This window comes from Mycobacterium sp. DL, from assembly GCF_039729195.1.
In the GTDB taxonomy this organism is placed as follows: Bacteria; Actinomycetota; Actinomycetes; order Mycobacteriales; family Mycobacteriaceae; genus Mycobacterium; species Mycobacterium hippocampi_A.
Genome location: NZ_CP155796.1, coordinates 2056799 through 2170761, shown reverse-complemented (window position 1 = coordinate 2170761; position 113963 = coordinate 2056799). Strand labels below are relative to the sequence as shown.

Sequence of the window (113963 nt, the reverse complement as noted above, 5' to 3'; positions counted from 1 at the left end):
TGATCGCCGACGCCCACCAGTCCCGAGACCGGAGTTCGAACAATCCCACGGTGGCGGTGACAGCGACGAAACCGAGGACGCCGCTGAGCAGGAATGCGCTCGACCCGACCGCGTCGGGAGTCCACACATACCGCCGTTCCGCCGTCACGGCGTGCGCCAGAACCGACGCGCCGGTGCCCAGGTTGAACAGCAGCGTGCCGACGAACTGAACTGCAGCCGAGGCTCGTTCGGCGGGAGAATGGTCGGACCCGGTTGCCTGTGCCAGCTGCATCCACGCAGCGGTGGTGAAGAAAAATGAGCCGACGAAGCACAGGAAGTTGGCGGCACCGGCCCCGGCCCACGCCGGGAACCCGGGAACCGTCGCCGTGGCGAAGAACGCCGAACCGATCGCGAACAGCCGACACTGCCGCGTCAGCGTCGCGAACCGTCCGGAGATGCCTACAGCTTCCCCAGGATTCGGGCGCCCACGGCCGATGTCGACAGTTTCTCGTCACCACGCGTCGCGAGATGCTCCTCGACGGCCTTGTCGACCCGCGCCGCGGCGCTGAGCTCGCCCAGGTGCGCCAGCAGCAGCGCCACCGACATGACCGCTGCCGTCGGATCCGCGATGCCCTGGCCCGCGATGTCCGGGGCGCTGCCGTGCACCGGCTCGAACATCGACGGATTCGTCCGCGTCGCATCGATATTGCCGCTGGCAGCCAGACCGATGCCGCCGCACACGGCCGCTGCCAGATCGGTGATGATGTCCCCGAAGAGGTTGTCGGTGACGATGACGTCGAACCGGCCCGGGTCGGTGACCAGGTGGATGGTGGCGGCGTCGACATGCAGGTACGCGACCTCGACGTCGGGATACTCCGGTGCCACGGCCTGCACCGTGCGCCACCACAGCGACCCGGCGTAGGTCAGGACGTTGTTCTTGTGCACCAGGGTCAGATGCTTGCGCCGCTGCTGCGCTCGACCGAATGCGTCCTGCACGACCCGGCGCACCCCGTAGGCGGTGTTGACGCTCACCTCGGTGGCGATCTCATGGGGCGTGTCGACCCGGATGGCGCCACCGTTACCGGTGTAGGGCCCCTCGGTGCCTTCCCGGACGACAACGAAGTCGATCTCGGGGTTGCCGGCCAGCGGGCTCTGCACACCGGGATAGAGCCGGCCCGGCCGCAGGTTGATGTGGTGGTCCAGTTCGAACCGGACACGCAACAGCAGCCCACGTTCGAGCAGTCCGCTGGGCACCGACGGATCGCCGATGGCGCCCAACAGAATCGCGTCGTGCCCCTTCAACTCGGCGAGCACCGAGTCGGGCAGCACCTCGCCGGTCGCGTGGTACTGCCGAGCGCCGAGGTCGTACTCGGTCTTCTGCACGCCGGGCAGTACGGCGTCGAGCACCGTCAGCGCTTCGCCGATGACCTCCGGTCCGATGCCGTCGCCGGCGATCACGGCCAGTCTCATGAGAGATCCACCACTTCCAGCGTCACCGCGTTCACGTCGCGACTGATGGCGGAGAGCACATCGTCGGACACCTGACGGTCCAGCCGCAGCATGATCGTCGCGCCCTCGCCGTCGGCGTCCTGACTGAGCTGCGCGGCAAGGATGTTGGCCCCGGCGCCGCCGAGCAGCGTACCGATCTTGCCGAGCGCACCGGGCTGGTCGTCGTAGTTGATGATCAGGTTGACGCCCTCGGCACGCAGATCCAGGTTTCGGGCGTTGATCTGGACGATCTTCTCGACCAGTTGCGGGCCGGTCAGCGTGCCGGCGACGTTCACCGTCGACCCGTCGGCCCCGACGGCACGCACGTCGACGACGCTGCGGTGGTTGGGGCTCTCCGAGGCGGTGGTGATCGACGCTTCCACGCCGCGCTCGGCGGCCAGCGCCGGCGCGTTGACGAAAGTGACCTGATCCTCGATCACCGCCGAGAACAGGCCACGCAATGCCGAGAGTTTGAGCACCTCGACCTCTTCGCCGGCCAGCTCGCCGTACACCTGCACCGACAGCGACACCGGCAGTTCGCTCGACAGCACACCGGCGAGCAGGCCGAGCTTGCGCACCAGGTCGAGCCAGGGCGCCACCTCTTCACCGACGACGCCACCGCCGACGTTGACGGCGTCCGGTACGAACTCCCCGGCCAACGCGAGCTTCACGCTGGCTGCGACGTCGGTGCCCGCCCGGTCCTGCGCCTCGGCGGTGGACGCTCCCAGATGCGGCGTCACCACCACCTGCGGCAGCTCGAACAGCGGACTGTCGGTGCACGGCTCGGTCGAGAAAACGTCGAGTCCCGCGCCGCGGACGTGACCGCTGGTGATGGCCTCGGCGAGCGCCGCCTCGTCGATGAGGCCACCGCGGGCGGCGTTGACGATGATGGCGCCCGGCTTGATCTTGGCCAGCGCATCCTTACCGATCAGGCCTGCGGTCTCCTTGGTCTTGGGCAGGTGAACCGAGATGAAGTCGGCGCGCGCCAGCAGTTCGTCGAGTGTCAACAGCTCGATGCCCAACTGCGCGGCGCGTGCATGGGACACATACGGGTCGTAGGCCGTGATGTGGGCGCCGAAAGCGGCGAGACGCTGCGCCACCAGCTGGCCGATGCGCCCGAGGCCCACCACACCGACGGTCTTGCCGAAGATCTCGGTGCCGGAGAACGCCGAGCGCTTCCAGGTGCGCTCCCGCAGCGTGGCATCGGCGGCGGGGATCTGGCGCGCAGTCGACAGCAGCAGCGCCAAAGCGTGCTCGGCGGCACTGTGGATGTTCGACGTCGGGGCGTTGACCACCAGGACGCCGCGCGCCGTGGCGGCATCGACGTCGACGTTGTCGAGTCCGACTCCTGCGCGGGCGACGATCTTGAGCTTCGGCGCCGCGGCGAGGACCTCGGCGTCGACGGTGGTGGCCGAGCGCACCAGCAGAGCGTCGGCATCCACGACGGCAGCCAGCAGCTTCTCCCGGTCCGGACCATCCACCCAACGGACTTCGACCTGGTCACCGAGGGCTTCCACCGTCGATTGGGCCAGCTTGTCGGCGATCAGTACTACAGGCAAACTCACGCGGACAGCCTAGTGGGCTGTAATGGAGCGGTGGACATCACCATCGTCGGTAGCGGGCCCAACGGTCTGGCCGCCGCTGTCATCTGCGCACGAGCGGGTCTATCGGTACGGGTGATCGAGGCCCAGCCCACCTACGGAGGCGGTGCCCGCACCCTGCCCGACCCCGAGTTCTCCGGGGTGTCACACGACATCTGCTCCGCCGTGCACCCGCTGGCCCTGGCGTCGCCGTTCTTCTCCGCATTCGACCTGCGCGCGCGGGGGGTGGCGCTGACGGTGCCCGAGGTGTCCTACGGCAACCCGCTGCCGGATCGACCCGCCGCGATCGGCTACCTCGACATCGAACGCACCAGCGCCGAACTCGACGACGGCGCGTCGTGGCGTCGGCTGCTGGGTCCGTTGTCGGCCGACTCCGACGGCGTCGTCGGCCTGTTACTCGGAGACAAGCGGTCCGTCCCCCCGAGCATCACGGCTGCGCTTCGGGTCGCCCCTCGCCTGCTCGCCCAGGGCAGCCCGGCGTGGGGCACGCTCGCCGGGGAGGACGCCCGGGCACTCTTCACCGGCGTTGCGGCACATACGATCTCGCAGATGCCCTCGCTGGTGGCTTCGGGTGCGGGCCTGATGTTGGCCACCCTCGGCCATTCGGTCGGTTGGCCGATACCCGTCGGCGGCTCACAGGCCATCCCGGACGCGCTGCTGGCCGATCTGCGCTCGCACGGTGGCGAACTGACGCTCAGCGAAGCGGTCACGGACCCACCTTCGGGAGTGGTCCTCTACGACACGGCGCCGACCGCGCTGCTGGGGATCTACGGAGACCGGTTGCCCTCGCGCTACGCCAAGACCCTGCGGGGCTACCGCTACGGACCGGGGGTGGCGAAGGTCGACTTCGTGCTCTCCGGCGAGATCCCCTGGCGGGATTCGCGTTTGGCGCAGGCTCCGACGCTGCACCTGGGCGGTGACCGGTCCATGATGGCGCGCGCCGAGCAGGAGATCGCCGACGGCCGGCACGCCGAGTGGCCGATGGTGCTCGCCGCACTCCCCCACCTGGCCGATCCCAGCCGGATCGACGCCCAGGGTCGCCGGCCACTGTGGGCCTACGCACATGTCCCGCAAGGTTCCACGATGGACATGGCCGAAACCGTCACCGGCATCGTCGAGCGCTTCGCGCCGGGCTTCCGGGATCTGGTCGTCGGCGTGCGTAGCGTTCCTGCGGCGCGACTGGCCGACCACAACGCCAACCTCGTCGGCGGAGACATCGGCGTCGGCGGCAACAACATGTTCAGCGCACTCACCGGTCCCGCACTGCGCTGGGATCCGTGGTCGACGCCGATCCCGAAGGCGTACCTGTGCTCGTCGGCGGCCCCGCCCGGCGGTGGAGTGCACGGCATGTCGGGGTACTACGCCGCCCGCACGGTGTTGCGCAAGGAGTTCGGCATCAGGGACCTGCCGAATCTGTCGCCCTGAGTACGCTGTCCACATGACAAAACTCGCGGTCATCTACTACTCGGCGACGGGGCACGGCACCGTGATGGCCAACCGCGTCGCAGCGGCAGCCGAGTCTGCGGGCGCAGAAGTCCGGGTACGGCACATCGCCGAGACACGAGACCCCGATTCCTTCGCGAAGAACACCGCGTGGACGGCCAATTACGAAGCAACCAAAGATCTCCCGGCAGCCACCGGTGACGACATCGTCTGGGCCGACGCGGTGATCTTCGGATCGCCGACCCGTTTCGGCAACACGGCATCGCAGTTCCGCAATTTCATCGACTCGCTGGGTGGCCTCTGGGCTCAGGGCAAGCTCGCCGACAAGGTCTACGCCGCGTTCACCTCGTCACAAACCGCGCATGGCGGTCAGGAGACGACGCTGATCACGCTCAACATCTCCCTGATGCACTTCGGCGGCATCATCGTGCCGCCCGGATACACCGACGGTGTCAAGTTCGCCGACGGCAACCCCTACGGCGTCGGGCACATCACCGGGCCGGAAAACAGCAACGACCTCGAGGACCCCACGCTGGACGCGCTGGACCACCTGGCGCGTCGCGTGGTCGGTGTGGCCGACCGCCTGTCCTAGACGCGATTTCGGTGTAGCTCGTCTCGCTCAACGTGACGAACTACACCGAAATCGCAAGGAACTAGGCAGTCTCGGTGATCGGGCGATCGACCCAGCTCATCAGGTCACGCAGCTTCTTGCCGGTCACCTCGATGGGGTGTTCGGCATTCTCCTTGCGCAGCTTCTCGAGTCGCTTGTTGCCGCCCTCGACGTTGGCGACGAGCTCCTTGACGAAGCTGCCGTCCTGGATGTCCTTGAGGATGCCGCGCATCCGCTCCTTGGTGTCGGCGTCGATGACGCGCGGACCGGACAGGTAGCCGCCGAACTCCGCGGTGTCGGACACCGAGTAGTTCATCCGCGCGATGCCGCCCTCGTACATCAGGTCGACGATCAACTTGAGCTCGTGCAGCACCTCGAAGTAGGCGAGCTCGGGCGCATACCCGGCCTCGACCATGACCTCGAAGCCGGTCTTGACCAGTTCTTCGGTGCCACCGCACAACACGGCCTGCTCACCGAACAGATCGGTCTCGGTCTCGTCCTTGAACGTGGTCTTGATGACGCCGGCCCGGGCCCCGCCGATGCCTTTGGCGTAGGACAGCGCCAGGGCCTGACCCTCACCCTTGGGGTCTTGGTCGACCGCGATCAGGCAGGGCACTCCCTTGCCGTCGACGAACTGCCGACGCACCAGGTGCCCCGGCCCCTTCGGGGCGACCATGCCGACCGTCACGTTGGCCGGCGGCTTGATCAGGTCGAAGTGGATGTTCAGGCCGTGGCCGAAGAACAGCGCGTCGCCGTCGTTGAGGTTCGGCTCGATGTCGTTCTTGAAGATGTCGGCCTGCGCGGTGTCGGGTGCGAGCACCATGATCACGTCGGCCCACTTGGCGACCTCTGCGGGGGTGTCCACCTCGAGGCCCTGCTCGGTGACCTTCTCGCGGGACTTGGAGCCCTCCTTGAGACCGACCTTCACCTGCACACCCGAGTCGCGCAGGCTCAGCGAGTGCGCATGACCCTGGCTGCCGTAGCCGATGACACCGACCTTGCGACCTTGGATGACCGACAGGTCTGCGTCGTCGTCATAGAACATCTCAACTGCCATCTTCGTGAATCTTCTTTCTTCTCTTTGCTTTTCGAATCATTACTTGGTGCTGATACCGCGGGGGCCGCGGGACAGCGACACCACACCGGACTGGACGATCTCGCGAACCCCGTAGGGCTCGAGCACCCGCAACAGCGCTTCGATCTTTCCAGGCGTTCCGGTGGCCTCGACGGTCAGCGACTCGTTCGAGACGTCGACGACCTTGGCGCGGAACAGGTTGACCGCTTCGATCACCTGGCCACGGGTGGACGCATCGGTGCGGACCTTGATCAGCGCGAGCTCGCGGGAGACGGTGGTCTCCTCATCCTGCTCGACGATCTTGATCACGTTGATCAGCTTGTTGAGCTGCTTGGTGATCTGCTCCAGCGGTGAATCCTCGACGTCGACCACGATGGTCATCCGGGAGAGATTCTTGTGCTCGGTGGCGCCGACGGCCAGCGACTGGATGTTGTAGCCGCGCCGGGAGAACAGCGACGCCACGCGGGCGAGCACGCCCGGTTTGTCCTCCACGAGCACCGACAGTGTGTGTGTGCGCGGAGCAGCGGTGCTCATGCGTGTCCCTCTTCCGGATCGCCGAACAACGGCCGGATTCCCTGCGCCGCCTGGATCTCGTCGTTGCTGGTGCCTGCGGCCACCATCGGCCACACCTGGGCGTCGGCGCCGACGGTGAAGTCGATGACGACCGGCCGATCGTTGATCGCCCGGGCTTGCGCGATGACGTCCGCGACGTCTTCTTCGCGCTCACAACGCAATCCGACGCAGCCGAGCGCCTCGGCCAGCTTGACGAAGTCCGGGATCCGCCGCGAATGGGTGGACAGATCAGTCTGGCTGTACCGCTCTTCGTAGAACAGCGTCTGCCACTGCCGCACCATGCCGAGGTTGCCGTTGTTGATCACCGCCACCTTGATGGGGATGCCCTCGATCGCGCAGGTGGCCAGCTCCTGGTTGGTCATCTGGAAGCACCCGTCCCCGTCGATGGCCCACACCTCGGTGTCCGGGCAACCCATCTTGGCGCCCATCGCCGCGGGCACCGCGTAGCCCATCGTGCCCAGCCCACCCGAGTTCAGCCACGTCTTGGGCTTCTCGTACGAGATGAACTGTGCGGCCCACATCTGGTGCTGCCCGACACCGGCCACGTAGATGGCGTCGGGTCCGGCGATCTTTCCCAGACTTTCGATGACGTACTCGGGTGACAGGCTGCCGTCGCTCTGCGGCCCGTAGCTCAGCGGATAAGTGTCCTGCACGTTCTGCAGGTAGGTCCACCAGTCGTCGATCTCGATGACGTCGGAGGCGCCGTCACGGCGCAGCACGTCGAGCAGGTCGGTGATGACCGCCTTGACGTCACCGACGATCGGCACGTCGGCGTGCCTGTTCTTGCCGATCTCGGCGGGGTCGATGTCGGCGTGGATGACCTTGGCCTCGGGGGCGAAGGACTCCAACTTGCCGGTCACCCGGTCGTCGAAGCGTGTCCCCAGCGCGATGAGCAGGTCGCTGCGCTGCAGCGCGGCCACCGCGGAGACGGTGCCGTGCATGCCGGGCATACCGAGGTTCTGCCGGTGGCTGTCCGGGAACGCACCGCGCGCCATCAGCGTGGTGACCACCGGGATTCCGGTCAACTCGGCCAGCGCCGAAAGTTCCGCGGTGGCTTCACCGCGGATGACCCCGCCGCCGACGTAGAGCACCGGCTTGCGGGCGGCGGCGATCAGCTTGGCGGCCTCGCGGATCTGCCGGTTGTGCGGCTTGGTGTTCGGCTTGTAGCCCGGCAGGTCCATCTGCGGGGGCCAGCTGAACGTGCACTCGCCCTGCAGGATGTCCTTCGGGATGTCGACGAGCACCGCGCCCGGGCGCCCGGTCGAGGCGATGTGGAACGCCTCTGCCAGCGCGCGCGCGATGTCGTCACCGTTGCGCACCAGGAAGTTGTGCTTGGTGATCGGCATGGTGATGCCGGAGATGTCGGCTTCCTGGAACGCGTCCGTGCCGATCAGCCCTCGTCCGACCTGTCCGGTGATCGCCACCACCGGGATCGAGTCCATCTGGGCGTCTGCCAGCGGCGTCACCAGGTTGGTCGCGCCGGGACCGGACGTCGCCATCATGACGCCGACCTTGCCGGTGGCGTGGGCGTAACCGCTGGCGGCGTGGCCCGCACCCTGCTCGTGGCGGACCAGGACGTGCCGCAGCTTCTGCGAGTCGAACAGCGGGTCGTACACCGGCAGAACCGCGCCGCCGGGGATACCGAAGATCGTATCGACGTCGAGCTCCTCGAGCGCCCGGATGACGGCCTGGGCCCCGGTGAGTTGATGCGGGGCAACGTTATTCGGTTGACGTATGGCTTGCGCCGGGGCTGTCGCGGAGTTGTGCTTCGCGGCAGCCGCTGTCCCGTTCGTCGGGGTCGCCGACTGCTCGGGTGGTCGCGTGGTGGGTGCGCTCACGGTGTCCTCTGGTCTTTCTCGGTCGGTGCGATCTTCTCAAAATCGGTGCTGGGGCAACAAAAAACCCCCGTCAGCCCAGCGGGCTGTACGAGGGTTGCGCGTCGATGCTGTTTTGCTATGCCCGAATCGGGGCCAGCGCGGCATCAACGCGCAACCCAATTACTACGAGCATGGTCTGCATAGCAGTCGACGGTAGCCGCCGAACTGGCCAAACGTCAAATGCCCTGTCGATGGAATGATGGCGGCATGGGTTCCCCTTCGACGTCGGCCCCGGTGGTCATCAGGATCTCACCCATGGCGCACCTCGCCGTCGCGCTGTTCTCGTTCGCACTGCTGTCGGTGGTGCTGGCCGTGGGCGGGTGGTCGGTGCTGCTGTTTGTCATCCCGGTGATGCTGTCGCTGGTGATCAGCCGGTACCGGACCACCGCAGACGGTGACGGGGTCACCGCGCGACGGTTGCTGAGCAGCGAGACGGTCCGCTGGGACGAGATCGACGGGCTGCGGTTCGGCCGGCGGGCATGGGCGCTGGCCCGCCGCCGCGACGGGAGTGAATTGCCACTGCCGGCAGTCACGTTCGCCACGCTGCCGCAGCTGACGGTGGCCAGCGGCGGACGCGTGCCCAATCCCTACGACTGACAGTCCGGCCAGCTCCGCTGAGACTGCGACCATGGCGCACGTCTCTCACACTTCGTCGCCCTCAACGCAGGCTCAACGCTCGCGCGTCACGCCAAGGGATTGGCTCGCGCGTCACGCCAAGGGATTGGCGCCGTTGAGCAGCACCCAGATCGCCACGCCCGCACCCACACCCAGGATCAGTGCGGCGAACGACCCGATGAAGGGGCGACGGGCCCAGCCCCGGCCCGCGTCCAGACCGTACCTACCGGGGCCGATCAGGATCATCGCCGCGACCACGCACACCAGGATCACCAGGTATTCGTGGCCGTCGGTGAGGAAGGCCGAGAGCCTGGCCTCGTCGTGGGCGATCGACACCTCGGCGAGGAAGGCGGTGACCAGGTAGGCCAGCGCTCCCGCGGCCGCGATCGGGGTGAACAGCCCGAGGACGAGCAGCACACCGGCGGCGATCTGGCCGCCGGCGGCCACGTAGGTCAGGATGTCGGCGTACTGGAAGCCCCATTCGGTCAGCGAATCCCGGAAGCCACCGAGACCGGGACCGCCCCACCAGCCGAACACCTTCTGCAGGCCGTGGCCGATGAACAGGGCACCGACCGCGATCCGCAACAACAGCAGGCCCAGGTCCTGGGTGCCTCTGCGGTCCGCATCGCGGCGATCGGGGTCACTGACGACCTCGGCGGGGGCCGCGGCGCCATATGCGCCGGCGGCCAGGCCACCGCTGGGCTGTACGTACGGCAGCGGTTCGGGATCGTTCATCAGGCCGAAGGGGTGTTCGTTCGCCGGCTTGGCGGCGTCGTAGCGCGGGATCGCGGTGGTTTCGAAGTCACCGCCGTAGTTCGCGGAAGGGAGATCGTCCTCGGGATCCACCAGGCTCGCCGACGCAGGCCGACCGCCCGATTCGTCGGGCCGCTGCCAGGGGCGTGGGTCTTGGGGACTTGTCACAGCTGCCAGGGTAAGTGCTAGTCACCGCCGAGTCGGGAATTGGCGCGGCGCGTTGACCGCTGTTTATCGACACTGTTTGTGCTGCGCCGGGCGGTGTCGGGCGGAGCGCGTGGCGCGTACCGCCCGACAATCCGTAACCTGGCGTGCATGAGTCAGCGCCGGTCGTCGGGTGCAGTTGTCGTGTTGCTGTGCGCGGCGCTGTTCGCCGGTGCAGGCTGCGCCCGGTTCGACTCGGCGCAGTCCCAGCCGTACACCACCGAACCCGAACTCGCCCCGGGCCCGACGTCCACCCCCCCACCGCCGCCGCCGCTTCCCGCCACACCGTTCCCGAAGGAATGCCCGGCGCCGGGTGTCATGCAGGGCTGCCTGGAGAGCACCAGCGGGTTGATCATGCTGCCCGACAGTCAGTCCGCGCTCGTCGGCGAACGCACCACGGGAGCGGTCAAGCAGGTGGCAGTCCGAGCGGAACCCTTCGTCAAGACGGTGATCCCCGTCGACCCCAGCGGCGACGGCGGCCTGATGGACATCATCCTGTCGCCGACCTACTCCCAGGACCGGTTGATGTACGCCTACATCAGCACCCCGACCGACAACAGGGTCGTCCGGATCGCCGACGGGGATGTCCCCAAGCCGATCCTGACCGGCATTCCCAAGGGGGCCACCGGCAACATGGGCGCACTGGCCTTCACCAGTCCCACGACGTTGATGGTTCAGACCGGTGATGCGGGCGACCCGGCCCAGGCGTCGGATCCCGGTTCGATGGCCGGCAAGCTGCTGCGCATCGAACAGCCGACCACGGTCGACCAGGCCCCCACCACCACCGCGATGTCGGGTCTCGGCCCCGGCGGCGGCATGTGCATCGACCCGGCCGACGGCGCTCTGTATGTCACCGACCGGACCGAGACCGCCGACCGGTTGCAGCGCATGAGCAAGGACTCGACGGTGTCCACGGTGTGGACCTGGCCCGATCGCCCCGGCGTGGCAGGCTGCGCCGCGCTCGACGGCACCGTGCTGGTCAACCTCGTCGACACCAAGCAGACGGTCGCTGTGCAGATGGCCCCGGAGACCGGTGCGGTGACCGGCGACCCGGAAGTGGTCCGCCAGGATCAGCACGGACACGCCTGGGCACTGCAGGTCTCCTCCGACGGCAACGTCTGGGGCGCCACGGTCAACAAGACCAACGGTGATGCCGAGAGGCTCGACGACGTGGTGTTCCCGCTGTTCCCGCAGGGTGGCGGCTTCCCGCGGACCAACGAGGAGAAGACCTGAGCCGCCTCGCCTACTGCGGGCCCGAACCCTGCAGGCGCAGTATCAGCCTCGTCCCGCCCATCGGGCTGACCTCCAGGGCGGCGGTGCCACCGTGGATCTCCGCCTGCTGAGCGACGAGCGCCAAACCCAGACCTGAGCCCGACCTCGACGCTGTGGTGCCCCGATGGAAGCGCTCGAACACCTCGGCCCGTTCCTCCTCCGGCACACCCGAACCGTTGTCGTCGACGGCGATCTCCACCCCGGCTGAGGAACTGACGACACTGAGCCGAACCTGCGTGGCGGCACCGTGTTTGACGGCGTTGGCGATGGCGTTGTCGATGACGAGTCGAAGGCCCGCGGGCATCCCGAGCATCAACACGGTCGTCGACGACGCCAGCGACACATCGAGGCCCGGATAGTTGTGCATCGCGTCGTGGGCTGCGCGATCGAGCAGTTCGGCGACGTCGACGGGAACGAAGTCGTCGACCGTGGTCAACTCCCCCTGCGCGAGCCGCTCCAGGGCCGTCAGCGTCGCTTCGATCCGGGTCTGGGTACGCATCACGTCGCTGATCACCTCCTTGCGCTGCTCGACGCCCATGTCGAGGGTCAGCAGCACCTCGAGGTTGGTGCGCATCGCTGTCAGCGGCGTGCGCAACTCATGGGAGGCCACGGCGGCGAAGTCGCGCGCCGACTCCAGTGCCGCCCGGGTGCGCTGCTGCTCGTCGCCGATCCGGGCGAGCATTCCCTCCACGGCTTCGGAGATCTCGACCGCCTCCCACACCCCGCGCACCTGCACCTCGTCGGGATTGGACTGGGCGTTGATGGCGCGCGCCTGTTGCGCGAGCAGCCGGAACGGGTTGACCATGATCAGCGCGATCACCCACCCGACGAGCAGTGTCCCCAGGATCACCCCGAAGCAGATCCAGAACACCCGCCAGTGCAGTGAGTCGATGCGGGCCTGGGTGTCGGCCAGCGGCGCGCCCAGCGCGATCGATGCGGTGCCGGTGGTGATCGTGCGGATCCGGTACTCGACGCCGTCGATCGTGGCGTCGGCGTATCCGCTGGGCATCTCCGGCAACACGATGTCGGCCGGAATCGAGACCGTCGCGTCGCCGATGCGGGCGGTGCGCACCAGGCCGCCCTCGGTGGGCTCGGGACCGATGCCGTCCTGCGCGCTGCGCAGCAGGGTGTTGACGTCACCGAAGCTCGACAGTGAATCCAGTCGCCGGTCGAGTTGGTCGTACTGGTCGTCGGTTACGCCGACCCACACCCACACGCCGAGGGTCAGCACCAGGATGATCACACCGAGCTGGGACAGGATGACGATCGACCGCAGCGACAGCAGCCGCAGCGGATGCACCAAGATGCGCAGCACCAGGTCCTGGGGTGACTTCATCGGCTAGCTACAAGCGGCCATGACCAGCTCGCGTACCCGCGCGGCGTCGGCCTGGCCCTTGGTGGCCTTCATCACCGCACCGACGATCGCCCCGGCGGCCTGCACCTTGCCGCCGCGGATCTTCTCGGCGACGTCGGGGTTGGCGGCCAGCGCTTCGTCGACGGCGGCCTGGATCAACGAGTCGTCACGCACGACGGCCAACCCGCGGTCGGTCATCACCTGCTCGGGATCGCCCTCACCGGCCAGCACGCCCTCGACGACCTGACGCGCGAGCTTGTTCGACAGCTTGCCGTCGTCGACGAGCTCGACCACCGCGGCGACCTGGGCGGGGGTGATCGCCAGGTCCGGCAGCGCCACGCCGAGTTCGTTGGCCTTCTGCACCAGGAAGTTTCCCCACCACGCTTTTGCGGAGTCGCTGGACGCACCGTGCTTCACGGTCTCGGTGATCAGGTCGATGGCGCCGATGTTGACGAGATCGCGCAACACCTCGTCTGAGATCCCCCACTCCTGCTGAATTCGCTTGCGCGACAACCACGGGAGCTCGGGAATCGTCTGCCGCAGCTGCTCGACGTACTCGGCACCGGGAGCGACCGGTTCGAGGTCCGGCTCGGGGAAGTACCGATAGTCCTGCGCGGTCTCCTTGCTGCGGCCGGGCGAGGTGTAGCCGTCCTCGTGGAAGTGCCGGGTCTCCTGCACGATCGTCCCGCCGGACTCCAGAACTGCTGCCTGCCTGCGCATCTCGTAGCGGACCGCCACCTCGACGCTCTTGAGCGAGTTGACGTTCTTCGTCTCGGTGCGGGTACCGAACTCGGCTTGACCGATCGGTTTCAGTGACACGTTCGAGTCGCAGCGCATCGAACCCTGATCCATCCGCACATCGGAAACATCCAAGCCGCGCAGCAGATCTCGCAGCGCGGTCACATAGGCGCGGGCGATTTCGGGAGCCCGCTCGCCGGCGCCCTCCACCGGTTTGGTGACGATCTCGATCAGCGGCACCCCCGCGCGGTTGTAATCCAGCAGCGAGGTGGTGGCCCCTTCGATCCGGCCGGTGTCACTACCCAGATGGGTCAGCTTTCCGGTGTCCTCCTCCATGTGGGCGCGCTCGATCTCGATCCGCCACGTGGTGCCGTCGTCGAGCGGGACCTCGAGGTGACCGTTGATGGCGATGGGCTCGTCGTACTGGCTGATCTGGTAGTTCTTCGGCTGGTCCGGATAGAAGTAGTTCTTGCGGGCGAACCGGCCCCACGGGGCGATGTCGCAGTTCAGCGCGAGGCCGATGCGGATGGCGGATTCGACGGCGACCTGGTTGAGCACCGGCAGCGAGCCGGGCAGTCCGAGACACACCGCGCACACCTGGGTGTTGGGGTCGCTGCCGAAGCTGTTGGCGCAGCCGCAGAACATCTTGGTCTTCGTCGACAGCTCGACGTGCACCTCCAGGCCCAGCACCGGCTCGTATTTGGCGATGACCTCGTCGTAATCCAGCAGTTCGGCGGTGTCCACAGACATGCGGTTGATCCTAGTGGGTCACGTTTTCACCCCGGGCACACGCGAACCCGCACGGCACAGAGCCTCAGCCGAAGAACTCGGCGGCGTCGTCGTAGCGGCTCTGCGGCACCAGCTTGAGCTGTTTCACGGCGTCGGCCAGCGGGACCCGGCCGATGTCCTGGCCGCGCAACGACACCATCATCCCGTATTCGCCGGCATGGGCGGCGTCGGCGGCGTTCACGCCGAAACGGGTGGCCAGCACACGGTCGTAGGGTGTCGGCGTGCCGCCGCGTTGCACATGGCCGAGCACCGTCACGCGCACTTCCTTGTTGATCCGCTTCTCGACCTCGACGGCGAGTTGCTGCGCGACGCCGGTGAACCGTTCGTGACCGAACTCGTCGGTGCCGCCCTTGGCCAGCTGCATCGAGCCCTCGGCGGGTTTTGCGCCTTCGGCCACCACGCAGATGAAATGCGAATCACCCCGCACGAACCGCTGCTTGACCAGCCGGCACACTTCTTCGACGTCGAACGGCTGTTCCGGGATCAGTGTCATGTGGGCGCCGGAGGCCAACCCGGCGTTCAGTGCGATCCAGCCGGCGTGGCGACCCATCACCTCGACGAGCATCACCCGCTGATGCGATTCGGCGGTGCTGTGCAGGCGGTCGATGGCGTCGGTGGCAACGTGCAGCGCGGTGTCATGGCCGAAAGTCACGTCGGTGCAGTCGATGTCGTTGTCGATCGTCTTGGGAACGCCCACCACGGGGACGTTCTCCTCGGACAGCCAGTGCGCCGCGGTCAGCGTGCCCTCGCCGCCGATCGGGATCAGCACATCGATCCCGTTGTCCTCCAGCGTCTGCTTGATGTGATCCAGACCGGCGCGCAGCTTGTCCGGGTTGGTGCGCGCGGTGCCCAGCATCGTTCCGCCCTTGGCCAACAACCGGTCGTTGCGGTCGTCGTTCCTGAGCTGGATGCGGCGGTCCTCGAGGAGTCCGCGCCAGCCGTCCTGGAAGCCCACCACCGACGAGCCGTAGCGCACGTCACAGGTGCGGACCACCGCCCTGATCACCGCGTTGAGGCCGGGACAGTCGCCGCCGCCGGTCAGCACTCCGATACGCATGGCCCCATCCTCCCCCGTCAGAGCGCAGTTGGCAGTGGACCGCGGGCAACCTCATAGGCCGCACCGATCCGGTAGAGCCGGTGATCGGCGAGCGCAGGCGCCATGATCTGCAGTCCGACGGGCAGGCCGTCGTCCGCCGACAGTCCCGACGGCACCGACATCCCGCAGTGGCCGGCGAGGTTGAGCGGCAACGTACACAGGTCGAACAGGTACATCGACAGTGGATCGTCGACCTTCTCGCCGAGCCGGAACGCTGTGGTCGGCGTGGTCGGCGACACCAGCACGTCGACGCTGCGGTACGCCTCATCGAGATCGCGCGCGATCAGGGTGCGGACCTTCTGGGCCTGGTTGTAGTAGGCGTCGTAATATCCGGCGGACAACGCGTACGCGCCGATCATGATCCGGCGCTTGACCTCGGAGCCGAAACCGGCGGCGCGGGTCAGCGCCATCACCTCTTCGGCGCTGTGAGTGCCGTCGTCCCCGACGCGAAGGCCGTACCGCATCCCGTCGAACTTCGCCAGGTTCGACGACACCTCTGAGGGCAGGATCAGGTAGTAGGCGGGCAGCGAGTAGTCGATGTGCGGGCAGTCCACCTCGCTGACCTGCGCACCGAGAGCGGTCAGCTGATCGACCGCGGCGTTGAACGAGGCCAGCACCCCCGGCTGGTAGCCCTCTCCGCTGCGCAGTTGCTTGATCACCCCCACCCGGACACCGGTCAGGTCGCCCGCAGCGCCGGCTCTGGCCGCACCGACGATGTCGGGCACCGCGGCGTCCACCGACGTCGAGTCACACGGGTCATGACCCGCGATGACGGCGTGCAGCAGCGCGGTGTCCAGCACCGTCCGCGCACACGGCCCACCCTGGTCCAGCGACGAGGCACAGGCGATCAGCCCGTAGCGGGAGACCGTGCCGTAGGTGGGTTTCACGCCGACGGTCGCGGTCAGCGCGGCCGGCTGTCGGATCGACCCGCCGGTGTCGGATCCGATGGCCAGAGGTGCCTGGAAGGCAGCCAGGGCGGCTGCGCTCCCGCCGCCCGAGCCACCTGGGACCCGGTCGAGGTTCCAGGGGTTGCGGGTGGGCCCGTAGGCCGAGTTCTCGGTCGACGACCCCATGGCGAACTCGTCCATGTTGGTCTTGCCCAGGATCGGGATGCCGGCGCCGCGCAGCCGCGCGGTCACCGTGGCGTCGTAGGGCGACATCCAGTCTTCGAGGATCTTCGATCCGCACGTCGTGGGCATGTCGGTCGTGGTGAACACGTCCTTGAGCGCCAACGGCACGCCCGCCAGCGGCGAGGGCAGCTGCTCACCGGCGGCGACGGCGGCGTCGACGGCGGCTGCGGCCTCGAGCGCCTGATCCGCCGCGACGTGCAGGAAGGCGTGGTATTCGCCGTCGGTGGCGGCGATCTGGTCCAGGCAGGCCTGGGTCACCTCGGTCGAGGACACTTCCCCGGCGGCGATCTTCGTGCTGAGGGTGGCCGCATCGAGCCTGGTCAACTCGCTGCTGTCTGCTCTTCGCGCACGCGGCTCATTGCCCTTTTCTCTTCGCGCAAGCGGCTCATCGGCGCTCATTCGGCTTCCCCCAGGATGCGGGGCACGGCGAATCGGTCGTCGGCGGCCTTGGGTGCCGCCGCGAGGGCCTGCTCCTGCGGCAGGGACGGCCGGACCACGTCGGGGCGGAACACGTTGACCGACTTCAACGGATTGTCCGTGGCCTCGACGCCGGTGACGTCGACCGCCTGGATCTGACTGACATGGCCCAGGATGGCGTCCAACTGGCCGACAAAGCTGTCCAGTTCGGCGTCGGTCAGAGCGAGCCGGGCCAGCCGTGCCAGGTGAGCTACTTCGTCTCGAGAGATCTGGGACACGACCACGAAGCCTAGTTCAACCACGGTCCGGTGATGACGCCCGAGTCGCTGCCGACGGGTCCCCGTGAAACAGTGTTGCCCGTGCCTTCGTATCTGCTGCGGGTCCAGCTAGAGGACAGGCCGGGCAGCCTCGGCTCCCTGGCCGTGGCACTCGGCTCCGTCGGCGCCGACATCCTGTCGCTGGACGTGGTCGAACGCGCAGCGGGTTATGCGATCGACGATCTGGTGGTCGATCTGCCCCCCGGCGCGATGCCCGACATGCTCATCACCGCCGCCGAGAAGCTCAACGGCGTGTACGTGGACAGCATCCGGCCACACACCGGACTGCTCGATGCGCATCGGGAACTGGAGTTGATCGACCACGTCGCCGCAGCCGACGGTGCGCTCAAACGGCTGCAGGTGCTCGTCGACGAAGCCCCGAAGGTGCTGCGCGTCGGCTGGTGCACGGTGACCCGACTCGACGATTCCGGCCCGCGGCGACTCGTGGGCAGCTCCGGGGCCCCGGAGACTCAGGCCTCCGAAACGCCGTGGCTGCCGATCCATGACGCCGTCGCACTCGATGAATCAGCCGACTGGATACCGCAGGTGTGGCGGGACATGGACACCACGCTGGCCGCCGCGCCGCTCGGTGATGCGAGCACCGCAGTGGTGCTGGGCCGTCCCGGCGGACCGGTGTTCCGGCCCAGCGAGGTGGCCCGGCTGGGCTACCTGGCCGGGATCATCGCGACGATCCTGCGCTGAGACCTACTGAGCCGGGTCGCCCGGACCGTTCTCCAGCAGTTCGCGGAAGCCGTCTTCGTCGATGACGGGCACCCCGAGCTCGATTGCCTTGTCGTACTTGGATCCTGGCGCGTCACCGGCGACCACGTAGGCCGTCTTCTTCGACACCGAACTGGCCGCCTTGCCGCCGCGGGCGATGATGGCCTCCTTCGCCTCGTCGCGGGAGAAGCCGGGCAGCGATCCGGTGACGACGATCGAGAGCCCCTCCAGCGTGCGTTCGATGCTGGCGTCGCGCTCGTCGGCCATCCGCACGCCTGCGTCGCGCCACTTGTCGACGATCGCACGGTGCCAGTCGACGGTGAACCAGTCGACGACCGCAGCGGCGATCGTCGGACCCACCCCTTCGGTCGCGGCGAGTTGCTCCTCGGAGGCAGCGGTGATGGCCTCCAGGCTGCCGAATTCGGTGGCCAACGCCCGGGCCGCCGTCGGCCCGACGTGGCGGATCGACAGCGCCACCAACACCCGCCACAGCGGCTGGGACTTGGCCTTGCCGAGGTTGCCCAGCAGCCGCTTGCCGTTGGCGGACACCTCGCCGGCCTTGGTGGTGAACAGTTCGGTCCGCATCAGGTCATCGGCGGTGAGGCCGAACAGGTCACCTTCGTCGGTGATCACCTCCGCCTGCAACAGCGCTGTCGCGGCCTCGTAACCGAGACCCTCGATGTCGAATGCGCCGCGTCCGGCGACGTGAAACACCCGCTCCCGCAACTGCGCCGGACAGGAGCGCGAGTTCGGGCAGCGGATGTCGGCATCCCCCTCCTTCGCGGGGGCGAGTTCGGTTCCGCATTCCGGACAGTGGGTGGGCATCACGAACTGCCGTTCGGAACCGTCCCGCAGATCCACCACCGGTCCGAGCACCTCGGGGATGACGTCACCGGCCTTGCGGATCACCACGGTGTCACCGATCAGCACACCCTTGCGCTTGACCTCCGACGCGTTGTGCAGAGTCGCGAGCCCGACGGTCGAGCCCGCCACCTTGACCGGCTCCATGTAGGCGAACGGTGTCACCCGTCCGGTGCGTCCGACGTTGACCCGGATGTCGAGCAACGTCGTGGTGGCTTCCTCGGGCGGATACTTGTACGCCACCGCCCAGCGGGGTGCGCGTGACGTCGCGCCGAGGCGCCGCTGCAGCGCGACCTCGTCGACCTTCACCACGAGTCCGTCGATCTCGTGCTCCACGTCGTGGCGGTGCTCGCCCCAGTAGGCGATGCGTTCGGTGACCGCGTCGAGTCCCCTGACCTGGGCGGTGTGGTCGGACACCGGCAGCCCCCACGCTTTGAGCGCGCGGTAGGCGTCGTGCAGTGTCTTGAACGAGGAACCGGCAGGACCTTCTATGTGGCCGAGGCCGTGGCAGATCATCCGCAGCCTGCGCCGAGCGGTCACCGCGGGGTTCTTCTGACGCAGCGACCCCGCGGCGCTGTTGCGGGGGTTGGCGAACGGGGGTTTGCCCTCGGCCACCAGGCCGGCGTTGAGGTCCTCGAAGTCGGCGACCCGGAAGAACACCTCGCCACGCACCTCGAGGACCGACGGCAGCGGGAATTCCTCTGTCCCGGTGAGCTTCTCGGGCACATCCTCGATGGTGCGCGCGTTCAGGGTCACGTCCTCGCCGGTGCGCCCGTCGCCCCGGGTCGCCCCCCGTACCAGCCGTCCGTCGCGGTAGACCAGCGCCAGCGCCACCCCGTCGATCTTCAATTCGCACAGGTAGTGCGCGTCGGGACCGATCTCGTCCTTGATCCTGGCCGTCCACGCTGCGAGCTCGTCGGGAGTGAACACGTTGTCCAGGCTCAGCATCCGCTCGAGGTGATCGGCGGAGGTGAACTCGGTGGCGAATCCGGCGCCGCCGACGAGCTGCGTGGGCGAGTCGGGGGTGCGGAGTTCGGGATGCTCGCCTTCGAGCGCCTGCAGCTCGCGCAGCAGCCCGTCGAACTCGGCATCGGAGACCACCGGGGCGTCGCGGACGTAGTAGCGGAACTGATGCCCACGCACCTCTTCGGCGAGTTCCTGCCAGCGGCGACGAGCGCCTGCCTCAGGCGCGTCATCGGCCTGCTCGGCCAGCACCGCCTCGGGATCGGGGGTCGCCTCGGCACTCACTCTGGCAGGCTATCGGAGCGCTCCGACAGCGGATCCGGCGCGCTCACGCAGCTGCTGCGTCGCGTTCCGCACCCGATCCGCCGGATAGGCTGGCGCCATGCCGCATCCGATCGTGTTTCGGGACGACGACATGGGATTGGCCGAGGTCCGCGGGATCGCGCTCGGATTCCCGGGGGCGTACGAGAAGATCTCGTGGGGCCGGCCGGTGTTCTGCGCGCCCAAGATGTTCGTCATGTACGGCGGAAGCGTCAAAGGCAGCACCAAGGGCGAGTACGTGCAGTACCCGCACTCGATGCTGATCAAGGTCGACGACAGCGACCGCAGAGCGCTCGAACAGGACACCCGGTTCTTCTTTCCCGCCTACATGGGACCCTTCGGTTGGTTGGGCCTGGACTTCACAGCGAAGAAGGTGGACTGGGACGAGGTGGCCGAGCTGGCGGATTCGTCGTTCCGGTTGGTCGCTCCGAAGAAATTGATCAGACAGCTCGACGAACGTTGACCCCTCGGGGGTCGGGCATGGTTCGATCGGGACCATGAGCTTCGCGAGCCCCTTCCCCGAAGTCGACATCCCCACCGCCAGCGTCTACGAATATCTGTTCGCCGGACTGGATGACGCCGATGTCGACCGCATCGCCCTGATCGACGCAAAGTCCGGCAGGCAGACCACGTATCGCGAGATGGTCGCCCGAATCGACACATTCGCCGGTGCCCTCGCCGACCGCGGCATCGGTGTCGGCGACGTCGTCGGACTGCTCGCGCCCAACAGTTCGGCCTTCGCTGTCGCATTCCACGGGATCCTGCGTGCGGGTGCGACGGCCACCACGATCAACGCGCTGTTCACCGCCAAGGACATCGCCAAGCAGCTGACCGACTCCACCGCCAAGATGCTCATCACCGTCACCCCTCTGCTCCCCCAGGCAAAGGAGGCGGCGGCACTCATCGGCCTCGCGGACGAGAACCTCGTGGTGCTCGACGGGCCGGGCCGGGCCACCGACGGATTTCCCAACGCCGCCGACCTGCTCGCGGCCGGAACACCGGCCCCTCACGTCGACTTCGCGCCGTCCTCCCATCTTGCGGTGTTGCCGTACAGCTCCGGGACGACAGGCAATCCCAAGGGCGTCATGCTCACCCACCGCAACCTGGTCGCCAACGTCGCCCAGATCCGACCACTGCACGGGATGGTCTCCGACGACGTCGTTTTGGCGGTTCTGCCGTTCTTCCACATCTACGGCATGACGGTGCTGCTCAACGCGGCTCTTCATGCCCGCGCCCGGTTGGTCATCATGCCGAGCTTCGATCTCGGCGATTTCCTCGGCAACATCGCTGAACACAAGTGCACCATCGCGTTCATCGCGCCGCCGGTGGCGGTCGCGCTGGCCAAACATCCGCTGGTGGACTCCCATGACCTGTCATCGCTCAACGTCGTCATGTCAGGTGCCGCCCCCCTGGACGCCGATCTGGGCCGTGCGGTCGCCGAACGCCTCGGGTGCACGGTCGTGCAGGGCTACGGCATGAGTGAGCTGAGTCCGGTCAGCCACATCACCCCGTTCGACGGAGGCAGGCACAACATGAGCGCGGACGCGCCGCTCAGTTCTGTCGGCTGGACGGTGTCCAACGCCGCGTCGAAGATCGTCGACCCCGAGACCGGAGACGAGATCGGGCTGCCGGCAGAGGGTTTGAGCGGAACCGGTGAACTGTGGTTCAAGGGGCCCAACGTGATGGCCGGGTATCTCAACAACGACGAAGCCACCCGGGGAACGATCGACGACGACGGCTGGCTGCACACCGGCGACCTCGCCCAGGTCGACGCCGCGGGTTGTGTGTACATCGTCGACCGACTCAAGGAGCTGATCAAGTACAAGGGCTACCAGGTGCCGCCCGCCGAGTTGGAGGCGGTATTGCTGGCGCATCCGCAGATCTCCGATGCCGCGGTGATCGGCGTGCAGGACGACGAGGGCGAGGAAGTCCCCAAGGCCTTTGTCGTCAAAGCCGACTCAGCGCTCACCGAGACCGAGGTGATGGAGTTCGTCGCGAGCCAGGTCGCCCCTTACAAGAAGGTCCGACAGGTCGAGTTCATCGACGCGGTCCCCAAATCAGCGTCGGGCAAGATCCTGCGAAAGGATCTGCGCACCACCCCGAAGTAGTTTGTTCGTCTAGCCGCCGTGACAGCGCCGGATCGCCCGGCGGACCAGATCAGCCTCATGGTTGCTCCCATCGGCGAACTGAGCCTGGCGGGCCTCGGGGACGTTCCTCTTCACGAAGAGGTCGAACGCTGAGACTGCGTCTCGGCAGTCCCGCAGCGCCGCGTACTCGATGTCGGCGTCGGGGTCGTTGCTTCTGGCCAGATAGTCGTAGTAATCGGACATGCTTCTGAAGGATTTCACGAACACGCAGACCCATCTCGTGACGCATGACGTCACGGAATACCCGTTCGATATCAGCGAATCGATTCGCGGATGGTCAGCTCAGCCGGATGGCTCGTGCTGGTCGGCGGGACATCACGGACCAGCACTCTGACCTGGCTTGGGTGTCAACGTCGACAATCATAACCGCCCATCGACGCGGAGAACCCGGGAATTCGGCGGCGTCTTCACGGACCCGCAGGGCCGTCACACAGCCTCTGGATCCTCGGCGAACGCGTCCGCCGCGCGCTGGGCCAACTCGATGGCGGTGCGCGCCCATTCCGGTGTCGCCGCAGCGAGTCCGCACGACGGCGTGACACCGATGCGGTCGCGCAGCACGCCACGGGGGAACCCGAGGCGGTCGGTCACGCCGGCCACCGTCGCCGCAATCTGCGCCGCGGACGGCGGCGCGCCGGTCACGGTGGTCGGCACCGCGCCCAGCAGGACGGTTCGCCCCGATTCGACGAATTCGCCGACCCCGTCGAGATCTGCAGCGGTCAGCGTGTTCACATCAACCGAGACAGCAGCAATAGCGCTGTGCTGCAACAACTTCCACGGCAGCCCCGCGGCGCAACTGTGTACCGCCACGTCCCCGCCCACGACCGCGACACATTCGTCGAGCAGTTCGGTGACCACGGCCTCGTCCACCGGATGTACCGGCGACAGTGTGGAAACCCCTGTCAGCCGGCCCAACAGCGCGGCCGGCAACGACGGTTCGTCGAACTGCACGACCACGTCGGACTCCAACCGACGCGCGATCTGCGCACGCAGCGCTGCCATCCCCTCGGCGAGGGATCTGGTCAGATCACGCACCGCGCCGGTGTCGGTGATCGCGCGATGCCCGCCGGGCAGTTCCAGGTGAGCGGCCAACGTCACCGGTCCGGATGCCTGCACCTTGACGGTCCGTCCGCTTCCCCGCAGTCCGGCCTTCTCCCAGGCCTCCTCGAGGGCGTCGATGTCCTCGTCCAGAAAACTCATCGCCCGCCTGGTCACCGACCGGCGGCCGGGCGCGATGCGGTACCCGCGAGGCACCGTGTCGATGGAGATGTCCACCAGGATCGCCCCGGCGCGGCCGATCAGGTCGGCGCCCACTCCGCGGACGGGCAACTCGACGAGATGGGGAAGACGGTGCAGTTCGCCGACGATCACCTCGGCGGCCTCCCTGGCAGACGAGCCAGGCCAGGAGCCGATGCCGGTCGCACTAGCAAAAACACTCACTCGATGGACCCTATGCGACCGGTTACCCTCGTGCGTATGACGGCCCGCGGGTACGTGCTCGCACTGAGCGCCGTAGCGGTGCTGGTGGCCGGCTGCACGCACGTCGTCGACGGAACGGCCACCCGGTCCGTGCCCGGCATCGACGAGGATTCCCGGTCGCCGGTTGATGTCGACACGGTGCTGCTCGAGCGGGCGCAGATGCAGGCGATCACCGGAGCGGGCGAGGACCTCACCCCCATCCCGGGGATGGACAGCAAGGTACCGGTGGACATCGATATGATGCTGGAATCCGTTCCGCCGCAATGCCAGTGGGTGTTCGCCGAAACTCAGATCTTCGGGTCCGAGGTCGAGGAGTTCCACAAGTCGACGTTTCAGAACCCGCCGCGCGGCGGCTTGATCTCCCAGGCTGCCGCAGGCTACCGCGATGCGGGCGTCGCACAACAAGTCTTCGACGATCTCATCGACCGTATCGGAGAGTGTGATTCGACCACGTCGGGTCCGGCGATCGTCGGCGACGTGACGACAACGGCGGATTCCGCAGTCATCCGCCCCGGCAGTTGCGGTCGGGACTACCGGGTGAAGTCGGTGGTGCTCGTCGAGGTCACGTTTTGCGCTTTCCCGGACTCGGTGCCTGAGATCGTCATGACGAACATCCTGGCCAACGTGCCGGGCTGACTCAGCGCGCCTCGCGAATCGTCGCGCTGCCCAGCACCTCGTCGCCGTCGGGGTCGGGGCGGTAGAGCACTAGGGTCTGACCGGGGGCAACTCCCCGCAACGGCGTGCGCAGTTCGACGGTCAACGTCTCACCACGTGGTTCGGCGACCGCTTCGGCGAGTCCACCGTGGGCCCGGACCTGCACCACACATTCGACCGGCCCCTGCGGTGCGACACCCGCGGTGAACACCGGACCGTCGCCGACGAGCGTGCTGACCTCGAGGTCGGCCACGTCGCCGACGTGCACGGTGCCTGTGTCGGCGTCGATTCCGGTCACGTATTTGGGACGCCCGTCGGGGCCGGGACCGGCGATGCCGAGGCCCTTTCGCTGACCGATGGTGAAGCCGTGGACGCCGTCGTGTTCGGCCAGCACGGCCCCCGCGGCGTCGACCACGGTGCCGCGCCGCACGCCGATGCGCGCACCGAGGAATGCCTTGGTGTCACCCGAGGGGATGAAGCAGATGTCGTGGCTGTCCGCCTTCTCGGCCACCGCCAACCCGCGCCTGGCGGCCTCCTCGCGGATCTGCGACTTGGGAGTGTCGCCGATCGGAAACACGGCGTGCCGCAACTGCTCGGCGGTCAACACTGCCAGCACATAGGACTGGTCCTTGTCGTGATCCACCGCGCGACGCAGCCGACCAGCCGACAACCGTGCGTAGTGGCCGGTCGCCAACGCGTCGAAGCCGAGCGCCAATGCCCGGGAAGCCAACGCGGAGAACTTGATTCGTTCATTGCACCGAACGCAGGGATTGGGCGTCTCGCCACGGGCGTAGGACTCCACGAAGTCGTCGATCACGTCCTCTTTGAACCGATCGGCGAAATCCCAGATGTAGAAGGGTATGTCGAGCACGTCCGCGACGCGGCGCGCGTCCCCGGCATCCTCTTTCGAACAGCATCCGCGGGACCCGGTGCGCAAGGTCCCCGGCGCCGAGGACAGCGCGAGGTGCACACCCACCACATCGTGTCCGGCGTCGACCATCCGCGCGGCGGCCACCGAGGAATCCACCCCACCGCTCATCGCGACCAGAACCCTCATCGCCGCCCCGAACTGGCCAGCGCCGCCTGCCTCGCCCGGTCGACCGCTGCCGGCAGCACCTCGAGAACAGCGTCGACGTCGGCGTCGGTACTGGTGTGGCCCAGCGAAAGCCGCAGTGAGCCGCGAGCACTCGCAGGATCGGCGCCCATCGCGGTCAGCACGTGAGACGGCTGCGCCACCCCGGCCGTGCATGCCGAACCGGTGGAACATTCGACACCTTTGGCGTCCAGGAGCATCAGCAGCGAATCGCCCTCACAGCCGCGGAAGGTGAAATGTGTGTTGCCGGGCAGGCGGTCGGCGTCGCCCGGCGCACCGTTGAGGTAGACGTCGTCGACTGTCCCCAGCACCCCCTCGATCAACCGGTCGCGAAGCGCCCGCACCCGGGAACTGGTCGACTCCATGGTCTCGACCGCGGACCGCACGGCGGCGGCCATGCCCACGACGCCGGCAACGTCCTGCGTGCCCGACCGCACGTCGCGCTCCTGCCCGCCACCGTGGAGTTGCGGCACACACGTCGTCTCACGACGCAGCAACAGGGCGCCGACCCCGGTGGGACCACCGAACTTGTGGGCGGCCACGCTCATCGCCGACAGCCCGCTGGCGGCGAAATCCACCGGGATCTGGCCGACGGCCTGGATGGCGTCGCTGTGCATCGGGATGTCGAACTCGGCGGCGACTGCCGCCAACTCCGCGATCGGCACGATCGTGCCGACCTCGTTGTTGGCCCACATCACCGAGATCAGAGCGACATCGGCGGGGTCTCCCACGGCCGCGCGCAACGCCGCGGCGCTGACCGCACCGAACTCGTCGACCGGCACCCACGTCACCTGCGCGCCTTCGTGCTCGACAAGCCACTGCACAGCGTCGAGCACCGCATGATGTTCCACAGGAGTGGTCACGATCCGGCAGCGCTGCGGGTCGGCGTCCCGGCGCGCCCAGAAGATGCCCTTGACGGCGAGGTTGTCGCTCTCGGTGCCGCCCGCGGTGAAGATCACCTCGGATGGCCGCGCACCCAGGAGCTGGGCGAGCGTCTCTCGCGATTCCTCCAACCGGCGGCGGGCCACCCGGCCGGATCCGTGCAGCGAGGAGGCATTGCCGACCGCGGCCAGCTCAGCCGTCATCGCCTCGAGCGCGGCGGGACGCATCGGGGTGGTGGCGGCGTGGTCGAGATAGACCGGCGCGAGCGCTGACATAACCGTTCCACAATAGCCGTCACACCTGTCGGGACCCCACTCCGCTCACGCCACCAGGGCGTGGCCCTCACCAGACCCGGGACGCGCCACCAGCGCGGCCTGCGGCATCTCGCCGCGCACTGCGGCCTCGCAGCGGGCAGCCAGCTCACGCCGGTCGTCACCGGGCAGTTGCAGCGACTCGACCCGGAGGTGGCAGACGGTGCGGTGTGCGGTGATCACCCGCTTGATCGACGTCAGCAGCGAGTCCTCGCCCACGAACGCAGGCACGGTGGACGGCCTGCCGTCCTTGTGCCGGTAGGTCAGGCCCAGCGGCTGTACCGGGCGGCCTGCGTCGACCGCGGCCTGGAACATCGCCGGACGGAACCGCCCGTAGCCCAGCCCGCACCACGTCGTGCCTTCCGGGAACGCGACAACGGTCTGCCCGGACCGCAGCCGGTCGGTGATGGCTGCCACCACCGACGGCAGCCTGCGCAACCGGCCCCGGTCGATCGGGATGACCTTCATGATCCGCACGATCGGGCCGAGCGCCGGCCACTCGACGAGGTCGGCGCGGGCCACGAACGACCCCGGCAGCACCGTGCCGATCGCGAAGATGTCCAGCCACGACACGTGCCCGCTGACCACCAGGACGCCACGCAGGTTGCGGATCGGCCCGCCCGACACCGACATCCGCACCCCGAGACAGCGCAGCATCATTCGGCAGTAGCCACGCTGCAGATGAGACCGGCCCGGCATCGGTACAGCCAGCAGCCACACGCCGCAGAACAGCGTCACGGCCGCCGTCACGCGCACCGCAGTGCGCACCGCGATCACCCACCGGCGACCCGGAACGTCTGCGCCTGCGTGGACACATCCGGCATCACAGGTCGCCCGCTGCAACCATGCGTGCTCGTTGGCGATCGTCATGATGGCGCCCCGTCCGCGATCGCGGCAGCCGCACCGACCGACCGGAGCCGCCTCAGGTAGCGGGTGTCGGCGTGCCGCTTGGCGAGCAGAGCCGGGAAGTCGCCCACCCCGAAATCGGGGTCATGGGCCGGCTCGCCGCACACCTGAGCACCCAGCCGCAGGTACCCACGCAGCAGCGGAGGCACCGCAAGTCGCTCCGGCGGGTCGATGTCGTCGAGGCCCCGACCGTCGACCACGACGGGCCGGAAGGGTCGCACCGTGAACTCCGCCGGCGCGCGATGGCGGCGCATGACGAAGTCGCGCACGCCGCGCAGTTGGCTTCCGCGAGCAGACCGACCCGCCGGATCTGCCACCGGAACCGAGACGCACCCGGTCACGTAGTCGTACCCGCTGCGGTCCAGGTAGGCCAGGATCCCAGCCCACATCAGCAGTACGACTGCGCCGTGGCGGTGACCGTCGCGCACCACCGCACGGCCCATCTCGACCAGCGAGGGGCGGATCGGGTCGAGCGCCGACACGTCGAATTCGGTTGCGGTGTAGAGGCCGCCGGCGGCGATGGCACCCGGTGGCGGCAGCATCCGGTAGCAGCCGACGAGTTCGCCGGTGTCGTCGTCACGAACCAGCAGATGGTCGCAGTGCTCGTCGAACCGGTCGGCGTCCAGACCGGCTGTGCGGCCTCCGGACCCGCTGCTGTCGGCCAGGGTGAAGCCCGGTTCGGTGGTGAAGACGTCGTAGCGCAGCCGTTGCGCGGCCTCGATGGAGTCGGCGTCGGTGCACAGCAGCAGGGAGTAGCGGGCATGCCGCGGCGCGGAGGTGTCGGACGGGATGAGTACAGAAGCAGTGCTCATACCGTGCACGGTTGCTGAGCCGGTGGGCGTGGCGGCAATCGGTGCGTGACGTGTTCATGAGCGCTGGGTGACGGTTTCGGGTTGGCCGCTGCACGCAGTGAGAACTAGCCCTTGCGGGCCTTGACCGCCTCGGTCAGCTGCGGGGTCACCTTGAACAGGTCACCCACGATGCCGAGGTCGGCGATCTCGAAGATCGGTGCCTCTTCGTCCTTGTTGACCGCGATGATCGTCTTCGAGGTCTGCATTCCAGCGCGGTGCTGGATCGCTCCCGAGATGCCCAGCGCGATGTAGAGCTGCGGGGACACGGTCTTGCCGGTCTGACCGACCTGGAACTGGCCCGGGTAGTAGCCCGAGTCCACCGCGGCGCGGGACGCACCGACGGCGGCACCGAGCGAGTCGGCCAATTCCTCGACGATGCCGAAGTTGTCGGCACTGCCGACGCCGCGGCCGCCGGACACCACGACGGATGCCTCCGCGAGCTCGGGGCGGTCACCGGCGACGGCGGGTTCGCGAGAGGTGATCTTGGTCGCATTCTCGGCCTGGGCCGGGACCTCGACGTTGACGACCTCGCCGGCACCGTCGGCGGGCTCTGCGTCGATCGAACCCGGGCGCAGCGTGATCACCGGGGTGTCACCGACCGCCTCGGCTTCGACGGTGTAGGCGCCACCGAAGATCGAGTGGATGCCCTTACCGCCCTCTTTGACCTCGACGACGTCGACCAGGAGGCCGGAACCGATGCGGGCGGCGAGCCGTCCCGCAATCTCCTTGCCGTCGGCGTTGGCGGCCAGCAGCACGGCCGTGGGACTCGCCGATTCGGCCAGCGAGGCCAGCACGTCCACCTGCGGGGTGATCAGGTAGTTCTCCGCGTCGTCGGACTCGGCGACGTAGATCTTGGTGGCGCCGGCCGACTTGAGCCCCTCGATGAGCGGCTCGGCCGTGCCCGGCTTGCCCACCACGACCGCGGCGGGCTCGCCCAGCGCACGGGCGGCGGTGATCAATTCTGCGGTGACCTTCTTCGGGGCACCTTCGGCGTGCTCGACGAGCACGAGTACTTCAGCCATGGGTTTCGTCTACCTCTATGTCTGTCTGTGAGTGATGGGAGAAATGGGAGTGATCTGCCTAGATGATCTTCTGGGCGACCAGGTACTGGGCGATCTTGCTGCCGCCCTCGCCCTCGTCGGTGACCTTCTCGCCCGCGGTCTTGGGCGGCTTGGGCGTCGACGACAGCACCTTGGAACCGGCGTTCGCGACGCCGACCTCGTCGGCCTCGACACCGATCTCGGCCAGGGTGAGCGTGGTCACTTCCTTCTTCTTGGCGGCCATGATGCCTTTGAAGGACGGGAAGCGGGGCTCGTTGATCTTCTCGTTGACGCTGACCACCGCAGGCAGGGACGCCTCGAGCGTAAACACGCCGTCGTCGGTCTCGCGTTCGCCGGTGACCTTGTCGCCCTCGACGGTCAGCTTGCGCACATGGGTCAACTGCGGCAGGCCCAGGTACTCGGCGATGATCGCCGGTACTGCGCCACCGGTGCCGTCGGTTGCCTCGTTGCCGGCGATGACCAGCTCGGTGCCCTCGATGGTGCCCAGCGCACGGGCCAGCGCCCAGCCGGTCTGCACCATGTCGGAGCCGTGCAGGCTGTCGTCGACCAGGTGGACCGCCTTGTCGGCGCCCATCGACAGCGCCTTGCGGATCGCCTCGGTGGCACGTGCAGGGCCGGCGGTCAGGACCGTCACCGAGCTGTCGCCGCCTTCACGTTCCTTGATCAGCAGCGCCTCCTCGACAGCGCGCTCGTTGATCTCGTCGAGCACGGCGTCGGCGGCCTCCCGGTCCAGGGTCCAATCGCCCTCCGACAGCTTGCGCTCCGACCATGTGTCTGGGACCTGTTTGATCAGGACCACGATGTTCGTCATGACTCTGGTTCGTCCTCCTCGACGGGGCCGATGACCGGCCTGCTTTATCACGTTTGTAGAACCCGCCACCATGTTACTCGCAAGTAACTTTCGGTGGTTCGCAAAAACACCATAGCTGGTCGAAGTTTGTGATCCGCCGGCCCTGCGACCAGTCCGGGCCAGGCGAACAGTTCTTGATCGGACGGTTACGCGTTAGCCTGCCTTCCAATGAGCGCATCAGTGTCCGGATCGACGGAGCCCGGCGAGGCTTCAGAGGCAGCCCCCATGGCGCTGACCGGCGAACGAACCGTGCCCGGCCTGGCCGAGGAGAACTACTGGTTCCGCCGCCACGAGGTGGTCTACCGACAGCTGGCCCACCGCTGCGCGGGCCGCGACGTGCTCGAGGCGGGTTCGGGTGAGGGCTACGGCGCCGACCTGATCGCCGAGGTGGCCCGGAACGTGATCGGCCTCGACTACGACGAATCTGCGGTGGCGCACGTCCGCGCCCGCTACCCGCGAGTCGACATGCGCCAGGGAAATCTCGCCGAGCTCCCGCTGTCCGACGGCGCGGTTGATGTGGTGGTCAACTTCCAGGTGATCGAACATCTGTGGGACCAGGGGCAGTTCGTCGCCGAGTGCCTGCGGGTGCTGCGCCCCGGCGGCGTGCTGCTGATGTCGACCCCGAACCGCATCACCTTCTCCCCCGGTCGCGACACCCCGATCAACCCCTTCCACACCCGTGAACTGAACGCCGCCGAGCTCACCGAACTGCTCGAGTCAGCGGGGTTCCGCATGGAGGGCGTCCACGGGGTCTTCCACGGCCAACGTCTTCGCGGGCTCGACGCCCGCCACGGCGGGTCGATCATCGACGCACAGATCACCCGCGCGCTGGCCGATGCGCCGTGGCCCACCGATCTGCTCGCCGATGTCGCGTCGGTGAGCGCCGACGACTTCGACATCGTCGAAGCCGGTGCCGGTGCCGACATCGACGACAGCCTCGACCTCGTCGCGATCGCGGTGCGCCCGTGAGGGAGGTCCCGGGGCTGTTCACCCTGGTGCTGCACACCCACCTGCCCTGGCTGGCACATCACGGACGCTGGCCGGTCGGCGAGGAATGGCTGTACCAGTCGTGGTCGGCGGCCTACCTGCCGCTGGTGCGGGTGCTGCGCGCTCTGGCGGCCGAGGACCGCAGCCATCTGGTCACCCTGGGCGTCACACCGGTGGTGGCCGCACAACTGGACGATCCGTACTGCCTGCAGGGCATGCACCACTGGCTGGCCAACTGGCAGCTGCGCGCACTCGAGGCCGCGACCATCAGGACGCCGTCGGGGTCGTCACCGGCATCGGCTCCGGAAGCGTTGCGGCAGTTCGGCGCTCATGAGTACGCCGACGCCGAGCGGGAGTTGGCGGAGTTCGACGCGCTGTGGCGTCACGGCGGCGGCCCGGTGCTGCGTGAGCTTCTCGACGGCGAGGTCATCGAGCTGCTGGGAGGTCCGCTCGCCCACCCGTTCCAGCCGCTGCTGAACCCTCGGTTACGCGAGTTCGCGCTGCGGGAGGGACTGGCCGATGCCCAGCAGCGGTTCGCCCACACCCCCTCCGGGATCTGGGCGCCGGAGTGCGCCTATTCGCCGGGTATGGAGCACGGCTACGCCGCGGCCGGTGTCGGCCATTTCATGGTCGACGGCCCGTCGCTGCGCGGCGACACCGCGCTGGGGCGGCCGGTTGCCGATTCCGGTGTGGTGGCCTTCGGCCGTGACCTGCAGGTCAGCTACCGGGTCTGGTCGCCCAAGTCCGGATATCCCGGCCATCCGGCGTATCGGGACTTCCACACCTACGATCACGTGACCGGGCTCAAACCGGCGCGGGTGACCGGACGCAACGTGCCGTCGGATGCCAAGGCACCGTATGACCCTGCGCGCGCCGACGCCGCGGTGGACGCGCATGTGGCCGATTTCGTCGACATGGTGCGCCGCCGCCTCGAGCGCGAGAGTGCGCGAATCGATCGGCCCGCCCACGTGATCGCCGCCTTCGACACCGAACTGTTCGGCCACTGGTGGCACGAAGGCCCCGTCTGGCTCGAACGAGTGCTGCGCGCGCTACCGGCCGCCGGGGTTCGTGTCGGCACCCTGTCCGACGCGGTGGCCGCCGGGTACGTCGGCGCACCGGTCGAGTTGCCGCCCAGCTCTTGGGGTTCGGGCAAGGACTGGCAGGTGTGGGCCGGCGACAAGGTGGCCGACCTGGTCCAGCTCAACAGCGAGGTCGTCGACACGGCGTTGACGACGGTCGACAAGGCGCTGGCCCAGTCCGCATCGATGGACTCGCCTACACCCAGGGATTTTGTCGCCGACCAGATCCTGCGCGAGACGCTGCTCACCGTGTCGAGTGACTGGCCGTTCATGGTCAGCAAGGACTCAGCGGCGGACTATGCGCGCTACCGCGCCCATCTACATGCCCACGCCACCCGCGAGATCGCCGGCGCGCTGGCGTCGGGCCGCCACGAACACGCGCAACGCCTCGCCGCGGGCTGGAACCGCGCCGATGGACTGTTCGGCGCGCTCGACGCGCGGAGACTGCCGAACGGTTGACGATGAAGATCCTGCTGCTGTCCTGGGAATACCCCCCTGTCGTGATCGGTGGGCTCGGTCGCCACGTGCACCACCTGGCGACCGAACTCGTGATGGCCGGGCACGACGTCGTGGTCCTGAGCCGCAGGCCGACCGCCACGGACCCGCACTCGCACCCGACCACCGATGCGGTCGACGAGGGGGTGCGCGTGATCGCCGCGGCCGAGGACCCACACGACTTCACCTTCGGCACCGACATGATGGCGTGGACCCTCGCCATGGGTCACGCGATGATCCGCGCCGGCCTCGGACTCGCAGACTGGCGACCGGACGTGGTTCACGCCCACGACTGGCTGGTCGCCCATCCCGCGGTCGCTCTCGCCCAGTTCTTCGATGTACCACTGGTTTCCACCATTCATGCCACCGAGGCGGGCCGGCACTCGGGCTGGGTGTCGGGCACGGTCAGCCGTCAGGTCCACGCGCTGGAATCGTGGCTGGTCCGTGAATCCGATTCGCTGATCACCTGTTCGGCATCGATGCGTGACGAGATCAGCACCTTGTTCGGTCCGGAACTCGCTGAGATCTCGGTCATCCGCAACGGGATCGACACCGACGGTTGGCCGTTCGCGCCTCGACGCGGGCATTCCGGACCTGCCGAACTGCTGTACTTCGGTCGCCTGGAGTACGAGAAGGGGGTGCACGACGCGATCGCCGCCCTGCCCCGGATCCGACGCACCCACCCCGGCACCACCCTGACGATCGCCGGAGACGGCACGCAGCTCGACTTCCTCAGACAGCAGGCGCGCAGGCACCGGGTGTCCAGGGCGACGAATTTTGTTGGCCGCGTCGATCATTCGCAGCTGCTCGACCTGCTGCATCGCGCCGATGCCGCGGTTCTCCCGTCGCACTACGAGCCGTTCGGCATCGTTGCGCTGGAGGCCGCGGCCGCCGGGGCACCCCTGGTCAGCTCCAATGCGGGCGGTCTCGGCGAAGCCGTCATCGACGGTGTGACAGGGGTGTCGTGTCCACCCAACGATGTGGGCGCACTCGCTGCAGCGGTGCGCAGCGTGCTGGACTCACCGGTGGCCGCACAGCAGCGCGCCGAGGCCGCCCGCGAACGGCTCACCTCGGAGTTCGCGTGGCAGACGGTGGCAGCGGAGACCGCTCAGGTGTATCTGGCCGCCAAACGCGCTGAGCGTCGGCCGCACCCGCGCCGGCCCATCGTCGAGCGCCCCCTGCCTGACCGCTGAGGGCTCAGCGGGGCTTCTTCTCCCGCCACGCCCGCTCGAACGGCAGCCGCCACGCATTGGGCGCAATCAGCTGATGAATCGAGTTGGGTCCCCACGTCCCCGGCTGGTACTGCTTGACCGGAGGCGGGTCCTCGATCAGGTCGATCGAACGCTCCCAGAGGGATTCGATGCCCTCTGCGGTGGTGAACAGCGTGTGGTCGCCGCGCATCGCGTCGAGGATCAGACGTTCGTACGCCTCGAGGACGTCGCCGATCCGCTCGGTCTCCTGAGTGGAGAACTGCATCGACAACTTCTCCAGCTTCATGCCCGGACCCGGCTTCTTGCCGTAGAACGACAGCGAGACCTTGGAGGCGTCGGCCAGGTCGAACGTCAGGTGGTCCGGCCCTTGGGAGCCCACACCGGACCCCGCTGGGAACATCGTGCGCGGGGCCTCTTTGAACGCGATGGAGATGATCCGCATCCCCTCGGCCATCTGCTTGCCGGTGCGCAGGTAGATCGGCACGCCGGCCCAGCGCCAGTTGTCGATGCCGACCTTCAGCGCGATGAAGGTCTCGGTATCGGAATCCCTTGCCACACCGTCGAGTTCGCAATACCCGCCGAACTGCCCGCGGACCACGTCGGCACACTTGATCGGCAGCATCGAGCGGAACACCTTGTTCTTCTCCTCGCTGATCGCGCGCGGCTCCAGCGCGGTCGGCGGCTCCATCACCACGAACGCCATCACCTGGAACAGGTGGGTCACCACCATGTCCTTGTAGGCGCCGGTGCTCTCGTAGAAGTTGGCACGCTCGTCGAGGCCCAGGGTCTCGGGGATGTCGATCTGGATGTGGTCGATGAAGTTGCGGTTCCAGATGGGTTCGAACAGACCGTTGGCGAAGCGGAACGCCAGGATGTTCTGCGCGGCCTCCTTGCCGAGGAAGTGATCGATTCGGAAGATCTGCGACTCGCTGAACGTTTCGTGCACGAAGTGGTTGAGTGCGACGGCGCTGGCCAGGTCGGTGCCGAACGGTTTCTCCATCACCACCCGGGACCGATCCACCAGGTTCGCCTCCCGCAACATGGTGATCACCGAGCGCGCTGCCTTCGGGGGAACTGAAAGATAGTGCAGCCGTTGCACTTCCAGAACCCCGTCGGCGGGCACGTCGGCTCCGGTGACAAGTGCGGCCTCGGCTTCGGCGACAGCGGCGGCAAGCGCTTCGGGGCCGGCTCCCTGCGGAACGTAGGTGAGGATGCTGGCGAAGTTGTCCCACTGTTCGTCGGTGAGCTTGTGGGTGCCGAATTCGTCGACGGCCTCCTTGGCCAACGCCCGGAACTCGTCGTCGGTGAGATCCTCCAGGGAGGTTCCGATCACGTGGATGTGGGGTGCCAACTCGGATTGATCCAGGTAGGCCATCCCGGGAATGAGCTTGCGCTTGGCCAGGTCACCGGTGGCACCGAACAGCACGATGACGAACGGCTCCAGCGGCGCCTCGTCCCGACGGAAGGGGCGGGAATCCGGAGAGGGGTAGGCGATGGTCTGTGCAGTCCCTGTGGTCACCCCGGAAATGCTGTCACCTACGCAGAGCACGCGCAGTACTTGCGGGCTGACGAACCGCTACCGAGAGGCTTTCTTGCGTTCGATGTCGGCCAGCGCCGCCGCCAACTCCGCCCGCTGAGCCGCCGACGTCTCCCAGGACAGTTTGCGATTCTTGACCACCTTGGCGGGCGAGCCGACCGCGATCGAGAAGTCCGGAATCTCGCCCTTGACCACTGCGTGGGCCCCCAGCACGCAGCCGCGTCCGACGCTGGTCCCCCGCAACACCGTCACCTTGGTCGCCACCCAGGTGTCCGGCCCGATCCGCACCGGGCCCTTGATGATGCCCTGGTCCTTGATCGGTAACTCGATGCTGTCCATCCGGTGGTCGAAATCGCACACGTAACACCAGTCGGCCATCAGCACCGAGTCGCCCAACTCGATGTCGAGGTAGGTGTTGATGACGTTGTCCCGCCCGAGGACCACCTTGTCCCCGATGCGCAGCGAACCCTCGTGGCAGCGGATGGTGTTCTTGTCACCGATGTGGACCCAGCGGCCGATCTCCATCTGCGACAGCTCGGGGGTCGCCTGGATCTCCACGTTCTTGCCGAGGAACACCATGCCGCGGGTGATGATGTGCGGATTCGACAGCTTGAACTTCAGCAGCCGCCAGTAACGCACCAGGTACCACGGCGTGTACGCGCGGTTTGCCAGCACCCACTTCAGCGACGCCACGGTGAGGAAGTCGGCCTGACGCGGATCCCGCAGGCGCGAACCCCGCCAGCGCTTGTGCAACGGCGCACCCCACATCGTCGTCATGGCCGGACAGCCTACGCGAGGACACCCGCGACATGCCCCGTCGCTACGCTCCAGCCCGCCACCCCGGAGCGGTTACCCTCACGTGGGTTCGAACCACATCCGGACGCGACCGACCGCTCCGCTAATCCAGAAGGGATCCAGTGCTCCGGCGAATCATCGCGGTGGCCGCGACGGCGCTGTTCACGGGCGTGCTCGCCGGCTGCGGCAACACCGATTCCTGGGTCGAGGCGCGCGCCGCCACGGGTTGGTCCGCTCAGTACGCGGACGCCGCGAACAGCAGTCACTCGCCGGTCACCGGTGCCGATACGCTGCGCCTGGACTGGATCCGGTCGGTCAGGGGCGACCTCGCATCCCAGGTGGCGCTCGGCTCCGGGAACCAGGTGGCCATCAACGCTCAGACCACCGGCGGCTGCTCACTGATGGTCTGGGAGTCCGACAACCTCGGTCGGCAGCGCTGGTGCACCCGCACCTTTCAGGGCGGTGGCTTCGCCAGCCCGCTGCTGGACGGTTTCGACAACCTCTACGTCGGTCAGCCCGGCGCGGTGTTGTCGTATCCGACAACCCAGTGGATCCGGTGGCGCAAACCGGTGATCGGGATGCCCATGACGATGCGGTTTCTGTCGCCGGGCAGTCTGCTGGTGGTCACCCATCTCGGCCAGGTGCTGGTGTTCGACGCCCACCGTGGCACCGTGACCGGCAACTCGCTGGATCTGGTGTCCGGCGTCGACCCCACCGACTCCCAGCGCGGACTCGACGACTGCCGGTTGGCCCGACCGGAATGCCCGGTGGCCGCGGCACCCGCCTTCTCCGAGGCGACCGGCATGGTCGTGCTGACGCTGTGGGAACCCGGGGCCGACGAGCCCGTCCTGGTCGGTCTTCGGTACCGACCGGGGCAGACTCCGCTGCTCACCCGCGAGTGGACCAGCGACGCGGTCGGCGGCGGACCGATGGCCAGCCCCGTCCTGTCCGCGGACGGGTCGACGGTGTACGTCAACGGCCGCGACGAGAGGTTGTGGGCGCTCGACATCGAGGACGGCACCGAAAAGTGGTCGGTGCCACTGGACTATCTCGCCCAGACCCCGCCGTCGGTCACGCCCGACGGCATGATCGTCGCCGGTGGCGGACCGGGTGCCCGACTCCTCGCGTTCCGCGACACCGGTGAGCAGGCCGAAGAGGTCTGGAATCGCGATGACACCTCGCCGCTGTCGACCTCCAGCGTCGCCGGGGTCGGCTACACGGTGGTCCGCGACGACAATGACGGGACGAACGACCAGGACGGGACGAACGGCAATGACGGGACGAACGACCAGGACGGGACAGACGACCGGTCCGGGATGGCTCTGGTCGTCTTCGACCTCGGTGATGGCCGCACCGTGAACAGCTATCCCCTCCCCGGCGCCACGGGATGGCCGGTCGGCGTGTCGATCGGCCACGACAGACGCGTCGTCGCCGCGACCAGCGACGGCCGGGTTTACGGCTTCGCTCCGGCCTGACAAAGGCACCGGTTTGTCCTTAGGTCGCTTACCTCCAGTTCACACATGTGCAATGCATTGCGCGGCCGTCGGTGCCACTATGCAAGATGCAATCGCGGGGCAGTCGATAGGTGACGAAGGGGCGCGACGTTGTCGGATTTCTTGAGCGCGGTAAACAGCTATGTATGGAGCAACGCACTGGTCTACCTGTGCCTTGCCGCAGGTGTGTATTTCTCCATCCGGTCGAGGTTCGTCCAGGTCCGGCAGGTTCCCGAGATGATCCGGCTGATGTTCAAAGGCGAGACCTCGCCCTCGGGTGTCTCGAGCTTCCAGGCGCTGACGATGTCGCTGGCCGGGCGGGTGGGCACCGGCAACATCGCCGGGGTCGCGACCGCCATCGCCTTCGGCGGCCCGGGCGCCCTGTTCTGGATGTGGACCGTCGCTTTCCTCGGTGCCTCCACGTCGTTCGTCGAGTGCACCCTGGGCCAGATCTACAAGACCCGCGACAAGCTCACGGGTGAATATCGCGGCGGCCCGGCGTACTACCTCAGTCGGGCTTTCGCACATACCAAGGCTGCGCCGGCGATGAAGGTGTACGGGTACATCTTCGCGGCCGTCACCATCCTGGCGATGGGTCTGCTGCTGCCCAGTGTGCAGTCCAACTCGATGGCCTCGGCGATGAACTCGGCGTGGGGCGTCTCGAAGTGGTGGGTGGCCGTCGGCACCGTGATCGTGCTGGCGTTCGTCATCATCGGTGGCGTCAAACGCATCGCGACCTTCGCGTCCATCGTGGTGCCGTTCATGGCCGTCGTCTACATCGTTCTCGCGATGGTGGTGGTGCTGATGAACGCCAGCGAGGTCCCGGGCATCATCTCGCTGATCTTCGCCAGCGCGTTCGGGCTGGACTCGGCTTTCGGCGCCATTCTCGGCGCCGCGGTGATGTGGGGCGTGAAGCGCGGCATCTACTCCAATGAGGCGGGCCAGGGCACCGGCCCGCATGCCGCAGCGGCCGCCGAGGTGTCGCACCCCGCCAAGCAGGGCCTCGTCCAGGCGTTCGCCGTCTACATCGACACCCTGTTCATCTGCTCGGCAACCGGGTTCCTGATCCTGTCGACGGGCGCCTACCGCGTCTTCGAGGGTGAGAGCGCCGACGGTGCGGTGATCCGCGAAGGTGGCAGCATCCTGCCGGCCGATGCCGAGGTCGGTCCGGCGTTCGCCCAGACGGGATTCGACACGCTGTGGAGTGGTGCCGGTTCCAGCTTCATCGCCATCTCACTGGCGTTCTTCTGCATCACGACGATCATCGCCTACTACTACATGGCGGAGACGAACCTGCGCTTCCTGCTGGGTAAGACCTCGACGGTCGATGTGCCGTTCCTTCGGGGCACGGTCGGCTCGAACGCGACCCTGGTGCTGCAGGCGCTGATCCTGGTGTCGGTGACGCTGGGCGCGGTGTCCACGGCGTCGGAGGCGTGGACGCTGGGTGACATCGGTGTCGGGCTGATGGCGTGGCTCAACATCGTCGGCATCATCATCCTGCAGCAGCCCGCCTACAAGGCCCTGTGGGATTACGAGAAGCAGAAGAAGCAGGGGCTGGACCCGACGTTCGACCCGGTCGCTCTGGGCATCGTCGGCGCCACGTTCTGGGAGAACTACGACCCGGTCACCGGCAAGGACAAGGAAGTCAGCAAGGCGACATGACGGGACGGGGGTGGGTTCAGGCCAGCAGTGGCGCGATCGCACTGCGCGGCACCGTCGCCTGCAGCGCACCCCCGGCACCGGCCATGATCTCGCCTTGACCGAAATAGAAGATCACCGAATCGTCGGTGAGCGCGAACTCCTGGTACTTCTCGGGGTTCAGACCGTCGGCGGGTGAGATCGGCGCGTTCACCCCGAGTTGGCGGGCCACGTCGGCCTGCACGATCGGGAAGATCACGTCGAGAGGCCGGGTGTCCGGCTTGAACAGGGTGTCGAAGGTGATCGGGGCCTCCTTCTCGACATCCCAGTTGAAGGTCTTGTACCAGGTCTGAGGGTGCGCGCCGCCGACGTTCTCGTACACCTCGAACACCACGCTGCGGGTGCCGGCGTCCTCGGGTCCGGACCGGTAGTCGGTCCCCCTGGCGTCCAGCACGTAGGGCAGATTCCACGACCCCGGCATCTCGGAGACGTTGACGAAGCCGTCGCGGGTCTGCGTCAGGTAGGCCGTCAGAGCCTGCTGGTCGGGATAGTCGTCGGGAAACGCGTAGTCCAAGCGGTAGGTGGGGTTCTCCGCATGCACGTGACAGATCTGCTCCTCGTCGACCGTGCCGCCCAGATCGGCGCACGCCGTCTCGGCTGCGGCCACCGGGGCGACCGCCAGACCGGCCGCGACACCGGCAGCTAGCAGGGCAGCGGCGAGAATGCGCATCGTCGGACGTCCTTGCGGTCGGCGCCGACTCGGACGACGGCGGGGTTGCTGCCAGGGTACGTGGCCGATCAGCGTGACGGACGACATATGAATGCCGTTGCCCGGCTTGCCGCTCCGGAACCGAGCCGGGTGACGACGACGCTCAGGTGCGTCGAGCCGCGCAACCGCAGCCGCGGCCGCAGCACGTCGGGGTCGACGTCGACACCGCGGACCAGGATCTCGACCGCTCCGACATCTCGCGCCGAAAGAGCCTGCCGCAGGTGCCGTTCGCCGAAGGGAACCTGCTCGAGGACCTCGAAACCACGTACCCCTTCGGGCAGCCGGTCACCGGACAGGTATGCGATGTCGGGATCGAGCTGCCACAGACCGTGACGGGCCGCGTAGTGGCGGACCAGGCCCGCGCGCACGACCGCGCCGTCGGGGTCGACGATCCAGCGCCCTGCGGCGGCCACCGGGCAGTCGTCGGGCTCGGCGTCGGTGACCTGTTCGGCGGTGTCGAGCATCGTGGCCCGCCGACGCACCTGCGGGTCGGCCAGACCACGCGACCAGAGGCAGGCTTCCCGGACGCTGCCCGCCAGAGAGGTCACCTCCACTTCGCCCTCGAATCCCAGTCGGCCGATCACGGCGAAATCCACACCGGGAGCACACTTCACGACGTGGTCGCGCGCCCGCAGCACCTCCAGGAGGTGGTCGAGCGGCGGCACGTAGGCACGGGGATCGAAGCGGCGCCTGGAACCGCTGCGCCGCGCGGGGTCGACGACGACGACCGCATCGGCGGTCACCGGCCGCAACGCATCCGCGCGGCACAGGAGCACGTCGGGTCCGCCCGGTCCGAGGTTGTGACGGGCCATCGCAAGACGCACCGGGTCGATGTCACTACCCACCACGACGTCAGCCCGATTCCGAAGTGCCACAAGCTCGGTGCCGATCGAACATGTGGCGTCGTGCACGGTGGCCCCGGTCAGTCGCCGGGCGCGGTGCTCGGCCACCGGCGCGGCGGTGGCCTGCTGCAGTGCGTCGTCGGTGAACAACCAGCCCGACGGGTCGGCGAACTTCGCTTCGGCTCTGCGGCGCAGCAGCACGGTCTCCACCAGTACCGCCGCCCTGTCGGCGAAATGCGTTCGCGCCGAATCGATATCGGCGACCAGCGTCGGACCGGTCAGGCGATACCGAGCGACCTCCGCCAACGCCAGCTTCCCCGCATCGCTGCAGAGATACCGCACATCGTCGAGGCCGAACTCTACGACGGCTTGACCCCGGTCACCATGACGTTGTAGAACCAGCCCTTGGGCACGACGCGGCGCAGGACGTTGGCGTCCACCCACGACAGTGTCGTCCAGCTGCCGAATGCGAATTTCGCCCAGCCCCAGCCCAGCTTGCCGGGCGGAACCGTGGACTCGAAGGTCCGGATCGGCCAGCCCAGCATCGCGGCGGTGAACTCCTCGCTGGCGGTGTCGACGTCGACCGCACCCGCGTTGCGCGCCATCGTCTCCAGGTCGGCCGGGTCGAAGGTGTGCAGGTCGACGATCCATTCCAGCGCGGCGGCCCGAGAGTTCTCGTCGAGTTCGGCCTGCGGGCGACGCCAGCCCGCGAGGCCGGGCAGCTTCATCGCCGCGACGGTGGACTTCCACGTCAGATCGGCAAGCCGGCGCGCGTAGGCGTTACCGACCGTGGTGGGCTCACCGGCGAAGATGAACCGGCCCCCCGGCTTGAGCACCCGCACCACCTCGCGCAGCGACAACTCGACGTCGGGGATGTGGTGCAGCACTGCGTGCCCGACGACCAGGTCGAAGGTGTTGTCCTCGTACGGGATGCCCTCGGCATCGGCTACTCGGCCGTCGATGTCCAGTCCGAGCGACTGGCCGTTGCGGGTGGCGACCTTGACCATGCCCGGGGACAGATCGGTCACCGAACCCCGCCGCGCCACTCCGGCCTGGATCAGGTTGAGCAGGAAGAACCCGGTACCGCAGCCCAGTTCCAGGGCTCGGTCGTAGGGAAGTTCGCGCTGCACCCGGTCGGGCACGATCGCGTCGAACCGCCCGCGGGCGTAGTCGATGCAACGCTGGTCGTAGGAGATCGACCACTTCTCGTCGTAACTCTCGGCTTCCCAGTCGTGGTAGAGCACCTGGGCGAGCTTGGTGTCGTGCCGTGCGGCCTCGACCTGCGCCTCGGTCGCGTGGGGCGTCGGAGCCGGGACGGCGACATCAGGGTAGGCGCCGGGTTCCTTCGTTTCCGTCATGCAGGGCAGCCTAACGTCCGCAGCCGCCCGCGCTACGGCCGAGAGCCCTCAATCACCACCGAACGCGGCCTTGGCGGCGGCCAACACCTCGGGTGAATAGTCCATGAATCGGCTCGCCCAGGTGACCGCGGCGTCGTACACCGCGTCCGGGGCCACCAGCTGGTCGATCAGCCCCAGATCGAGCGCTTCGCGGGCGTCGACGAAGCGCCCGCTGAACACCAGGTCCTTCGCCTTGCTGTCGCCGACGGCGCCGGCCAGACGGGTCGCGCCACCGGCGGCGGGCGCCAGCCCGGCCAGGATCTCGGTGGCACCGAACTTCACGTTGTCGCCGCTGATCCGCCAGTCGGCCGCCAGCGCCAGCGTCTGCCCGGCTCCCAGCGCGTATCCGGTGATCGCGGCCACGGTGGGCTTCGGTATCGCCGCGAGTGCGTCGACGGCCCGCTGACAGACCTGCGCCGCCTGCCGCGCCTCGACCTCGGTCAACGTCTGCAATTCCGGCATGTCCTCGCCGGCCGAGAAGATCTCGTGGCCACCGAACACGATGACCGCGCAGACATCCTCACGCCCGCCGAGCTCCGTGGCCGCCTCGGCGATCTCCCGGCAGACCTGCCGCGTCAGCGCGTTGGTGGGCGGCCGCGACAGCAGCAGCGTCGCGATGCGCTCGTTGAGAACAACGGTGACGAACTCGGTCACGCGAGCGGAGCCCCGTCGGTGTAACCCTGCGGAGCGCGCCGGTTCCGCGCCTCGTTGTAGCGGTCACCGTTGAAGAACTCGATCTCCCAGTTCCCGCCCTGCTGGGCCGAGAGGTGGGGTTCGACCGCCACGATCTGTCGCTCGACGGCGAGCACCTCGGCGACGGTGCGACCGTGCAGCGCATCGAGCTGCGTCCACGTCGGCGGCAGCAGGAAACTGCGCCCCTCGGCGAAGTCGTCGAGCGCTGCCTGAGGGGTCACCCAGTCGGCTTTGTCGGTCTCGGTGTTGTCTCCGTCGGCGAGCTGACCGTCCGGAATCGCACCGACGAAGAAGTACGTGTCGTAGCGGCGGGTGCGCTCCTCTTTGGGCGTGACCCAGTTGGCCCACGGGCGTAGCAGGTCGGCCCGCAGCATCAACTTCTCCGAGCGCAGGAACTCCCCGAACGACAACGTCTTGTTCTCCAGGGCGGCGCGCTGCTCCCGGTACACCGAGGCGTCGTCGACCAGCAGGTCCGGGTCATCGGCCGCCCCCGCGAACAGGACGCCGCATTCTTCGAACGTCTCCCGGGCCGCCGCGCACACCAGCGCCTCGGCCAGCTCCACGTCGACGCCGAATCGCTGCGCCCACCAGTGCCGGTCCTGGCCGTGCCAGGCCACGTCGGCGTTGCGATCGCGGTCGTCGACGCCGCCGCCGGGAAACACCATCACCCCGGCCACAAAATCCATCGCCGAGTGCCGGCGCATCAGAAAGACCTCGAGGCTCTCCGCGGACCGCTCGTCGCGGATCAGCATCACGGTCGCGGCCGGCCTGGGAGTCAGGGGTTCGGTCACGTCTGCTCCTCACGCAAGCGCTCGTCGGTCATTTTGCTCTCCTGTGTGCCGCGCGACTCCTGGTACGACGCGCGAAATAACGGCCGTCGATGACATCCAGCGCGATCGACTGCCCGAACGCCGTCGACAGGTTCTCCGCGGTCAACACGTCGGTCAGGAGGCCGGAATCGACCACCGCGCCCTCCGACAGGATCAGGCAGTGGGAGAACCCGGGCGGGATCTCCTCGACGTGGTGGGTGACCAACACCATCGCCGGAGAATCCGGGTCCGCCGCCAGGTCGCCGAGGCGGGCGACGAGTTCCTCCCGGCCGCCCAGATCGAGGCCGGCGGCGGGTTCGTCGAGGAGCAGCAACTCAGGGTCGGTCATCAGCGACCGTGCGATCAGCACCCGCTTGCGCTCCCCCTCCGACAACGTGCCGTAGACGCGCTCGGCGAGGTGCTCGCCACCGACACTTTCCAGCATGTCCAGTGCCTGGTGGTAGTCGGTGTCGTCGTAGCGCTCGCGCCACCGGCCGAGGACGGCGTAGCCCGCCGACACGACCAGGTCGCGCACCACCTCGTCGTCGGGGATCCGCTGCGACAGCGCCGAACTGCTCAGGCCGACCCGCGACCGGAGTTCGGCCATGTCGACACGCCCCAACCGCTCCCCGAGCACGTATGCGGTGCCCGAGGACGGGTGCTCCATCGCCGCAGCGATCCGCAGCAGCGACGTCTTTCCGGCGCCGTTGGGACCGATCACGACCCATCGCTCGTCGAGTTCCACCGACCACGTGATCGGGCCGACCAGGGTCCGGCCGCCGCGCCGCAGAGTGACCTTTGCGAAGTCGATCAGCAGGTCGGGGTCGGCTGCTTCCACGTCATCGACTGGCACCCGCCCATCGTAGTCAGGCGGCCCCGGCGGGTTCCGTGGCGCTCATCGCGGCCGCGGAACTGCGGTCTACTCCAGAAACGCCCAGCCGCTCGCACCGTTGACGATCACCCGGTCCGCCGCCAACCGGCTCGGCGCCACCCGCACCGCGTTGCGCTCGTCGACATCGGCGACCCATGCCTGCGCCGCCGATGCACTCTTGCCGAACTCGACGTGACGCGCGGTCAGCCGCGCGATTCGCAACTGTTCCTCGGCGGCGACGAACCACACCCGGTCGATCGCCCGGCGGACCCGCAACCAGGGCGGGTCGTCGAGAAGCAGGTAGTTGCCCTCGGTGATGACCAGCCGCGCCACCGGCTGCACCACCAGCGCGCCGGCAACCGGTTGCTCGAGGAGGCGGTCGAATCCCGGCACATACACGTCGGCCTCGGTCTCGGTCCGCACCCGCTCGAGCAGATGTGCGTACCCCGCGGGGTCGAAGGTCTCCGGCGCGCCTTTGCGATCCAACAGGCCGAGCCTGCGCAGCTGATCGTCGGCAAGATGGAAGCCGTCCATCGGCACGTGTGCGGCCCACCCGGGCCCGCAGCGTTCGTTGATCCGACCGAGGACCTCGGCCACCAGCGTCGACTTTCCGGCACCGGGACTGCCGGCGATGCCCAGGACCGCTCGCGGACTGCTTTCGCCCAGCGCGATCGCCTCAGCCGCCAGCGACTCCAGCGTGTGTTGGCCGCTCACCCTCCACATCTTCGGCGACGTGCCGCGCCGAAGCCACGGGGGCCCACCCGCTGACGGCGAGCACCCGTGCCGGGGTCAGACGCACGAAGAGCTGGACGAGCGGGCCGATACCGAAGGCGTAGACGACGGTGCCGACGCCGACGGTCCCGCCGAGCAGCCAGCCGATGGTGAGCACGGTGACCTCGATCGCCGTGCGGACCAGACGAACCGACCTGCCGGTGCGGACCACGAGGCCCGTCATCAATCCGTCGCGGGGTCCGGGACCGAGCCCGGCCCCGATGTAGAGCACCGTGCTGAACGCGTTGAGCACCACCGCGGCCACCATCATGGCTATCCGCACCGGCAGTGACGACGGCGTCGCCATCAGCCAGAGCGCGACGTCGACGGTGATCGCGATGACGACGACGTTGGCGATCGTGCCGATGCCGGGTCGGTTCCTCAGCGGGATCCAGGCCAGGAGCACGGCAACGCCCACCACGGCCGAGGCCAGTCCGATCGTCATGCCGGTGCGCATCGCCAGACCCTGGTGGAAGACGTCCCACGGGTCGAGCCCCAGTCCGGCGCGCACCATCATCGCCATCGACACGCCGTAGCCGCACAGCCCGATCAGCAGCGCCGCCCCGCGAAAGCACCCGGCCATCAGGCGTGATCCGGGAACCGCACCCGGATGGCATCGAGGTCGCTGAGCTCCCGGCGCCGGTCCGCGGTGAGATCCCAGCCGTCCCACGACTCGACGTGGTCCGACGGGCGCACCACCGCGAAGACCAGACGGTGCCAGAGCTGCGCCGTCCGAGTGGCCAGAATTGATAACCAGTTTTTCGTCATGTCTGCATTTTTTCCGGAGACTGGCTTGCCATTCAATATCCAGTTGGTCAATACTGGCCCCTAATGACCGAGGCAATGGCGGCACGATCGCTTGATGTGGACCTGTTGGCCCGCGAACTCGGCAACTGGCGAACATCCAGTCGGAGCGGGCCCGCGTACCACGGCCTAGCCGACGCGGTCCGGTTGTTGATCGTCGACGGCCGACTGCCGGTGGGTGCGCGACTACCCAGCGAGCGCGCGTTGGCCGAGGTGTTGCACGTGTCCCGCACCACCGTCACCGCCGCATACACACAGTTGCGCGACGACGGCTACCTCAACGCCCGCCGAGGCGCCCGGAGCACCACCGCCCTGCCCGCCTCTCCCGCGTCGGCGCCGGCATCGGCGCCGGCGCTGAGCCTGGCCGGCGCGGCACTGTCCGCGCCGGCGTCCGCGGTGATGACGGCCTTCGCCGCAGCGGCAGACGACGTGACGCCGTACCTGCAGGGCATGGGCCACGAACTCGTCGGCACCGTGGCGCTTCGCGAGGCCATCGCCGAAAGGTACTGCGAGCGAGGCCTTCCCACCGAAACAGACGAGGTGATGGTGACCACCGGGGCGCTGCACGCCATCGGTTTGATCCTCACGACATACATCCAGCCCGGCGACCGTGTCCTGGTGGAGCAGCCCACGTATCACGGTGCGCTGTCGGCGATCACCACCGCGGGGGCACGTCCGGTTCCGGTGTCGATGACCGAGGACGGCTGGGATCTGGACGCGTTGGAGGCGGCGGTGCATCAGCTGGCACCCAACCTCGCCTACCTGATTCCCGACAATCACAACCCGACCGGCCACACCATGCCTGCTGCTGATCGAAAACGTCTGGCGCACATCATCACCGAGACCCGGACCCGGACCGTCATCGACGAGACGATCACCGACATGTGGATCGATCAGCCGGCGCCTGCGCCATTGGCCGCCGAATTGGCCGGCCGACGTGACCTGGTGCTGACGGTCGGCTCGATGTCGAAGTCGTTCTGGGGTGGGCTGCGGATCGGCTGGATCCGCGCCGAGCGCAACACCATCGCCACCCTGACCACGCTGCGACCCTCGATCGACATGGGCACCGCGATACTCGAGCAACTGGCCGCCGCAAGACTTCTCGCGCAGCGCGACGAACTGCTCCCGGAGCGCCGGGAGATCCTGCGGACCCGGCGAGCGTTCCTGCAGTCGCTGCTGCACGAGCAGCTACCCGATTGGCAACCGGGACCCGGCGCCGGCGGCATGTCGCTGTGGGTGCGACTGCCCGCTCCGATGAGCACCGCGTTGTCTGCCGCCGCCTCGCGCATCGGCCTCGAACTGCCCGCCGGCCCCCGGTTCGGCGTCGACGGAACCCTGGAGCGTTTCGTCCGGATCCCCTACGCGCTGCCCGAGGACCAGCTCGCCGAAGCCGTCGGCCTGCTCGCCCGCGCCTGGCGCAGCGTGACCGGCTCCGCCGCAACCGAACCCACGACCGTCGTGGTGTGACGCGCTTCTTCTGCCGGAATTGCATTCCGGCAGAGGAAGTTCGAGTGTGGGCCTGCCGGAATGCAATTCCGGCGGTAGATCAGTCGGGGATGTCGACCCGCCGCACCAACCCGTCGACCGCGTCCGCCGCCTCGATCTCGCTGCGGGTGACGCCGAGGATGAACAGCACCGTGTCGAGATAGGGGTGGCTCAGCGACGCATCCGCCACCTCACGCAGCGCAGGCTTGGCATTGAACGCCACCCCGAGACCCGCGGCCGACAGCATGTCGATGTCGTTGGCGCCGTCGCCGACTGCCACCGTCTGCTCCATCGGCACACCCGCCTGTTGGGCGAAATCGCGCAGCGCCTTGGCTTTTCCGGGCCGGTCCACGACATCACCGACCACCCGGCCGGTGAGCTTGCCGTCGACGATCTCCAGCTCGTTGGCGGCGACGAAATCCATCATCAACTCGTGGGCGAGGGGTTCGATCACCTGCCGGAAGCCGCCGGAGACGATGCCGCAGTGATAACCCAGCCGCCGCAGTGTCCGCAGCGTGGTGCGGGCACCCGGGGTCAGCTCGATCTGGTCGGCGACCTCGTCGAGCACCGCGGCCGGCAGCCCTTCGAGGGTCGCGACGCGGCGGTGCAGCGACTCGGCGAAGTCGATCTCGCCGCGCATCGCTGCCGCGGTGACCTCGGCGACGGCCGCCTCGGCGCCGGCGTGAGCAGCGAGCATCTCGATGACCTCACCCTGGATCAGGGTGGAGTCGACGTCGAAGACGATCAACCGTTTGGCCCGCCGCGACAGGCTGTAGTCCTCGACCGCGATGTCGACGCTTTCCTCGACCGCCACCCGGGCGAGCACCGCCTGCAACTGGCCGTACGCTCCGGGCGGCACCGTCACCCGCAGTTCCAGGCCGGTCACGGGGTAGTCGGAGACGCCGCGGATGAAGTCGATGTTCACACCCAGCGTGGCCGCCTCCCGGGCCACCACCCCGAATGCTTCCGCGGAGATCGGCCGGCCCAGCACCACGATGGTGTGCGTCGAGGGCTGCTCCCCCAGCACCGGCATGCCGTCGCTGGCCTCGATGGTCACGTCGAGACCGACGCCGTGGATCGCGGACTCGACCTCCGCGGCGAGTTCGGGACCACCGGCGACCGCGGCGGGTCCCGCGACGAGGACGCCGAGCGTCAGCCTGCCGCGGATGACCACCTGTTCGACGTTGAGCAGGTCGACGCGGTGTCGGGACAGCACTTCGAACAGGGCCGAGGTGACGCCGGGTTGATCACGACCGGTGACCGTGATCAGCAGCGACGAGCGCTCCCGCGCCGCTTCTGACGCCCTCACCCCCTGAGTGCCGCCCGCACGCTCGGTCAGCTACGAACCTCGACGTTGTCGATCCTGGTGACATCACCATCATCGGGTCCGTGCGCCCGGCCGACGTGGGCCTCGCGGCGCATCCGTTCGACCATGTGCGGATAGTGCAGCTCGAAGGCGGGACGCTCGGAGCGGATCCGGGGCAGCTCGGTGAAGTTGTGCCGGGGCGGCGGGCAACTGGTGGCCCACTCCAGGGAGTTTCCGTAACCCCACGGATCGTCGACCGTGACGACCTCGCCGTAGCGCCAGCTCTTGAAGATGTTCCACAGGAACGGCAGCGTCGACGCACCGAGGATGAACGCGCCGATCGTCGAGACGATGTTCAGCGTGGTGAAGCCGTCGCTGGGGAGGTAGTCGGCGTAGCGGCGCGGCATACCTTCGTCACCCAGCCAGTGCTGCACCAGGAACGTGGTGTGGAACCCGATGAACGTCAGCCAGAAGTGCAGCTTGCCCAGCCGTTCGTCGAGCAGCCTGCCGGTCATCTTCGGGAACCAGAAGTAGATGCCGGCGTAAGTGGCGAACACGATGGTGCCGAACAGCACGTAGTGGAAGTGCGCGATGACGAAGTAGCTGTCGGTGACGTGGAAGTCCAGAGGCGGGCTGGCCAGCAGCACGCCCGACAGACCGCCGAGAAGGAAGGTCACGATGAAGCCCACCGAGAACAACATCGGTGTCTCGAACGTCAACTGGCCTTTCCACATCGTGCCTATCCAGTTGAAGAACTTGATACCGGTCGGCACCGCTATCAGGAACGTCATGAACGAGAAGAACGGCAGCAGCACCGCACCCGTGGCGTACATGTGGTGCGCCCACACCGCCACCGACAGCGCCGCGATACCCAGCGTGGCGTAGATCAGCGTGGTGTAGCCGAAGATCGGTTTGCGGCTGAACACCGGGAAGATCTCGCTGACGATGCCGAAGAACGGCAGCGCGATGATGTAGACCTCGGGGTGGCCGAAGAACCAGAACAAGTGCTGCCAGAGCAGCACACCGCCGTTGGCCGGGTCGTAGACGTGTGCGCCGAGGTGCCGGTCGGCGGCCAGGCCGAACAGCGCCGCGGTCAGCAGCGGGAAGGCCAGCAGCACCAGGATCGACGTCACCAGGATGTTCCAGGTGAAGATCGGCATCCGGAACATCGTCATGCCGGGTGCACGCATGCACACCACGGTGGTGATCATGTTGACACCGCCGAGGATGGTGCCCAGACCACCGACGGCCAGACCCATGATCCACAGGTCGCCGCCGGCGCCGGGTGAGTGGATGGCGTCGGTCAGCGGCGAGTACGCGGTCCAGCCGAAGTCTGCGGCGCCGCCCGGGGTGATGAAGCCTGCGGTGGCGATCAGTGCGCCGAAGAGGAACAGCCAGAACGAGAACGCGTTCAGGCGCGGGAACGCCACGTCGGGCGCGCCGATCTGCAGGGGCAGCACCAGGTTGGCGAAGCCGAACACGATCGGGGTCGCGTAGAACAGCAGCATCACCGTGCCGTGCATGGTGAACAGCTGGTTGTACTGCTCGTTGGACAGGAACTGCAGGCCCGGAACCGCCAACTCGGTGCGGATGAACAGCGCCATCAGGCCGCCGATGAGGAAGAACGCAAAGCAGGCGACGCAGTACATGATGCCGATCAGCTTGTGATCGGTGGTGGTGATCAGGTTGTAGATCAGGTTGCCCTTGGGACCGAGGCGGGCCGGAAACGGACGCCGGGCCTCGAGTTCTCCGATTGGGGGCGCTTCGGCTACCAACAGTCCTCCAACGTTTCGCAAACCACCGGGCATGTACCGGGGGCTTTCCCGACGATAGAAATGTCGGCTCGCCGACGGTGTTCGAACTGCCGGCGTGCCGACGGTTCGTTATGAATCCTAACTCCCGAACGCGCCGAGAGGTGGGGTGGTCCTACAAACGGTCGTATTTGATGTCGCATCGTCGCCGGATCGGCCACGGGACGCCTGTTGACCAGCCGCGAACTGCCTGGATGTTACCGTCGGCGGCGTGCTGTTCAGGCGAGTGCAGACCGTGCGCCGAGTCTGCCGAACTGCGGGGCTGACCGCACTTTCCGCGGGGCTGGGCGTGGCCGTCCTGGGCGGCTGCGGGACTTCGGGCCAGGGGTCGGCGCCGGCCGCCGGCGACGGCTCGATCATCACCAGCACAACCCGGGTCGCAGGCGCGGGAGTGCTCGGAAACGACCGCAGGCCCGACGAGTCCTGTGCCCCCGAACCGGCGGCGCTCGACGAGGGCCCGGCCGAGCGCGAGGTCCGAAACGCGACCGGGCACGCCGTGACGCCGCCGCTGCCGGAGACCGCGCTGGTGAGCGCCGACCCGCAACGCATCGTCGTGCTCTCCGGCGACCAACTCGACGCGTTGTGCGCGCTGGGTCTGCAATCGCGCATCGTGGCCGCCGCCCTGCCGGACGGATCGGACGACCAACCTTCCTACCTCGGCACCGTGATCCACGAACTGCCCGGCGCCGGGAACCGGAGTGATCCCGACCTCGCCGCCATCCGTGAGGCCGACCCCGATCTGATCCTGGGTTCGGTGGCGCTCACACCGCAGGACTACCCGCAGTTGGCGGAGATCGCTCCCACCGTGTTCAGCGGACCGCCGGGAGTCGCGTGGAAGGACAATCTGCGGGCCGTCGGTGCAGCCACCGGTCGCGTCGACGCGGCCGACGCGTTGATCGACGGTTTCGACCGCGCCGCAGGAGAGACGGGCGAAGCGAACGACGCGACACATTTCCAGGCGTCGGTGGTGCAGTTCACCGACACCACGGTGCGGGTCTTCGGCACCGACAACTTTCCCGCGGGCGTTCTCGCCGATGTCGGCGTGGATCGCCCTGCGGCTCAACGGTTCACCGACAAGCCCTATGTCGAGATCGGTACTTCGGAGGAAGATCTGGGCAACTCTCCGGACTTCTCGATCGCCGACGGTGACATCCTCTACCTGTCCTTCGCCACCGCCGAGGCCAGGGAACGGGCGCCCGAGGTGATGGACAGCGACGCGTGGCGGCAGTTGTCCGTCACCCGCGACAACCGGATGTTCGCGGTGAACAATGAGGTCTGGCAAAGTGGTGAGGGCATCGTCGCCGCGCGCGGCATCCTGGCCGACCTGCGGTCGGTGAACTCCCCCATCAACTGACACTCGGGGGAAACTCACAGGCTGGATCGGGACTATCACCGCCGCCTCGCCCGTTGACCCCTCGTGAGCCGCAGTGTCGCGGCAACTTTCCGCCGGCGTCGCAGACGCGACCCGCGCAGCCCAGCAACAAAGAGGACGTGATGATGAGCACCGTTTCCGCCTACGCAGCCAATTCGGCCACAGATCCGCTGACCAGGACCACGATCACCCGCCGCGATGTCGGGGCTCACGACGTCGCGTTCGACATCCATTTCGCCGGGATCTGTCACTCCGACATCCACACCGTCACCGGGGAATGGGGCGGCGTCGAGTACCCGATGGTGCCCGGACACGAGATCGCGGGCGTGGTCACCGAGGTCGGATCCGAGGTGACGAAGTTCACCGTGGGCGACCGCGTCGGCGTCGGATGCTTTGTCGACTCGTGCCGCGAGTGTGAGTACTGCCGCGCCGGCGAGGAGCAGTACTGCAACAACCCCGGCATGGTCGGGACCTACAACGGCGTCGGACGTGACGGGCAGCCCACGCAGGGCGGCTACAGCGGCGCGATCGTCGTCGACGAGAACTACGTTCTGCGCGTCCCGGACGCCATCTCGCTGGCGGATGCGGCCCCGCTGCTGTGCGCGGGCATCACCACCTATTCGCCGCTGCGGCACTGGAATGCCGGACCCGGCACCCGGGTGGCGGTCATCGGTCTCGGCGGGCTCGGACATCTGGCGGTGAAGCTGGCGGTCGCGCTGGGCGCCGACGTCACCGTGCTCAGCCAGTCGCTGAAGAAGATGGAGGACGGTCTGCGGCTGGGAGCCTCCGAGTACCACGCCACCAGCGACCCCGAGACCTTCAAGAAGCTGCGGGGCAGTTTCGATCTGATCCTCAACACCGTCTCGGCCAATCTGGACCTCGGCGCCTACCTCGGGTTGCTCAAGCTCGACGGCACCCTGGTCGAGCTCGGGATGCCCGAGAACGCCATGGAGGTCCCCGCCGCTGCGTTGATCTTCGGGCGACGCCGGATCGCGGGATCACTGATCGGCGGGATCGCCGAAACGCAGGAGATGCTGGATTTCTGCGCCGAACACGGCGTCGCTCCCGAGATCGAGATCATCGAGCCCGACTACATCAACGAGGCGTATCAGCGGGTGATCGCCAGCGATGTGCGCTACCGGTTCGTCATCGACACCGAGTCACTGCGCTAGCGCGTGATCCACGGCCCGCTCCAGGGCCCGGACCACGCTGTGCATCACCAGGTCGACCTTGAATCCGTTCTGACTCAACGGAACCGCGTCTGCGGTGAAGAGCCGCGCCGCAGCGCGGAAGGTTTCGGTGTCGGGGCTGCGCCCGGTGAGGGCGTCCTCGGCTGCCGTCACCCGCCACGGCTTGGCGGCGACTCCGCCTGCGGAGATCGCAGCCGAGGAGATGATGCCGTCGTGGAGGTGCACACCCGCGGCGACCGACACCAGCGCAAACGCGTAGCTGTGCCGGTCGCGAACCTTCAGATACCAGCTGTGCCGGGCGAAGGAGGACCGCGGGAGCACCACGCCGGTGATCAGTTCGGCGGGCCGTAGCGCGTTGTCACGATCGGGTGTGAGGCCCGGCAGCACCAGGAACTCCCCCATCGGGATGCGGCGACGACCCTGCGGTCCCTGCACCTGCACGGTTGCGTCGAGCATCACCAGTGCCACGGCCATGTCGGAAGGGTGGACGGCGACGCAGGACTCACTCGCTCCGAACAGCGCGTGCTCGCGATTGACACCGTCGCGGGCCGCGCAACCCGTTGCGGGAGAACGCTTGTTGCAGTGAGCGAACGACGGGTCCATGAAATAGGGACAGCGGGTGCGCTGCACGAGGTTCCCACCGATGGTGGCCATGTTGCGGATCTGTGTGGTCGCCCCGGACAGGATCGCTTGGGAGAGCACCGGATAACGCGTGCGGATCAGCGGGTGGTTCGCCACGGCGCTGTTGGTCGCGCCCGCCCCGATCAGCACTGCACTGTCGTCGGTCGTGGTGATCGAGTCCAGTTCGAGCCTGCGGATGTCCACCAGCGCGCTCGGGCTCTCCACTCCGCTCTTCATCAGGTCGAGCAGGTTCGTGCCGCCGGCGTAGTACTTCGCCCCGGCTTCGGCGGCGTCGATGGCGCCGCCGACGCTGTCCGCATGGTCGAAGGCGAATGGCCTCATGACCGGGCCACCTCGGCGATCGCCTCGACGATGTTGGAGTAGGCGCCGCAGCGACAGATGTTGCCGGCCATGCGTTCCCGGATCTCGTTGTCCGACAGACACGTCGGGCCGTCGGCCACGTCCTCGCGACCGCCGTCGAACGTGGTCGCGGACAGATCACCGCGTGCGTGCTCGCGCAGCATGGCGCGCGCAGAGCAGAGTTGCCCGGAGGTGCAGTAGCCGCACTGGAAGCCGTCGCGCTCGACGAAGGCGCGCTGCAGCGGGTCGAGGACCTCGCCGTCAGCCAGGCCCTCCACGGTTCGCACCTCGGCCCCGTCGATCGACACCGCCAGTGTCAGACAACTCAACACTCGCTCGTCGTCCACGTGGACGGTGCACGCTCCGCACAGACCGTGGTCACATCCCTTTTTGGTTCCGGTCAGCCCAAGCCGCTCGCGTAGCAGGTCGAGCAGTGTCGAGCGCACATCGGTGTCGACGTCCCGGCCGACTCCGTTGATCCTCAGGTGAATGCGGTGATCGGTTGGTGTCACGGTCAATTCCGTCCGTCGGTGCGGGATTCGAAGGGCTCCATGAGCGCTTCGAGCGTTATCGGTAGGTCGCGCAGTCGTTTGCCGGTGGCGTGGTGGATCGCGTTCGCTATGGCCGCAGGCACTCCGCACGCCCCGATCTCGCCGATGCCGCGGACGCCGATCTCGTCCAGTGCGTAGTCCGGGGTGTCGACGAAGGAGATGTCGAAGGCGGGCCGATCGGCATGGGTGGGCACGTAGTACTCCCCGATCAACTGGGCGGTCCGCGGGTCGTGGGGTACCTGCTCGAGCAGCGCCATACCCAGACCGAACGTGATGCCGCCCATGACCTGGTTGGTGGCCAGTTTGGGATTGAGGACCCGTCCACAGTCCATCACCGCCACCCAGCGGGTCACCGCGATGCGACCGATCTGCTCGTCGACCTCCACCTCGCAGAAATGCGCGCCGAACGACTGTGACACCGAACCGGTTTCCGGAGCGCCTTCGGTGGACACCGTGAAGCAGAGCGCGTCCGCCAGTTCTCCCGCGACCTGCGGGGCGTGGTCACCGAGTCGGCGCTTCCACTCCTGCGCCGCGGCGAACACGGCCGACCCGACCGTCGCCGTGGTCTGGGAGGCGCCGCTGTAGGGGGCGTCCGGGAACAGCGAGTCGCCGGATTCGAAGCTGACGTGCGACAGGGGCAGGCCGGTGGTGTCGGCGGCGAGTTGGGTCATGACGGTCCTGACACCGGTGCCGATCTCGTGCGTCGCGGCGCTGAATCGCACCCGACCGTCGGAGCTTGTCTCCACCCGGCAGCCGGCAGGCATCCGGCGGCCCGGATAGGTGGCCGTGGCCATTCCCCATCCGATCTGAATCCCGTTGCGGCGCAGCGCTCGTGGACCGGGACGCTGTTGCCAGCCGAATCGCTGCGCCCCGCTGAGGTAGCACTCGGCCAGATGCGCGGCCGACCAGGGCCTGCCGTTGGTCTGATCCACATCGCTGAGGTTGGCGAGCCGCATCAGCACCGGATCCTGACCCGTCGCATCGGCGAGTTCGTCCATGGCGACCTCGAGGGCGAACAGGCCGGGCGCTTCACCCGGTCCTCTCATGAAGCACGGTGTCGGCGCATTGATCCGCGCCACGGTGTGGGATACCACCAACCGTGGTGAGCGGTACAGAAGCCGCGCCGACAACCCGACCGGTTCGCAGAAGTGCGCCACCGTCGACGTCTCGGTCAGTGTGTGCTGCTCGGTGCTGAGGATCTCACCACTGTCGCCGGCGACGAGCGACACCCGCTGCTCGGTGCGCGGCCGGTGGCCCGTCGCGGTGAACATCTGATTTCTGGTCAGCACCAGCTTCACCGGACGGCCGACCTCCCGTGCGGCGACCGCACACAGCACCACATGCATCCACAGGAAGCTCTTGGAACCGAAGGCGCCACCCACCAGAGGCGACAGAATCCGGATCCGATCCTCGGGCATGGCGAGATACGCAGCGAGCATCCGCCTTTCACCGGTGATCCACCGAGTGCCGTCGTGAATGATCAGGCAATCGCCGTCCCACTGCGCGATGGTCGCTGACAGCTCGATCGGATAGTGGGTGTTGACGGCGGTGGTGTAGTCGGCGCTGACGGTGATTCCGGCCGGCTCGGCGACGGGACCGCGACGGTCCTGCAGCTTCTCCTCGGTCAGCTTGACGAAGTGGTCGGGCCGGTAGGCACCGTGACGGACCTGTCCCCGGTCGTCGTCGGCGACCTCCGGTTCGGCAAGCACCTGCGCGGCGCTGAGTTGGGCATGTGCGGGCACGTAGTCGAACGTCATCATCGACGCGGCCTGATCGGCGTTCTCCGGAGAGTCGGCCACGACCAGTGCCATGTGCTGACCGACGTGCTGCACCGTCAGATCCGACAGGGGCGGGCGGCGCTCGAAGGGCAGATCCCACGTCAGCTCGTACGGAAGCACCTGCAGCGTAGGACAGTTCAGCGGAGTCAGCACGTACAGCACTCCGGGAGCGGCCTCGGCCCGTGCGGCCGCCACGGCCATGGACTCCGGTGTCACTCGGCCGTGCGGGATCTGGGACTGCACCACAGCCGCGTAGGTCACGTCGTCGACCGGGTTGTCCGCGGCATAGCGCGCCCGTCCTGTCACCTTGTCGATTCCCTCGACTCGGTTGACCGGTTGTCCGACAACGTGGGGCATGGACCCAGCTTCGGCTTTTCTGCCGGGGGTGTCGTCGACGCTGTCCACCACCCACGGTTACCGCTAGCCCCCATAGCCGGGTCTTCGAGGCCTCCGGACGTCACCGTGGTGCGACAATCAGAGCCGTGCTCACGCCAGGTGGAGAGGACATGCGCGGCCTGCGGGTCGTGATCGCCGACGACGACGTGCTGTTGCGCGAAGGCCTGGCCAGCTTGCTGGAACGGTCGGGATTCGAGGTGGCGGGCCAGGCCGGTGACGGGACAGCCCTTCTGGAGTTGGTGCGCGACCGCAAGCCTGATCTGGCGCTGGTCGACATCCGGATGCCGCCGAGCCTCAGCACCGAGGGACTCGATGCCGCCAAGGTGATCCGCGACGAGTTCCCCGAGATCGGCATCGTGGTGCTCTCGGCGCACATCGATGTCGACCACGCGATGGAGCTTCTGGCCGGCGGCCGGGCGATCGGCTATCTGCTCAAGACCCGGGTGACCGATGTGGCCGACTTCGTCGACACGTTGCAGCGGGTGGCCAACGGCGCTTCGGTCGTCGATCCGGCGTTGGTGGCCGAGCTCGTGTCGGCGCGCAAACGCGACGACCCGCTGGCCGCCGTCAGCCCCCGCGAGCGGGAGGTGCTGACGCTGATGGCCGAAGGCTTGTCCAACGCCGGGATCGGACGCCGGTTGTGGGTCACCGAGGGAACGGTGGAAAAGCACGTCCGCAGCATCCTGACGAAGCTGAACCTGCCCGAAACCGGCGACGACCACCGGCGGGTCCGCGCGGTGATCATGTACCTCGACGCACGCTGAGCCTGATCACGGCTGCGCGAGCACGGCCCGGATGGCGCTGGGCGACAGCGCGAACTTCGGGAGGAATCCCGCCGCCGGGCTGGCGGCGATCAGGTCGGCGAAGTCCTGCTCGTCGTGGGTCGAGGTGAGGATGACCGACATGCCGCTGAGCCGCTCGGCGACGTCGAAACCGCTGTCGGCACCGAGATCGACGTCGACCAGCACTATGTCGGGGTGTAGTTCCGCGGCCCGCAGCACCGCCTCCTCGGCGTCACACGCCACACCGACCACAACGAAGCCGCCGCGTTCCAGCATGGCCTTCGCGGCATTTCGGAACGCGGCGCTGTCGTCGACGATCAGACAGCGCGGAGCACTCATCCTTCGAGCTTGTCAGGGCCCACCGCAGATGGCATTCCTGTTAACGGGAAACCTGCGGACTACCATCGGCCGGTGACCTGGCAATCGTTGCCGCAGCGACTTCTGGCGCAGTTGGTGCGTCCCACCGCACGTCCACTCGGGATGGGCATCGCCGTCGCGGCCGCATTCCTGGCCGCCGAGGTCGGCGCGGTGTTCGCGCTCAAGACGATCGCCCCGGAGAACGCATTCGGCGCTCTGCTCCTGTTGGGAGTGCTGGTGGTATCGGCGGGCTGGGGCTTCGGTCTGGCCATTGCGACGTCGCTGGCCAGCGCGGTGGTATACGCCTGGCTGCACCTCGAAGGCCGCGACAGCCTCGCACCTGCGCTCGCGATCTTCCTGACACTGGCGCTGTTGACGAACGTGCTTGTGGGGCAAGCCCGATTGCGCGCTGCCGAAGCCGAGCTGCGCAGGCGGCACGCCGACACTCTGGCCGCCCAGCAGGCGGCTCTGAGGCGGGTCGCCACGCTGGTCGCCCGCGGTGCCGAACTCTCGGAGGTGTTCTCGGTTGCGGTCAACGAGTTGGCCACCAGCCTCGACGTCGACCACGTCACGCTGCTGCGCTTCACCGCTGACGAAGAGTGCGTCGTCCTGGCGACGCGAGACCGACCGGGACGACCGGGGCTGGCGCACGGCGAACGGTTCTCGCTGGCCGGCGACAGCGTCAGCGCTCGGATCCACGGAACCGGATCACCGGCCCGCATCGACGACTACCGCGCGGCGACAGGCCCGATCGCCACCCGACTGCACGCACTCGGCGTGCGCTCGGGAGCGGGCGCACCGCTCGTCGTCGGCGGCGCGGTGCGCGGGGCGATCATGGTGGGGTCGCGCGCGCAGCAGGCGATTTCGGCACAACTCGAAGACCACCTCGGTGATTTCGCCGACCTGATCTCCACGGCTATCGCCAACGCCGAGACCCGCGCCGAGCTGACGGCATCACGCGCGCGCCTCGTGGCGGCCGCCGACGAAGCGCGGCGCGGGTTCGAACGCGACCTTCATGACGGCGCTCAACAACGGATCGTCTCGCTCAGCCTCGAACTGCGGGCGATCGAGTCCACCGCCGCCGGTGATGACGCGCTGCGGGGCCAACTGTCCAACGTCGTCGACGGACTGGCAGGGCTGCACTCCGACCTCCAGGAGCTGTCGCGGGGCATGCATCCCGCGGTGCTGTCCAGGGGTGGTCTCAAGCCGGCGATCAAGGCGTTGGCGCGGCGCTCGACCGTGCCGGTCGAACTGGCCGTCGACGTCGAGGGCCGGCTACCGGAATCGGTGGAGGTGGCCGCGTATTACGTTGTCGCAGAAGCGCTGACGAATGCCGCCAAACACTCCGGCGCCGACGCGGTGACCGTTGAGATCGACGTCGACGGCGACTCGCTGGCGCTGTCGGTCTCCGACGACGGCGCCGGAGGCGCGACGGCAGGAGCGGGCTCGGGCCTGGTCGGGCTGCGCGACCGCGTCGAGGCGCTGTCGGGTGAACTCACCATCACCAGCACACCGGGCGAGGGCACCTGTGTGCGGGCCACCATTCCGGTGGGCGACCGGATCGACTAGAAGTTCCAGTCCTCGTCTTCGGTGTGCACGGCCTTGCCGATGACGTAGCTCGAGCCGGAACCGGAGAAGAAATCGTGATTCTCGTCGGCATTGGGACTCAGCGCCGACAGGATCGCCGGGTTCACATCGGTCTCGTCCTTGGGGAACAGCGCTTCGTACCCGAGGTTCATCAGCGCCTTGTTGGCGTTGTAGCGCAGGAACTTCTTGACGTCCTCGGTCAGACCCACCCCGTCGTACAGGTCCTGGGTGTACTCGACCTCGTTGTCGTAGAGCTCGAAGAGCAGTTCGTAGGTGTAGTCCTTGAGCTCGGCCTTGCGGGCATCGTCCTCGAGCGCAAGCCCCTTCTGGAACTTGTAGCCGATGTAGTAGCCGTGCACGGCCTCGTCGCGGATGATCAGCCGGATCATGTCGGCGGTGTTGGTCAGCTTGGCCCGGCTGGACCAGTACATCGGCAGGTAGAAGCCCGAGTAGAACAGGAAGCTCTCGAGCAGGGTGGAAGCCACCTTGCGCTTGAGCGGGTCGTCACCCTTGTAGAAGTTCATCACGATCTCGGCCTTGCGCTGCAGGTTCGGATTCTCCTCCGACCAGCGGAACGCCTCGTCGATCTCGACCGTCGAGCACAGCGTCGAGAAGATGTTGCTGTAGCTCTTCGCGTGCACCGACTCCATGAACGCGATGTTGGTGTAGACGGCCTCTTCGTGCGGGGTCAGCGCGTCCGGGATGAGGCTGACGGCACCGACGGTGCCCTGGATGGTGTCGAGCAGGGTCAGGCCGGTGAACACCCGCATCGTGAGCTGCTTCTCGTGGGCGTTGAGCGTCCCCCAGGACGGGATGTCGTTGGAGACGGGCACCTTCTCGGGCAACCAGAAGTTGCCCGTCAGCCGCTCCCACACCTCGGCGTCCTTCTCGTCCTGCAGGCGGTTCCAGTTGATCGCGGAGACGCGGTCGATCAGCTTCATTCCCTCGGACACCAGGACCTCATTTCGCCGGAATTTGCAGTGGCCGAATCATTTCTACCGGCCGACCCCGACACTACAACTTGTTGGGGCTCAGAACTTGTGACGCCGCAACATCTTGTGTTGGCGTGTCGCGCTTTCTTCTCAGGAACGTGTACTCGGATGCCTTGAACCGGCGCGTCGACAGCCAGTACTGCCATGTCATGCCACTCCACAGCGTGCGGTTCACTCCGTGCTCGTCGAGATACCAGCTCTGACATCCGCCGGTACTCCAGACCGTACCTTCCAGGTCATCCTGCAGATCGTCGTTGTAGCGATCCTGCGCGGCCCGGGTCGGCGCCAGTGCGCCGGCGCCTGCCCGGTCCACCGCCGCGATGGCCTGGGCGGCGTAGCGGATCTGCGATTCGATCATGAACACCACCGAGTTGTGCCCCAGCGCGGTGTTCGGGCCGAGCAGGAAGAACAGGTTGGGCATGTCCGCGACGGTGATGCCGCGCAGCGCCGCGATGCCTTCGGAGTTCCAGCGGTCGACGAGGTCCTCACCGCCGGGGCCCTTGATGTCGACGTAGGTGTAGGAGTCGGTGACGTGGAATCCGGTCGCGAACACCACGACGTCTGTGTCTCTCTCGGTCTCACGACCGCCCCTGTCCGCGGTGACGATGCCGGTCGGGCTGAACCGTGTGATGCGGTCGGTGATCACTTCGGTCTTCGGGTCGGCGATGCCGCGATAGTAGGTGTCGGAGTTGAGGATCCGCTTGCAGCCGGCCCGGTAGTCCGGGGTGAGTTTGCGGCGTAGTTCCCGGTCCTTGATCGACCGCCGGATGTTCCACTTGCCCAGCATTTCGCCGATCTTGAGCAGCCGCGGCTGACTGGTCATCGCGAAGCCGACCGACTCGTGCAGCCAGTAGATTCCCGCGCGCAGGGCTGCACGGGTACCCGGCACGTTGGCGAAGACCCGGCGCATACCCTCCGGGATCGGGTTGTTCGGCCTGGGCATCACCCAGGCCGGGGTGCGCTGGTAGAGCTGCAGCGAGGCGACGTCCCCGACGATCTCGGGCACGATCTGGATCGCGCTGGCGCCGGTGCCGATCACGGCGACACGCTTTCCTGCGATGTCGACACTGTGGTCCCACTGTGCGGAATGGAAGGCGGCGCGTCCGGACCCGAGATAGTCGTCGTATCCGTCGAACTCCGGGATCAGCGGAATGTGCAACCCACCGGCCCCTGAGATCAGGAACTGCGCGACGAACTCGCGACCGTCGGTGGTGAAGACATGCCACACCATCTCGTCGTCGTCCCACTGGGCGCGGTCGACGTGGGCGCCGAAGTGGATGTAGCGGCGCAGCCCGTACTTGGTGGTGACACCGAGCAGGTAGTCCTGGATCTCCGGCTGGAACGACCACATGTGGGTCCAGTCGGCCTTCGGTTCGAACGAGAACGAGTACATGTGCGATGGGATGTCGCAGGCACAGCCCGGGTAGGTGTTGTCGCGCCACGTTCCGCCGACCTCGTCGGCCTTTTCCAGGATCTCGAATTCCACGCCGCGGCGCTGAAGTTCGATGCCCATTCCGAGGCCGGAGAATCCGGAACCGATGATCAGGGCACGGGTGCGTACCGGGGTGTGATCGACCGAGATCTCCTCGGTGTGTTCAGCGACGCTCATGACACCGACTGTACCTGGGAACGCTGGTACCGGGTACGCCGCTGGGCGGCTCCCTACTGGGTTCAGGCGACGTGTTCGTGGCGCTGAACGCCCTCATGCAACGGCAGATCGGGGTCGATGCGGATGCCGAGCACCTCGCACGTGCCGTTGATCGAACCGACCATGATCGTGGTCAGGTAGTCGACGAACTTCTCCGACGGCAGCCGTCGGGGGCTGTCCTCTGAGCCCAGCCACCAGTCGGTGGCCGACGCCGCCGCCCCGAAGGTGGCGAACCCGGCCAGCTCGAAGGCCGCACCGTCGAGTTCCATCTCCCGCAGCTCGTTGCTGAACATGTCGGCCATCGCGAGGGTGATCTCGCGGCCTTCGTTGAGCGCCCGCATCGTCGACTCGCTCTGCTCGGCGAAGCGACCCAGCATCAGGAAGCGCACCACGTTGGGGTGTTCGTCCACCAGACGTACGTACTGCTCCACGGCCCGGTAGATGACCATGCGCGCAGGGTCTTTCGAGATGTCGATCGACGGGTAGATCGCGGCCCACAGCATGTCCCGCATCCGCTGACCGATCGCCTGGAAGAGGTCTGACTTGTCGGTGAAATGCCGGTAGATCTTCGGCTTCGCGGTCCCGGCCTCCTCGGCGATCTCGCGCAGCGAGACCTCGGGACCCAGCCGGTCGATCGCACGGAACGCGGCGTCGACGATTTCCGAGCGCACCTTCTTACGGTGCTCACGCCAACGCTCGCTGCGGGCGTCCACTTTGACACCCGGCTCTTCGGCAGAGCGCGCCCTAGACCCTCGTCGCACTCGATCACTGTACCCGGCGGGACGCCGCTGACCTGCTCAGACCCCTCGCGCTCGGGGAATGATTACCGAACCATTAGGGATTCTTCCCAACGCGATCGGCGACCCAAGCTTGGGTACTATCGCTGCGACAACCGATCGACGAGACGAGATTCATGACGCAGCGATACGACCTGGTCATAGCAGGTGGTGGGCCATCCGGCGCCGCCGCCGCATGGCAGGCCGCACAGACCGGCGCGAAGGTCGCGGTCCTGGACAAAGCCCAGTTCCCCCGTGACAAGCCCTGCGGCGACGGCCTGACCGCGCGCGCAGTCAGCTACCTGCAGAAGATGGGCCTGGCCGACGAGGTCGCCACGTTCCACCGGGTGAACCGGGTGACGGTGTTCAGCCCGAGCGAGTGGGAGTTGTCGTTCCCGAAGCGCCCGGGCATGCCCGATCACGGCCACACCGTCAGCCGCACCCACCTGGACACGGTGCTGCTCAAGCACGCGGAGTCCGCCGGCGCCGAAGTGCGCCAGGGGGCCGAGGTCACCGGCCCGGAACTCGACGCCAGCGGCCGGGTGGTCGGCGTCGTGCTCAAGGGAGGCGAGAAGGTCTACGGCGATGCGGTCATCGCCGCCGACGGCGCCTACTCCCCGATCAAGCGAGCGCTGAAGATCGACTCCGAATACAACGGCTACCAGGCGATCGCGATCCGCTCGGAGATGCACGCCAACCGGCCCGACTCCGATTCGCTGGACATCTACCTGAAGCTGGTGTTCGAAGGCGACCAGCTGCCCGGCTACGGCTGGGTCTTCCCGATGGGCGACGGCATCTTCAACATCGGCCTCGGCTACGTCAACAGCTACAAGAACTGGCAGTCGATCAACGCGACACAGTTCCTCGGCGAGTTCCTCCGGACACTCCCCCGGGACTGGGATCTGCCGCCGATCGAGGAACTCAAGAAGAACAAGAGCGTGCGCGCCTGGCGTCTGCCGATGGGTTTCACCGCGTGGCCGCCGTGGCGGCCGGGTGTGCTGTTCACCGGTGACTCGCTGGGTGCGGGTAAGCCCGCCTCCGGTGCCGGCATCTCGAAGGCGCTCGAATCCGGGCTGGCCGCGGGCGAGTGCGCGATCGCCGCTCTGCAGAACGGCGGACCCGACGACTTCACCAACTACGGACAGCGGATGGAAGCCGCATGGGGTCGCGAATACAAGCGCGGGCGCTACATGCACAAGCTGATCGGTCAACCCAAGCTGGCCAACGCCGGCGTCAAGCTGATCGACAACGCGGCGTTCCGTGACCGGATGCTCAAGGCGCTCTACAAGAAGGCACAGGGCCCGCAGCACAAGGTGAAGTAGCACCAAGCGGGTCGCCCGGGGATTCGACGCCCTTCGTCGATACCCCCGGTGCCGGTCGATCGCCAAATAGACTCCGATGGTGCGCACTGCGGAGCGACCCGGCACCCGGTACGTCGCGGCGCGCGCGATGCTTTTTGCCCTCGCCGCTGCGTTGATCGGCTACCTGGCGGCGATCGCGGCATGGCCGCAGATTCGTGACGCGCTGCCAGAGGGCCTGCGCTGGTTCGGTGCCCCCAACTCGGCGGTCACCATCGGCGTTGTCGTCCTTGCGCTGGCGCTGGTCATCGTCGTGGTGACTCGGACCGCAGGCGGGCGGCGGTCCGGGGCGCCGGTGGCGATCGTCGCCGGACTCGCGGTCACCACCACGATCCTCGGTGTGGCCTCGTACTGGCGATGCCAGGACGAGTCGCATCCGGATTTCTTCACCCCGCTGTTGTGGACGGCAGCCCTGGTCAAGGGTGGCGATCCGACACGTGCACTGACCGACGGCGCCTGCCCGGCCCCGATGCCCGTCGCACTCCACGTCGCCCAGATCTGTGCGCTGGCCGCGGTATTCATGTCTGTGGTCGGAATAGCGGTGGCGCTCTTCCGGTCACGCTTTGACCGGCTCCGCGTGCGATCCGCCCGCTCGGTGACCGCCGTGGTCGGTATCGATCAGGACGCCCAGGCCCTCGTCGCCGCGATCGCGCACACTCTGCGCCGCCGGAGCATGCTGGTCGTCGTCACCGACACCGCGGACAGCGACGCCGCCCAACGGGCCCGCACGGTGGGGGCCAGGATCCTCACCGTCGATCTCGACCGGCCCGAAGCGCTTGTCGCCGTGCCTATCTGGCACAAGCTCGACCGGCTCTACCTGCTTGCTCCCGACGCGTCGACCAACCTGTTGCGGTTGCGCACGCTGACCGCCCTGGGTGGCGACGACCGCACGCGCATCCCGCTGATCGTGCGCATCGATGATCCGTGGCAGGCCAATGCGTGGCGCGCTCAGCATTTCGGCGGGGTGCACAACCGTTGGGCCGCCGACACCGTCGGAATCTACGAGGTGACGGCCCGACGATTGCTCGACAGAATCCTCGCAGGCCCCGTGATCGACCGTCTGCTGGTGTGCGGATCGTCGCAACTGACGACCGCCCTGTGCAGCGACATGTTCCAACGCCGGCTCGAACACGAATACGGCGGCACGGGTTGGCTGCCCGCACTGACCGTCGTTGCCGAGAACGCCTCCGAATACCGGCAGGACAGCGAGTTCGCCGCGGCGCAACTCGGATATCGCAACCGTTCCGGCGACGTCCTCGCCATTGATGAAAACCCGTCGTTCCCAACGCTCATGGACATGGTCACCCGGGGGGATCCGAGGTCGACGGCACTGGTGCTGGTCGACTCGCTACCGGACGGCAGCGTCGCAACCCGCATCGCGGCCCGCTTACCGGAGACCACGATTCACGTATACGACCCTCGGGCGGATACCACCCGCGAGCGGGTGGCGGTGGTCGGGCGCCTGTACACCTACCGGCTGAGCCTCGACCTGCCCGGCGGACAGGCCCACGACGCCTGGGAGCGCGCAGCGATGCTGATTCACAACCGCTACGTCGCAGAGTCAGGTGGTGCCGGCCCCACCGCCGTCCCGTGGGGCCAGCTCGACGAGTTCTATCGCGAATCCAACAGGCGCCAGGTACGCAACGCGCTGTGGATGGTCGAGACGATCGGTGGGCACACATGGAACAGCTGGGGCCAGTCACCGCATGACCTGCCCACTGCCCGGTTGCGCGGTCTGGAGCCCCTGGAACAGTTGCAGCAGATGGGTTTCGACGCGCCGACTGCCACCGCCATGGCGCGCGCCGAACACGAGGACTGGTGCCGGTACTACCGAAGACACGGCTGGCGGTCCGGTCCGCGACGCGATGACACCGCCAAGCTGCACGACAAGCTCCTCGACTGGTCGCAGATCGAAACCGACGCGCAGCGCCTCGCCGCCGCTCTGCACAGTCTGGCCGCCACGCTGACCAAGTTGCGGGAGTTGGGATACCGCTCCCGTCCCGCCGACGACAACACGTGGGTTCAGTATCGCCGGGCGGGAGTCGTGCTGGCCGAGCAGCGCAGCACCCCGTGGACGTGGACGGCCCACGACGGATCGACGATGAGCGCCGCAGCGGGCGACTGGGCCGTCAGCGAGAATTCGGACGGCGCCACATGGTCGGTGCGTGACGACATCTTCCGCGCCACCCACGAGCACCTCGGCGGCAGGCGGTGGCGGCGGCTCGGGACTGTGCTGGCCCGACCGGCTCGTGCCGCAGAGGAGGTGGACACGCTCGAGGGCGCCATCACCGCGCCCGAGGGCTCCTGGATCGTGCAGGGTGACCACGGTGACGTCTGGGCGGTGCCCGGCGACGAGTTCAGCCGTCGCTACGAGTGCACCGGTCAGGACAGATCAAAGGCTGCCGGAAAGTGATCGGGCTGCACTTGCACCGGTGACAACGGCGGTCACTGTCGGCGGCCATCGGTAGCGTCGCGGCCATGGAGCAACGAGTAAGCCTGATCACGCTCGGCGTGGACGACCTCGACCGGGCCCGCACCTTTTACGAGCAGGGCCTGGGGTGGGTACCGGCGCAAGCACCCGACGGCGTCGTCTTCTATCAACTTCCCGGCATCGCGCTGGCACTCTTCGGCCGCGACGACCTCGCCGAGGATGCCCACCACCCCGTCGACGGCCGGTTCAGCGGCATCACGATCGCGATCAACCAGCGCACCGAGGCCGACGTGGACGTGGTGCTCGAGCAGGCCGCCGCGGCGGGTGCGACCATCCTCAAGCCGGCCGAAAAGGTCTTCTGGGGTGGATATTCGGGCTATTTCGCCGATCTTGACGGACATGTCTGGGAGGTTGCGCTCAATCCTCAGTGGACCATCAACGACGACGGCACACTCACGATCTGATCGCGCCGGCCGCCGCGAGGAACGTCAGCGCCGTCCGCGCTTGGCCGGCCCCTGCTTGCGGGCGACCTTGCCCGCCGCGGCTCGGGCGGCCTGCTTCGCCAGGGTCTTCTCCCGTGCGGTGCGCTTGGGCGGCGGCGGCGCCTGCCCCCGCGACGAGCCGGGTTTGCGGCCCCGCACGATCCCGATGAACTCCTCGACCAGTGCGACCTGCGGCCCCGCGAGGACGGCGAGCGCCACCGGGCAGGCGGGTGCGTCGGTGATCGGTCGGTACGTGAGGTCTCTGCGGCGATACAGCCGCGCCAGCGACTGCGGAACGATGAGCACCCCGATGCCCGCAGCCACGAGTTCTATTGCGTCCTCGGTGGTCTCGGGTCGGTGGTCGACCGGGTCGCCCGGAGCGCCCGGCCAGGACAGGACGTCGTCGAGCGGCAGCAGTGTCGGCTCGCCGTCGAGGTCCGCGGCGGTGATCTCGTCGACGGCCGTGAGAATGTGATCGGTCGGCACCACGGCCACCGTCGTCTCCTCGTAGACGGGGATGACGGCCAGCCCGGTCGTATCGGCGGGCAGCCGGAGCAACGCCACGTCGACGATGCCGGCCCGCACTGCGGCGGACGCGTCCGCCGCAGACACGGCGTGCAACTTCAGCGGCACCTCGGGGTGGCGCTGCGCCCAGGCCCGGGCCCACTTCGCGGGCGTACCGCCGGGCACATACCCGAGGGTGAACGACGGCAGCGAGGGCGAAGCCACCGCATCAGGCTACCGATACGCTGACCTTCATGAGCAGGCCCAACGCGCAGTCCATGAAACCCGCCACGGCGGCGAAGAAGCTGGACGTGTACTTGCCCGCGACGCCTGCGGAGTTCCAGGAGAACCCGATCACCCGAACCGAACTCGCGGCGTTGCAGGCGGACCCGCCGCAGTGGCTGACCGACCTCCGCAAGAACGGCCCGCACCCCAAGAACCTTGTGGCGGCCAAGCTGGGCGTCTCGATCGCCGGTCTCGTGCGCGGCGGGGTCACCGATGCGCTCACCACGGAACAGATCAGTCAGCTGCTCGAGGAACTGCCGGAGTGGTTGGTGGCAGAACGTGAGAGCTACCAGGCGGTGCTGCGCGAGGAACGCCGTCTCAAGGCGCAGCGGGCGAAGCAGGCCCGCAAGGGTTGATTCTGTACCAACCGACCGGCTGGCCACTGCGCTGGACGATCAACCGGATCGCTTCTTGGAGATATGCGTGACATGTCACGGAATAACGTGAGATGTCACCTAGTTGTCGGAAATGGAGCGCGACGGGCGTTCCCCGACAACAGGAGGGCATTATGGGTCAACTCGAAGGAAAGACAGCACTGGTCACCGGCGGCACGTCCGGCATCGGCTACGCGACAGCGCAGGCATTCGCCGACGCGGGCGCCAAGGTGTTCCTCACCGGCCGGACCCAGCAGCGCGTCGACGACGCCGCGGCGTCTCTCGGCGGCGGCGTGGTCGGTGTTGCCAGCGACGTCACCAGTGTCGAGGACTTGGACCGATTGATGGATGTCATTCGCGCCTCGGGAGCCGGACTGGACATCGTCTTCGCCAACGCCGGCAGCGGCGAGTACGTGACCCTGCAAGACGAGACACCCGAACACCTCATCGACACGTTCAACCGCAACGTCGGCGGAACGGTGTTCACCGTGCAGAAGGCCTTGCCGCTGCTGAATCCCGGGGCCTCGATCGTGCTCGCCGGCTCGACAGCGGCCGGCAGAGGCATGCCGGCGTTCGGCGCCTACGCCGCCGCCAAGGCCGCCATCCGGTCCTTCGGCCGCACCTGGGCCACCGAGTTGGGCGACCGCGGATTCCGGGTCAACACCATCGTTCCCGGCCCCATCTTGACCCCGGGCCTCACGGAACTGGAGCCCGATCCCGATCAGCGCCAGGCCATGCTCGACAATCTGGCATCGAACCCGATGAAGCGGATCGGCAATCCCGAGGAGTTGGCCGCCGCGGTGGTCTTTCTCGCGTCGGATGCGAGCAGCTTCATGACCGGTTCCGAGGTCTACGTCGACGGCGGCACGAACCAGGTCTAGACGTCCGGACGCGGCAGGGTCCCCTCGCGCAGCAATCCCTCGTGCACCGCGGCGAGGATGTCGGCGAGGGCATCCTCGCGGCCGGGATCAAGGTCGCCGAAGAACGTGCGACGCACCCACTCCGCGTGTATCGGGGCGGCCGCCGCGAGCAGGTCCCAACCTGGGGTCGAGAGGATGACGACGGTGCCGCGGCCGTCGGTCTCCGACGCTGTGCGTTCGACGAGGCCGCGGCGCGTCATCCGCATCAGGTGATGCGACAGCCTGCTGCGCTCCCACCCGATCACCGTCGCCAGCGATGTCACCTGTAAGCGGCGATCGGGCGCTCGCGACAGCGCGTTGAGCACCGTGTAGTCGTAGAGCGAGAGCCCACATTCGGTGCGCAGGTGATGGTTCATCTCGTACTCGAGCCGGTGGTACACGCGCATGTAGTTGAGCCAGGCGCGCTGCTGAATCGGTGTCAGCGGATACTCGCCGGCATCGGTCATCGTGCGGTTCTACCGCCCGCGGGTGACCCCCACCGGGTCACAACATGCAGCTGACGCAACCCTCCACCTCAGTGCCCTCCAAAGCCATCTGACGAAGGCGGATGTAGTACAGCGTCTTGATGCCCTTGCGCCAGGCGTAGATCTGGGCCTTGTTCACCTCACGGGTGGTGGCGGTGTCCTTGAAGAACAGCGTCAGGCTCAACCCCTGGTCCACGTGCTGGGTGGCCGCGGCGTAGGTGTCGATGATCTTCTCGTAGCCGATCTCGTACGCATCCTGGTAGTACTCCAGGTTGTCGTTGGTGAGGTACGGCGCCGGGTAGTAGGCGCGCCCGATCTTGCCTTCCTTGCGGATCTCGATCTTGCTGGCCACCGGGTGGATCGAACTGGTCGAGTGGTTGATGTAGCTGATCGACCCCGTCGGCGGAACGGCCTGCAGGTTCTGGTTGTAGATGCCGTGGGTCTGGACCGACTCCTTGAGCCGAACCCAATCCTCCTGCGTCGGAATGCGAATGCCCGCGTCGGCGAACAGTTCGCGCACCCGCTCGGTGGCCGGCTCCCACACCTGGTCGGTGTACTTGTCGAAGAACTCACCCGACTTGTACTTCGAGCGCTCGAAGCCGCCGAACGCCGTCCCGCGCTCGATCGCGATGCGGTTGCTCGCCCGCAGCGCGTGGTACAGCACGGTGTAGAAGTAGATGTTGGTGAAGTCGACGCCCTCTTCTGAGCCGTAGTGGATTCGCTCGCGAGCCAGGTATCCGTGCAGGTTCATCTGCCCCAGGCCGATCGCGTGGGATTGGTTGTTGCCCTGCTCGATCGAGGGCACCGAGGTGATGTGGGTCTGATCCGACACTGCGGTCAGCGCCCGGATGGACACCTCGATGGTCTGCGCGAAGTCCGGCGAGTCCATCGCCTTGGCGATGTTGAGCGAGCCGAGGTTGCACGAGATGTCCTTGCCCACTTTGGAGTACGACAGATCGTCGTTGAACTCCGACGGCGTGGACACCTGCAGGATCTCCGAGCACAGGTTGGAGTGGGTGATCTTGCCTTCGATGGGGTTGGCCCGGTTCACCGTGTCCTCGTACATGATGTACGGGTAGCCCGACTCGAACTGCAGCTCGGCGAGGGTCTGGAAGAACTCCCGCGCCTTGATCTTCGTCTTGCGGATTCGCGCGTCGTCGACCATCTCGTAGTACTTCTCGGTGACCGAGACATCGGCGAACGGCACGCCGTAGACCCGCTCGACGTCGTACGGCGAGAACAGGTACATGTCCTCGTTCTTCTTGGCCAGCTCGAAGGTGATGTCCGGGATCACCACGCCGAGGCTCAGCGTCTTGATCCGGATCTTCTCGTCGGCGTTCTCCCGCTTGGTGTCGAGGAAGCGGTAGATGTCGGGGTGGTGCGCGTGCAGGTACACCGCACCGGCGCCCTGACGCGCCCCGAGCTGGTTGGCATAGGAGAACGAGTCCTCGAGCAGCTTCATGATCGGGATGACACCCGAGCTCTGGTTCTCGATGTTCTTGATCGGCGCGCCGTGCTCACGAATGTTGGTCAGCAGCAGCGCGACTCCGCCGCCGCGCTTGGACAGCTGCAGCGCCGAGTTGATGGAGCGCCCGATCGACTCCATGTTGTCTTCGATGCGAAGAAGGAAGCACGACACCGGCTCGCCACGCTGCTTCTTGCCCGAGTTCAGGAATGTCGGGGTGGCCGGCTGGAAGCGGCCGTCGATGATCTCGTCGACCAGCTTCTCGGCGAGCACCGTGTCACCGGCGGCCAGTGTCAGCGCCACCATGACGACGCGGTCTTCGAAGCGTTCGAGGTAGCGCTTCCCGTCGAACGTCTTCAGCGTGTAGCTGGTGTAGTACTTGAACGCGCCCAGAAACGTCGGGAACCGGAACTTCTTGGCGTACGCGCGGTCGAGCAGCGTCTTGACGAAGTTGCGCGAGTACTGGTCGAGCACCTCGCGCTCGTAGTAGTTCTTCTGAACCAGGTAGTCGAGTTTCTCGTCCTGATTGTGGAAGAACACCGTGTTCTGGTTGACGTGCTGCAGGAAGTACTGGTTCGCCGCTTCCCGATCCTTGTCGAACTGGATCTTGCCGTCGGCGTCGTACAGATTGAGCATCGCGTTGAGCGCGTGGTAATCCGTTTCGCCCGGCAGCGCGTGAACTTCGGCAGCTACAGGTTCTGCAGCTGTGACGGTTGGGGGCACGTCTGGTCCTTCCAGAAGTCGGTGAGGCCCGCGCGGACGGCGAAGACGTCGTCCGTGGTGCCCATCAATTCGAAGCGGTACAGATACGGCACGCCGCACTTCCGGGAGATGACGACTCCCGCATAGCCGAACTCTGCGCCGAAGTTGGAGTTGCCCGCGGCGATCACGCCGCGCAGCAGCCCTCGGTGGTGCTCGTTGTTGAGAAATGCGATCACCTGCTTGGGGACGTATCCCCCGGCGTCGGGATCAGGGCCGTTGGCATGCCCCCCGCCGTAGGTGGGCAGCACCAGCACGTAGGGCTCTCGGACGACCTCGGGGTCCTCGATGCGCCCGTGTACCGGGATGCGGATGGCAGGGGTGTCCAACTTCTCGACAAAACGGTGGGTGTTCTCGGACACGCTGGAGAAGTAGACGAGATTACTCACTGCTGTGCCCTTCTCTCCGTTGTGCGCGAACTACCCCGTGAGCCGGCGGGTCAGGCCGTTGCGGCCACCACGCCTGCGAGCGACTTGATCCGATCGGGGCGGAAGCCCGACCAGTGGTCGTTGCCGGCCACGACGACGGGAGCCTGCAGGTAGCCGAGCGCCATCACGTAGTCGCGGGCGTCGTTGTCGACGGAGATGTCGATGACGTCGTAGTCGACGCCCTGCTTGTCGAGAGCCTTGTAGGTGGCATTGCACTGGACGCAGGCGGGCTTGGTGTACACGGTGACAGTCATTTGGGCTCCCTCAGCGAAATTTTTGTTCGACGACCGATGATTCTTTGTCACTTCGCACCCCATCTGACCAACGGCCGACCGGACGACTGACGTTCTCTTGCTCTCAACGACAAGCCGGGGGCTGAACTTCCCCTCGGACCCTCGTCGAGAGCAGATTGCATCGTTTGTCGCTCTCCACCCTAGACACTAGATGTTGTGCCCCGCTAGTAGAGCACACACAAGATGGTCGTAATCACACGTTTGGAATTTTCCCTGGTAGTTGCGGTGTGTCGCGCCGTGTTCGGCGTGTCCCAGATCACAACGGCGTCGCCACAACCGGCACTGTCAGGTCTATCAGAACCCTCCGACACGTCCTCGCACAGCGCTGGGGAGAGGGCAGACGCACCTCCCGTCCAGCAACTCCCCCAGCAAAGCGTGCGCACCCGCCGCGAGGCCCTTGGAGATTCCCGCCCGCAGGCGCAGACACTGATGGGACTCACGCCGCACCGCCGTGATCGTTTGTCGGCTCACCCCGGTTCGGAAAACAGCAACCGGCAGGACGGGTGAACCACCCGCCCTGCCGGTTGTTGAGGTGTCGGCGCCTCGCCGTGTCAGCCGATCTCGGCGACCAACTTGCCGACGATGTCGCGCAACCGCTCGACGACCTCGGCGTTCTCCCGCGGATGCTTGCCGTCCAGCGACGCCGCCGGGATGGACAGGTCCAGGTCGTCGACGACCCGCGGCCCGGCGATGCCGAACGACTTGCGTGTCTCGTCGTGCGCCCAGACGCCGCCGTACTGGCCAAACGCCGCGCCGATCACTGCCATCGGCTTGTCCTTGAGCGCACCGTCACCGAACGGCCGTGACAGCCAGTCGATGGCGTTCTTCAGCACGCCGGGGATGCTGCCGTTGTACTCAGGCGTGACGACGAGCGCGGCATCGGATGCCGCAGCCGCCTCGCGAAGCGCCACGACGGATTCGTCCACCGACTCGTTGTCGATGTCCTCGTTGTAGAACGGCAGTTCGCCGAGCCGATCGAAGAGCGTCAGCGTCGCGCCTGCCGGAGCCGACTCGATCGCGAGCTCGGCGAGTTGGCGGTTGACCGACGCCGCCCGCAGGCTCCCGACCAGAACAAGTACTTTGCTACCTGACGCGTCTGACATCGTTCTCCTCCGTAGGTTCGGTTGGCTTCGCTGCGAAGCAACCGGACCATGGTCCGAATTATTCCGGCTGAGCTAAAGTTGCCTGGTGAGCGTGTCCGACAGGATGACGGCATTGCCGCTGACCGACGCCGGCCCCCCTGAACGGGGTGATGCCGCACGCAACCGTGCGCTGCTGCTCGACGCCGCACGACGGCTGATCGACGAACGCGGCGCCGAGGCCGTCACCACCGAGGACATCGCAGCAGCGGCGGGTGTGGGAAAGGGCACGCTGTTCCGCAGATTCGGCAGCCGCGCGGGCCTGATGGTCGATCTGCTCGACGAGGACGAGAAGACGCAGCAGCAGGCATTCCTGTTCGGGCCGCCCCCGCTCGGCCCCGGGGCGCCCCCGCTGGACCGGCTGCTCAGTTACGGCCGGGAGCGGCTGAAGTTCGTCGTCGTCCATCACGCGCTGCTCTCCGACGTCGGCCGTGATCGGCAGATGCGCTACAACGCACCGATGATGCTGCACCACAGCCACGTCCGGCTGCTGCTCGAGTCCGCGGGCACCACGGGCGATCTCGATACTCAGGCGACCGCACTGCTGGCTCTGCTGGATGCCGACTACGTGCACCACGAACTCACCGACCGCGGCCGCACGATCCACCAACTCGGCGATGCGTGGGAGACGGTGGCGCGCAAGCTCTGCGGATCATGAGCGCGCAGCATCCGTCGTGGATCCTGCACGTCGACCTCGACCAGTTCCTGGCTTCGGTGGAGCTGCAGCGCCATCCCGAACTCGTCGGCCTCCCGGTGATCGTCGGCGGCAGCGGCGACCCCACCGAAGCCCGCAAGGTCGTCACCTGCGCGTCCTACGAGGCCCGCGAGTTCGGCGTACACGCGGGCATGCCACTGCGCGCCGCCGCCCGCCGGTGTCCCGAAGCCACCTTCCTGCCTTCGGATTCGGCTGCCTACGACGCAGCCTCCGAGCAGGTGATGGCCCTGTTGCGCGACCTGGGTCACCCCGTCGAGGTGTGGGGATGGGACGAGGCCTACGTGGGCGCCGACGTGGACGATCCGGTGGCGCTCGCCCGGAGAATCCAGGAGGTGGTCACCGCCGGGACGGGCCTGTCGTGCTCGGTCGGCATCAGCGACAACAAGCAGCGGGCCAAGGTCGCCACCGGGTTCGCGAAGCCCGCGGGTGTCTACGCCCTCACCGACGACAACTGGATGTCGACGATGGGCGACCGAGGCGTCGAGGCACTGTGGGGCGTGGGACCCAAGACCTCCAAAAAGCTTGCCGCCATGGGTATCACGACCGTCGCCGATCTGGCGGCGACAGATCCTGCGGTGTTGACATCGGCGTTCGGTCCCACCACCGGGCTGTGGATCCTGTTGCTGGCCAAAGGAGGTGGCGACGATACGGTGAGTGCCCAGCCGTGGGTGGCGCGGTCCCGCAGCCACGTCGTCACCTTCCCGCAGGATCTCACCGATCGGGCCGAGATCGACACGGCCGTCGTCGATCTGGCGCAGCGCACATTGGTGGAGGTCCTCGCACAGCAGCGGATCGTCACCCGGGTTGCCGTCACGGTGCGGACCAACACGTTCTACACCCGCACCAAGATCCGCAAGCTGCTCTCGCCCACGACTGCCGCCGACACCATCGTCGACACCGCACTGGAAGTGCTCGATCTCTTCGAACTGGACCGGCCGGTCCGGCTGCTGGGCGTTCGCCTGGAGCTGGCGATGACCGATGCACCGGCCACCGTTGTCACCGCCACCCACTAACGTCGTCCCCGTGCTCCAGACAGTCGCGATCCGCGGTTACCGCTCGCTTCGCGAACTGGTGCTGCCGCTGCGCCGTCTCACCGTCGTGACCGGTGCCAACGGCACCGGCAAGTCGTCGCTCTACCGTGCGCTGCGACTGTTGGCCGACTGCGGCCGTGGCGAGGTGATCGCATCCTTCGCCCGCGAAGGAGGGGTCGAGTCGGCGCTGTGGGCCGGCCCCGAGAACCTCGCAGGCGCCCGCCGCACCGGGGCCGCTCAGGGCGGGCGGCGAACCCGCCCTGTCTCGATCGAACTCGGCTACGCCGCAGACGATTTCGGTTATCTGATCGACCTGGGGCTGCCACAGGCAAGGAAAACCGCATTCGCGCGCGACCCGGAAGTCAAACGCGAACTGGTCTTCGCCGGACCGGTCGCCCGCACCGGCACCACCCTGGTGCGCCGGGTACGTGGTTACGTCGAGGTGGCCGCCGACGCCGGACGCGGATTCGACGAGCTCAGCCGCAACCTGCCGGCGCACCGCAGTGTGCTGTCCGACTGGGCCGGCGCGGCACCGGAGCTGGTGATGGTGCGGGAACGTCTGCGGGACTGGAGATTCTACGACGGCTTTCGGGCCGACGGCGGTGCTCCGTCGCGCCGGCCGCAGGTGGGCACGAGGACCCCTGTGCTGGCCGACGACGGTGCCGACCTCGCCGCAGCGGTCCAGACGATCCTCGAGACCGGCACCGACGACCTCGCCCGTGCGGTGGCCGACGCGTTCGACGGCGCCACCGTCTCGGTGTCCGTCACCGACGGGTTGTTCGATCTGCAGTTGCACCAACGGGGCATGCTTCGTCCGCTGCGCAGCGCCGAGATCTCCGATGGCACATTGCGTTTCCTGCTGTGGGCGGCGGCTCTGCTGAGCCCACAACCGCCGTCACTGATGGTGCTCAACGAGCCGGAGACGTCCCTGCACCCTGATCTCGTCCGCCCGCTGGCTGCACTGGTCGGACAGGTCGCGACACGAACCCAGGTCGTGGTCGTCACGCATTCCCCCACGTTGCGCCAGTGCCTCGGCGCCGCACCGCTGGGCAGCGACGAGGACACGTGGGAGATCGAGCTCTTCAAGGACTGGGGCGAGACCAAGGTGACCGACCAGGGCCTGCTCACCACCCCGCCGTGGGACTGGGGACAGCGCTGAACCCTCAGCGCCGCTTCTGTTTTGGCCGCAACGCGCGGGTGAACAGCACGTTCACCTGTTTCATCGACATGCTGTAGGGCAGCCACATGGTGCGTTTGAACAGATACAGCGCACGGATGTCCTGCGACGTGTAGATCAGGTACCGGTTCTTCGTGATGCCCCGAAGAATCTTCTCCGCGGCGAACTCCGGGGACACCGCGTGGCCGGCGAACCGGTTCGTCCACTTGCGCACGTTCGGATCGTCGCGGTCCACGCCGGCGATGTGGACGGTGTCCACCAGAGGCGTCTTGACCGCGCCGGGCACCACCACCGACACCCCGATGCGGTGCCGGGCCAGGTCGAAGCGCAGCACTTCGGACAGACCCCGCAGTCCGTACTTGCTCGCGCTGTAGGCCGCATGCCAGGGCAACGCGACGATCCCGGCCGCCGACGAGACGTTGACCAGGTGTCCGCCGCGCCGGGCCGCCATCATCGGCGGCACGAAGGCTTCGATGACGTGGATGGGCCCCATCAGGTTGATGTCGATCAGCGACTTCCAGTCCTGATGGGTGAGCTTGTCCACGGTGCCCCACGCCGAGATACCGGCGATGTTCATCACCACATCCATCGGCGGATGGTCGGCATGGATGTCGGCGGCGAATCCGGCAACGGCATCGTGATCGGAAACGTCGAGGGCTCGATGCTCGGCGACCACACCGCCCAGCGCCCTGGCGTCCGCGACGGTCAACTCGAGTCCGTCGGCGTCCCGATCGGTCAGGAACAGCTCGGCTCCATCGGCGGCCAGCTTCAGCGCGGTGGCACGGCCGATACCGCTGGCGGCGCCGGTGAGCAGGCACCGCTTACCGCGAAATCCGTTCTTGAAACCGATGTTCGATCCGAGCTGTGCCATGCCGGTGACACTACCGGCGCCCCTCGCGCGCCCCCGACGCCACGACCCGCGTGGGCGGTCAGTGCGTGTCGGTGCCGCCCCACAGACCAGTCAGCCACAACCGCTCGACGATCTCGATCGCGCCGGCGGGATCCTGACGCCGGCCCACGAATGCGCTGTCGTGCGCGAGCGTCATCGAGGTCACCGCGGTCAGAGTGCGCACCAGCGCAGTGGTGTCCTCCGATATCGGTCGTGCCCCCGAGTCCTGCTTGACCAGCCCGACGATCTTGTCGATCACGGTGTCCTGGAAGTCGTCCATGATCTCGCGGATCTGGGCGTCGGTGTTCCTGGCCAGGTTGCACGCCCCCATGATCGGGTCGTGGGACGAGAAGACGATGTTGGCGTAGCCGACCATGCGTTTCGCAAAGTCCGACGGCGTCTCGTCCGGCTCACGCGGCGCGAAGTCGTGGGTGAGCTTGTCGAGTTCGGCCATGGCTTCGGCGACGATCACCGCCAGGACTGCGTACTTGGAGTCGAAGTAGAAGTAGAAGCCGGATCGGGCGACGCCGGCGCGCTCGCTGATGGTGCTGACCGACAGGTCGGCGAACGAGCGCTCCTGCAGCAGGTCGCGCACCGCGGCCAGGATCGCGTCGCGTTGCCGGTCGCCGCGGCTGCGGCTTTTCTCCGGCGGAGAAGGTTCGGCGCTCATGGCAGTAGACCTTTGCACCGCGACTCGCTGCAATCAAAACTTGACATGCGTCAAGTCGTCCCAGCAGGATGGTGCGGAGGTGACATCCACCACAGCTTGTTCTTTCAGGAGCGTTTGATGGCGACGATCAGCACCCCCAGGTACCTACGTGACCAGGCCAAACGGCGGCTCACCCCATCGATCACCAACTTCCCCGGCCTGGGCGCGGTAGAACGCAAGCTGCTGCGTACCGATTTCCCGCAGAAACCGATGGCGATGCCCCCGGCGGGCAGCGACCTCAAGCCCGTCATGGGGGATGCCGGGCTTCCGATCGTCGGCCACATGGTGGAGATGTTCCGTGGGGGGCCGGACTACTCGCTGCACGTCTACCGCAAGCACGGGCCGCTGTTCTACGTCGACTCCCCCGCGCTGCCGTCGGTTGCCGCGCTCGGACCCGACGCCGCCCAGGCCATCTACTCCAACCGAAACAAGGACTTCTCGCAGCAGGGCTGGGTGCCGGTCATCGGGCCGTTCTTCCACCGCGGACTGATGCTGCTGGACTTCGAGGAACACATGTTCCACCGCCGGATCATGCAGGAGGCGTTCGTCCGGACCAGGCTCGTCGGCTACACCGAGCAGGTCGACAAGGTGGTCTCCCAGGTCATCGCCAAGGACTGGGTGGCCGATGACGCGCGGTTCCTGATGTATCCGGCGATGAAGGAGTTGACCCTCGACATCGCGTCGATGGTGTTCATGGGCCACGAGCCCGGCTCCGACCACGAACTGGTCACGAAGGTGAACAACGCATTCACCACCACCACCCGTGCAGGCAACGCCATAATCCGCACTCCCGTCCCACCGTTCACCTGGTGGCGCGGCATGCAGGCCCGCAAGCTGCTGGAGAACTACTTCGAGGCCCGCGTCAAAGAGCGCCGGGGCAAGGACGGATCCGACCTGCTGACCGTGCTGTGTCAGACCGCGGACGAAGACGGCAACAAGTTCTCCGATCAGGACATCGTCAATCACATGATCTTCCTGATGATGGCCGCCCACGACACGTCGACCTCGACGGCCACCACGATGATCTACCAATTGGCCCGCCATCCCGAGTGGCAGGAGCGCTGCCGCGAAGAATCCGACCGCCTCGGCGACGGTCCGGTGGACATCGAGTCGCTGGAGAAGCTGGAATCCCTGGACCTGGTGATGAACGAGTCCATCCGGCTGGTGACTCCGGTGCAGTGGGCGATGCGCCAGACTGTGCGCGACACCGAGCTGCTGGGTTACTACCTACCCAAGGGCACCAACGTCATCGCCTACCCGGGAATGAACCACCGGCTCGAGGAGCTCTACCCCGAGCCGATGAAGTTCGACCCGATGCGCTTCGCCGAGCCGCGCAACGAGCACAAGAAGCACCGCTATGCCTTCAGCCCGTTCGGCGGCGGCGCGCACAAGTGCATCGGTATGACGTTCGGTCAGCTCGAGGTCAAGACGATCCTGCACCGGCTACTGCGCAAATACCGGCTCGAACTCCCGCGGCCCGGCTACACGACGGAATGGGATTACGGCGGCATGCCGGTACCCAAGGACGGCATGCCGATCGTGCTGCGCCCACTGCGGTGAGCCGGGTCGCCGAGCGTGGCGCCCGCGCCGCGCGCACGGGTGTGCTGTCGCTGGCGGCCATGCGCATCGCGATCGGCGCCCTGGCCTGGGCCAGGCCCGAGGTGGCGGCGACGCTGTTCGGCCTTACCCGCCCCGATGCGCAATCGCGTTATCTGTGGCGCCTGTTCGGCGTGCGCGACATGCTCATCGGACTCGGGACGTGACGTCGACCGGCCGACGCCGCAGGACATGGGCCGGCGTCGGCCTGGCCTGCGACGTCGCGGACGGCGCTGCGGGCGCACTGGGCCGACATGACGTGCCCCGCAACACAGCGGCGGCGATGGTCGGGGTGCCCGCGGCCGCGGTCGTTTTCGGCGCGTGGGCGTTGACCAGGACGGAACCCGGCAGCGAAACCGGTTAACCCGCTTCGGCCAGCAGTCGGTTGGCGCAGGCGATGACCGCGCGCAGCGACGACTCGACGGGATCGTGGGACCACCCCATCGCCCACTCGGTCCTGCCGCGGCCACTGCCGCAGACGAACGTCGCGGTGTTGTCACCGGCGGGCACCTGATGGAAGGCAGTCATCTCGACGGCAACCCCGCGCGCGTGCAGCATCTCGGTCAGTGCGGCGACGGGCCCGCACGCCGCGGCGCGCGAGGTGCCGATCCGGTCGCCGAGTGCCAGTGTCGCCTCGTAGTTGCGGGCCTGCGGGCCCAGCCGCCCGGACGGCCGGTCGGCATCGGTACAGGACCACTGCCCCAACCGCAGCGGACCGCTGGCCGGTGCGTAGTCGTCAACGAACTGGTCGAAAGGTTTCATGTCGGCCTCCTCACGCAGAGCACGCGGTATCGGACCGTCCACGTGCGCCGCGAAGCACTGCGGCGTCGCGAGGTATCCAGTGGCGAATCGAGCGTTCATGTGCCGGCCTTCTGACTTCGGAGAAATCGACCGACGGAGTAGCGACGACCCACAGCGAGGGGTCGGTCAGGATCAGACCCCGCTGCGGGTTGCTACTACGAGTCGCCTCGGCACGTCGGCGATGTTAGACCTGTTGGTTCGCGGCGCGCAACCGAGTTGGGCATCGGACACAAATTGGACGTCGTACACAATGTGCCGGTGTCCTGGTCGCATGCAGTGCTGCTCTTCGCGGCCGGAATCCTCGGTGGACTGACCGGCAGCATCGCCGGTCTGGCATCGGTGGCGACCTATCCTGCACTGCTGCTCGTCGGCCTGCCGCCGGTGACGGCGAACGTCACCAACACAGTGGCGTTGGTGTTCAACGGGATCGGCTCGATCTGGGGTTCGCGGCCCGAACTTCACGGTCAGGGGGAATGGCTCAAACGGATCATGCCTTTCGCCGCCCTGGGCGGCATCGCCGGCGCAGTGCTCCTCCTGTCGACCCCGTCAGAGGGTTTCGAGCGCATCGTGCCGTTCCTGCTCGGCTTCGCCGCGCTCGCAATCCTGATACCGGTGAGACCCAAGCGTGAAGCGCGGGTAGCCAGCCACCAACGTCACACCACGTTGCTGATCCTCGAGGGTGCCGCGATCTTCGCGATCTGCATCTACGGCGGATACTTCGGTGCTGCCGCGGGAGTGCTGCTGCTGGCGCTGCTGTTGCGCGCCGGCGGCGCCACCCTCGCGCGGGCCAACGCCGGCAAGAACGTCGTCCTCGGGGTCGCGAACAGCGTCGCCGCGGTGATCTTCACGGTGGCGGCGCCGGTCCAGTGGCCCGCCGTGGTGGCGCTCGGAATGGGGTGCCTGCTCGGGTCGCGACTCGGCCCCGTCGTCGTCCGTCATGCACCCGCGGGTCCACTGCGGGTAGCGATCGGCGTCGCCGGCCTCGCTCTGGCCGTCAAGCTCGGCTGGGACGCCTACCGCTGAACTGTCGGCCGATCGCGGCTCAGGCTGCGGGCACCATCCCATGCGGATCGAGGACGAACTTCTCCGCCACCCCGGAGTCGAACTCGGCGTACCCGCGAGGAGCGTCGTCCAGCGAGATGACGGTGGCGTTGACGGCGTCGGCGATGTGCGCCTTGTCGTGCAGGATGCTCATCATCAAGCCCCTGTTGTACGACAGCACCGGACACTGACCGGTGTAGAAGCTGTGGCTCTTGGCCCACCCCAGCCCCAACCGGACCTTCAGCGTGCCGTCCTTGGCGTCGGGGTCGGCGGCGCCGGGATCACCGGTGACGTAAAGACCGGGAATACCGAGACTGCCGCCGGCACGGGTGACACTCATGATCGAGTTGAGCACCGCGGCCGGCTGCTCCCCCGCGTTGTGGCCGTGCCCGCTGGCCTCGAATCCCACCGCGTCGACCGCACAATCCACCTCGTTGGTGTTCAGGATGTCGGCGATCTGGTCCTCCAGCGTCGCATCAGCGCTGATGTCGACCGTCGCGCAGCCGAACGATTCCGCCTGCTTGAGTCGGTCGGCGTTCAGATCGCCGACGATGACGACCGCGGCGCCCAACAGTTGGGCCGAGTACGCGGCGGCCAACCCGACAGGTCCGGCACCGGCGACGTACACCGTGGATCCCGTTGTCACACCGGAGGTTTTGGCGCCGTGGTATCCGGTCGGAAAGATATCCGACAGCATCGTGAGGTCGCGGATCTTTGCCAGCGCCGCGTCCCGGTCGGGGAACTTCAGGAGGTTGAAGTCCGCGAAGGGAACGAACACGTAGTCGGCCTGACCGCCGAGCCAGCCGCCCATGTCGACGTAGCCGTAGGCGGATCCGGCGCGCGCCGGGTTGACGTTCAGACAGATCCCGGTCTGCCGCTCACGGCAGTTCCGGCACCGGCCGCAGGCGATGTTGAACGGCACCGAGCAGATGTCACCGACCTCGAGAAACTGGACGTCAGAGCCTTTTTCGATGATCTCGCCGGTGATCTCGTGTCCGAGAGTCTGCCCGACAGGCGCGGTGGTGCGGCCGCGCACCATGTGTTGATCAGATCCGCAGATGTTGGTCGACACACACTTGAGGATGACGCCGTGGTCTGCTTTGCGACTCATACCCATCGCACTGGCCACTTCGGCCGGGACCTCGAGTTTGGGATAGTCGATCGATTCGACCGCCACTTCGCCTGGGCCCTTGTAGACAACGATCCGGTTGCCACTCATGATTCTCCCGCCGGACTCGCGTTGTCCGCAGCAGGATCTCCGATGCGATCGCGTGCCCTCTCACCGAGAGTAGGCAGCCCGGGTGCCGGCCAAACGTCATCGGCGAAAACCTCACCGCTGGTCTAGGTGTACCGACCACGGACGTTAGGGACGGCGTGGCGTGGTGACATGAAGAAGACCTCCGAGTGAAGTGCGAGCTGTCTAGGAACACACCACTCACTCTGGAGGTCTTCGTGGTCCACCGTAACGCCCCGCTGTCAGAAACCGGTCGCCTGCGCCTGGCTCGTTGCATTGTTGAGGACGGCTGGTCGCTGCGCCGAGCCGCCGAACGGTTCCAGGTCGCGGTCACCACCGCCCAGCGGTGGGCGCAGCGCTACCGCCAGGAGGGGCCGGCTGGGATGGCTGACCGCAGCTCACGGCCCCATCGCAGCCCCAATCAGACCCCGACGCGCACCGAACGCCGCATCATCAAAGTCCGGGTGCTGCGCCGGTGGGGCCCGGCCCGAATCGCCTATCTGCTGGGCCTCAACGTGTCCACGGTGCATCGGGTCTTACGCCGCTACCGAGTCGCGCGATTGCGATGGCTGGACCGCCCGACGGGGCGTGTCATCCGCCGAATGGAGTCCGCTGCTCCCGGCGATCTGGTGCATGTCGATGTCAAGAAACTCGGCAAGATCCCCGCCGGCGGCGGCTGGCGCAAACTGGGCCGCACGGCGGGCAACCGCAACTCCAACGCCGACAAGAGCAGCGGGGTCTTCAGCAAGTACCGCAACCCGGTGCGCGGCTATCACTTTCTGCACACCGCCCTTGATGCCCACTCCCGGCTGGCCTACTCGGAAATGCTGACAGATGAACGCAAAGAAACCGCCGCAGAGTTCTGGACCCGGGCCAACGCCTGGTTCCTAGAGAACGGCATCGCTGTGCGAAATGTGTTGACCGACAATGGCTCCTGCTACAGATCGCACGCGTTCCGTGATGCGCTCGGCGACATCAAGCATCGCAGGACCCGACCCTATCGACCGCAGACCAACGGCAAGGTGGAGCGATTTCACCGCACCCTTGCCGATGAATGGGCCTACGTGCGGCTCTACACCAGCGACGCCGAACGTTGCGCCGAGTTCCCGCTCTGGGTGCATCACTACAATCACCACCGCGGCCACACCTCACTCAAGGGTCAAGCACCCGCCAGCCGCTTACCTAACCTCTCAGGTCAGTACATCTAGGCCTAGGCCCACGGGCGTCGGGAGCGGGCGGCCCAGTATTGGACCGGATCCTCGGACAATCCGCTCAGCGCGTCGAGGATCTCCGCAGGGACAACGAGGTCGGCACCGGCGATGTGTGACTGCACCTGCGACACCGTGACCGCGCCCGAGAGCACCCGTGGCGACCAGGGTTGCGACACCGCAGCGGCAACAGCGAGCTGGTCGATGCCGACCCCCAGGTCGGTGGCCATCCGGGCCGCCTTCTGCACCCCGGCCGCCGGGTCGGTGCCGCCGGGCGCAAGCCGGCCGTTCGCGAAGACCTCCTTGACCACGACGGCGACACCCGCGGCGTGCGCCTCGGCGAGCGCCGACGCGACAGAGGTCTCCAGCAGGTTCCACGTCGACTGAACCACGGAGAACAGCGGTGTCCCGTTGATGTTCATCGCCAGCGCAGCGCGCACGACCGCCGCCTGGTGGGGGCCCGAGGTGGACAAGCCGACGGAGATCCCGCTGTCACGCAGGCCCGCGAGCGCATTCTGCAGGTCGGGGTCGCTGAGCACCGGGCTCTCCTCGGTCACCGAATGGACCTGGTAGATCCGGAGTCGGTCGCCCAGTAGTCCCCGGCTCTCGCGCCACTGTGTCGTGAACGCATCAAGGGTGTGTTCTTTGACCTCGTGCACCGGCGAGTCCAGCCGCCACCGACCGACGTAGCGGTACCCCCACTTCGACGCCACATGGACGTCGGTGACATCGGGCCTGGAGTTCAGCCAATCCGACAGGAACTCCTCGGACCGGCCGTACGAGCGTGCGGCGTCGACGTAGCGGATCCCGCCGGCGTAGGCCGCATCCAGGACTTCGGCTGTCCGGGAACGCATCTCGTCGACCGATCGGTGCTCACCGACATCCTGGTCGCGCCCGCTCGTCAGGTACGCCGGGCGCCCCAGTGCGGCCAGGCCGAGTCCGAGCCGGTCCACCCGCCGCGCAGTGTTGTCGTCGCCTGCCACACCTGAAGGATCAACCGGATCCGCGAGATTTGCAACGTGGCCATGCGAGCCCGGGCGGTTCGGTCACACGAACGGGTTGTCCCCTCTGGCCACCCGGGTGCCGAGCTCGATGAGGTTCTGCGCCGAGGCGTGCAGTCGCTCGCCGGCTTCCGAACTGGCCTGCCCGGCCAGGAAACGCGACCAGGTTCCCTCGATGACGATGGCGAGCTTGAAACATGCCATCGCGACATACCAGTCCAACCGTGCGGTGCGGCGCCCGCCCGCCGCCACGTATGCCTCGATCAGCTCGCCACGCGTCGCCAACCCGCCCAGCGCGGCGAGTTGCGCGCCGGCGTTGATCGGGTTGGGACCGTCGGGCCAGCACACCAGCATCCAGCCGAGATCGAGCAGCGGGTCCCCGACGGTGCACATCTCCCAATCGATGAACGCGGCCAGTTCCGGCGCATCGCGCCGCAGCAACACGTTGTTCAGATGGGCATCACCGTGCATGACGCCGGGCTCGGTGTCCGGCGGACGCTGCGATTCCAGCCACTGGGCGAGCGCACCGACCGACGGGAACGATTCGGGTGCGTAGTGCTCGTGGCGGTAGCTCTCGAGCAACCGCATGAACTGCGGAACCTGCCGTGCCAGAAAGGATCCCGGGCGTTTGATGTCGGCCAGCGGACTGTTCTCCCAGGACACGGTCCCCAATCGTCCGAGTCCGGCCGCATAGGACAGTCCGACCCGGTGCCGCATCCCGGCATCGCGGACATAGGTCTCGTCGGTCTCGTTGCCCGGGTTGAAGCCGTCAACGGCCTCCATCAGATAGAAGACCACACCCAGCACGTCGAGGTCCTCGCAGCCGGCGATCAGGCCCGGGTGCGGCACGGTGGTGCCGGCCAGTGTCCCCAGCACGGCGATCTCCCGGCGCATCGTGTTGTCACTCGTCGGCCGCGGGTGTGCCGGTGGCCTCCGCAACACCATCGGTCGCCCGTCGACACACAGCCGGACGACGATGTTCTGCGAGCCGCCGGTGAGGGGTTCGACGTCGCTGACCGTCGAACCGAGCCCGGTGCGGCGGACCCACGATTGCAGCGCGGCCTGCTCGGCCTCGGTCAGTGTCACGTCGACAGGCATGCCGCCATGGTGTCAGGTGCTGGCATGGAAGCGGAGCACATCAGGGCCGTAGAGAAAGACAGGGCTCCACACCGTCCATCACGCCGGCCCGGAACGCGCGCACCCGCGTGAAGCCGGCACCTTGGCGATCGACGTCGCCGTCGCCGCGGAACACCAGCAGCGCCGTGATGGCCTCGTCGAGGTCACCGGGCGAGATCCTGAAGGTGCTGGTGTCGGGTCGGTTGTAGAGAATCACACTGGCGGTGTAAGCGCCTGCGAGACAGTCACTTCGAAGCGTGGAGGTCTGCTCGTCCGATTGATCGCCCAGCCGCTCGAGGGCGGCCAGACCGTACTGTGTGGCCAGCAGCGTCGCCACAGCGTAGTCACCACCCTGCCGGTACACCTGGCGCATCGCGAACTTGTTGTCCCAACCGATGTAATCTTCCGGGACGCAGTAGAACAACGCGTAGCCCTCGGCGCTCTGTCTGCCACAACGCGGCGGGTAGTCGGGGTCGAACGGTTCCAGACCGCGCACCGGCACCCAACTCTGCCCGTCGGTGACCGCGGGGTACGCCTGGGTCCAGTAATCCTCCAGGTCGTAGGGCACGGTGTTCACCACGTAGTCGTACGGTGCGTTGCCCCGGTTGGCCGCATCCTCCTCGTCGTTGAAGGGCAACGCCAGGACCATCGGGTTGTCGTCGCGATATCCCTTGCACGCTTCGGTCCCGTTGTCGTAGCCGTCCTGGAATGCGCTGACGCGGTCGAAACCGCTGCCGTGGGCGTTGGGGTCCATCTTGCTGGTGCCCGGCGAGTCGCGCAGCTCCAGGATTCCGGCCAGCGCGCTGTCGAGTTGCGCGGCGTTGACTTCGAAGATGTTGTTGTCCTGGGCATGTCGGGACCAGGCACCGGCAAAACAGTCGGCTTGCAGCTCCTTGGTGACGGTGCGGGCGGTGAAGTCCGAACGGCCCTGGATCGCGTGTCCGAACTCATGAGCCATCACGACAGGGATGACGAAATCGCCGAACTTGTCTGCCAGTTCGGGAAGCAATCCCTCTGCGTCCCAGGCGATCACGTCTTTGGTGTAGCAGTAGTACGCGTTTCCCGCGACGTCGCCGGGATCCGTCGCGCACGGCGGCACCTCCCCCGATGACGGGTAGGCGGCGTAGTAACCCCCCTCGATCGGGGCGAACTCGTCCCCGTAGAGCTCGGGATAGTTTTCACCCCAATAGGATTCGAGGTCAGCGATGGCCTGCATCGCAATCTGGTTGACCGGATCGGACGCGTCGCCGTTGATCTGGACCCTGCTGGTATCCGGCGACGTGGCATTGCGCTCCGACGGTGAGCCGGAATCGGCGGGCACCTGCGGGCTGGATCCGCATCCAGCGAGCAAGACCGCGACGGTGGCCGACGCCGAGCACAGACTGGTTCGCATGGGCAAACTTTAGTCCCGCGGACCGCGATCGGCTCGAAAAGTGTGCAGACTGGGCAGATCAGTCCAGCAGACGCCGGGCGACGTTGGTGGTGACGAGGTCGAGCAACTCGTCGGACCGGCCCGCCAGGATGGTCCGGATCGCGTACAGCGAGAATCCCTTCGCCTGCTCGGCGGTGATCGCGGGCGGGATCGACAGTTCCTGGCGGGCGGTGACGACATCGATGACAGCCGGCCCGCTGACAGCGAATGCATCGACCAGCGCCTGCTCCAGGTCGGCGGGCCGCTCGACCCGGCGACCGAAGACTCCCATCGACTGGGCGACCGCGGCAAAGTCCGGGTTGGTCAGCTCGGTACCGAAGTTGACGATCCCGGCGGCCTTCATCTCGAGTTCGACGAAGTTCAGCGACGAGTTGTTGAACACCACGACCTTGACCGGCAGCCGGTTCTGGATCAGCGTCAGCAACTCGCCGAAGCCCATGGTCAGACCACCGTCGCCGGCCAGCGCCACCACCTGCCGGTCCGGAAACGCCGTCTGGGCTCCGATCGCGAGCGGCAGTGCGCAGGCCATGGTGCCGTGGTTGAACGATCCGATGAGCCGGCGTCTGCCGTTCATCGCCAGATACCGAGCCGCCCACACCACCGGCGAACCCACATCGGCGGTGAACACCGCGTCATCGGAGGACAGCGTGTTCACCAGTCCGGCAACGTATTCCGGACGTATCGGTGTCTTGTCGCGGTCGTTGACCGCGAGGTCGTCGAGCGTCTTTCGCGTCTTGCGGTAGTGCTTGCGCGAGCGGTCCAGGTGCGCGGTGTCGGTCTTCTGCCGCAGCATCGGCTGCAGTGCAGCCAGCGTGTCGCCGACCGTGCCGACCAGGCCGAGGTCGACCGGTGTGCGGCGGCCGAGGTGCGCGCCGCGGATATCGACCTGGATGACCTTCGCGTGGTCGGGATAGAACTGCTGATAAGGGAAGTCGGTACCCAACATCAGCAGCGTGTCGGCTTCCTTGATGGCCTTGTAGCCGGAGGCGAAACCGAGCAGACCTGTCATCCCGACGTCGTAGGGGTTGTCGTACTCGATGAACTCCTTGCCCCGCAACGCGTGTACCACCGGGGCCTGCAGCGTCGCGGCCGCCTGCACGAGCGCATCGTGGGCGCCCTCGACGCCGGCACCGCCGAGAATGGTGACGGCCCGTGCGTCGTTGAGCATCTCCGCGGCGTGCCGCAGCGATGCGTCGTCGGGGCGGATCACCGAACGGGTCGCGGTCACAGGCCGCTGCCACGCGCTGGCGTCCGCCTTCTGCAGAAAGATCTCTCCCGGGATCACGACGACGGCCACCCCGCGTTCCTCGACCGCGGCCCGCATGGCCATGTGCAGGATGCGCGGCAACATCTCGGGGGTGCTGACCATCTCGCAGTAGACACTGCACTCGCGGAACAGCTCCTGCGGGTGTGTCTCCTGGAAGTAGCCGGAGCCGATCTCACTGCGCGGGATGTGTGCCGCGAAGGCCAGCACCGGCACCCGACTGCGCTGCGCGTCGAACAGTCCGTTGATCAGGTGCAGGTTGCCCGGTCCGCAACTGCCCGCACACACCGTCAACTGTCCGGTCAGCGCGGCCTCCGCAGCGGCCGCGAACGCCGCGGTCTCCTCGTGCCGCACGTGTTCCCACGACATGCCGTCGGAGCGGCGCAGCGCATCGGTGAAGCCGTTGAGGCTGTCGCCCGGTAAGCCGTACACCCGCCGGATGCCGCTGGTTCGCAGGGTGTCGATGACGTGATCGGCAACGGTAGCCACCCGGCCAGCCTAGTGAAGCCGGCGTGATCGCCGCCGCTGACCGACGACGATCACGCCGAAACACCGCTACTTCGGCGCGAACCGCTGCCCGGCGTCCAATCGCAGGCACTGACCGTTGAGCATCGGGTTCTCGACGATCGCCACCGCGAGTTTGGCGTACTCCTCGGGCTTGCCGAGCCGCTTCGGGAACGCGGCGTCCTTGGTCAGCACCGCGGCGAACTCGTCGGGGATGCCCTCGGTCAGGCCGGTCGCGAACAGGCTGGGGGCGATCGCGAGCGCGCGGATGCCCAGGCTGCCCAGATCACGTGCCATCGTCAGGCACATGCCGGCGATCGCCGCCTTGGACGCCGTGTACGCCAACTGTCCGATCTGCCCTTCGAACGCCGCGATCGAGGCGGTGTTGATGATGACCCCGCGCTCCTCGGCGTCCTCGTCGACGGGGTCGTTCTTGCTCATGTGCCAGGCGGCCAGCCGGCTGATGTTGAACGTCCCGATGAGGTTGAGGTCGATGCTCTTGCGGAAGCTGTCCAGGCCGTGCGGGCCGTCCTTCTTCACGGTGCGCTCGGCGATCCCGCCGCCGGCCGTGGTGACGGCGATGTGCAGGCCGCCCAGTCCCTCGACCGCACTGCCCAGCACCGCCTCGGTGCCGTCGAAGTCGGTGATGTCGACCTCATGGAAGGTGCCGCCGATCCCGTCGGCCACTTCCTTGCCGTTCGACTGGGGACGGTCCAGCACCGCCACACTCGCGCCGCGCTTGGCGAGAGCCTCCGCGGTGGCCCGCCCGAATCCCGAGGCACCACCGACGACGACGGCCTTCTTGCCCTCGATCTCCATGTACTTCCTTTCGTGAACGTTGCAAGTAGAGGTAGATCTGTAAAGCAACCTAGCGGACGACATCCTTCGGTAAGGGTTTCGGGTTCGCTACGGCGGTAGTTTGGCGGAATGACCATGCTGGGCGCGAAGGCTATGGGTGGCGTCGCAGCGGCTGCGGTGTCGGTCGGCGTGGCCCAACTCGTCGCGGCCGCATTCGGGCCGCAGGCCGATGTCCGCAACGCGGTCGGATCCTCGGTGATCGAGTTGACCCCCGCGCCCGTCAAGGAATGGGCCATCGAGACGTTCGGCACCGCGGACAAGCTGGTTCTCGGGGTGCTCGTCCTGGTGGTGATCGCGGCCGTGGCGGCCATCGCCGGAATGCTCGAGGGGCCCCGCAGACCGATCGGCAGTGCCTTGATCGTGGCCGCCGGTGTCGCCGGGTGCGCTGCGGTGCTGTCCCGCGAAGGCGCGACATTCATCCACATCGTCCCGACGGTGGTGGGTGCGGCGTGCGGGGTGGCTGTCCTGCGACTGCTCGTCTCGGGAAGGTTCAGTGATACCCGGGACGCGCCGGCGGTATCCGACGACGCCGGAGCACCGGACCGTGGCCGGCGGCTGTCCCTGGTGACGCTCGGTTTCCTCGGTGTCGGTGTGGCCTCCGGTGTCGCGGGCGCGGTCATCAGCCGCCTGACGTCGTCGGTGTCGAGCGACCGCCAGGCGTTCGCGCTGCCCCGCGTCGACGTCGCCGCCGCGCCGGTGCCTGCAGCGGTGCAGCCCGAAGGTGTTGCCCTGCCGTCGTTCATCACCGACAACGCCGACTTCTACCGCATCGACACCGCACTGACCGTGCCTCAGCTCAGCCGGGCCGACTGGCAGCTGCGCATTCACGGCATGGTGGACCGTGAGGTCATCCTGCGCTTTGCCGACCTCGACCGGTTCGAGGCCGTCGAGAAAGTGGTGACACTGACATGTGTCTCCAATCCCGTTGGTGGCGACCTTATTTCGACAGCGACCTGGACCGGCTATCGGATCAGCGACATCCTGGCCGAAGCCGGTGTGCAGCCCGACGCGGACATGGTGCTGTCGATGTCGACCGACGGATGGACTGCGGGCACCCCGGTCGAGGCACTGCTCAGCGAGGACTCGTTGCTGGCGGTCGGGATGAACGGCGAACCCCTGCCCGTCGAACACGGCTATCCCGCGCGACTGGTCGTGCCCGGGTTGTACGGCTACGTCTCGGCCACCAAGTGGCTCGTCGACATCGAACTCACCCGCTTCGACCGCGCGGAGGCGTACTGGACGCGGCTCGGTTGGTCGGCCCGGGGCCCGATCAAGACCGAGTCGCGCATCGACGTCCCCCGGGCCGGGCAGGACGTGGCCATGGGTCCGGTGCGGTTAGGCGGTGTGGCGTGGGCGCAGGACCGCGGGGTACGTGATGTCGAAGTCCAGATCGACACTCCGAGTGGGCAAGGCGACTGGCAGCGAGCCGAATTGGGCGAGAGCTACTCCGACGACACCTGGCGGCTGTGGAGCTTCGACTGGGACGCGCAGGAGACCGGTTTCCACAAGATCACCGTGCGCGCCACCGACAACGACGGCTACACGCAGACCTCCGAGCGGGTCGACCCGATTCCCGACGGCGCGACGGGGTGGCACTCGATCACCTTCGCCGTGAGGTGACCACCTCCCCTGCGCCGGAATTGCGTTCCAGCAGGAACGCACTCGAACTTCTGCGGCTGGAATGCAGTTCCGGCTTATGTGACGTGTCGGCGGCCTGTGTCAGGGTGGTCAGGTGCTCCTGGTAGAGGTCGCCCGCGCGTCCGCCGACGTCGGTGCGTCCTCGGCGCGGTCGGCCAAGATCGCCCGCATTGCCGACCTACTGAAGTCGGCCGGCGCCGGCGGGGACGCCCGACTGATCACCGTCGTGGTGGCGTGGCTGTCCGGTGAGCTCCCGCAACGCCAGATCGGTGTCGGGTGGGCCGCGTTGCGCTCGCTGCCCGAGCCTGCCGACGAGCCCCACTTGGAGGTGCGTGACGTTGATGCCACGTTCAGCGAGATCGGCGCGGTGGCAGGCAAGGGATCACAGGCGCGCCGCGCTGACCTCCTGACGACGCTCTTCGCGTCGGCGACCGCGATCGAGCAGACCTTCCTGCGGCGCCTGCTCGGTGGCGAGCTTCGTCAGGGAGCGCTGATCGGAGTGATGGCCGACGCAGTGGGACGCGCCTCCGACGTTCCCGCCGCGGTGGTGCGTCGCGCGGCGATGCTCGGCGGCGAGCTGCCGGCCGTCGCCGCAGCAGCCATGACCGGCGGCGGCGCAGCTCTCGCCCAGTTCACCCTGCAGGCGGGACGACCCGTCGGGCCGATGCTGGCCCAGACGGCCTCGGACGTCGCCGACGCTCTGGGCCGCCTCGGCGGCACCGCCGTGTTCGAGGCCAAGCTCGACGGCGCGCGCGTACAGATCCACCGCACCGGGGACACCGTCGCGATCTTCACCCGTAGCCTCGACGACGTCACCGCGAGGCTGCCCGAGGTCGTCGACGCCACCCTGGCGCTGCCGGTGACCGATCTGATCGCCGACGCCGAGGCGATCGCGCTCAGACCCGATGGCCGCCCGCACCGCTTCCAGGTCACCGCGTCGCGGTTCGGCCGACGTGGCGGCACCGCCACCGGCCCGCACTCGCAGAAGCTGTCGGTGTTCTTCTTCGACGTCCTCCACGCCGATGGAGTGGACCTGCTCGATCGACCGACCGACGAACGCCTCGCCACCCTGGACACGATCGTGCCCGAACACCAGCGCGTCGATCGACTGGCGACCTCCGATGCCGCTGCCGCACAACAGTTTCTCGACGCGACGCTCGCCGCCGGGCACGAAGGTGTGATGGCCAAGTCGCCGACCGCGCCCTACGAAGCGGGCCGCCGCGGCGCGGGGTGGTTGAAGGTCAAACCCGTTCACACGCTCGACCTCGTCGTGCTCGCCGTCGAGTGGGGATCGGGCCGGCGGACCGGCAAGCTGTCGAATATCCACCTCGGTGCGCGCGATCCGCAGACCGGCGGTTTCGTCATGCTCGGTAAGACGTTCAAGGGCATGACCGACGAGATGCTGGCCTGGCAGACCCGGCGCTTCCTCGAACTGTCCACCGGCCCCACCGACGACTATGTGGTCCGCGTGCGGCCCGAGCAGGTGGTCGAGATCGCGTTCGACGGTGTGCAGACGTCGTCACGTTATCCCGGCGGCATGGCGTTGCGGTTCGCCAGGGTGCTTCGCTACCGCGACGACAAACCCGCCTCCGAGGCCGACACCGTCGACGTGGTGCGGGCGCACTACGAGCGCGGCAACTGACCAACGTCCGATCCGGCCTCCACATCAGGCCGCCGCGCTAAACTGTAATCCATACGGTAAGTAGCTACAGAACGGGACGGTCCCATGCACAAGGACGAGATGATTTTGATCAGTGTTGATGATCATGTGGTCGAGCCGCCGGATATGTTCAAGAACCATTTGTCGAAGAAGTATTTGGATGAGGCGCCGCGGTTGGTGCATAACGCCGATGGCAGTGATACGTGGCAGTTCCGGGATGTGGTGATTCCGAATGTGGCTTTGAATGCGGTGGCGGGTCGGCCCAAGGAGGAGTACGGGCTCGAGCCGCAGGGTCTCGATGAGATCCGGCCGGGGTGTTGGAAGGTCGATGAGCGGGTCAAGGACATGAATGCCGGCGGGATTTTGGGGTCGATGTGTTTTCCGTCGTTCCCGGGGTTCGCGGGCCGGTTGTTCGCCACTGAGGATCCGGAGTTCTCGTTGGCGCTTCTTCAGGCTTACAACGACTGGCATGTCGAGGAGTGGTGTGGGGCGTATCCGGGGCGGTTCATTCCGATGACGTTGCCGGTGATCTGGGATGCGCAGGCGTGCGGGAAAGAGATTCGGCGCAACGCTGCCCGGGGGGTGCACTCGTTGACGTTTTCGGAGAATCCGGCGGCGATGGGGTATCCGAGCTTTCATGACGAGTACTGGACCCCGGTGTGGGAGGCGTTGGTCGACACCGAGACGGTGATGAACGTTCATATCGGGTCCTCGGGGCGGTTGGCGATCACCGCCGCTGATGCGCCGATGGATGTGATGATCACGTTGCAGCCGATGAACATCGTGCAGGCGGCGGCGGATCTGTTGTGGTCGGCGCCGGTGAAGAAGTATCCGACGCTCAAGATCGCGCTGTCGGAGGGTGGGACGGGGTGGATTCCGTATTTCCTGGAGCGTGCGGATCGGACCTATGAGATGCATTCGACGTGGACCGGTCAGGATTTCGGCAAGCAGAAGCCTTCGGAGGTGTTCCGGGATCACTTCCTGACCTGTTTCATCTCCGATCCGGTCGGGGTGGCGCTGCGCCACGAGATCGGGATCGACAACATCTGCTGGGAAGCCGACTACCCGCATTCGGATTCGATGTGGCCCGGTGCCCCCGAGCAGCTCGAGGAGGTGTTGACCGCCAACAACGTGCCCGATGACGAGATCAACAAGATGACCTACGAAAACGCGATGCGCTGGTATCACTGGGACCCCTTCACCCACGTCCCCAAAGACCAAGCCACCGTCGGCGCCCTACGCAAAGCCTCCGAAGGCCACGACGTCACCATCCAAGCCCTCTCTCATCACAAGGAAGGCGAACGTGGCGGCGGCGCAGGACATTTCGACGCCCTCAAGGCAGCCGCGCGCGGCAACTCCTAGTCCGACAGGCGGTAGCGGATCGGCAGGTGCTTGAGGCCGCCGACGAAGATCGTGGCGGTGTGCTCAGGCGTGCCGGTCAGCTCGATGGACTTCAGCCGCGGCAGCAGCGCGGAGAAGAAACTGTTCACCTCCATGCGGGCCAACGCCGCACCGAGACAGAAGTGCACGCCGTAGCCGAATGCCACGTGCCTGTTGGGATCACGGCCGACGTCGAAGCGGAACGGGTCGGCGAACACCTCCTCGTCGCGGTTGCCCGACGGGTAGGACAGCAGCACCGAGTCCCCCGCCGCGATCGGCACCCCCCGAACCTCGTTGTCCTGCTGCGCGGTTCGCATGAACTCCTTCACCGGGGTGACCCAGCGGACCATCTCCTCGGTGGCCAGCCCCATCAAGCCCGGATCGGCCTGCAGTCGTCGCAATTGGTCGGGATGTTCGATCAGAGCCTGCAGGCCGCCGGAGATCGTCGCACTGGTGGTGTCGTGGCCGGCCGTGGCGATGATGACGTAGTAGGACACGGTGTCGACGTCGGACAGCGGCTCACCGTCGATGCGGGCATTGGCGATCGCGGAGGCCAGGTCCTCGGTCGGTTGTTCGCGCCGTGCCGCGGTGAGGGCGTTGAAGTAGCCGAACATGTCGAGCAGCACCGCGAGCTGATCCTCTTTCGAGGCGCCGGCACTGAACTCGGCGTCGTCGTTGCCGAACAGTTCCTGGGTGTATTGCAGCATCCGCGGGAAGTCCTGCTCGGGCACGCCGAGCAGCGACATGATCACGAACAGCGGGAAGTTCACCGCGACTTCCTGCACGAAGTCACATTCGGGTCCCACGGCCGCCATGTGGTCCACATAGCGGGTGGCGAGTTCGTCGACCCTGAGTTTCATGGCGCGCATGGCTTTCGGCCGGAACCAGTCGCCGCCGATGGCCCGCACCACCCGGTGCTGCGGGTCGTCCATGTGGATGAGCGTGCTGATGCCGACGCCGGCCTGCAGTGCGTCGGACTCCGCCGTCATGAGCACCGGTCGCGGCGAGTTGGTGAAGAGGTCGTTGGCACGCTCGATCGCCATGATGTCGGCGTGCTTGGTGATCGCCCAGAACGGCCGGTAGTCGGGCACCTCGACCCACGACACGGGCGCATTCGCCCGCAGATGAGTCAACGCCGCGTGCAGGTTCCGCTCGTCGGCGTAGGCCGACGGATCGGCCAGCACCCTCGCGGCCCCATCGGCGACACGAACACTCATCAGCACTCCCTCGTCATGCGCTGCCGCGCAGATCAGCTACCAGATCGACCACTGTGGCCTCATCGACCGACGGCGGAAAACCCACCAGCACCCGGTCGATCAGACCGTCACATCGAGCCCGGATCTTCGCCGCCAATTCGTCGACCGGCGCCACCACGGCGAACTCGCCGAGGATGGTGTCGTCGATCAACGAACCCATGCCGTCCCAATCACCCTCACGCGAGAGTCGGTGAAGCTCGGTATGGAGGTCGCCCCAGCCGTGCAACTCCAACACCCTGCGATATGCGGGAGTGGAGGCGTAGAAGGCGATCTGCTTGCGCGCCCCCGACGCCGCCGCCTTCATCTCGGCGTCGTCGCGTCCGGTCACCACGAACAGCGGGCTCGCCACCTCGATGTCGTCCCGCACACGGCCCGACCGCTCCAGACCCCGGGACAACGTCGGCAACGTCACCTCACGGAAGTACCGCTGCGTCGAAAAGGCATGCGCGAGAATGCCGTCAGCGACCTCCCCGCACATCTCGGTCATGCGGTCGCCGACGGCGGCGACAAAGACTTTCGGGTCGCCGTGCGGATGCGCCGGCGGGACGAACATCGGCGTCATCAGCGTGTGGGTGTAGAACTCGCCCTCGAACTGCAACCGGGTGTCCTCGCGCCAACAGGACCAGATCTCCCGCAGCGCAAGCACGAACTCGTGCATTCGCGCCACCGGCTTGCTCCACGGCATGCTGAAACGCTTCTCGATGTGCGGCTTGATCTGTGAGCCCAACCCCAGGATGAACCGCCCCTGCGAGTAGTCCTGCAGATCCCAGCCGATCTGTGCCACCGTCATCGGGTTGCGGGCAAACGCCACCGCGATGCTGGTGCCCAGTTCGATCCTGGTGGTGTGTTCGGCGGCCAGCGTCAGCGGCAGAAAGGGGTCGTGGCTGACTTCGGCCGTCCAGCAGCCGTCGAAGCCGCGGCGTTCCAGCGTGCGGGCACCGGTCGGCACCTGGGAAAGCCGGCTGACCACGGCGGCGTCGACCTTGAGGCCGCCTTCAGGACGCATGCCAAACGAAGCTACAGTAAGCAATTCAGTATGGTCAACGTTGCGAGCCCGCGCACGGTTCGCCACCGAGGACGGGAGTGACCGATGGCCGGTGCCGAGGACTGGCAGGACACGCTCGGCGAACTCGCCCGCCGACGGGATCACTCGCGCGCGATGGGCGGTGACGAGCGCGTCGCCAAGCACCACGACAAGGGCAAACTCGATGCCCGCGGACGTATCGGCCATCTCCTCGACAAGGGATCGTTCCGCGAGTTCGGCACCCTCGTCGGCGGCGAGATCGCGGCCGACGGCATCGTCACCGGTTCCGGACTGATCAACGGCTCACCGGTGATGGTGGGCGCCGAGGACTTCACCACCCTGGCCGGCAGCATCGGCCCCGGAGGCAATTCGAAGCGCTACCGCCTCGCCGAACTGGCACTGCGGGAACGGATTCCGATGGTGATGTTGCTCGAGGGCGCCGGTTTCCGTCCCAGCGGAGAGCACTACGGGCGCACCCCCACCGACCTGCTGGCGCAGGCGCAGTGCTCGGGAAGGGTGCCCACGGTCGCGGGGTTGTTCGGTCCGTCCGCCGGCCACGGCGCGCTGGTCGCCCCGGTGTGCGATTGGACCATCATGACCACGCAGGGGGCGATCTTCACCGCGGGACCACCCGTGGTCAAAGAGTCCACCGGCGAAGAGATTTCGAAAGAGGATCTCGGCGGCCCGAGCGTGGCGTTGGCCAGCGGTGTGATCCACAACCTCGGCCAGGACGACGCAGCGGTGCTCGAGGACATCCGCCGCTACCTGTCCTACTTCCCGTCGAGCGCCTGGTCCTATCCGGCGTCGCTGCCGGCCGACGACTGCACCGGCCCGCGCCCCACCCCTGAGCTTCTCGAGATCGTGCCGCGCGGCAACCGCCAGGTGTACGACATGCGCGCGGTGCTCGATGTCGTCTTCGACCGCTCGGACTGGTTCGAGGTGCAGCCGAAATTCGGATCCGCCATCATCTGTGCGTTGGCCCACCTCGGTGGTCATCCGGTCGCGGTGGTGGCGAACCAGCCGCGGGTGATGGCCGGTTCCATCGACGCCGACGCCGCCGACAAGGCAGCACATTTCATCTCGGTGGCCGACGCGTTCCACCTGCCGCTGGTCTTCCTCGCCGACAACCCGGGAATGATGCCGGGCAGTCGCTCCGAACGCCAGGGCGTGCTCCGCAGCGGCGCCCGGATGTTCGCGGCGCAGACCGTGGCGACCACGGTGAAACTGCATGTGACACTGAGGAAGGCCTACGGTTTCGGCTCGATGGTGATGTCACTGCTCGGGTTCGACAACCAGAGCGCCACCTTCGCCTATCCCGGCGCGACGATGGGAGCGATGAGCGCCGCGGCCCTCAGCCGTGCCTCACACGCCGCCGAGGACGTCGAGGAGAAGCTGCGCCAGGCCGAGGTGGACGCATCGTTCCGCTCAGCAGGCCACCTCGGCTTCGACGACCTCATCCATCCGGAGGAGACGAGGGACGCGCTGCTGGACGCGCTGAGTCGCGGCCTCCACAGCCGCCAGGCCGCCGCCCAACCGGTCACCCGCTCGACCATCACGCCCTGACCCCGTGTGCGGCGTCAGCCGTCGGTGGCGCGGTACGCGGCGACGATCGGCTCGAGTTCGTCGGGGGTCGCCCCATGCATGATCACCGCGTCGGCGCCGTAGTCGAACTCCTTGCGCACGCGGTCGACGCACCGCTGCGCCGACCCGGTGGCCGACGGCTCCAGCCATTCCTCGGGGATCAGCGTGGCGATGTGTTCGATCTGCTCGGAGGTGGCCTTGTGGTCGATGCCACCGGGGATCGACTGGACCACCGGGTCGTCGCGGAAGCGCTTCAGCACAGCGGTATCCCAGCCATTGGTGTTCACCAGCAGGTCACCGTAGCCCTGCAGGTAGGTGGCCAGTCGCGCGACGGTCTTCTTCAGCCGCAGTTCCTCGGGGAGATGGTCGCCGACGGTCGCGAAGCACGACCAGACCTTCACGCTGGCGGGGTCGCGTCCGGCCTGCTCCGCAGCGTCCTTGACCGTCTTCACCGCGCGCTGCAGGGTCTCGGGAGTGAAGTAGGTGTGCAGGATGACGTCGTCGAACTCCCGTCCCCCCAGCGCCAGCGTCTGCGGACCGAACGCGACGAGGGCCAACCTGATGTCCTCGTCGAAGTCGGGGTCGAGGAACAGCACCTGATATTTGCCGATCGGCCCGTCGTGGCCGAAGATCAGCTCGCCGTGCCAGAGCTTGCGCATAACCTGGGCGAAGTCCTCCATCTGCGCCGTGGTCACCGCGGGCACACCGAACGCGTTGTACATCGCCGCGATGCCGCGCCCGAGGCCCAGGGTGAAGCGGCCGCCGGACAGCCGGTGCATCGTGGTCGCCCACGATCCGGTGATCAACGGATGGCGGGTGTTGTGATTGGTTGCAGCGGTGGCGATCTGCATCCGACTGGTCACCGCAAGTGCGGCCCCGGTCAGCGACGACGCCTCTTTGACGTTCCAGCGTTCCGAGATGAATCCGGTGCCGAAGCCCAACTCCTCACCGCGCCGCGCCTCGTCCATCAGGGCGGCCGGGCCCTCACCCCCGGCACCGGCCAGCAGGTAGTAGCCGAGTTCATCGAGCACACGTTCGTTCACGCCCAAACTCCTTGCTTGTAGCCGCAATTCCAGACCTCGGTGATCCTGCCGTCGACGACCCGGAAGATCTCCATGCTGGCGACGGTGGTCTCGGTGCCGTCCTTCAGCGTCATCGGCGACTGGTAGACGATAGCCACGTGCTCGTCGTCGTCACCGGCGACAACGAGGTTGAGGTCGAACCGGATCGTCTCGAACATCTCCCAGTGGTCGACGACGCGCGCCACCGCCTCGTCGTGGGTCAGCGTCGTCGCCTCCTCCCCCGCGTCGTGTCGGATCACCGAGTCGCCCAGCAGTTCTTCGGCGAGCGCGAAGTCGCGTTCGTTCCACACCACGAGGTTGTACAGTTCCACCACCTCCCGCGCCGAGCGGGTCATCCGAACACCTCCAGGGCGTCGATGTCGTCGATCGCGGCGATCGCGCGGTCGGTGAGAGCCAGGCAGAGCCGACGGGACCGCTCGGGCAACACATCCCAGCCGTTGAGGGTGATGACGGGGAGCACCATCAGGTAGACGGCCGCGCATCGGTACTGCCGCCATGCCTCGTCGAACCCGTAGTCACCATCGAGTTGCCCCGCCACATATTTGACGCATCGCAAGTAACATAATTGTCGGTCGTCTAATATGCAAGGGTGCCCACCCCCAGTCGCGGCCTGACACAGCCGGAACGGGTCGAGATCTCCAGCCGTAAACTGGCCCGCGCGGCGGCCGAGCTGATCATCGAAAAAGGTTGGGAAGCAACAACTGCCGCGGAAATCGGCCGCCGGGCCGGATACAGCCGGGCGATGGTGCACGCTCGATACGGCAGCAAGGACGCCGTCCTCGATGCAATCTTCATGCGCGAGTACATGGCAGCGCTCAGCCCCGACCTCGACCCCGACGCCACCGGCCTCGAGCACGCGCTCGCACACCTGGACCGGATCGGGCAGCTCGCCGCTGACGATCCCGAGCTTCTCCGCGCGATGTTCGTCGCAGCGTTCGAGGCCGTCAAGAGCACCTCGGCACTGCGCCCCCGCTCGTTGGGCCAGCTCGACGTCGGCATGCGACGGGTCAGAGCCGGACTCGAGAAGGGGGTCGCCGATGGTTCGGTGCGACCCGACGTCGACGTCACACGCGCCGTCAACGACATCAGCTCAGCGGTGTACGGCATCGCCTACCTCTGGCTCGTGCTCACGGCGGGCTACGATCTCCAGACCGAGCTGAAATATCTTCGGCGGCGGCTCATTCGCGACTACGGCTCAACTCGCTGACCTTCCGCAGCCAACGTTCCGACGCGGCCTGAACGCCCCCGGCGAACAGATGGCCGACGTGACTGCCCGGATGCCAGTGCAACTGGCCGCCCCACTGCCGGTGAAGCGCAAGCGCGGCTTCCGGTGTGGCCATCCGGTCGTGCCGCGCCCCGACGATGAGCCGCCGATCCGGCGGCGCGGTCGGCTCGACGGACCGGTAGTCGACGGCCGACATCAGCTGTTCCACCACGTCGGACTGCAACAACTCGACGGTGTCCCGCACCGATGGACCCCACCGGCCGAGGTGTGCCCCGATCATCGCGTTCAGGCCGGATATCGGGGTGTACACCGCCACGGCGTCGACGGGTTCGAGGTGGGACACCAGACCTGCCACCGGGCTTCCCATCGACACCCCCGACACCGCGATCGCGCTCGCCTGCGGGCGCAGCCATCGCAGCACCGCGCGCACCTCGGAGACCGCGCGCATCATGCCGGCGACATTGGCCAGCGGGTCCATGTTCGGGTACGCGGGCCACGCACTGCGTCGCACCCCGCATCCCGGCTGGACGGGGAGTGCGATGTTGAACCCGAATTCCTCCTGGAGGCGGCGCGCCCGAGAGAACAGCAGATCGGTCGGCTGGCCCTGACCCGCCCCGTGCACCCATACCAGCCACGGCCGCCGGCCCTCACCTGTTCGACAGAGGTGCACGACGGCTGTCGCGGGACCGCCGAAACCCTCGGCACTCAGCGAGTACGGGAGCGCAGGATCGTGCTCGAACGTCAGCTGTTCGTAGGTGTGCCGGGCCCATCGACGGCGATGCACGGATGCGACGTGCAACGGACTCGGTTCGGAATTCGCACCCGCCAACCCGGCGCCGGACAACTCGTCAGCAGCGGATCTGCAGGAGTCGACGGACCGCTCCAGCTTCGGCGGCGGAGCGGTCAACGTCATCCCCGACAGCGCGAGTTCGTCGAGCACTACTTCGCCGAGTTGACGAGCACCGTTCACCGACAAGGGGTTCCACTCTCCGGTGGCCGACACCGCCGCATGCGCCCGCGGCAGCACGCCGCCGAAGTCCCGCCCGATGCGCCAGGCGCGTTCTGTGATTCTCATCCGAGCTCGAACCCGGTGTAACCCGCCGCTGCGATCTCGTCGCAGCGTCTGCGGTACTCCGGAATGCCCGCGGTGTAGCCCATGTACATCCGCTTCTTGCCCGGGACGTTGCCGCCGTTGTACCAGGAGTTGCACGTCGGGTGGACCAAGACCGTCGGCGCCACCAACGCCGTCGTGTGCTCGATCCATTCGCGTTGCGCGTTCGGCAGCGCCTCGATGGTGCGGTGACCGTGCGCACGCAGATGCGACAGGCACTCGCCGATCCACTCCACGTGCTGCTCGAGCGCGGCGACGAAATTGGTGGCCGCCGATGGGCTTCCCGGAGCCTGGATGATGAACAGGTTCGGAAATCCGGAGACCGCGATGCCGAGATACGAGTACGGCCCCTCCGTGCCCCAGAATTCGGCCAGTGACATCGCCCCTCGACCGCGGACGTCTATACGGGTCAGCGCACCGGTCATCGCGTCGAAACCGGTTGCGTAGATGATCACGTCGAGTTCGTGGAGTTCCCGCTCGGTTCGGATGCCCTCGGGCGTGACGCTGATGATGGGGTTTTTTCGCAGATCGACCAGGGTCACGTTGTCCCGGTTGAACGTTTCGTAGTAACCCTGGTCGATGATCGGACGTTTGCAGCCGAACGGATGCGTCGGAGTCAGGGCCGCGGCGGTGTCAGGGTCCTCGACGATGCGGGCCACCGCCTCCCCGTAGAGCCTCCCCGCCATCTGGTTGGCCTCGATGTCGAAGAAGATGTCACCCCAGCTGAGCGCACCCATGACGCCGTGCTCTTCGACCGCGCGCACCTGTTCTTCGCGGGAGGCACCCTTGATCGGCGGCTTGACGAGCATGTCCAGCAGCACCGAGAAGGCACTGAGCCGGGCCGCGCCGACGGGATGCTGACGCTGCACCTCGCGGATCTGCCCGTAGTTGCGCTTCAACTCGTCGAGTTCACCGGGCTCGAAGGCACGGACCCGCCAGGGCAGCGTGTAGGCCGGTGAGCGCTGGAACACCGAGAGGTGTTCGGCCCGGCGCGCCACGACCGGGATCAGTTGCACGCCGGTGGATCCGGTACCGATCACACCGACCCGCTTGCCGCTGAGGTCGATGTCGTCCGCAGGCCAGCGACTGGTGAACAGCGATGTCCCGGCGAAGGTGTCCATTCCGTCGACGGCGGGCTCCAGAGGCACCGACAGGATGCCCGATGCGGCCACCACGAACGGCGCGACGAACGACTGACCCGTTGCGGTCTCGACCGTCCACACCGCGGCGTCCTCGTCGTACCTCATCGAGACGACCTCGGTGCCGAACGAGATGTCGCGACGCAGATCCAATCGGTCCGCGACGAAGTTCAGGTAGGCCTCGATCTCGGGCTGGGCCGGCATCGTCTCGGTCCACACCCACTCCTGCTCGATCTCCTCGGAGAAGCTGTAGGAATATTCGATGCTCTCGATGTCGCAGCGTGCGCCCGGATAGCGGTTGAACAACCAAGTGCCGCCGACGTTGTGGGCTTTCTCCAGCACGTGCGCCCGGAACCCCAGTTCACGCAGTCGATGCAACGCGTACAGCCCGGAGAAACCGGCGCCGATGACGATCACGTCCACGTGTGCTGTCACCTTCCTCGCCGGGATCGGCTGTTCGGGCCGCTTGCCAAGCTACTGTAACTATTACAGTATTGCCTCCGAATGCGCGCCGATTTCGGCGACCACGAGGGAGGCATCTGTGAAGGTCCCATTCACCTGGAAGGTCACCGGATGGTTCATGATCGGATGGTCGGCGGAGTTCGAAGTCGGCGATGTCAAGGCGCTGCACTACTTCGGTGAGGACCTGGCGGCCTACCGTGACGAGTCGGGCGAACTGCACGTCCTCGAAGCACACTGCAAGCATCTCGGCGCCCACATCGGGCACGGCGGCAAGGTCGTGGGCGATTGTGTGGAGTGCCCGTTCCACGGCTGGCGCTGGGGCCCCGACGGTTCCAACCGCTACATCCCCTATCAGCCGGATCGCCCCAATCGGGGCTTGAGGTTGCGGACCTATCCGGTCAGGGAACAGTACGGCTGCATCTTCATGTGGTACCAGCCCCAGGGCAAGGAACCGCAGTGGGAACTGCCGGACATCTTTCTCAAGTTCCCCCAGTTCGAGACCGACGCCGGCGCCTACTACCGTCCGTATCCGGAGTTCTCCAGCCGCGCCGACGCCGTTCCGGTGCACCCGCAGATCGTCGCCGAGAACGGTCCCGACAGTTCACATTTCCGGTATGTGCACGGCGCCTCCGTCACACCGGTGTGTCTGCACTGGGAGCACGTCGATGAAGAATGGCGCTTCCTCACCGGCTGGCCGGACGTCCGCAGCGACGACCCCGACAAGATGGCGTTGCGTATCCACAGCCATTTCTCCGGACTGGGGTTCGCGATGAGTGCGTTCGAGGGCTCCTCCAACCACCGGCTGATCTTCGCGTGCACACCGGTTGATGACGAGGTATCGGACATGTTCTATTCGATCTGGTGGCCGAAGCTGCCCGGCGAGACCTCCGACATTCCGCCCGCCGGCGTGCGCGCCAAGGTCGAACGACAGTTCCTCAAGACCGTGTGGGAGGACTGCGACATCTGGCGCTACCAGAAGTACGTCGAGAACCCGCCGCTGGCCAAGATCGACGCGAAACCCTATATGGCCATGCGGAAGTGGGCGACCCAGTTCTACGACGTGCCACCGGTGGGACAACCGGTCACCTCCGCATGAAGCCCGACCTCGACGAACTGGTGACACCCGCTCACACCGCGATCGTCACCCAGGAGTGCCAGGGGGCCGTCGTCGGACCGGACGCGGGGCTGCGGACACTGTCCGAGGCGGCCCGTCGACAAGCCCTGCCCAATATCGCCCGACTGCTGCCCGTCGCGCGTGCGGCGGGCGTATCCATCGTGCACTGCGTGGTCCAGCGCAGGTCCGACGGCCGGGGTTCCAACCACAACGCCAGAATCTTCGCCTTCGGCGCCGCAGGAGTCGACATCAGCCCCGACAGCCCTGGCACCCGACTGGTGCCCGAACTCGACGCTCAGCCAACCGATCTGGTGCTGCACCGGTGGCACGGCATCGGACCGATGGGCGGCACGGACCTGGATTCGATCCTGCGCAACCTGGGGGTGAGCACCATCGTGGCGGTCGGCGTTTCGGTGAACGTCGCGATCACCAACCTGGTCATGGATGCCGTGAACGCGGCCTATCGTGTGGTCCTGCCACGGGACGCCGTCGCCGGGATTCCGCACGACTACTGCGACGCCGTCATCGACAACACGTTGTCGCTGCTCGCATCGATCACCACCACCGACGATCTCATCGAGGCATGGAGTAGGCGATGACGGACCGCGGCCGATGGCCATACAACTTCGGGCCAACTGTCTACCCGCTGAGCGCGGGCGTCTAGAGTCCATCGCATGACCGAGTCGACTCAGTTCACCGTCCCGGCCGCCGCCGATGCCGTCGCGGCCGTCATCGGCGATCGTGACTTCATCGTCCAGGGTGATCGCCGCTTCACGTACGCGCAGATCGTCGAGCGTTCGAATCGGCTCGCGGCCTACCTGCACTCCCGGGGCCTGGGGTGTCACACCGAGCGCTCCGAGTTGGGCGGTCACGAGGTCGGGCAGGATCTACTGGGCATCTACGCCCACAACGGGCCCGAATACGTCGAGGGCATGCTGGGGGCGTGGCGGTCGCGGGTCGCGCCGTTCAACGTCAACTACCGGTACGTCAAGAGCGAGCTGCAGTACCTGCTCTCCGATTCCGGCGCGTCCGCGCTGCTCTACCACGCCGCCTTCGCCCCGCGCCTGGCCGAGGTGCTGGCCGATCTGCCGCAGCTGAAGGTGCTCATCCAGATCGCCGACGAGTCCGGCAACGACCTCCTGCCCGGTGCCGTCGACTACGAGGCGATCGTGGCGACCGGACCTGCCGGCCCGCCGCCGGTGCAACCGTCACCCGACGACCTCTACGTGCTCTACACCGGTGGGACCACCGGCATGCCCAAGGGTGTGCTGTGGCGCCAGCACGACATCTTCATGACCTCCTTCGGTGGCCGCAGCCTCTACACCGGGGAACTGGCCACCAGCTACGACGACATCACCGCCCGCTGCGTCGCTGCCCCCGACACCAGGCTGATGGTGCTGCCGCCGCTCATGCACGGCGCCGCTCAGTGGGCCGTGCTGACCGCGATGAACACCGGCCAGACGGTGGTGTTCTCTGCCGTCACCGACCATCTCGACGTCGACGACGTGGTGGCCACCGTCGAACGGGAGAAGATCCTGGCGGTGACGGTGGTCGGCGACGCGATGGCCCGCCCGCTGGCCGACGCGTTCGAGCGGACGAGCGCTGATCTGTCGTCACTGGCAGTGGTGGCCAACGGCGGCGCACAGCTCACCCCGACCGCCAAGCAACGGCTCATCGACAGCAAGCCCAACCTGATGATCGTCGACGGTGTGGGGTCCTCGGAGACTGGTGCGCAGATGACCCACATGTCGGCCTCCGGCGCGGTATCCACCGGCAAGTTCACCGCAGGACCGGACACCTCCGTCGCCTCCGAGGATCTCAGCACGATCCTCGAACCCGGCCACGACGACATGGGGTGGTTGGCGCAGCGCGGGTACGTCCCACTCGGCTACAAGGGGGACGCTGTCAAGACGGCCGCGACGTTCCCCGTCATCGACGGTGTGCGGTACTCGGTGCCCGGTGACCGCGCCCGGCATCTGTCCGACGGTTCGGTGGAACTGCTCGGTCGCGATTCGGTGACGATCAACTCCGGCGGCGAGAAGATCTTCGCCGAGGAGGTGGAGTCCGCGGTCGCGTCCCATCCTGCGGTCGCCGACGTGGTGGTCGCGGGCCGACCGAGCGAGCGGTGGGGTCAGGAGGTGGTGGCCGTGGTCGCGCTCGTCGCCGGCGCCGAGGCGACCGCCGAAGAGCTCATCGAGCACGCCTCCGAGGTCATCGCCCGCTACAAACTGCCCAAAGCGGTGGTGTTCCGGCCCACCATCGAGCGCAGCCCGGCCGGCAAGGCCGACTACCGGTGGGCCCGCGAGCAGGCCACCGGCGGCGCCTGAGCCGGAGGCGATTCAACGGGCCCTGAGCCGGCGACGCGTGCGGTTGCGCGCCATTCGCAGTGCCATGGCCGTGGTCGCGCGCATCGTCCGTGAGAACGGCGGAGCAGCGCGGCCGGTGATGGTGAACGGCAGATCGCTGCCCACGACGGTGCGGTAGTGGCTGAACGCATCAAAGCCCGCCTTGCCGTGGTAGGCGCCCATCCCGCTGCGACCCACCCCGCCGAAGGGTGCCGCGGAGGGGATCATCTGTGCGGCAAAGTCATTCCGCGCCACCCCGCCGCTGCGGGTGCGCTGCACAAATGATCTGAAGTCGTCGTCGTCCGGGCCGAACCAGTACGAGACCAGCGGCGCCGGGCGGGCGTTGACGTAGTCGACCACCTCGGCGAGATGCCGATACGGACGCACGGTCAGCACCGGGCCGAACGTTTCCTCGGTCGCGATGAGCATGCTGTCGTCGACGTCGCGGACGATCGTCGGAGCGATCTTGCGGGTCTGGCGATCCGGCAGCATCTCCCCCGGCGGTGCCACGGAATCGACCAGGGCGCCCTTGGCCCTGGCGTCCTCGATCAGACCGACAACTCTGTCGAAGTTCGCGTCGTTCACCGACGAGCAGTAGTCCGCGTTGGCGACGATGGACGGGAACATCGCCTGCAGCGTGTCGCGCGCGACGCCGACGAACTCCTCCATCCGCTCGGCCGGTACGAACACATAATCAGGACACACACAGACTTGACCACCGTTGATCATGCGGCCCTGCGTAATCCGGCCAGCCGAGCGGGTGATATCGGCACCGGGTGAGACCACCACCGGGTTCTTGCCGCCGAGTTCAAGCGTGACAGGCACCAGGTTCGCCGCCGCGGCCCCCTGGACCAGCGCACCGACCGCGGGCGACCCGGTGAAGAAGAGGTGGTCGAAGGGCAGCGCAGCAAAATCGGCCGATACGGATGTGTCGCCGGTGACGACGTGCAGTTCGGCCGAGTCGAAGTAGTCCCCGGCACGGGCCCGCATCAACTCGGCGGTACGCGGGGTGACCTCCGACATCTTGATCATGACGCGATTGCCTGCCGCGAATGCCGCCGACGCCGGCAACACCACGAGGTTGAGAGGAAAGTTCCACGGCCCGATGATGCCGACGACGCCGAGCGGGGAGGGCTCGACTTCCGCCCTCATCCCGAACATCCGCGCCGTCCGCATCAGTCGGGCCGATCGCATCCACTGCGGCACATGGGATCTGGTGTGCTCGATGACCGAGATCATGCCCAGTATCTCGGTGAACAGCGTTGCGGCGCTCGGACGGGTGCCGAAATCGGCTGCCATCGCCTCGGCGAAGTCGTCGGCGTTGTCGAGAACCAGTGCGAGCAGGCGGTCGATCCGGTTGCGCCGCAACACGACGTCGGGGGGGCCGTCGGCGATGAACGCTTGCCGCTGACGTTCGAGGGCTTCGCCGAGGGACACGACCATGGGCGATTCCTCCGATTGACGGCCGCCGACTGTACAGGCAGTTACTGTAAGTATTACAGTAACTGTCGTTGCAGACAACCGACTGGAGACCAACCGTGGAAACCCCGGTACAGGACGTGGCGATGGATGAGCCCATCGATCTGCGCGACCCCTATCCCATGTTCGCGCGTCGCCGCGACGCGGGTGGCGTGTTCCGTGGCTCCGTCATGGACTGGTCGAAGACACCCGACTCGCTGAGACCCGAGAATCTTTACGCCGCGGTGTCCTTCGACGCGGTGAACCGGGTGTTCCGCGACGGCAAGGTGTTCAACTCGAAGATCTACGATTCCACCATCGGCCTGTTCATCGGCCCGACGATCCTCGCGATGGAGGGCAAGCCGCACTGGGAACACCGCAACCTGGTCTCGGCGGCGTTCAAGACCCGGTCACTGTCACGGTGGGAACCCGAGATCGTGCGGCCGGTCGTCAACGGTCTGATCGACGAGTTCGTCTATACCGGCGAAGCGGATCTGGTGCGCGACTTCACCTTCGAATTCCCCACGCGGGTCATCTCCAAGCTGCTCGGACTGCCCGAGGAAGACCTGCCCTGGTTTCGCAAGCGTGCGGTGGAACTGATCAGCTACACGGTCAAGTACAAGCGCGCATTCGAAGCCTCCGCGGCGCTGAAAGAGTACTTCCTCGAGCAGATCGACAAACGCCGGTCGGCGCCGACCGAGGACATCATCGGTGATCTGGTGTCGGCCGAGATCGACGGCGAGCGCCTGACCGATGAAGCGATCTTCTCGTTTCTGCGCCTGCTGCTGCCTGCCGGGCTCGAAACCACCTACCGATCGTCGGGCAATCTGCTCTTTCTACTGCTGTCCCACCGCGAGCAGTTCGATGCGGTGGTGGCCGATCATGAGCTGATCGGAGCGGCGATCGAGGAGGGACTGCGCTACGAGACGCCGCTGACCACCGTGCAGCGTTATGCGACCGAGGACGCCGAGGTTGATGGCGTGGAGATACCCGCAGGTTCGGTCATCGACGTGTGCATCGGTTCGGCCAACCGCGACGCGAAGCGGTGGGAGCGTTCCGAGGAGTTCGACATCTTCCGGAAGAGGGTGCCGCATCTGTCTTTTGCGGCCGGTGAACACACGTGCATGGGCCTGCACCTGGCGCGGATGGAGACCCGGGTGGCGCTCGAATGTCTACTCTCCCGGCTCTCGAACATCGAGCTGATCACCGATTCGGATCCGCACATCCACGGCCAGCCGTTCCGGTCCCCGACATCGATCCCGGTGACCTTCACCCCTGCCGCCGCGGAATAGCCTTCCTGGCTGCAGTATCGGGGCAGACCACAGCCGTGGCTTCACCCCGGCGGGGGTCAGCTCTGTCGACGCTCGCGGCGGGCGATGGTCTTGGTCTCGAGATACTGTCCGAACCCCTCGATGCCGCACTGCCTGCCCACACCGCTGCTCTTGTAGCCGCCGAACGGCGCGTCGGCGCCGTAGAACATCCCGCCGTTGACACCGAAGGAGCCGGTGCGAACGCGCCGCGCGATCGACATCCCGCGTTCCGCGGATCGGGACATCACCGCACCCGCGAGCCCGAACACACTGTCGTTGGCGATGCGCACTGCCTCGTCGTCGTCGTCGAACGGGATCAACACCAGCACCGGTCCGAAGACTTCCCGCTGGGCGATCGGTGCGCTGTTGTCGACGCCGACGATCACCGTCGGGGCGACGAAGTGTCCGCCTGCCAGGTGTCCGGGCAGCCCTTCGACCGGACCGCCGCCCACGGTGATCTCCGCACCGGCGGCCCGCGCTTCGTCGATCGCTGCCAGCACCCGGTCCTTCTGCGCGGCGCTGATCACCGGACCGACGAAGGTGCCGGGATCGACCGGATCGCCCACCGGCACAGCCCGATACGCGTCGGTGATGTCAGCGACCGCCTGGTCGTAGAGGGAGCGATGGATCAGCATCCTGCTGGTGGCCGCACACGCCTGCCCGGCGTGTACACAGACACCCACCGCGGTCGGCACGATCACCGCCGGGTTGGCGTCGTCGAGCACGATCGCCGCGGACTTGCCGCCGAGTTCGAGGAACATCCGCTTCATCGTGTCGGCGCCCTGGCGCATCAGCAGCCGGCCGACCGCGGTTGATCCGGTGAACGACACCAGGTCGACGCGCGGATCGGTGCCCAACATACCTGCCACCTCGTTGGAAGGGGTGGTGACCACATTGACGACCCCGCGCGGGATGTCGGTCCGCTCCTTGATGAGCCTGCCGAGCCTGGTCGCGTTCCAGGGCGTGTGGGGGTCGGGTTTGAGGACAACGGTGTTTCCGGCCGCCAGAGCAGGGCCGAGCTTGTTGAGGATGACCTCGATCGGGAAGTTCGACGGTGTCACGGCGGCGACGACGCCCACCGGTTCCTTGACGACGGTGCGGATGTTGCGGTCCCCGAACAGTCCGCCGCCGTCGAGCAGCCGTTCCCACTCGAACGCATCGATCAGGTGCGCCGGATAGCTCAGCGACTCAGCCAGCGGCCAATCCAGTTGCGCCGACTGCGTCGTCATCACCGGGCAGCCCACCTCGGCGACGAGTTCGTCGCGCAACTCCTCGCGCTCGGCCTCGATCGCGGCCTGCAGTTGCTGCAGGCATCGCTTGCGTAGCGAGCTGTCGGTGGACCAGTCCCCCGCGTCGAACGCGAGGCGGGCCGCTCCGATCGCGCAGTCCATGTCGCGGGCACCGGCCGCGGCGGTGCCACCCAGCACTGCGCCGGTGGCCGGACTGACATTGTCGAACTCCGCGCCGGAGTCCGCCTCGACGAGTTCGCCGCCGATCAGCATCCTGCGCTCGGCGCGCAGCCCGACGCGCTCTCCCAACTCGACGCTGGTCTCGACTGAACCCGCTGCGACGTCGCTCACCAGCACCTCCGTGGGCGGGAAAATTGTTGGACGATCAACGGTAAACGTTACAGTATCTCGACTCGGCTAAACTCGATCCCCACGAGCGGTTCGACATCGTCGTCAGAAGGGGATCCACTTGATCAAGGTCATGGAGGGCGTCCGCGTCCTCGAGGTAGCTCAGTTCACCTTCGTGCCGGCAGCGGGTGCGATCCTCGCCGACTGGGGCGCCGATGTGATCAAGATAGAGCATCCGGTGCGAGGCGACACCCAGCGAGGCTTCATCAACATGGGCGGGTTCCAGATGGACCCCAACCGGCATCCCCTCATCGAGCACCCGAACCGCGGCAAGCGCAGTGTCGGTATCGACGTGTCGACCCCCGACGGCCAGCAGGTCCTCTACGAAATCGCCGAGACCGCCGACGTCTACCTCACCAACTACATGCCGCAGGCACGGCAGAAGAACAAGTTCGACGTCGAACACATCCGCGCGGTGAACCCCGACATCATCTATGCGCGCGGCAGCGCCTACGGCGACAAGGGCCCCGAACGCACCGTCGGCGGCTTCGACGGGACCGCGTTCTGGACCCGCAGCGGGGTGGGTCACGCGCTCACCCCGGAAGGGATCGGAGGCGCTCTGTCGCAGGGCATTCCGGCGTTCGGCGACTCGATCGGCGGAATGAACATCGCCGGCGGGATCGCCGCGGCGCTGTTCCACCGCGAACGCACCGGCGAGACGGCGGAGATCGACGTGTCGCTGTTGAGCACGGCGTGGTGGGCCGCAGGCGCCAGCGTGACGCAGGGAATGGAATCCGGTGAGACGATGCGGTCGTTGATGCCGAATTCGGCGGGTCCCACGGTCAACCCATTCCTGGGCAACTACCTGACCTCCGACGGCGGCACCATCAATCTGTGCATCGTCAGCCCGACCGGGTACATCCGCGACGCGTTCGAGCATCTCGGCCTACCCGAGATGGCCGACGACCCCAAGTTCTCCGAGGTGCTCCCCCTCATCGAGAATGCCTCCGAGGCAGCCGAACTCATCGCCGACTCGTTCCGCAGCAAGCCCTTCGACTACTGGCGGGAGCACCTCAAGACCATGAAGGGACAGTGGGCGCCGTTCCAGAGCCTGGTCGATCTCGGAACCGACGAACAGGCCATCGCCAACGACATGATCGCCGAGGTGGAGGCGAGCGACGGCGGGCGGCCCTTCAAGGTGGTCCGCGGGCCGGTGCAGTTCAATCACGAACCGCTCGAGACCACCCGCGCACCGCAGGCGTCCGAGCACACCGAGACCGTGCTCATGGAACTCGGGCTGGACTGGGACCGCATCGAGGCCCTCAAGGACAGCGGCGCGATCGCCTAGCCTCTCGCCGAAACTGTATTCCACGCGGGCAAAGCCGCGTTCGCGCCGCGTGGAATACAGTTTCGGCGGTATGTCAGGGGGCGTCGATGCGGACGGGGACTCCGGTCAACCACGCCATGCCCGACATCGATTCGACGTCGTCGGG

At 67.2% G+C, this 113963-nt stretch carries 106 protein-coding genes and 1 pseudogene (2 of these 107 running past the window's edge); 41 read left to right on the top strand and 66 right to left on the bottom strand.

Features of this window, described 5'->3' with window-relative positions; translation table 11 throughout:
• The 3 genes in view from ABDC78_RS10380 to serA are tightly spaced (at most 41 nt apart) and all read right to left on the bottom strand, a layout consistent with a single transcriptional unit that may run on beyond the window.
• Positions 1 to 397, bottom strand: the 5' portion of a protein-coding gene (locus ABDC78_RS10380) for a hypothetical protein (RefSeq protein ID WP_178362379.1). 173 nt of this gene lie to the left of the window's left edge; only the first 397 of its 570 coding nucleotides appear in the window; its start codon is at positions 395 to 397; the stop codon falls past the left edge of the window.
• Positions 398 to 438: 41 nt separating this feature from the next.
• The gene (locus tag ABDC78_RS10375; RefSeq protein ID WP_178362142.1) at positions 439 to 1449 is read right to left on the bottom strand and encodes a 3-isopropylmalate dehydrogenase; all 1011 of its coding nucleotides are present in this window, start codon (positions 1447 to 1449) and stop codon (positions 439 to 441) included.
• A complete protein-coding gene (gene serA, locus ABDC78_RS10370) occupies positions 1446 to 3032 on the bottom strand; it encodes a phosphoglycerate dehydrogenase (RefSeq protein ID WP_178362141.1) in 1587 nt (528 codons plus the stop codon). The genes ABDC78_RS10375 and serA overlap by 4 nt, the downstream gene beginning before the upstream one ends.
• A gap of 30 nt (positions 3033 to 3062) precedes the next feature.
• Here serA and ABDC78_RS10365 point away from each other — a divergent pair, with 30 nt between their 5' ends.
• Positions 3063 to 4493 carry an NAD(P)/FAD-dependent oxidoreductase gene (locus ABDC78_RS10365; RefSeq protein ID WP_178362140.1) on the top strand — a complete coding sequence of 477 codons (1431 nt, stop codon included), beginning with the start codon at positions 3063 to 3065 and terminating at the stop codon, positions 4491 to 4493.
• A gap of 13 nt (positions 4494 to 4506) precedes the next feature.
• Positions 4507 to 5103 carry an NAD(P)H:quinone oxidoreductase gene (gene wrbA, locus ABDC78_RS10360; RefSeq protein WP_178362139.1) on the top strand — a complete coding sequence of 199 codons (597 nt, stop codon included), beginning with the start codon at positions 4507 to 4509 and terminating at the stop codon, positions 5101 to 5103.
• A 61-nt stretch (positions 5104 to 5164) separates the two neighbouring features.
• On the opposite strand, the gene ilvC is transcribed toward wrbA, so the two are convergent.
• Genes ilvC through ABDC78_RS10345 form a run of 3 tightly spaced genes read right to left on the bottom strand, consistent with a single transcriptional unit; the run spans position 5165 to position 8505 of the window.
• Positions 5165 to 6166: a ketol-acid reductoisomerase gene (gene ilvC, locus ABDC78_RS10355; protein WP_347133492.1), complete on the bottom strand. Its 1002-nt coding sequence runs from the start codon at positions 6164 to 6166 to the stop codon at positions 5165 to 5167.
• A 51-nt stretch (positions 6167 to 6217) separates the two neighbouring features.
• Complete coding sequence (ilvN, locus tag ABDC78_RS10350; RefSeq protein ID WP_178362137.1) at positions 6218 to 6730, bottom strand: acetolactate synthase small subunit; 513 nt, start codon at positions 6728 to 6730, stop codon at positions 6218 to 6220.
• The gene (locus ABDC78_RS10345; RefSeq protein WP_347133491.1) at positions 6727 to 8505 is read right to left on the bottom strand and encodes an acetolactate synthase large subunit; all 1779 of its coding nucleotides are present in this window, start codon (positions 8503 to 8505) and stop codon (positions 6727 to 6729) included. The genes ilvN and ABDC78_RS10345 overlap by 4 nt, the downstream gene beginning before the upstream one ends.
• A gap of 348 nt (positions 8506 to 8853) precedes the next feature.
• Here ABDC78_RS10345 and ABDC78_RS10340 point away from each other — a divergent pair, with 348 nt between their 5' ends.
• Positions 8854 to 9243, top strand: a complete 390-nt coding sequence (locus ABDC78_RS10340) for a PH domain-containing protein (RefSeq protein WP_178362135.1) — start codon at positions 8854 to 8856, stop codon at positions 9241 to 9243.
• Between the two features lie 111 nt (positions 9244 to 9354).
• On the opposite strand, the gene ABDC78_RS10335 is transcribed toward ABDC78_RS10340, so the two are convergent.
• Positions 9355 to 10182, bottom strand: a complete 828-nt coding sequence (locus ABDC78_RS10335; RefSeq protein WP_178362134.1) for a DoxX family protein — start codon at positions 10180 to 10182, stop codon at positions 9355 to 9357.
• 147 nt (positions 10183 to 10329) lie between these two features.
• Between ABDC78_RS10335 and ABDC78_RS10330 the strand changes: the two genes are divergently transcribed.
• Positions 10330 to 11451 carry a PQQ-dependent sugar dehydrogenase gene (locus ABDC78_RS10330; protein WP_178362133.1) on the top strand — a complete coding sequence of 374 codons (1122 nt, stop codon included), beginning with the start codon at positions 10330 to 10332 and terminating at the stop codon, positions 11449 to 11451.
• A gap of 10 nt (positions 11452 to 11461) precedes the next feature.
• Here the strand turns inward: ABDC78_RS10330 and ABDC78_RS10325 are convergent, their stop codons facing one another.
• The 5 genes from ABDC78_RS10325 to gatC form a co-directional block, all read right to left on the bottom strand.
• A complete protein-coding gene (locus tag ABDC78_RS10325; RefSeq protein WP_178362132.1) occupies positions 11462 to 12826 on the bottom strand; it encodes a HAMP domain-containing sensor histidine kinase in 1365 nt (454 codons plus the stop codon).
• A 3-nt stretch (positions 12827 to 12829) separates the two neighbouring features.
• Positions 12830 to 14332: an Asp-tRNA(Asn)/Glu-tRNA(Gln) amidotransferase subunit GatB gene (gatB, locus tag ABDC78_RS10320; protein WP_178362131.1), complete on the bottom strand. Its 1503-nt coding sequence runs from the start codon at positions 14330 to 14332 to the stop codon at positions 12830 to 12832.
• A gap of 64 nt (positions 14333 to 14396) precedes the next feature.
• Positions 14397 to 15428 carry an ATP-dependent 6-phosphofructokinase gene (locus ABDC78_RS10315; protein ID WP_178362130.1) on the bottom strand — a complete coding sequence of 344 codons (1032 nt, stop codon included), beginning with the start codon at positions 15426 to 15428 and terminating at the stop codon, positions 14397 to 14399.
• 17 nt (positions 15429 to 15445) lie between these two features.
• Positions 15446 to 16921 carry an Asp-tRNA(Asn)/Glu-tRNA(Gln) amidotransferase subunit GatA gene (gene gatA, locus ABDC78_RS10310; RefSeq protein WP_178362129.1) on the bottom strand — a complete coding sequence of 492 codons (1476 nt, stop codon included), beginning with the start codon at positions 16919 to 16921 and terminating at the stop codon, positions 15446 to 15448.
• A 71-nt stretch (positions 16922 to 16992) separates the two neighbouring features.
• Positions 16993 to 17292, bottom strand: coding sequence for an Asp-tRNA(Asn)/Glu-tRNA(Gln) amidotransferase subunit GatC (gatC, locus tag ABDC78_RS10305; RefSeq protein WP_178362128.1), 300 nt, complete (start codon positions 17290 to 17292; stop codon positions 16993 to 16995).
• 81 nt (positions 17293 to 17373) lie between these two features.
• Between gatC and ABDC78_RS10300 the strand changes: the two genes are divergently transcribed.
• Positions 17374 to 18033: an amino acid-binding protein gene (locus tag ABDC78_RS10300; protein ID WP_347133490.1), complete on the top strand. Its 660-nt coding sequence runs from the start codon at positions 17374 to 17376 to the stop codon at positions 18031 to 18033.
• A 3-nt stretch (positions 18034 to 18036) separates the two neighbouring features.
• On the opposite strand, the gene ligA is transcribed toward ABDC78_RS10300, so the two are convergent.
• Entirely contained in the window at positions 18037 to 20124 is a 2088-nt protein-coding gene (gene ligA, locus ABDC78_RS10295; RefSeq protein WP_218621544.1) for an NAD-dependent DNA ligase LigA, read from the bottom strand.
• A gap of 133 nt (positions 20125 to 20257) precedes the next feature.
• On the opposite strand from ligA, the gene ABDC78_RS10290 reads away from it, so the two are divergent.
• Together ABDC78_RS10290 and ABDC78_RS10285 are read left to right on the top strand one after the other, a co-directional pair.
• Complete coding sequence (locus ABDC78_RS10290; protein WP_178362126.1) at positions 20258 to 20659, top strand: MmcQ/YjbR family DNA-binding protein; 402 nt, start codon at positions 20258 to 20260, stop codon at positions 20657 to 20659.
• A gap of 34 nt (positions 20660 to 20693) precedes the next feature.
• A complete protein-coding gene (locus ABDC78_RS10285) occupies positions 20694 to 22304 on the top strand; it encodes a 4-coumarate--CoA ligase family protein (protein WP_178362125.1) in 1611 nt (536 codons plus the stop codon).
• Between the two features lie 9 nt (positions 22305 to 22313).
• On the opposite strand, the gene ABDC78_RS10280 is transcribed toward ABDC78_RS10285, so the two are convergent.
• Positions 22314 to 22526, bottom strand: coding sequence for a hypothetical protein (locus ABDC78_RS10280; RefSeq protein ID WP_178362124.1), 213 nt, complete (start codon positions 22524 to 22526; stop codon positions 22314 to 22316).
• A 243-nt stretch (positions 22527 to 22769) separates the two neighbouring features.
• Entirely contained in the window at positions 22770 to 23780 is a 1011-nt protein-coding gene (locus ABDC78_RS10275; RefSeq protein ID WP_178362123.1) for a methionine synthase, read from the bottom strand.
• 36 nt (positions 23781 to 23816) lie between these two features.
• Here ABDC78_RS10275 and ABDC78_RS10270 point away from each other — a divergent pair, with 36 nt between their 5' ends.
• Positions 23817 to 24455 (top strand): sensor domain-containing protein, encoded by a 639-nt coding sequence (locus tag ABDC78_RS10270; protein WP_178362122.1) that lies wholly within the window; start codon positions 23817 to 23819, stop codon positions 24453 to 24455.
• A 1-nt stretch (position 24456) separates the two neighbouring features.
• On the opposite strand, the gene mnmA is transcribed toward ABDC78_RS10270, so the two are convergent.
• From mnmA to ABDC78_RS10240, 6 genes are all read right to left on the bottom strand, one after another.
• Positions 24457 to 25530 (bottom strand): tRNA 2-thiouridine(34) synthase MnmA, encoded by a 1074-nt coding sequence (gene mnmA, locus ABDC78_RS10265; RefSeq protein WP_178362121.1) that lies wholly within the window; start codon positions 25528 to 25530, stop codon positions 24457 to 24459.
• Positions 25527 to 26723 carry a cysteine desulfurase family protein gene (locus ABDC78_RS10260; protein ID WP_178362120.1) on the bottom strand — a complete coding sequence of 399 codons (1197 nt, stop codon included), beginning with the start codon at positions 26721 to 26723 and terminating at the stop codon, positions 25527 to 25529. Before ABDC78_RS10260 ends, mnmA begins: the two co-directional genes overlap by 4 nt.
• A gap of 45 nt (positions 26724 to 26768) precedes the next feature.
• Positions 26769 to 27629, bottom strand: coding sequence for a lysophospholipid acyltransferase family protein (locus ABDC78_RS10255; RefSeq protein WP_178362119.1), 861 nt, complete (start codon positions 27627 to 27629; stop codon positions 26769 to 26771).
• Positions 27626 to 28477: a GNAT family N-acyltransferase gene (locus ABDC78_RS10250; protein WP_178362118.1), complete on the bottom strand. Its 852-nt coding sequence runs from the start codon at positions 28475 to 28477 to the stop codon at positions 27626 to 27628. The genes ABDC78_RS10255 and ABDC78_RS10250 overlap by 4 nt, the downstream gene beginning before the upstream one ends.
• A gap of 104 nt (positions 28478 to 28581) precedes the next feature.
• Complete coding sequence (locus ABDC78_RS10245) at positions 28582 to 29538, bottom strand: electron transfer flavoprotein subunit alpha/FixB family protein (RefSeq protein WP_178362117.1); 957 nt, start codon at positions 29536 to 29538, stop codon at positions 28582 to 28584.
• Between the two features lie 58 nt (positions 29539 to 29596).
• Positions 29597 to 30388 carry an electron transfer flavoprotein subunit beta/FixA family protein gene (locus ABDC78_RS10240; RefSeq protein WP_178362116.1) on the bottom strand — a complete coding sequence of 264 codons (792 nt, stop codon included), beginning with the start codon at positions 30386 to 30388 and terminating at the stop codon, positions 29597 to 29599.
• Between the two features lie 207 nt (positions 30389 to 30595).
• Here ABDC78_RS10240 and ABDC78_RS10235 point away from each other — a divergent pair, with 207 nt between their 5' ends.
• The 3 genes from ABDC78_RS10235 to ABDC78_RS10225 are packed head-to-tail and all read left to right on the top strand — an operon-like array spanning position 30596 to position 34181.
• Complete coding sequence (locus ABDC78_RS10235; RefSeq protein WP_178362115.1) at positions 30596 to 31396, top strand: class I SAM-dependent methyltransferase; 801 nt, start codon at positions 30596 to 30598, stop codon at positions 31394 to 31396.
• Entirely contained in the window at positions 31393 to 32952 is a 1560-nt protein-coding gene (locus ABDC78_RS10230) for a glycoside hydrolase family 57 protein (protein ID WP_347133430.1), read from the top strand. The genes ABDC78_RS10235 and ABDC78_RS10230 overlap by 4 nt, the downstream gene beginning before the upstream one ends.
• A 2-nt stretch (positions 32953 to 32954) precedes the next feature.
• A complete protein-coding gene (locus ABDC78_RS10225) occupies positions 32955 to 34181 on the top strand; it encodes a glycosyltransferase family 4 protein (protein WP_178362114.1) in 1227 nt (408 codons plus the stop codon).
• A 4-nt stretch (positions 34182 to 34185) separates the two neighbouring features.
• Here the strand turns inward: ABDC78_RS10225 and zwf are convergent, their stop codons facing one another.
• A complete protein-coding gene (gene zwf, locus ABDC78_RS10220) occupies positions 34186 to 35718 on the bottom strand; it encodes a glucose-6-phosphate dehydrogenase (RefSeq protein WP_178362113.1) in 1533 nt (510 codons plus the stop codon).
• A 57-nt stretch (positions 35719 to 35775) separates the two neighbouring features.
• Entirely contained in the window at positions 35776 to 36513 is a 738-nt protein-coding gene (locus ABDC78_RS10215; RefSeq protein WP_178362112.1) for an acyltransferase, read from the bottom strand.
• A gap of 140 nt (positions 36514 to 36653) precedes the next feature.
• On the opposite strand from ABDC78_RS10215, the gene ABDC78_RS10210 reads away from it, so the two are divergent.
• Together ABDC78_RS10210 and ABDC78_RS10205 are read left to right on the top strand one after the other, a co-directional pair.
• Positions 36654 to 38006, top strand: a complete 1353-nt coding sequence (locus ABDC78_RS10210; protein ID WP_178362111.1) for a PQQ-binding-like beta-propeller repeat protein — start codon at positions 36654 to 36656, stop codon at positions 38004 to 38006.
• 129 nt (positions 38007 to 38135) lie between these two features.
• On the top strand, positions 38136 to 39686 hold the full coding sequence (locus ABDC78_RS10205; RefSeq protein WP_178362110.1) for an alanine/glycine:cation symporter family protein: 1551 nt from the start codon (positions 38136 to 38138) through the stop codon (positions 39684 to 39686).
• Between the two features lie 16 nt (positions 39687 to 39702).
• On the opposite strand, the gene ABDC78_RS10200 is transcribed toward ABDC78_RS10205, so the two are convergent.
• From ABDC78_RS10200 to ABDC78_RS10160, 9 genes are all read right to left on the bottom strand, one after another.
• Positions 39703 to 40392 (bottom strand): esterase, encoded by a 690-nt coding sequence (locus tag ABDC78_RS10200; protein WP_178362109.1) that lies wholly within the window; start codon positions 40390 to 40392, stop codon positions 39703 to 39705.
• Positions 40393 to 40460: 68 nt separating this feature from the next.
• On the bottom strand, positions 40461 to 41675 hold the full coding sequence (locus tag ABDC78_RS10195) for a class I SAM-dependent methyltransferase (RefSeq protein ID WP_218621540.1): 1215 nt from the start codon (positions 41673 to 41675) through the stop codon (positions 40461 to 40463).
• Positions 41633 to 42631: a class I SAM-dependent methyltransferase gene (locus ABDC78_RS10190; protein ID WP_178362107.1), complete on the bottom strand. Its 999-nt coding sequence runs from the start codon at positions 42629 to 42631 to the stop codon at positions 41633 to 41635. The genes ABDC78_RS10195 and ABDC78_RS10190 overlap by 43 nt, the downstream gene beginning before the upstream one ends.
• 48 nt (positions 42632 to 42679) lie before the next feature.
• On the bottom strand, positions 42680 to 43324 hold the full coding sequence (locus ABDC78_RS10185) for an enoyl-CoA hydratase (protein ID WP_178362106.1): 645 nt from the start codon (positions 43322 to 43324) through the stop codon (positions 42680 to 42682).
• Complete coding sequence (locus ABDC78_RS10180; protein WP_178362376.1) at positions 43321 to 44115, bottom strand: NUDIX hydrolase; 795 nt, start codon at positions 44113 to 44115, stop codon at positions 43321 to 43323. The genes ABDC78_RS10185 and ABDC78_RS10180 overlap by 4 nt, the downstream gene beginning before the upstream one ends.
• 67 nt (positions 44116 to 44182) lie before the next feature.
• Positions 44183 to 45025 (bottom strand): ABC transporter ATP-binding protein, encoded by an 843-nt coding sequence (locus ABDC78_RS10175; protein ID WP_178362105.1) that lies wholly within the window; start codon positions 45023 to 45025, stop codon positions 44183 to 44185.
• A gap of 66 nt (positions 45026 to 45091) precedes the next feature.
• Positions 45092 to 45766 (bottom strand): nucleoside/nucleotide kinase family protein, encoded by a 675-nt coding sequence (locus tag ABDC78_RS10170; RefSeq protein WP_178362104.1) that lies wholly within the window; start codon positions 45764 to 45766, stop codon positions 45092 to 45094.
• Positions 45720 to 46397: a hypothetical protein gene (locus ABDC78_RS10165; protein WP_178362103.1), complete on the bottom strand. Its 678-nt coding sequence runs from the start codon at positions 46395 to 46397 to the stop codon at positions 45720 to 45722. Before ABDC78_RS10165 ends, ABDC78_RS10170 begins: the two co-directional genes overlap by 47 nt.
• Positions 46397 to 46582, bottom strand: coding sequence for a hypothetical protein (locus tag ABDC78_RS10160; protein ID WP_178362102.1), 186 nt, complete (start codon positions 46580 to 46582; stop codon positions 46397 to 46399). Before ABDC78_RS10160 ends, ABDC78_RS10165 begins: the two co-directional genes overlap by 1 nt.
• A gap of 63 nt (positions 46583 to 46645) precedes the next feature.
• Between ABDC78_RS10160 and ABDC78_RS10155 the strand changes: the two genes are divergently transcribed.
• Positions 46646 to 48085 (top strand): PLP-dependent aminotransferase family protein, encoded by a 1440-nt coding sequence (locus ABDC78_RS10155; RefSeq protein ID WP_178362101.1) that lies wholly within the window; start codon positions 46646 to 46648, stop codon positions 48083 to 48085.
• Between the two features lie 79 nt (positions 48086 to 48164).
• On the opposite strand, the gene serB is transcribed toward ABDC78_RS10155, so the two are convergent.
• The gene (gene serB, locus ABDC78_RS10150) at positions 48165 to 49412 is read right to left on the bottom strand and encodes a phosphoserine phosphatase SerB (protein WP_178362100.1); all 1248 of its coding nucleotides are present in this window, start codon (positions 49410 to 49412) and stop codon (positions 48165 to 48167) included.
• Positions 49413 to 49438: 26 nt separating this feature from the next.
• Positions 49439 to 51184: a cytochrome c oxidase subunit I gene (ctaD, locus tag ABDC78_RS10145; RefSeq protein ID WP_178362099.1), complete on the bottom strand. Its 1746-nt coding sequence runs from the start codon at positions 51182 to 51184 to the stop codon at positions 49439 to 49441.
• A 247-nt stretch (positions 51185 to 51431) separates the two neighbouring features.
• Here ctaD and ABDC78_RS10140 point away from each other — a divergent pair, with 247 nt between their 5' ends.
• Positions 51432 to 52574, top strand: coding sequence for an iron-siderophore ABC transporter substrate-binding protein (locus tag ABDC78_RS10140; protein ID WP_178362098.1), 1143 nt, complete (start codon positions 51432 to 51434; stop codon positions 52572 to 52574).
• 143 nt (positions 52575 to 52717) lie between these two features.
• Positions 52718 to 53764 (top strand): NAD(P)-dependent alcohol dehydrogenase, encoded by a 1047-nt coding sequence (locus tag ABDC78_RS10135; protein ID WP_178362097.1) that lies wholly within the window; start codon positions 52718 to 52720, stop codon positions 53762 to 53764.
• Here the strand turns inward: ABDC78_RS10135 and ABDC78_RS10130 are convergent.
• The 3 genes from ABDC78_RS10130 to ABDC78_RS10120 are packed head-to-tail and all read right to left on the bottom strand — an operon-like array spanning position 53753 to position 57449.
• Entirely contained in the window at positions 53753 to 54745 is a 993-nt protein-coding gene (locus tag ABDC78_RS10130) for a xanthine dehydrogenase family protein subunit M (RefSeq protein ID WP_178362096.1), read from the bottom strand. The two genes, ABDC78_RS10135 and ABDC78_RS10130, sit on opposite strands and share 12 nt — an antisense overlap.
• The gene (locus ABDC78_RS10125; protein ID WP_178362095.1) at positions 54742 to 55275 is read right to left on the bottom strand and encodes a 2Fe-2S iron-sulfur cluster-binding protein; all 534 of its coding nucleotides are present in this window, start codon (positions 55273 to 55275) and stop codon (positions 54742 to 54744) included. The genes ABDC78_RS10130 and ABDC78_RS10125 overlap by 4 nt, the downstream gene beginning before the upstream one ends.
• 2 nt (positions 55276 to 55277) lie before the next feature.
• Complete coding sequence (locus tag ABDC78_RS10120) at positions 55278 to 57449, bottom strand: xanthine dehydrogenase family protein molybdopterin-binding subunit (RefSeq protein ID WP_178362094.1); 2172 nt, start codon at positions 57447 to 57449, stop codon at positions 55278 to 55280.
• Between the two features lie 149 nt (positions 57450 to 57598).
• On the opposite strand from ABDC78_RS10120, the gene ABDC78_RS10115 reads away from it, so the two are divergent.
• On the top strand, positions 57599 to 58252 hold the full coding sequence (locus ABDC78_RS10115) for a response regulator transcription factor (RefSeq protein WP_178362375.1): 654 nt from the start codon (positions 57599 to 57601) through the stop codon (positions 58250 to 58252).
• Positions 58253 to 58258: 6 nt separating this feature from the next.
• On the opposite strand, the gene ABDC78_RS10110 is transcribed toward ABDC78_RS10115, so the two are convergent.
• Positions 58259 to 58609 carry a response regulator transcription factor gene (locus ABDC78_RS10110; RefSeq protein WP_178362093.1) on the bottom strand — a complete coding sequence of 117 codons (351 nt, stop codon included), beginning with the start codon at positions 58607 to 58609 and terminating at the stop codon, positions 58259 to 58261.
• 141 nt (positions 58610 to 58750) lie between these two features.
• Here ABDC78_RS10110 and ABDC78_RS10105 point away from each other — a divergent pair, with 141 nt between their 5' ends.
• On the top strand, positions 58751 to 60196 hold the full coding sequence (locus ABDC78_RS10105; protein ID WP_178362374.1) for an ATP-binding protein: 1446 nt from the start codon (positions 58751 to 58753) through the stop codon (positions 60194 to 60196).
• Here ABDC78_RS10105 and nrdF read toward each other — a convergent pair.
• The 3 genes from nrdF to ABDC78_RS10090 form a co-directional block, all read right to left on the bottom strand.
• Positions 60193 to 61167, bottom strand: a complete 975-nt coding sequence (nrdF, locus tag ABDC78_RS10100; RefSeq protein ID WP_178362092.1) for a class 1b ribonucleoside-diphosphate reductase subunit beta — start codon at positions 61165 to 61167, stop codon at positions 60193 to 60195. The two genes, ABDC78_RS10105 and nrdF, sit on opposite strands and share 4 nt — an antisense overlap.
• A gap of 61 nt (positions 61168 to 61228) precedes the next feature.
• Positions 61229 to 62815, bottom strand: coding sequence for an NAD(P)/FAD-dependent oxidoreductase (locus ABDC78_RS10095; protein WP_178362091.1), 1587 nt, complete (start codon positions 62813 to 62815; stop codon positions 61229 to 61231).
• A gap of 62 nt (positions 62816 to 62877) precedes the next feature.
• Positions 62878 to 63615: a TetR/AcrR family transcriptional regulator gene (locus tag ABDC78_RS10090; protein WP_178362090.1), complete on the bottom strand. Its 738-nt coding sequence runs from the start codon at positions 63613 to 63615 to the stop codon at positions 62878 to 62880.
• Positions 63616 to 63767: 152 nt separating this feature from the next.
• Between ABDC78_RS10090 and ABDC78_RS10085 the strand changes: the two genes are divergently transcribed.
• The 3 genes from ABDC78_RS10085 (at position 63768) to ABDC78_RS10075 (ending at position 67883) form a co-directional block, all read left to right on the top strand.
• On the top strand, positions 63768 to 64952 hold the full coding sequence (locus ABDC78_RS10085) for a geranylgeranyl reductase family protein (protein ID WP_178362089.1): 1185 nt from the start codon (positions 63768 to 63770) through the stop codon (positions 64950 to 64952).
• 79 nt (positions 64953 to 65031) lie between these two features.
• Entirely contained in the window at positions 65032 to 67401 is a 2370-nt protein-coding gene (locus tag ABDC78_RS10080) for a hypothetical protein (RefSeq protein WP_178362088.1), read from the top strand.
• 65 nt (positions 67402 to 67466) lie between these two features.
• Positions 67467 to 67883, top strand: a complete 417-nt coding sequence (locus tag ABDC78_RS10075) for a VOC family protein (protein WP_178362087.1) — start codon at positions 67467 to 67469, stop codon at positions 67881 to 67883.
• A gap of 24 nt (positions 67884 to 67907) precedes the next feature.
• Here ABDC78_RS10075 and ABDC78_RS10070 read toward each other — a convergent pair whose 3' ends face one another.
• Positions 67908 to 68630 (bottom strand): LysR family transcriptional regulator substrate-binding protein, encoded by a 723-nt coding sequence (locus ABDC78_RS10070; RefSeq protein ID WP_178362086.1) that lies wholly within the window; start codon positions 68628 to 68630, stop codon positions 67908 to 67910.
• Positions 68631 to 68659: 29 nt separating this feature from the next.
• Here ABDC78_RS10070 and ABDC78_RS10065 point away from each other — a divergent pair, with 29 nt between their 5' ends.
• Both ABDC78_RS10065 and ABDC78_RS10060 read left to right on the top strand, forming a co-directional pair.
• Positions 68660 to 69046, top strand: coding sequence for a DUF5997 family protein (locus ABDC78_RS10065; RefSeq protein ID WP_178362085.1), 387 nt, complete (start codon positions 68660 to 68662; stop codon positions 69044 to 69046).
• Positions 69047 to 69198: 152 nt separating this feature from the next.
• Positions 69199 to 69945, top strand: coding sequence for an SDR family oxidoreductase (locus ABDC78_RS10060; protein ID WP_178362084.1), 747 nt, complete (start codon positions 69199 to 69201; stop codon positions 69943 to 69945).
• Here the strand turns inward: ABDC78_RS10060 and ABDC78_RS10055 are convergent.
• The 5 genes from ABDC78_RS10055 to ABDC78_RS10035 all read right to left on the bottom strand — a co-directional run bounded on the left by ABDC78_RS10055 (position 69942) and on the right by ABDC78_RS10035 (position 74496).
• Positions 69942 to 70430 (bottom strand): MarR family winged helix-turn-helix transcriptional regulator, encoded by a 489-nt coding sequence (locus ABDC78_RS10055; protein ID WP_178362083.1) that lies wholly within the window; start codon positions 70428 to 70430, stop codon positions 69942 to 69944. The genes ABDC78_RS10060 and ABDC78_RS10055 overlap by 4 nt on opposite strands.
• A 37-nt stretch (positions 70431 to 70467) precedes the next feature.
• Positions 70468 to 72636, bottom strand: a complete 2169-nt coding sequence (nrdE, locus tag ABDC78_RS10050; protein ID WP_347133426.1) for a class 1b ribonucleoside-diphosphate reductase subunit alpha — start codon at positions 72634 to 72636, stop codon at positions 70468 to 70470.
• Entirely contained in the window at positions 72603 to 73061 is a 459-nt protein-coding gene (gene nrdI, locus ABDC78_RS10045; RefSeq protein ID WP_178362082.1) for a class Ib ribonucleoside-diphosphate reductase assembly flavoprotein NrdI, read from the bottom strand. Before nrdI ends, nrdE begins: the two co-directional genes overlap by 34 nt.
• A 50-nt stretch (positions 73062 to 73111) precedes the next feature.
• Positions 73112 to 73354 (bottom strand): glutaredoxin-like protein NrdH, encoded by a 243-nt coding sequence (gene nrdH, locus ABDC78_RS10040; protein WP_178362081.1) that lies wholly within the window; start codon positions 73352 to 73354, stop codon positions 73112 to 73114.
• A 590-nt stretch (positions 73355 to 73944) separates the two neighbouring features.
• The gene (locus ABDC78_RS10035; protein ID WP_178362080.1) at positions 73945 to 74496 is read right to left on the bottom strand and encodes an NADPH-dependent FMN reductase; all 552 of its coding nucleotides are present in this window, start codon (positions 74494 to 74496) and stop codon (positions 73945 to 73947) included.
• 103 nt (positions 74497 to 74599) lie between these two features.
• On the opposite strand from ABDC78_RS10035, the gene ABDC78_RS10030 reads away from it, so the two are divergent.
• The 3 genes from ABDC78_RS10030 to ABDC78_RS10020 are packed head-to-tail and all read left to right on the top strand — an operon-like array spanning position 74600 to position 77437.
• Positions 74600 to 75190 (top strand): TetR/AcrR family transcriptional regulator, encoded by a 591-nt coding sequence (locus ABDC78_RS10030; RefSeq protein WP_178362372.1) that lies wholly within the window; start codon positions 74600 to 74602, stop codon positions 75188 to 75190.
• The gene (locus ABDC78_RS10025; RefSeq protein ID WP_178362079.1) at positions 75187 to 76260 is read left to right on the top strand and encodes a DNA polymerase IV; all 1074 of its coding nucleotides are present in this window, start codon (positions 75187 to 75189) and stop codon (positions 76258 to 76260) included. The genes ABDC78_RS10030 and ABDC78_RS10025 overlap by 4 nt, the downstream gene beginning before the upstream one ends.
• 10 nt (positions 76261 to 76270) lie before the next feature.
• Positions 76271 to 77437, top strand: a complete 1167-nt coding sequence (locus ABDC78_RS10020; protein ID WP_347133423.1) for an AAA family ATPase — start codon at positions 76271 to 76273, stop codon at positions 77435 to 77437.
• A 4-nt stretch (positions 77438 to 77441) separates the two neighbouring features.
• Here ABDC78_RS10020 and ABDC78_RS10015 read toward each other — a convergent pair whose 3' ends face one another.
• On the bottom strand, positions 77442 to 78326 hold the full coding sequence (locus ABDC78_RS10015; RefSeq protein ID WP_178362077.1) for an SDR family oxidoreductase: 885 nt from the start codon (positions 78324 to 78326) through the stop codon (positions 77442 to 77444).
• A 58-nt stretch (positions 78327 to 78384) separates the two neighbouring features.
• Complete coding sequence (locus tag ABDC78_RS10010; RefSeq protein WP_178362076.1) at positions 78385 to 79014, bottom strand: TetR/AcrR family transcriptional regulator; 630 nt, start codon at positions 79012 to 79014, stop codon at positions 78385 to 78387.
• 117 nt (positions 79015 to 79131) lie between these two features.
• On the opposite strand from ABDC78_RS10010, the gene ABDC78_RS10005 reads away from it, so the two are divergent.
• The 3 genes from ABDC78_RS10005 to ABDC78_RS09995 are packed head-to-tail and all read left to right on the top strand — an operon-like array spanning position 79132 to position 81013.
• The gene (locus tag ABDC78_RS10005; RefSeq protein WP_178362075.1) at positions 79132 to 80613 is read left to right on the top strand and encodes a cytochrome P450; all 1482 of its coding nucleotides are present in this window, start codon (positions 79132 to 79134) and stop codon (positions 80611 to 80613) included.
• Positions 80610 to 80816, top strand: coding sequence for a DUF4267 domain-containing protein (locus ABDC78_RS10000; protein WP_178362074.1), 207 nt, complete (start codon positions 80610 to 80612; stop codon positions 80814 to 80816). Before ABDC78_RS10005 ends, ABDC78_RS10000 begins: the two co-directional genes overlap by 4 nt.
• On the top strand, positions 80813 to 81013 hold the full coding sequence (locus tag ABDC78_RS09995; protein ID WP_178362073.1) for a hypothetical protein: 201 nt from the start codon (positions 80813 to 80815) through the stop codon (positions 81011 to 81013). Before ABDC78_RS10000 ends, ABDC78_RS09995 begins: the two co-directional genes overlap by 4 nt.
• On the opposite strand, the gene ABDC78_RS09990 is transcribed toward ABDC78_RS09995, so the two are convergent.
• On the bottom strand, positions 81010 to 81510 hold the full coding sequence (locus ABDC78_RS09990; protein WP_178362072.1) for a homocitrate synthase: 501 nt from the start codon (positions 81508 to 81510) through the stop codon (positions 81010 to 81012). The two genes, ABDC78_RS09995 and ABDC78_RS09990, sit on opposite strands and share 4 nt — an antisense overlap.
• 198 nt (positions 81511 to 81708) lie before the next feature.
• Here ABDC78_RS09990 and ABDC78_RS09985 point away from each other — a divergent pair, with 198 nt between their 5' ends.
• Complete coding sequence (locus tag ABDC78_RS09985) at positions 81709 to 82473, top strand: sulfite exporter TauE/SafE family protein (protein ID WP_178362071.1); 765 nt, start codon at positions 81709 to 81711, stop codon at positions 82471 to 82473.
• Positions 82474 to 82492: 19 nt separating this feature from the next.
• On the opposite strand, the gene fdhA is transcribed toward ABDC78_RS09985, so the two are convergent.
• Positions 82493 to 83710, bottom strand: a complete 1218-nt coding sequence (gene fdhA / locus ABDC78_RS09980; RefSeq protein WP_178362070.1) for a formaldehyde dehydrogenase, glutathione-independent — start codon at positions 83708 to 83710, stop codon at positions 82493 to 82495.
• 233 nt (positions 83711 to 83943) lie between these two features.
• Here fdhA and ABDC78_RS09975 point away from each other — a divergent pair, with 233 nt between their 5' ends.
• Complete coding sequence (locus ABDC78_RS09975) at positions 83944 to 84933, top strand: IS481 family transposase (RefSeq protein WP_178362069.1); 990 nt, start codon at positions 83944 to 83946, stop codon at positions 84931 to 84933.
• 2 nt (positions 84934 to 84935) lie between these two features.
• Here ABDC78_RS09975 and ABDC78_RS09970 read toward each other — a convergent pair whose 3' ends face one another.
• From ABDC78_RS09970 to ABDC78_RS09950, 5 genes are all read right to left on the bottom strand, one after another.
• The gene (locus ABDC78_RS09970) at positions 84936 to 85916 is read right to left on the bottom strand and encodes an aldo/keto reductase (RefSeq protein WP_347133421.1); all 981 of its coding nucleotides are present in this window, start codon (positions 85914 to 85916) and stop codon (positions 84936 to 84938) included.
• 63 nt (positions 85917 to 85979) lie between these two features.
• A complete protein-coding gene (locus tag ABDC78_RS09965; RefSeq protein WP_178362068.1) occupies positions 85980 to 87032 on the bottom strand; it encodes a phosphotransferase family protein in 1053 nt (350 codons plus the stop codon).
• A gap of 40 nt (positions 87033 to 87072) precedes the next feature.
• On the bottom strand, positions 87073 to 88443 hold the full coding sequence (locus ABDC78_RS09960; protein WP_178362067.1) for a neutral zinc metallopeptidase: 1371 nt from the start codon (positions 88441 to 88443) through the stop codon (positions 87073 to 87075).
• Between the two features lie 58 nt (positions 88444 to 88501).
• Positions 88502 to 90235: a ubiquinone-dependent pyruvate dehydrogenase gene (poxB, locus tag ABDC78_RS09955; RefSeq protein WP_178362066.1), complete on the bottom strand. Its 1734-nt coding sequence runs from the start codon at positions 90233 to 90235 to the stop codon at positions 88502 to 88504.
• Positions 90236 to 90301: 66 nt separating this feature from the next.
• Positions 90302 to 91069, bottom strand: coding sequence for an SDR family NAD(P)-dependent oxidoreductase (locus ABDC78_RS09950; RefSeq protein WP_178362065.1), 768 nt, complete (start codon positions 91067 to 91069; stop codon positions 90302 to 90304).
• A 108-nt stretch (positions 91070 to 91177) separates the two neighbouring features.
• Here ABDC78_RS09950 and ABDC78_RS09945 point away from each other — a divergent pair, with 108 nt between their 5' ends.
• The 3 genes from ABDC78_RS09945 to ABDC78_RS09935 all read left to right on the top strand — a co-directional run bounded on the left by ABDC78_RS09945 (position 91178) and on the right by ABDC78_RS09935 (position 95768).
• Positions 91178 to 92728 (top strand): molybdopterin-dependent oxidoreductase, encoded by a 1551-nt coding sequence (locus ABDC78_RS09945; protein ID WP_178362064.1) that lies wholly within the window; start codon positions 91178 to 91180, stop codon positions 92726 to 92728.
• A 112-nt stretch (positions 92729 to 92840) separates the two neighbouring features.
• Complete coding sequence (locus tag ABDC78_RS09940; protein WP_178362063.1) at positions 92841 to 94388, top strand: ATP-dependent DNA ligase; 1548 nt, start codon at positions 92841 to 92843, stop codon at positions 94386 to 94388.
• A gap of 84 nt (positions 94389 to 94472) precedes the next feature.
• Complete coding sequence (locus ABDC78_RS09935) at positions 94473 to 95768, top strand: amidohydrolase family protein (RefSeq protein WP_178362062.1); 1296 nt, start codon at positions 94473 to 94475, stop codon at positions 95766 to 95768.
• Here ABDC78_RS09935 and ABDC78_RS09930 read toward each other — a convergent pair.
• The gene (locus tag ABDC78_RS09930) at positions 95765 to 97003 is read right to left on the bottom strand and encodes a cytochrome P450 (protein ID WP_178362061.1); all 1239 of its coding nucleotides are present in this window, start codon (positions 97001 to 97003) and stop codon (positions 95765 to 95767) included. The genes ABDC78_RS09935 and ABDC78_RS09930 overlap by 4 nt on opposite strands.
• A gap of 13 nt (positions 97004 to 97016) precedes the next feature.
• Positions 97017 to 98048, bottom strand: coding sequence for an LLM class F420-dependent oxidoreductase (locus ABDC78_RS09925; protein WP_178362060.1), 1032 nt, complete (start codon positions 98046 to 98048; stop codon positions 97017 to 97019).
• Between the two features lie 84 nt (positions 98049 to 98132).
• On the opposite strand from ABDC78_RS09925, the gene ABDC78_RS09920 reads away from it, so the two are divergent.
• Positions 98133 to 99629, top strand: coding sequence for a carboxyl transferase domain-containing protein (locus ABDC78_RS09920; RefSeq protein ID WP_178362059.1), 1497 nt, complete (start codon positions 98133 to 98135; stop codon positions 99627 to 99629).
• A 14-nt stretch (positions 99630 to 99643) separates the two neighbouring features.
• Here the strand turns inward: ABDC78_RS09920 and ABDC78_RS09915 are convergent, their stop codons facing one another.
• The 3 genes and pseudogenes from ABDC78_RS09915 to ABDC78_RS09905 all read right to left on the bottom strand — a co-directional run.
• Positions 99644 to 100690 carry a TIGR03857 family LLM class F420-dependent oxidoreductase gene (locus ABDC78_RS09915; protein ID WP_178362058.1) on the bottom strand — a complete coding sequence of 349 codons (1047 nt, stop codon included), beginning with the start codon at positions 100688 to 100690 and terminating at the stop codon, positions 99644 to 99646.
• Positions 100687 to 101064, bottom strand: coding sequence for a nuclear transport factor 2 family protein (locus ABDC78_RS09910; RefSeq protein WP_178362057.1), 378 nt, complete (start codon positions 101062 to 101064; stop codon positions 100687 to 100689). Before ABDC78_RS09910 ends, ABDC78_RS09915 begins: the two co-directional genes overlap by 4 nt.
• Positions 101061 to 101246 (bottom strand): annotated as a pseudogene (locus tag ABDC78_RS09905) (aminoglycoside phosphotransferase); the annotation flags it as partial. The gene ABDC78_RS09910 and the pseudogene ABDC78_RS09905, both read right to left, overlap by 4 nt.
• A gap of 72 nt (positions 101247 to 101318) precedes the next feature.
• Here ABDC78_RS09905 and ABDC78_RS09900 point away from each other — a divergent pair.
• Positions 101319 to 101936: a TetR/AcrR family transcriptional regulator gene (locus ABDC78_RS09900; RefSeq protein ID WP_178362056.1), complete on the top strand. Its 618-nt coding sequence runs from the start codon at positions 101319 to 101321 to the stop codon at positions 101934 to 101936.
• Here the strand turns inward: ABDC78_RS09900 and ABDC78_RS09895 are convergent.
• Both ABDC78_RS09895 and ABDC78_RS09890 read right to left on the bottom strand, forming a co-directional pair.
• Entirely contained in the window at positions 101908 to 103029 is a 1122-nt protein-coding gene (locus ABDC78_RS09895; RefSeq protein WP_178362055.1) for an alpha/beta hydrolase, read from the bottom strand. The genes ABDC78_RS09900 and ABDC78_RS09895 overlap by 29 nt on opposite strands.
• A complete protein-coding gene (locus tag ABDC78_RS09890) occupies positions 103026 to 104627 on the bottom strand; it encodes an NAD(P)/FAD-dependent oxidoreductase (protein WP_178362054.1) in 1602 nt (533 codons plus the stop codon). Before ABDC78_RS09890 ends, ABDC78_RS09895 begins: the two co-directional genes overlap by 4 nt.
• Before the next feature lie 118 nt (positions 104628 to 104745).
• Between ABDC78_RS09890 and ABDC78_RS09885 the strand changes: the two genes are divergently transcribed.
• From ABDC78_RS09885 to ABDC78_RS09875, 3 genes are all read left to right on the top strand, one after another.
• Positions 104746 to 105762: a Rieske (2Fe-2S) protein gene (locus ABDC78_RS09885; protein WP_178362053.1), complete on the top strand. Its 1017-nt coding sequence runs from the start codon at positions 104746 to 104748 to the stop codon at positions 105760 to 105762.
• Positions 105759 to 106379 carry a cysteine hydrolase gene (locus ABDC78_RS09880; protein ID WP_178362052.1) on the top strand — a complete coding sequence of 207 codons (621 nt, stop codon included), beginning with the start codon at positions 105759 to 105761 and terminating at the stop codon, positions 106377 to 106379. The genes ABDC78_RS09885 and ABDC78_RS09880 overlap by 4 nt, the downstream gene beginning before the upstream one ends.
• Before the next feature lie 75 nt (positions 106380 to 106454).
• Positions 106455 to 108107: an acyl-CoA synthetase gene (locus ABDC78_RS09875; protein ID WP_178362051.1), complete on the top strand. Its 1653-nt coding sequence runs from the start codon at positions 106455 to 106457 to the stop codon at positions 108105 to 108107.
• Between the two features lie 12 nt (positions 108108 to 108119).
• On the opposite strand, the gene ABDC78_RS09870 is transcribed toward ABDC78_RS09875, so the two are convergent.
• Complete coding sequence (locus ABDC78_RS09870) at positions 108120 to 109568, bottom strand: coniferyl aldehyde dehydrogenase (RefSeq protein WP_178362050.1); 1449 nt, start codon at positions 109566 to 109568, stop codon at positions 108120 to 108122.
• Between the two features lie 95 nt (positions 109569 to 109663).
• Here ABDC78_RS09870 and ABDC78_RS09865 point away from each other — a divergent pair, with 95 nt between their 5' ends.
• The gene (locus ABDC78_RS09865; RefSeq protein WP_178362049.1) at positions 109664 to 110875 is read left to right on the top strand and encodes a cytochrome P450; all 1212 of its coding nucleotides are present in this window, start codon (positions 109664 to 109666) and stop codon (positions 110873 to 110875) included.
• Positions 110876 to 110931: 56 nt separating this feature from the next.
• Here the strand turns inward: ABDC78_RS09865 and ABDC78_RS09860 are convergent, their stop codons facing one another.
• Complete coding sequence (locus ABDC78_RS09860; RefSeq protein WP_347133419.1) at positions 110932 to 112473, bottom strand: aldehyde dehydrogenase family protein; 1542 nt, start codon at positions 112471 to 112473, stop codon at positions 110932 to 110934.
• A gap of 130 nt (positions 112474 to 112603) precedes the next feature.
• Between ABDC78_RS09860 and ABDC78_RS09855 the strand changes: the two genes are divergently transcribed.
• Positions 112604 to 113818 carry a CaiB/BaiF CoA-transferase family protein gene (locus ABDC78_RS09855; RefSeq protein ID WP_178362369.1) on the top strand — a complete coding sequence of 405 codons (1215 nt, stop codon included), beginning with the start codon at positions 112604 to 112606 and terminating at the stop codon, positions 113816 to 113818.
• A 73-nt stretch (positions 113819 to 113891) separates the two neighbouring features.
• Here ABDC78_RS09855 and ABDC78_RS09850 read toward each other — a convergent pair whose 3' ends face one another.
• On the bottom strand, positions 113892 to 113963 hold the 3' portion of the coding sequence (locus ABDC78_RS09850) for a molybdopterin-dependent oxidoreductase (RefSeq protein ID WP_178362048.1). Its footprint extends 2130 nt past the window's final position; 72 of the gene's 2202 nt are visible here — the last part of the coding sequence; its start codon lies beyond the right edge, outside the window; it ends in the stop codon at positions 113892 to 113894.

Bases quoted from the DNA above. Each gene is read 5' to 3' on its own strand.
- ABDC78_RS09910 (WP_178362057.1), bottom strand. From the start codon at position 101,064: ATGACCCGCTCGGCGCGGGAGGTGGTGGAACTGTACAACCTCGTGGTG.
- wrbA (WP_178362139.1), top strand. From the start codon at position 4,507: ATGACAAAACTCGCGGTCATCTACTACTCGGCGACGGGGCACGGCACC.
- ABDC78_RS09920 (WP_178362059.1), top strand. From the start codon at position 98,133: ATGGCCGGTGCCGAGGACTGGCAGGACACGCTCGGCGAACTCGCCCGC.
- fdhA (WP_178362070.1), bottom strand. From the start codon at position 83,710: ATGAGTGGCAACCGGATCGTTGTCTACAAGGGCCCAGGCGAAGTGGCG.
- ABDC78_RS10375 (WP_178362142.1), bottom strand. From the start codon at position 1,449: ATGAGACTGGCCGTGATCGCCGGCGACGGCATCGGACCGGAGGTCATC.
- ABDC78_RS10075 (WP_178362087.1), top strand. From the start codon at position 67,467: ATGGAGCAACGAGTAAGCCTGATCACGCTCGGCGTGGACGACCTCGAC.
- ABDC78_RS10250 (WP_178362118.1), bottom strand. From the start codon at position 28,477: ATGAGCACTGCTTCTGTACTCATCCCGTCCGACACCTCCGCGCCGCGG.
- ABDC78_RS09875 (WP_178362051.1), top strand. From the start codon at position 106,455: ATGACCGAGTCGACTCAGTTCACCGTCCCGGCCGCCGCCGATGCCGTC.
- nrdH (WP_178362081.1), bottom strand. From the start codon at position 73,354: ATGACTGTCACCGTGTACACCAAGCCCGCCTGCGTCCAGTGCAATGCC.
- ABDC78_RS09960 (WP_178362067.1), bottom strand. From the start codon at position 88,443: ATGCGAACCAGTCTGTGCTCGGCGTCGGCCACCGTCGCGGTCTTGCTC.
- ilvN (WP_178362137.1), bottom strand. From the start codon at position 6,730: ATGAGCACCGCTGCTCCGCGCACACACACACTGTCGGTGCTCGTGGAG.
- ABDC78_RS10315 (WP_178362130.1), bottom strand. From the start codon at position 15,428: ATGCGTATCGGAGTGCTGACCGGCGGCGGCGACTGTCCCGGCCTCAAC.
- ABDC78_RS10215 (WP_178362112.1), bottom strand. From the start codon at position 36,513: ATGACGACGATGTGGGGTGCGCCGTTGCACAAGCGCTGGCGGGGTTCG.
- ABDC78_RS10095 (WP_178362091.1), bottom strand. From the start codon at position 62,815: ATGAGCGTCGCTGAACACACCGAGGAGATCTCGGTCGATCACACCCCG.
- ABDC78_RS10200 (WP_178362109.1), bottom strand. From the start codon at position 40,392: ATGCGCATTCTCGCCGCTGCCCTGCTAGCTGCCGGTGTCGCGGCCGGT.
- ABDC78_RS10130 (WP_178362096.1), bottom strand. From the start codon at position 54,745: ATGAGGCCATTCGCCTTCGACCATGCGGACAGCGTCGGCGGCGCCATC.
- ABDC78_RS10170 (WP_178362104.1), bottom strand. From the start codon at position 45,766: ATGTGGAGGGTGAGCGGCCAACACACGCTGGAGTCGCTGGCGGCTGAG.
- ABDC78_RS10110 (WP_178362093.1), bottom strand. From the start codon at position 58,609: ATGAGTGCTCCGCGCTGTCTGATCGTCGACGACAGCGCCGCGTTCCGA.
- ABDC78_RS10260 (WP_178362120.1), bottom strand. From the start codon at position 26,723: ATGTCAGCGCTCGCGCCGGTCTATCTCGACCACGCCGCCACCACCCCG.
- ABDC78_RS10280 (WP_178362124.1), bottom strand. From the start codon at position 22,526: ATGTCCGATTACTACGACTATCTGGCCAGAAGCAACGACCCCGACGCC.
- ABDC78_RS10060 (WP_178362084.1), top strand. From the start codon at position 69,199: ATGGGTCAACTCGAAGGAAAGACAGCACTGGTCACCGGCGGCACGTCC.
- ABDC78_RS09945 (WP_178362064.1), top strand. From the start codon at position 91,178: ATGACCATGCTGGGCGCGAAGGCTATGGGTGGCGTCGCAGCGGCTGCG.
- ABDC78_RS09880 (WP_178362052.1), top strand. From the start codon at position 105,759: ATGAAGCCCGACCTCGACGAACTGGTGACACCCGCTCACACCGCGATC.
- ABDC78_RS10010 (WP_178362076.1), bottom strand. From the start codon at position 79,014: ATGAGCGCCGAACCTTCTCCGCCGGAGAAAAGCCGCAGCCGCGGCGAC.
- ABDC78_RS09990 (WP_178362072.1), bottom strand. From the start codon at position 81,510: ATGAACGCTCGATTCGCCACTGGATACCTCGCGACGCCGCAGTGCTTC.
- ABDC78_RS10035 (WP_178362080.1), bottom strand. From the start codon at position 74,496: ATGTCAGACGCGTCAGGTAGCAAAGTACTTGTTCTGGTCGGGAGCCTG.
- ABDC78_RS10015 (WP_178362077.1), bottom strand. From the start codon at position 78,326: ATGGCACAGCTCGGATCGAACATCGGTTTCAAGAACGGATTTCGCGGT.
- ABDC78_RS10005 (WP_178362075.1), top strand. From the start codon at position 79,132: ATGGCGACGATCAGCACCCCCAGGTACCTACGTGACCAGGCCAAACGG.
- ABDC78_RS10155 (WP_178362101.1), top strand. From the start codon at position 46,646: ATGACCGAGGCAATGGCGGCACGATCGCTTGATGTGGACCTGTTGGCC.
- ABDC78_RS09870 (WP_178362050.1), bottom strand. From the start codon at position 109,568: ATGGTCGTGTCCCTCGGCGAAGCCCTCGAACGTCAGCGGCAAGCGTTC.
- ABDC78_RS10165 (WP_178362103.1), bottom strand. From the start codon at position 46,397: ATGGCCGGGTGCTTTCGCGGGGCGGCGCTGCTGATCGGGCTGTGCGGC.
- ABDC78_RS10190 (WP_178362107.1), bottom strand. From the start codon at position 42,631: ATGACGGAAACGAAGGAACCCGGCGCCTACCCTGATGTCGCCGTCCCG.
- ilvC (WP_347133492.1), bottom strand. From the start codon at position 6,166: ATGTTCTATGACGACGACGCAGACCTGTCGGTCATCCAAGGTCGCAAG.
- mnmA (WP_178362121.1), bottom strand. From the start codon at position 25,530: ATGAGGGTTCTGGTCGCGATGAGCGGTGGGGTGGATTCCTCGGTGGCC.
- gatB (WP_178362131.1), bottom strand. From the start codon at position 14,332: ATGTCTGTGGACACCGCCGAACTGCTGGATTACGACGAGGTCATCGCC.
- ABDC78_RS10135 (WP_178362097.1), top strand. From the start codon at position 52,718: ATGAGCACCGTTTCCGCCTACGCAGCCAATTCGGCCACAGATCCGCTG.
- ABDC78_RS10055 (WP_178362083.1), bottom strand. From the start codon at position 70,430: ATGACCGATGCCGGCGAGTATCCGCTGACACCGATTCAGCAGCGCGCC.
- ABDC78_RS10120 (WP_178362094.1), bottom strand. From the start codon at position 57,449: ATGCCCCACGTTGTCGGACAACCGGTCAACCGAGTCGAGGGAATCGAC.
- ABDC78_RS10105 (WP_178362374.1), top strand. From the start codon at position 58,751: ATGGGCATCGCCGTCGCGGCCGCATTCCTGGCCGCCGAGGTCGGCGCG.
- ABDC78_RS09930 (WP_178362061.1), bottom strand. From the start codon at position 97,003: ATGAGTGTTCGTGTCGCCGATGGGGCCGCGAGGGTGCTGGCCGATCCG.
- ABDC78_RS10290 (WP_178362126.1), top strand. From the start codon at position 20,258: ATGCCGCATCCGATCGTGTTTCGGGACGACGACATGGGATTGGCCGAG.
- ABDC78_RS10285 (WP_178362125.1), top strand. From the start codon at position 20,694: ATGAGCTTCGCGAGCCCCTTCCCCGAAGTCGACATCCCCACCGCCAGC.
- ABDC78_RS10325 (WP_178362132.1), bottom strand. From the start codon at position 12,826: ATGAAGTCACCCCAGGACCTGGTGCTGCGCATCTTGGTGCATCCGCTG.
- ABDC78_RS10085 (WP_178362089.1), top strand. From the start codon at position 63,768: ATGACGCAGCGATACGACCTGGTCATAGCAGGTGGTGGGCCATCCGGC.
- ABDC78_RS10340 (WP_178362135.1), top strand. From the start codon at position 8,854: ATGGGTTCCCCTTCGACGTCGGCCCCGGTGGTCATCAGGATCTCACCC.
- ABDC78_RS09895 (WP_178362055.1), bottom strand. From the start codon at position 103,029: ATGAGAATCACAGAACGCGCCTGGCGCATCGGGCGGGACTTCGGCGGC.
- ABDC78_RS09950 (WP_178362065.1), bottom strand. From the start codon at position 91,069: ATGGAGATCGAGGGCAAGAAGGCCGTCGTCGTCGGTGGTGCCTCGGGA.
- ABDC78_RS09925 (WP_178362060.1), bottom strand. From the start codon at position 98,048: ATGCGTCCTGAAGGCGGCCTCAAGGTCGACGCCGCCGTGGTCAGCCGG.
- ABDC78_RS10330 (WP_178362133.1), top strand. From the start codon at position 10,330: ATGAGTCAGCGCCGGTCGTCGGGTGCAGTTGTCGTGTTGCTGTGCGCG.
- ABDC78_RS10115 (WP_178362375.1), top strand. From the start codon at position 57,599: ATGCGCGGCCTGCGGGTCGTGATCGCCGACGACGACGTGCTGTTGCGC.
- ABDC78_RS10025 (WP_178362079.1), top strand. From the start codon at position 75,187: ATGAGCGCGCAGCATCCGTCGTGGATCCTGCACGTCGACCTCGACCAG.
- ABDC78_RS10160 (WP_178362102.1), bottom strand. From the start codon at position 46,582: ATGACGAAAAACTGGTTATCAATTCTGGCCACTCGGACGGCGCAGCTC.
- ABDC78_RS09935 (WP_178362062.1), top strand. From the start codon at position 94,473: ATGCACAAGGACGAGATGATTTTGATCAGTGTTGATGATCATGTGGTC.
- ABDC78_RS10255 (WP_178362119.1), bottom strand. From the start codon at position 27,629: ATGACGATCGCCAACGAGCACGCATGGTTGCAGCGGGCGACCTGTGAT.
- ABDC78_RS10270 (WP_178362122.1), top strand. From the start codon at position 23,817: ATGACGGCCCGCGGGTACGTGCTCGCACTGAGCGCCGTAGCGGTGCTG.
- ABDC78_RS10235 (WP_178362115.1), top strand. From the start codon at position 30,596: ATGAGCGCATCAGTGTCCGGATCGACGGAGCCCGGCGAGGCTTCAGAG.
- ABDC78_RS10225 (WP_178362114.1), top strand. From the start codon at position 32,955: ATGAAGATCCTGCTGCTGTCCTGGGAATACCCCCCTGTCGTGATCGGT.
- ABDC78_RS10180 (WP_178362376.1), bottom strand. From the start codon at position 44,115: ATGCTGATCCGCGACGAGCGGTCCGCGGAGAGCCTCGAGGTCTTTCTG.
- ABDC78_RS10030 (WP_178362372.1), top strand. From the start codon at position 74,600: ATGACGGCATTGCCGCTGACCGACGCCGGCCCCCCTGAACGGGGTGAT.
- ABDC78_RS09855 (WP_178362369.1), top strand. From the start codon at position 112,604: ATGGAGGGCGTCCGCGTCCTCGAGGTAGCTCAGTTCACCTTCGTGCCG.
- ABDC78_RS10240 (WP_178362116.1), bottom strand. From the start codon at position 30,388: ATGACGAACATCGTGGTCCTGATCAAACAGGTCCCAGACACATGGTCG.
- ABDC78_RS10245 (WP_178362117.1), bottom strand. From the start codon at position 29,538: ATGGCTGAAGTACTCGTGCTCGTCGAGCACGCCGAAGGTGCCCCGAAG.
- ABDC78_RS10065 (WP_178362085.1), top strand. From the start codon at position 68,660: ATGAGCAGGCCCAACGCGCAGTCCATGAAACCCGCCACGGCGGCGAAG.
- ABDC78_RS09965 (WP_178362068.1), bottom strand. From the start codon at position 87,032: ATGCCTGTCGACGTGACACTGACCGAGGCCGAGCAGGCCGCGCTGCAA.